We start from the raw sequence: 110,380 nt of genomic DNA, 5'->3' as shown, positions 1-110,380 counted from the left end.
TTGCCGAGGCTCTTGCCCAGCTCCGGGAGGCGGGAGGGCCCGAAGAAAATCAGCAGCGCGATGCCGATCAGCAGGATTTCCATCATTCCGAGATTGCCCATGTTGGTGCTCCTTGGCGGGGTGGGAATGCTCTTCAGGGTTTGAGATCCGCCAGCGTCAGGCCGGCCGGAAGGTCAAGTTCCATTCTAAGCAGGGCCTGCCCATGGGTCTTGCCCTGGGCATCAGTTTTCACACTTTCGCTGCCGCCCCCGCCCAGGGAGTCGTGCAGGATGAAGTTGAGAGCCTTGAGGTTAGGAACCTCGAACCGTTCAACACTACCTTTGCATATGGTTGAAAAGTGATGCTTGACACACTCGGGCGTAAGCTCCTGTTGCAACAGGCGATAGCCGGCCTCCGTGTAGGCGATCACGCCGACATTGGAACCGTCCCCCTTGTCGCCGCTACGGGCGTGGGCAATGTCTTCCAGGCGGATGCGGGTCATTTGACCTCCACGGAACGGCGTCCCAGGGAATGGTACGTCCAGCCCTTGGCCTCCATGGCCTCCGGCCGGAAGAGGTTGCGGCCATCGAACATGCAGCGTGTCTTGAGGGCCTTGGCGACGGCCTCGAGATCGGCCGCCTTGTAGTCCGTCCACTCGGTGGCGATGAGCAGGGCGTCCGCGCCCTCGCAAGCCGCCAGCGGAGTCTCTGCGTAGCGGACCTTGTCGCCGACCCTCGCCTTCACGGCCTCCATGGCGGCGAAATCATGCACCACCACGTCCGCGCCGAGGTTCACCAGGCCATCGATCAGTTCCAGGGCCATGCTCTCCCGGATGTCATCGGTGTTGGCCTTGAAGGCCAGGCCCCACAGGGCGAAGCGCTTGCCCTTCAGGGGGGCGGGCACGCCCGGCTTCACGCCGAAGTGGTCCTTCACCTTCCGGAGGAGCACCTGCTTCTGATGCCGGTTGGCCTCCACCGTGGTGGCCAGAGTCATCATGGGGTGGCCGTGCTCGCGCCCCACCTTCAGGAGCGCCTGCAGGTCCTTGGGGAAGCAGGAACCGCCGAAGCCGGGACCCGGGTTGAGGAAGGCGGGGCCGATGCGGTGGTCCGCGCCGATGGCGGTCTTCACGTGGTCGATGTCGGCGCCCACGCACTCGGCCAGGTTGGCGATCTCGTTGATGAAGCTGATTCGCAGGGCCAGCATGGCGTTGGCGGCGTACTTGGTGAGCTCCGCGCTGGGGGGATCCATGCGGAACCACTTGCCGCCGCTGCGATCCAGGAAGGACTGGTAGAGCCCCTTCATCACCTTCTCGGCGTGGTCCGTGCGGCAACCCACCACCACGCGGTCCGGCTCCAGGAAGTCGCCGATGGCCGAGCCTTCGCGGAGGAACTCGGGATTGCTCACGACTTCGAAGGCGCGATCCGTGTGGGAGGCGATCTCCGCGTGAACACGCGCCGCCGTCCCCACCGGCACCGTGCTCTTGTCCACCACGATGAGCGGAGCGGCATCCTTGGCGCGCAAGGCCATGGCCCCGCCGATCTGGCCCGCCACGGCCAGCACGTACTTCATGTCCGCGCTGCCGTCCTCGCTTTGGGGGGTGCCCACGCAGATGAAGGCCGCGGCTGCCTCCGCGATGCCCTCCTCGAGATCCGTGGTGAATTGCAGGGCGCCCGACGCGAGATGCTTCCGCAGCAGGTCATCCAGGCCCGGCTCGAAGATGGGGGATTCGCCCCGGCCAAGGGCGGCGACCTTGGCGGCATCCACATCCACGCCGAGGACGCGGTGCCCCGCCTCGGCGAAACAGGCGGCAGCCACCAATCCCACGTACCCCGATCCAATGACCAGCACCTGCATGGCGTCTCCGCGCAAAGCATCCAGTGTAGCCGCATCCCCGCTTGCTATCATTTCGGGACGGAGGCAGCAGCATGGCGATCCTGGCGGCACCCACGGGCAATGAGGTCAACCTGCTGGAGGTGATGCTCCATGCGGGTCCCGTCTCCAAGTCGGTGCTGGCGATCCTCTTCAGCTTCTCACTCCTGAGCTGGGTTGTGATCATCCGGAAGGCGCTGCTCTACCGCCGCAGCCGTGAGGTGTCCGAGCGTTTCCGAGGCGCCTTCAAGCGGGCCACGGACTGGCGCGACCTGAAACAGCAGGTGGAGCGGTTCGCCATGAGCCCCCTCGTGGGCCTCTTCGTGGCGGGCTACGGCGAAGTCACCTACCAGCTCCGCCAGGTGGGTCCGGACGGACGTCCCCAGCTCCGCAGCATGGAGGCCGTGGAGCGTAGCCTCCAGCGGGCCAGCGTGGTGGAGATGGGACGGCTGGAGCGGTCCCTGGGCGGCCTGGCCACCGTGGCCGCGGTGAGCCCCTTCATCGGCCTCTTCGGCACCGTGTGGGGCATCATCGACGCCTTCCGCGGCATCGGCGCCACGGGGAACGCGAATCTGGCCACCGTGGCTCCCGGCATCTCCGAGGCCCTGGTGGCCACGGCCATCGGTCTGGTGGCGGCCATCCCGGCGCTCATGGCCTACAACTTCTTCCAGGGCCAGCTGAAGCAGTTCCAGACCGAACTGGATGACTTCTCCCTCGAGTTCATCAGCCTTTCCGAGCGGAACTTCACCTGATCGAGCCCCGGCTTCCTCTCTCCCTCGACTGGGAGGACTGGTTCCAGCTCTGCTGCCCGCCCTACGACCAGCCCGAGGCCCTGGACCGCTTCGAGTGCCGCCTGCCGCGGGCCACGGAGCTGTCGCTGGTCCTCTGCGCGGATCTGGGCGCCAAGGCCACCTGGTTCTGCCTGGGTGACCAGGCCCGCCGGCACCCGGCGCTGCTGCGGCGCATCGCGGCGGAAGGCCACGCGGTCGGCCTGCATGGGCTCGCGCATCGCCGGGCTTTCGAGATGGATCGGGCGGAGTGGCGCGCCTCGGTGCGCGACGGCAAGGCCCTGCTCGAGGATCTCACTGGGCAGCCCGTGGTGGGCTATCGAGCCCCGGAATGGAGCCTTCGCGGCCCTGCCGCGGGCTGGTGGCGGGACCTGCCGGAGCTGGGCTTCCGCTACGACTCCAGCCGTGCGCCCCTCGCCGTCATCGGTGATCCCGGCTGGCCCCGGCGGCCCCATCTGCTGACGGAGGGTCTCTGGGAGTTGCCGCCGCCTGTCCTCTGGTCCGGCCCGCCACGTTCGCCCCTCTGGGGTTGGGGCCTCAGGGTGCTGCCCTTCAGCCTGGTCCGCCGGGCGCTCGAGGCCCTGGCCTCGGAGGACGCCGGCACCCCGCTGACCCTGCACCCATGGGAGCTGGACGAGGGGCAGCCGGAGCTGCCGGGAGCTCCCTTCGGCCACCGATTCGCCCATAGCGCGGGCCTGAAGGGGCACGGGACGCACCTCCGCGATCTGTTCGCGGGATTCCGCCTGACCACCCTCGAGGCCTGGGTGGCGGAGCGATGACCCCTGCGCCGCTCATCCTCCTCGCGCCTTCCGAGGACAAGGCTTCTGGCGGAGTCCGCGGCAAGCTGCCGGAAACGTCCGCCCAGCGCTGGGTGCGGGAGCGATTGGTGACCCTCGCCCGGACCGGATCGCCGGAGGCCGTGAAGAAGGCCTTCGACGTGAAGGATCTGGCCTTGGACAAGGCCCGGACGGAAGCGCTGGCGCTGGCCCGGCCCGTGCCCTTGCTGCCCGCCCTGTCCCGGTACACCGGTGTGGCCTTCCAGGCCCTGGACGCGGGCTCGCTGCCGCCGGAGGCTTGGCGGCAGGTGTTCATCCTGTCCAACCTCCGGGGCCTGGTGCGTGGTGACGAACCCGTGCCGCCGTACAAGCTCAAGATGGTGGGCATCCCCGGGTTGAAGGCCCACTGGCGGAAAACGCTCCCGGCGCTGTTGGAGGCGCTACCCGACGGCTCCGTGTGGGAGCTGCTCCCGGGCGATTCGGCCGACCTGCTCAAGGGCTGGACCCGCCCGCGGCACACGGTGGAGATTCTCGATGCCCGGGGAAAGGCCGTCAGCCATTTCTCGAAGAAGTACCGGGGACTGGTGGCGCGGTGGCTCCTGGTGCACCAGCAGGGCGATCCCCGGAAGGTGCTGAGGGGACGCATCCCCGGGTGCCAGTGGGCCGGAGTGGATGAGAACGACCGGGGCGGGCTGGCCCTCCGGCTTCTGGTGGAACCATGAGCGACGATTGCAACCGCACCCCCTTCTGGCAGCGTCAGCCCCAGCTTCCCCTGGCGATCCAGCGCTTCTTCCAGGCCCGCATGGAGGCGGCCCTGGGCGACCCGGAGGCCCGCCAGGTGCTGGTCTGGCCCACGATCCTCGGTGCGCCGGGCCTGCGGAAGGCTCATCCCGACGGGCTCCCCGAGGCCGAGCTGCTGCCTCATGCCGCCCGCATGCTGAGCGCCCTGGGCCATCACGACCCAGTGGGCGCCTGGCAGGCTCACCTGGCGACCTGGCCGGACACAGCAGAAGCCGGGCCCAGTGGCTGGCGTCCGACCGCCGCCTGGGGCGCCTGGGGTCCGCTGGTGAGCCTGCGCTGCGGCTGGCAGCTGGCCGCCCTGACGCCATTGCCTCTGGGGGCCCGGTACCCGCTGGCCTGCGGCGTGTCCCTTTTCAACCATGGCCTCTACCATGAGTGCCACGACGCCCTGGAACCGCTGTGGGACGCGGCGGAGGGCGACCTGAAGGGCCAGCTCCAGGGGCTCATCCTGCTGACGGGCGGGTACCACCACCTCCAGCAGCACAACCTGCCGGGCATGGTGGCCCTGTGGGAGGAGGCCGTCGGCCGCCTGGAGGCCTGCGGGGGGCGCGTTCCCACACCGTGGGGAGAGGTGCGGTCCGAGGTTGCGCTGGACCTGACGATGCGGCGGCTGGACCATGGGAGGCGCATGAAGGATGGCGGGGACTTGTCGGCCTTGTGGGCCCTGGATCGCCCTACCTGGGAGCTGGCATGAAGGATGGGGTCGATCTGCTGGTGCTGGGCGCGGGAATCGCGGGCTGTTCCGCGGCCCTGCGCGCGGCGGATCAGGGCATCTCCGTGGTGCTGGTGGCCAAGGACGAGCTGGGCGGCAGCAACACCGCCTGGGCCCAGGGCGGCATCATCGGCCAGCCGCCGCCGGAGGAAGGCGACTCCGCGGACCTGCTGGCCGCGGATATCGAGGCCGCGGGCGCGGGCCTCTGCCGGCCCGAGGCCGTGCGCCAGCTGGCCGAGGAGGGTCCGAAACTCTGCCGGAGCTTCCTCTGGGAGCGGCTGGGCGTGCCCTTCGACCTCGGGATCGGCGGGACTCCCGATCCCACGGCCGAGGCAGCCCACAGCGCCCGGCGCATCTACCACGCCAAGGACGCCACCGGGCTGGCCATCCAGACGGCGCTCAGCGAGGCCGTCCGGAAGCACCCGAACATCCGCCTGCGGGAGGGGCTCTGTCTGGTGGACCTCATCACCAGCCCCCACCACTGCGTCAGTCCGGTGCAAGTCTACGAGCCCATCCGCGTCCACGGCGCCTACCTCTTCGACCCCACCACGGGCGGGGTCGAAGGCCTCCTGGCCCGCCGCACGGTCCTGGCCACGGGCGGCCTCGGCTACCTCTACCTGCACACCACGAACCCGCCGGGCGCCACGGGAGACGGCCTGGCGGCCGCCTATCGGGCCAGCGCGCGCATCGTGAACTGCGAGTACCTCCAGTTCCATCCCACCACCCTCTACGTCCCCGGCAAGCCGCGGACGCTGCTGACCGAGGCCCTCCGGGGCGAGGGGGCGCAGCTGCTCAACCGCAAGGGCGAGCGGTTCATGTCCAAGTACGCGCCGGATCAGATGGAACTGGCGCCTCGCGATGTGGTGAGCCGGGCGATCTTCCAGGAGATGGCGGTCAGCGGGGAACCCTGCGCCTACCTCGACCTGGCCCCGGTGGCGGCGAAGCTGGACCTGGACGAGCACTTCCCCACGATCATGGCGGCCTGCCGGGCTGAGGACATCAACCCTCATCGCCACCCCATTCCCGTGGTGCCCGCGGCCCACTATTTCTGCGGCGGCGTGCTGGTGGACCTGGAGGGCCGCACCAGCCTGCCGGGCCTCTTCGCCGCCGGAGAGGTGGCCTGCACGGGGCTCCATGGCGCCAACCGCCTGGCCTCCACCAGCCTGCTGGAGGGCCTGGTGTGGGGCTTCCACAGCGCCGATACGGCCGTGCGGGAGCTGCGGGAGACCGTGGATCCGGATCCCGGCGAGCTGGCCGGCTGGCGCATGCCGGAGGAACCTGAGGAGACCGACCCCCTCCTCATCGACCAGGACTGGCGCCTCATCCGCAGCACGCTGTGGAACTACGCGGGCATCGTCCGCAGCAGCGCCCGCCTGGAGCGGGCGCGGTCGGACCTGCACTACCTGGCCCATCGCATCGAGCGCTTCTACCACCAGACACTCCTCAGCCGGGAGCTGCTGGAGCTGCGCAGCGGCATCCTCTGCGCCCGCCTGATCCTCAACGCCGCCCTCCAGAACCCCGAAAGCCGCGGCTGCCATTACCGCATCGATTGATTGCCGGTCGCGGGACAATGAGGCATGGTGTTGTCCGTCTTCGACCTCTTCCGCATCGGCATCGGGCCCAGCTCCTCGCACACGGTGGGGCCCATGCGGGCGGCCCGCGGCTTCATCCTCGGGCTGGAGGCCGCGGGCCTGCTGGACGCCACGGGGGCGGTGAAGGTGGAGCTGTTCGGCAGCCTGGGCGCCACGGGGAGGGGCCACGGCAGTGACAAGGCGGTGATTCTCGGCCTGCTGGGAGAGACGCCGGAAGGCGTGGATGTGGAGGCCGCAGAGGGCCTGGTGGCGAGGGTCCGCGATTCCGGGCGGCTGGCCCTCCTCGGGAAGCGCGACGTCCCGTTCCGCGAGGCGGAGCATCTGCACCTGCTCCACAAGAGCCTGCCCTTCCATCCGAACGGCATGCGCTTCACGGCCCTGGATTCGGCCGGCAGGACGCTCCGCACCCAGGTCTACTACTCCGTGGGCGGAGGATTCGTGGTGGAGGAAGGCGTCCCGGCGCAGGTGGCCACCGGCCCGGAGCCACCTTTCCCCTTCCACACGTCCAAGGGCTTGTTGGAACACTGCCGAACGCAGGGCCTGCCCGTCAGCCAGGTCATGCTGGCGAACGAGCGGACCTGGCGCTCCGAGGCGGCCATCCGGTCGGGCCTCCAGAAGCTCTGGTCGGTCATGCAGGCCTGCGTGCGGCGGGGCTGCGCCACCGAGGGATTGCTGCCCGGCGGATTGAAGGTGCCCCGCCGCGCCCCGGCGCTTTACCGCCGCCTGACCGAATCCCCGGAGGCGGGCCTCAAGGATCCCCTCACGGCCCTGGATTTCGTGAGCCTCTACGCCCTGGCGGTGAACGAGGAGAACGCGGCCGGGGGCCGCGTGGTGACGGCCCCGACCAACGGCGCCGCGGGCATCATTCCCGCCGTCCTGCACTACTACCGGCGCTTCGTGCCCGGGGCCACGGACGAGGGGGTGGCGCGGTTCCTCCTGACGGCCGGGGCCATCGGTGCCCTCTACAAGGAGAACGCCTCCATCAGCGGCGCCGAGGTGGGCTGCCAGGGCGAGGTGGGCGTGGCCTGCTCCATGGCCGCCGGGGCCCTGGCCGAGGTGATGGGCGGCACGCCGGACCAGGTGGAGAACGCCGCGGAGATCGGCATGGAGCACAACCTGGGCCTCACCTGCGATCCCATCGGCGGCCTGGTGCAGGTGCCCTGCATCGAGCGCAACGCCATGGCCAGCGTGAAGGCCATCAACGCCGCCCGCATGTCCCTGCATGGCGACGGCCACCACTTCGTGAGCCTGGACAAGGTCATCAAGACCATGCGCGACACCGGCGCCGACATGAAGAGCAAGTACAAGGAGACCGCCCGGGGCGGCCTCGCCGTGAACGTGCTCGAAATGCCGCTAGACTTCACGGTGAACCTGCCGGAGTGCTGATGCGACCGTCCGCCGCCCTGCTGTTGCTGGTCCCCGCCCTTCTCTCGGCCCAGGCCGGGGGTCTGGACGCGGGGCGGCTCGATCCCGCCTGGTTCGGCCCAGGAGCCGCGTTCCAGCCGTCGAAAGCCCTGGGCTTCCAGTGGCTGAAGCCCGGCCTCGACTTGCGGGGCAGGGCGGTCCAGCTGGGATCCTGGGAGGCGCCTGCATGGGTTCTGGGCAAGCGGGACCTCAAGGACCAGACCTTCCTGACCCGCGTCGAAGGAGCCCTTCCCGCAGCCCTGGACCGCGGCCTCCGCCGGGGCCTGAAGGGAAGCGTGACCGTCTCGACTGCCAGCGGCGACGTCCACCTGGTGGGGCGGATCGTGGACGCCATCGGCCAGGCGGATGACTACATGGCCGCGGGCCGGGTCGCCCTGTCCTTCGACCTCAAGCTCGTGGACGGGAAGACGGGCGAGCTGCTGGGCGCCTTCCACGACACGCTCGAAAGCGGAGCCCCCGATTACATCCCGGGCCGCTTCGAGCTCTGGAGCGAGGATCTGGGCCGGTTGCTCGCCGTCCCCGCGGCGCCGAAGGAAGGGGCCAAACGCGTTCAGGGGTCCGCTCCCGCACCCGCCCCTCCCGCCCTGCCGGCACCCGCCGCCGCCAAGCCTGTACCAGCCGCAAACCCCGCCTTCGACTTGCAGGACGCCCTCAGCCGCATCGAGGGCCTCCGGCGCGACGGCCTCCTCAGCGACGAGGAATATCAGGCCCTGCGCAAGAAGGCGGAGGAGAAGGCCGGATCGCCTAGATAGGCCAGGCCCCCGCGCCTTCGCGCAGGAGGACGGGCTCCTCGCCGCTGAGGTCCAGGATGGTGCTGGGGATGCCCATGGGCTGGCCGCAGTCCACCACCATGTCCAGGGCGTGACCCAGCTCCTCCTCGATCTCCCAGGCCGTGTTCAGGATGGGCTGGTCCGGCAGCGCGACGCTGGTGGTGATGATGGGCTCGCCGAGCATCGCCACCAGCGCCTGGCAGAAGGGTTGGTCCGGGATGCGGAGCCCCACCACCTGCTTGTTCTGGAGGTAGCGCGGCACTTCGCGGCTGGCGGGCAGGAGCACGGTGTAGGGCCCGGGCAGCAGCTGCTTGAGAATGCGGAAGGTGGGCGTGTCCAGGTGACGGGCGTAGCGGCAGAGCATCTCCATGTCCGAGCACATGATCGACATGGGCTTCTTCGGGTCGCGGCCCTTGAGCTGGTGGATCCGGTCCACGGCCTTCTTGTGGGACACCAGGCAGCCCAGCCCGAACAGCGTGTCCGTGGGGTACGCGATGACACCGTCCTTCCTCAGCAGCTCCGCGATGCGCTCGAGATGGCGCACCTGGGGCGTCTCGGGGTGCAGGGTGAGGATCATGGCGTGTCCAGCTCCCGCCAGCGGGCGCGACCGGCCGAGGGATGCTCCTGGGGCCGCTGGAAGAAGCGCTCCGCCAGCGCGGGATCCAGGGCCGCGGCCACGCCGGTTCGCCGTCCCTGCAGGGCCAGCAGCGCCACCACCGTGAGGCTGTCCGTGATCTCGCCGGCCAGCACGCGCAGGAGGCAGTCCTGGAAGGGCTCGCGGTGGAGCATCAGCTCTTCGTCGTCCTCGGGGTGGTGGCCCTCCACAGGACTGAGACCCGTGGCCAGGAAGAGGAAGGCCTCCTCCTCCGTAGAGGAATTGCTGGTGTGGAAGAAGGCCAGGGGTTCCCACACCTGGGCCGCGAGCCCGGCCTCCTCCGCCAGTTCGCGTCGCATGGCCTCGAAGGGGCTCTCGGAGATGTCGCCGCCGCCCTCGGGGATCTCCCAGGAATAGGCCTCCAGCGGATAGCGCCACTGGCCCACGAGCACCACGCGGTCCTGATCGTCCAGGGCCAGCACGCCGCAAGCAGTGCGATGGAACCCGCAGACGGCGTAGCGCCCCTCGGCGCCCCGGCGGTGGCGGAAGCGGTCCTCGCGGATCCGGATCCAGGGCGAGTCATAGACGAAGCGGCGGCCGGTGACCGTGTAGGGATCCGGGTGCTCGGGCCGGGGCAGGGGCTTCAGGTCCATCCTCTGAACATAGCAAAACGCCCGCTTGCGCGGGCGTTTTGGGAAAGGATGGCTTCCTACCGACGGAGGCCGAGGCGGTCGATCAGCGTGGCGTAGCGCTCTTTGCTCTTCTTCTTGAGGTAGTCGAGCAGGCGGCGGCGCTGGCCGACCATGATCATGAGGCCGCGGCGGCTGTGGTAGTCCTTGGTGTGGGTCTTGAAGTGCTCGGTCAGATCGTTGATCCGCTTGGTCAGGATCGCAACCTGCACTTCGGGCGAACCGGTGTCCGACTCGTGCTGCTTGTAGTCGTCGATGATGATCTTCTTCTGTTCCACGTTCAGGGCCATGTCGGCTCCTTTTCGGGGGATCGCCCGTCACCCTGGCGTCAACGCTGCACGTTGACGATATCGCCTGCGGCGAAACCTTCAGTCCCGTACCGAAGGTGGGTCGAATCTGGAGGAGGCCAGATGCCTTTGTCAAAACGAAGGCCCAGGTGGATTGGGCTTCATCGTGGCGGCGGCCGCTGGCCGCCGTCCTTGGCGTCGCTTTCGCGCCGCCTGCGGACCGCAACGCGCCCTTCGGTCGCGTTCGGCCCTATTCTCCACACGCCCCTTAGGGGCGCGCGTCGAATGGTGGTGCGGATAGAGGGACTCGAACCCCCACGTCTTGTGAACACTAGTACCTGAAACTAGCGCGTCTACCAATTCCGCCATATCCGCTTGAAAGAACGATCCGGGGCCCGCGGGTTCCGGATGTGCCGAACACCAAGCCTAGCGCGGTCCACGCTTCGAGGCAACAGTGATTCTCGGCAGAGCCTCTACCACTCGCGATACGGGATGCCGTTCATGCCGGTCCCCGGGGCGAGGCTGTAGACGTCGTAGACGTGACCGCCGCCCCAGCTGGAGCTGTTGGCGTCGTCGTTGGTGTTCCGGAGGCCCCATTCCGCCTTCCCCGTGAAGGGGTCCACGGGGATGCGGCGGAGGAACCGCACCTTGCGGCTGAGGGAGCCGGCCGCTGGGACGCCTTCCACCAGGACTTCCAGGCTCTCCGGGTAGCCGTTGGCTTCCGCCGGCGGGGCCTTGATCTTCTGCTGGTCCGCCTGCTTCTTGTACTCGTCGATGGCCAGCCGCATCTCCCGGAGGTCCCTGTGCAATTCCAGTTCCTTCTCGCGCTTGAGGCCGTTGCGGGCCAGCGGAACGGTCACAGAGGCGAGGATCAGCAGCACGGTGGCGGTGACCACCAGCTCCAGCAGGGTGAATCCCCCCTGGCGGCTCACTGCACCGTCACGAGGGCGTTGGACCAGCGCCCGGAGATGGGGTTGGTGCCCGCCAGGAACTGGCCGCTCTGAATGAGCACGGGTGCGTTCCCGGGGGTGAGACCCGTCAGCTCGAGGGTGGCGAGCTGCCCGCTGTCCACCTCTGGGCTGTTGCGCTTGAAGACGAGCTTGAGCGTGCCGTCCTTCCCCGGGACCTGTTCCAGGCTGCCGCCTTCCGTGGTGATGAAATCACCAGGGGACACCGAGCCGAGCTTCAGGCCCGCGGGCAGGCGGAGCTCCACCTGGCCCGAGCTGAGGCCCTTGCCGCCGCTGACCGTGAGGCCGATCTGGACGCGCTCCCCGACCTTGATCTCGGAGGCCACCGGCGTCATGAAGATCACCAGGTCCGAGGCGGCGGGAGCGGCCTGGTCGGCCGGGGGGACGTCGGGCTTCTTCTCCTGGATCGCGGTGGAAGGCGCGGGGGGGACCGGCACAGGCGCTGCGGGCGCGGCGGTGGAACCGGGCTGCGCGGGGGCAGGCTGGGCAGGTGCAGGAGCCGCGGCTCCAGCCGGGGCGGGCTTGGTGGGTCTGGGGGCGAACAGACTCGTCTTGGACGCGGCGTCATCGGGGTTGAACGCGGCGAGATCCTGCTCTGTGAGCACCGGCTTCCGCACCAGCACGGCCCGGATGGTGAGGATCACGTCGGTCTTCGCCTTGCTGTTGCGGGTGTTCCCGGTCAGGCGGCCGATGAGGGGGATGTCGGCGAGGCCCCAGATGCCCTGGAGGCTCTTCTGCTCCTCGTCCTTCAGCAGGCCCCCGAAGATGGCGGTCTCGCCGTCGCGCAGTCGGGCGGAGGTGATGATCTCCCGCTTCCCGAGGTCCGGCCGGCCCGGCGTGGAGCCGGATTTCAGCGTGGTGACGAGGCTGTTGATCTTGAGGGTGATCTCACCGTTGTGGTGGACGCGGGGCTCCACCTTGATCTTCACGCCCACGTCCTCGTAGGAGAACGACGTCTGGCCCACGCCGCCCAGGAGCGAGGAGGCGGAGGCGCTGCTGGTGGTGCCCGTGGTGGGCAGGGACAGCTGGCTCTGGGTGGTGGAGATCTTCTCGCCGATGTTCACCTCGCCGGTCTCGCCCGAGAGCACCCGGACGTTCGGACTCGCCACCAGGCGGGCGTCGCCGTTGCCCTTCAGGAAGTCCAGGGCCAGGTTCGGGAAGAGCACGCGGATGTCGGCGGTGTGGATCTTGGTGAATCCGGAGTTGGTGTTCATGCCCGAGGTGTTGTTCACCGTGGTGGCGCCCATGCGGAAGGTTCCGGAGGTGTCGGAGGCGTTGATCACCGGGAGCAGGCCCACCTGCTCCAGGCTGTTCTCCGTGACTTCCATCAGCTCCATGTAGACCATGACCTCGGCCTTGGCCTTGTCCAGGCTGCGGATCACCTGGTCCACGACGGCCAGCTCCAGGGGCTTGGCCTTCACGATGATGGCGTTGATGCGCTTGTCGGTGAACACCCGGAGCTGGGGGTTGAGCGTGGTGAGGGTCGAGCGCAGCTCCGTGGGGTCGGCGTTGGACAGGTAGTAGGTCTTGAGGAGCTGGTTCTCGTACAGGTCGCGGTTCTGCGGGGTGGACTTGAAGACCATGATGGTGTTCTTGTCGATCACCTTGTAGAACAGGTCGTTCTGCAGCATCAGGGTGTCCAGGATGCGCTGGAAGGGCAGGCCCCGCAGGTCGATGGAGATGTTCTGATCCTGGAAGGACGAGTGGGCGATGATGTTCACGCCCGAGGCGCGGCTGAGGGTGGCGAAGATCTCGCGCAGGCTGGTCCGGCGGCTGAAGTTGAGATCGAGGCCTTCCAGGGATCGCGGGTTCAGCTGCACGGCGTTCACGGTGTCGGCCTTGGCCTTCAGAAGCTCGAGGTCATCGGCGGCATCAGCCTCGGCCCTGTCCTGGGCGGCCTTCTGCTCCAGCCGGATCAGCCAGTCCTGGGCGATCTGGTTGTCGGGGTCCAGCACCAGCGCCTTCTTGACTTCTGCCAGCACGGTGTCGGTCAGGCCCCGCTGCTCCGCCTGGCGGGCGAGCGCGATGTGCCCTTCCGCCGCCCGCTGGGAGGCCCGCTTGATGCCGATTCGGGCCTTGGTGTTCGAGGGGTCCCGGCGCAGCACCTCGCGGTAGGAGGCCACGGCATCGTCGTAGCGGCCTTCGTCATAGGCCTGGTTGGCCTTGTGGAGGCTGCAGCCGAGGACCAGGAGCAGCATCGCCGCGGCGGCGATGATCTTGCGGGCGGGTGCGAAGGAGGAGAGCGGCATCGGTGGCATCCTTCGGATCAGAATTGATTGACGGGTGCGCCGCCGGAGGCGTCACGGGCCTCCAGGACCATCCGCAGGTCTGGATACTTGGTGTTCTGGAATTCCGCCCGGGTCTCGAGGATGGAGACGAGCTTCCAGCGGTCCCCGACGAGGGTTCCCTGGACCAGGGTCACGGGTTCCTCGCCCTTCATGAAGGCGCCCACCAGGCCGGCGGGGTTGCCCTTGAAGAAGCCGAGGTAGCGGAGGTTCTGAGGCCTGCCGGCGAACTCCGCGGCCTTCTCCAGGGCCAGCCGCTGGCGCTCCAGCTCCTCGGGCGTGGGAGGCGGCGGGGGCGGGGGCGGCTTGACGGGCTTGGGCGGGGGCGGGGGGGCCTCGAAAAGGAAGAGATCCCTTTGCACCTTGGCCCCGGGAGGAAGTTCCCCCGCCCGGTCGAGGGCGGCCAGGTCCGGGAGTTTCCTCAGCCCCGCCAACTGGCGCGGGTCCAGGTTCGGGCCCGTTCCCGCGGGCGTCGCGCGCCGGGTCCGCGGGGCCTCGGGGGCGAGGATGGTGTAGAGGGCGAAGGCGAGGACCAGGGCGAAAGCCACGAGGGCGGCCTGGGTCCGGCGGTTGGCCCGGAGCTCCTGGATCATGGCCTGGAAGTCGAAGGCGCGGGCCGGGGTGGTCATGCCTCCTCCTCGCGATCCGAGGCGCCGGCCTTGCGGAACGCCCGCAGCACGATGTCGATGCGGGCGCCTTCGGGGCTTTCCTCCAGGCGGCCGTCCCTCACGGCGAAGGGAAGCCCGGACCCCTCGAGGTCGAGCATGAAGGCTTTGTGGTTGGCGTAGATGCCGACGGCGACGAATTCCACATCCACCGCCTCCAGGTCCGATCCGCGAGCCCCCTCCCGGCTGGGCAGACCGTACTTCACCATCTGGAGGCGCAGCTCATGCTTCTTGGCCAGTTCGTGCAGGGTCTTGCTGAGGTTCCACTGGAGCTCGCCAGCGGAACCGCGCGGCAGGCGGGCCTCCAGGTTCTCGAGGGTCTCCTGTCCCCGGCGGATCCGGTCGGCCAGTTGCTGGAGTTCCTGGAGCTGCTGCACCTGCTGGTTCCGGTTGCGCTCGGCCTCCTGCTTGGCCTTGAGCTTCTGGGACCGCTGCTGGGAGGCGTCCGGGAGCAGGAAGATCGCCACGCCGAGGCCCAGGGCCAGCCCCAGGATGCCCAGCCCCATACGAAGGCGGCTTGCGCGGAGGGGGCTGTTCATCGGGGGGGCCTCCTCGACAGGCGCGAGCCTCGGCGCGGACGGGATTCCTCATCGTCGGTTGGCGCCGGCATGGGGCGAGTCTGCGCTCCGGCCTTGTCACCCGGCGCCAGGGGCGTGGCCGGCGCGATCGGCGGGGGCGTGAGGCGTGCGGCCTCCGGCGCCGCAGGCGTGGGCGCCGGGCGTGGCGCGGCGGCTGCCGGTTTGTGCGGGGCTGCCGGCTTGGGCGAGGCGGCCGGGGCGGTGGCCGCGGGGCCGGTCTTCACGGGGCGAAGCTCGAAGGGTGGGGGCACGGCCGCAGCGGGGACGCTCAGCTCGAAGTCCCAGCCGCCACCCTGCCGCTCGGATTCGCGCTCCAGGATCACCTCGGAGAAGACGGGAGCCGTCCTGAGCGCATCCACGAACGCGGCCTCCGCCACGCGGCTCTGGGCCTCGGCCTTGAGCTTCATCACCACCTGCTGGCCGTTGCCCCGGGTCCGCTGAAGGCTCTTCAGCCGCATGCCCGGGGCCATGCACTGCTCCAGTTCCGCGGTGACGCGTGACCAGGGCAGGCTCCGCTCCTGGAGGATGCGTTCGGCCAGCTTCCACCGGGCCTGCTCGCGGGTGGCGTCCATGCCCTGGAGGGCCGCCTGGATCTGGGCTTCGGAACGCGCCGCCCGCCGGGTCTCCTCGGTCAGGCTCACGGCGTCGCGGCCCGCGCGGCTGGCCTGGTGGTAGACCCGCCAGGTGAGCCCCAGTGAGCCAAGGAGGAACGCGCCGCCGAGGCCCAGGGCGGCCCAGCCTAGGACGCGATGATGCTGCCGCCACAGGGTTGGCCGGGGCGCCAGGTTGAGGTGGAGGACGGGAACGGCCATCAGGGCGTCTCCACCAAGGCGAACCGGTCATCCAGGATGCGCGTGGGAAGGCCCGTGTCAGGCCAGGCCGGAGCGCCCCAGATCGCCAGGCTCTGCGGTGTCCGGGATTCTCGCTGGAGGAAGGCGGCGCTGGGGGTGATGCGCTCTTCGTTCCAGGTCTGGGGATCCAGGGGTTCCGTCCACTGGCGGAGCAGGCAGAGGGTGCGTCCCCAGGCCACCAGGGTGCCGGCGTAGCGGCCCTGGCCGGCGGGGCTCAGGGAGAGGAGCATGCCCGGGAGCTCCAGCGACGGGGCCAGCAGGTTGTAGAGGTGCAGCCAGCGAGGCGTGAGCCCGTGCAAGGTCCGGTCGAGGCGGAGGCCCAGCTGGAGGAGGGTCTCCCGGAATTCCTCGCGGATCCCCGAGGCCAGCCAGATGCCCGGCTCGATCTCCAGGGCCTGGACGAAGTGGGGCTCTTCCAGGGCGAGGGTCTGGTTGAACCGCCACCGGAAGAAGGCCTCCTGGGCCTCGGCGCCCTTGGGCAGCTCGGCCAGGTCCCTCATCAGGACCGATGGGGTCCAGAGGTCGTCCAGCACCCAGCGGGTGGGGCCCTGGGGCAGGGAGGACAGGGCCTGGGCCAGCTGATCCTCCGTGGGGGCGCCCGAAAGAGCGCGCCGGTGGATGCCGGCGTGGATCCGATGGGCTTCCAGCCACACCAGGGTCGCCGCAGGGGCCTGGAGGAAGGGCAACCTCATGGCCTTGCTCCCGCGTTTCCGGCCCTGCGTTTCGGGCACGGCGCTCCCGACCGGGCGTCCGTGGCCGGGTCGCACAGGAGAAAACGGAGGGGATGCACAGACGGCTCCTGACAGGACAGGGGAAGGAATCGAGTCTAACGGGCCTGCTCCGGATTCCCAAGGGACGGACAGCACGTCTGATATGGAATGATGGAGGCAGATGTTCCCCACCCTTTTCCCTGGAGCGCTGACCGCGTGCGCCTGATCTCCCTTGAACTCCATGGCTTCAAGTCCTTCGCAGACGCCCAGAAGCTCAGTTTCCCAGGAGGCATGACCGCGGTCGTGGGGCCCAACGGCTGCGGCAAATCGAACATCTCCGACAGCCTGGCCTGGGTGCTGGGCGAACAGCGGGCCTCGATGCTGCGCGGCGCGGAGATGGCCGACGTGATCTTCGCGGGCACGGCCCAGCGCCGGCCCACGGGCCTGGCGGAGGTGAAGCTGGCCCTGGAGATGCCCGACCCCGCCCTGCCGGGCTCCACACGGGAGGTGACCATCTCGCGCCGCCTCTACCGGGACACCGGCAGCGAATACCGCATCAACGGCCGGGAGGCGCGGCTCAAGGACGTGCAGGATCTGCTGCTGGACACGGGCATGGGCACCCGGGCCTACAGCTTCATCCAGCAGGGCCAGATCGACCTGATTCTCAGCAGCAAGCCCAAGGACCGGCGCCTGCTGCTGGAGGAGGCCGCCGGCATCACGCGCTACAAGCTGCGCCGGGCCGACGCGGAAAAGCGGCTGGACGAGACCCGCGGCAACCTCCAGCGGCTGGACGACATCCTCTACGAGCTGACCAAGCAGATGGATTCGCTCCGCCGCCAGGCGGCCCGCGCCCGGAAGGCGAAGGAACTGGACGCGGAGATCAAGGCCACGCAGCGGGTGCTGCTGGCCGGGAAAGCTGTGGAGCTGGAGGAGGCCAAGCAGCGGATCCTGGACCACCTGGACGAGGTCGAGCGGCGGGTGGCCGAGCTCACGGCGCAGGTCTCCGAGAAGGCCTCCGAAGTGGAGGCCCTGCGCTTGTCCGTGGACGAGCGGCAGCAGGCCCAGGCCAAGCGGGCGAGTGCCATCCTCGGCCTGGATCAGCGTCTCCAACTGGCGGACCAGGAGCGCAGCTTCCAGGAGGACCGGAGGACCGAGGCGCGGGACCAGCGGGCCCGCCTGGAAGAGCACATCCAGATGCTGGTGGCGCGGCTGGCGGAATCCGGCGATTCCTTCACCGCGCTGGAAGCCCAGCTGAAGGAGGCCGGCGAGCGCCTCGCCCTTCAGGAGGCGGAGCTGGCCAAGGCCGAGGAGGCCGTGGCCCTCGCCCAGGGCGCCCTCCGCCACGCGGAGGCGGAGCTTCATGGCCACCGGGAGCGGAAGGCCGACTCCCAGAAGGAAGCCCTGGCCCGCCAGAAAGAGCGGCTGGGACTCCAGACACAGATCGCCCAGCTGGAGGGTCGCCTGGACACGCTCAACCACGAGGAATCCGTTCGCGCGCCGCGTCTGGAAAGCCTCGAGGCCGAGTCGAGTCAGGTGGAACGGGCGCTGGAGGGGCTGCTGTCCCAGCTCGAGCAGGCCGAGGAAGCCTCGCTGGATCAGCGCCGCCGGGCCGAGCAGCTGGAGGAGGCCCAGCGCGTCCTGGCCCAGGATCACCATCGGGCCGAGGCGGAGCTGGACGCCGCCGAACGGCGCCTGCGCCAGATCTCTGACCTGCTGGCCAAGAGCTTCGGCGAGGCGGAATTGCAGAAGGGACTCGCCTGGCTGCGGGAACAGGGCGTCCGCCCTCAGACGCTGGTGGACCTGCTCACGGTGGACGAGGCCCTGCGGCCGGATCTGGAACGGCTCCTGGGCAACTGGCTCCAGGTCCTGGCCGTCGAGGCGTCCCTGGCGGGCCGCGCCGCCGAGGCTCCGGGCCACCTGCTGCTGGCCCTGGAAGACAAGGGGGACCTGCCGCCTGTCCCAGAGAGTTGCGAGGCCCTGCGGGACCACCTCAGGTGGACGGGGGCGAACCGTCCGCTTGGCGCCTTGCTGGGCCGGGCCTTCCGATGCGCCGACGCGGACCTGCCCGCCCTGGCGGTGGCCCATCCGGACCTGGCCTTCGTCTCGCCCGCCTTCGTTCGCCTGCCCTTCGGTCCCGTGCAGCTCGGCGTGTCTGCCCCCGCCGCTTCTCCCCTGAAGCTGCGGGCGGAGCAGGAGGAGGCCAAGGCCACCCGCGAGGCCTTGTTGGATCGCATCGAGGATCTGGAGACCCGGCGGGGCAAGGGCGGCGACGACAGCCGAGCCGCCCGGGAGCGATCCGTCGAGATCGACGAGGACCTGCGGGCCCTCCGGCGGCGGGCGGACACCCTGAAGGCGCAACGGACCTCGCTGCTGAACCAGCTGTCGGAGATCCGGGCGGCCAGCGAGCGCGCGGACGCCCTGTGGGAACAGATCGAAACCGAGATCAAAGGGCTTCAGGGCCAGCTCCGGGACCTGGAAGCCCACCCGGAGGAGGCCAACGACACGGCCCTGGAAGAGGCCATCCGCCAGGCCGAGGATCTGGTCCGCGAGGCGCGGCATCGGCTGGATGAACGCCGGGACCAGCGCGGTGAGGTTGCGCGCGCCCGGGACGCGGTCTGGGCGGAGCGGGACGGCCACGAGCGGCACCTTCAGCTGGCCCAGCGGGGCCGCTTCGATCTGGAGGCGGAACGGCAGCGCCTGGAGGTGGAGGCCTCCGAGCAGGGCAGCCGCATGGAAGCCTGCGTCCAGCGCCTCGCTGAGCTGGAAGCAGAATCCCAGGGGCTGCTGAGGGACCGGGAGGAGGTGCAGGCCCTGGCCCAGGAGGCGCAGCCCCACCTCGAGCTGGACCAGGAGACCCTCCGGGTGCAGGAGCGGGCGGCCCGCGAGCTTCAGGAGGCCCTGGAGAATGCCCGCGCCCAGCACCAGGAAGTGCTCATCCATGGGGCCCAGGTGCAGGGCAGCCAGGAGGCGCTGGCCAAGGAGGTCGAGCTGGCGCTGGGGCTGGAGATCCCCGCCTTCCTGGCCGGCATCACCGAGGCCGAGCGGGAGGCCTGGGCCGAGGGCGGGCTGGTGCACCAGACCCGGCTCAACGAGCTCCAGGGGCGGCGCATGGATCTGGGCGGCGTGAATCCCCTGGCCATCCAGGAACTGGAGGAGGCAGAGACTCGCCTGGCCTTCATGAACGAGCAGCGGGCCGACGTCACCGCGGCCATCGGGAACCTGGAGTCCACCATCCAGGAGATCAACGCCACCAGCGAGGAGCGCTTCCGGGAAGCCTTCGACTTCGTGAACACGCGGTTCCAGGAGGTGTTCCGGGAGGCCTTCGGCGGCGGCCAGGCCCAGCTGAGCCTGGAGGACCCCAAGAACCTGCTGGAGTGCGGCATCGAGATCACCGCCCAGCCCCCGGGCAAGAGCGCCAAGGCCCTGACCCTGCTGAGCGGCGGCGAGAAGGCGCTGACGGCCATCTCGCTTCTCTTCGCCATCTTCCACTTCAAGCCCAGCCCCTTCTGCGTGCTGGACGAAGTGGACGCCCCGCTGGACGAAGCGAACGTGGGCCGCTTCGCCGCCATGGTCCAGAAGATGAAGGTCGACACCCAGTTCATCGTCATCACCCACCAGAAGCCCACCATGGTGGCGGCGGACACGCTCTACGGCGTCACCATGGAAGAGGCGGGCTGCTCGCGGCTGGTGAGCGTCCAGCTTCGGGAGGCCGAGGCCCTGGTCTGAGCAACCGGTGTGACGGAATGGGTGGTGAACACCCATTTCGCCCTCCAGTCCATGCCCCGCAAGGGCGATCGACCTGTCAATGCGAAAGAAAGCGTAAATTGTGGAAAACCCCGGATCGGAATTGTCCGACAGATCCTTCAGGCGTATTTAATTTAAGAATTGATTTAATTCGGTTTGAATAGATACAAATCGACATTAAAACACCCTCGAAGTCCATCCAGGAACAGGGTTTAGCCCTCCCGGGAAGGATCAATCCACAGGCTTTTCCACAGACGCGCCCCGTCGGTTTGTAACTATCTGGTAATGCTGGGGTGACTTCGGTGTGTCAGCTTTCCAGCTCGGCGGCGAGGAACTCGGGTCGCAGCCACTCGCGGAGGGTCTCTTCGCCCACCCCCAGCTTGGTGAGATGCTCGGTGGCCATCTTCATGCTCTGGCCCGCGTCCCGGCAGATGAGCAGCCGCTGCTTCCAGGCTTCGAGGGCGCGATGCCGCAGCTCGGGCTCGCCCTGGTCCATGCGCTTCTCCAGCACGAAGCCGAGGTTGTTGGCTGCCTTGCGGTGACTGGGCTCCAGGGTCAGGGCCTTCTCATAGGCCTCTGTGGCCTCTGTCAGGCGCCCCGCGACTTCCAGGGCCACGCCCCGTGCGTTCCACACATCCGAGTCATCGGGGGCGAGGGCCATGGCCTGGTCCACCATGCCCATCTGGTCTTCGGGGCGGTTGGCGAAACGGTAGACCTCGGACAGGCCGAGGTAGGCGCTGTACTCGCCGGGATCCGTCTCCAGGGCCTTCAGGAACGCCTGCTCGGCGGCAGGCCCCTGCCGGGTCTCGACGAGGGCGTAGCCCAGCTGGACCTGGAGATCCGCCGCATCGGGCTCCCGCATCATGGCCTCGCGGTAGCAGCGGAGCGCGTCCTCCCAGCGGGATTCCTCGCGGGCCATGTCGCCCAGGGCGGCCCAGGGGTTCGCGGCTTCCGGGTCGGTCTCTGTGGCGAGGCTGAAGTAGGAGACGGCGCCTTCGCGGTCCCCCATGTCGCGCTTCAGCTCGCCCAGAAGGGCCTGGGCCTCCGCCAGCACCGGCGCGGGGGGGGCGAGGAGCATCAGCGTGTGGAGCTGGCCCTGGGCGAGCTCCAGATGCCCCTGCTCGCTGAAGATCTCCGCGAGGATGAAGTAGCTGGCGGGATCACACACGTGCAGGCTGCGGGCCCGCTGGATGCAGCGCAGGCCTTCCGCGAGCTCGCCGCGCTTCAGCAGCATCTCGCCGAGGGCGTGCCAGCCCCAGTAGTAGGACCCGTCCGTCTGGAGCGCGGCCACCAGTTGCGCCTCGGCGCCGCTCCAGTCGGAGAGCTGGTCCATGGCGATGGCGAGCAGGCGAAGGGTGCGTGGGTCCGTGGGCCTCAGGCTGAGGGACTTCAGCAGCCAGGCTTTGGCTTCCGCCGCCTGACCGCGATGCAGGTGCACCAGGCCCCCGAGCTCGAGGGCCTTGGGATCCTGTCCGTCGAGGGCGAGAGCCTGGTGGAGGGCGAGTTCAGCCCCGTCGATGTCCTGGAGGAGAAGGCGCAGGTAGCCCAGGTTGCGCAGGTGCCCGCCGGACTCGGGGTGCTCATCCCGGAGGGACTCGAGCTGGGCCAGCAGCTCCTGGCCCTCTTCCTCTTCGGCGGTGTCGCTGAAGCAGAGCAGGCGTTCGAACCAGGCCTCCGCGTGGGAGCGGTCCTCGACCAGAAGCTGGTCCAGGATCTCCTGGGCCTCCGAGTGCCGGGCGCGGCCGTTGAGGGCGCGAGCCAGCTTGAGGCGGTCGGCAAAAGACGTTCCCGCCGCGGTCTTGATGGCCGTCAGGTCCGGGTCGAGCAGCTTGATCCAGGGGCGTGCCATGGGATGCCTCGTGAGGGAGTCCAGGGTATCACCGCGATGGAGCCAGCGCCGCCGCGAGTCCGTCGCAAAGCAGCTGCGCCATGGCGCCGCGGGTCTCGACCGTGGCGGAACCGAGGTGGGGCAGCAGCACGACGCGGGGCGCCTTCAGCCAGCGCGGATTGAGGCGCGGTTCACCTTCGTAGACGTCCAGGCCCGCCCCGCCGAGGCGGCCCGATTCCAGCAGATCGATGACGGCGTTCTCATCCATGATGCCGCCGCGCGCGGTGTTGATGATCACCGCGCCCTGGGGCAGCTTCTCCAGCGCGGCGCGGTCCAGCATGCCGCGGGTCTGGTCCGTCAGCGGGCAGTGGAGGGACAGCACGAGGCTCTTCGGGAGCAGGTCCGTCAAAGGCAGGCGCGCGGCCTTGCCGGCGCCGAAATCCACCTCGCCGCCCCGACCCTCGCGGTCCCAGAAGAGGGGGGTCATGCCCAGGGCCTGGGCACGGCGGGCGAAGGCCTGGCCGATGGGGCCGCTGCCGAGGATGCCGCAGCCCTTGCCCGAGAGACCCAGGCCCAGAAGCTGGTCGGGGGCCCAGCCCTTCCACGCGCCGGACCGCACGAGCGCCTCGCCTTCCGCCACGCGGCGGGTCACGGCCATGAGCAGGGCCAGGGCTATGTCGGCGGTGGCGTCCGTCAGAACGCCAGGCGTGTTCACCACGGCGATGCCGCGGGCCTGGCAGGCCTTCACGGGCAGGTGGTTCACGCCCACGGAGTAGGTCCCGATGGCCTTCAGCTTCGGCGCGGCGTCGAGATCCGCCTCGGTGACGGGCTCGGAGAGCATCACCACCAGGGCCTCGGCCTCAGGCAGGGCGGCATTCCATTCCGGCGAGCGGAAGGCCGCCAGGCGGAGGTCGGGGAAGCGGGCGCCGAGCTCGGCCAGAGCGGGACCGACGAGGGGGGAGGTGGAGAGGATTCGCGTGCTCATCGCTGCAGGGCCTTCAAAGCATGGCGGATGGCCTCCGCCAGGGGCGGCTTCGAGGCGCGGAGGTCCGCCACCACCGGCAGCACCACGTCCTCCTTGAAGCCAAGATTCGTCAGGGCGGAGCGCAGGTTCTCCTCCCAGGGGTCGCCCGCGGGCCCGCCCGCCAGGCCGTCCAGGCCCGACAGGCCGCCCAGCTTCTCCGACAGCTCGAAGCACATCTTCTCGGCGGTCTTCTTCCCCACGCCGGGGATGCGCGTGAGAGCCTTCACGTCGCGGCCCCGGATGGCCCGCACCAGGTCCTCGGGGCTGAGGGCGCCCAGGGCCGCCAGAGCCAGCTTGGGCCCCACGCCGTCCACCTTCACCAGCAGCCGGTAGAGCTCTCGCTCCTGGGTGGAGGAGAAGCCCAGCAGGGCGATTTCGTTCTCGCGCACCAGCAGTTCCGTGTGCAGCAGCACCTGGGCGCCCGCCTCCGGCAGCAGGCCGTAGGTGGAGAGGCTGATGGCTGCCGCGTAGCCCACGCCCCCGCACTCGACGAGGGCCAGGTTCGGCAGCTTCTGGATGAGTTCCCCGCGCAGGCGTCCGATCATGCTTCGAGGATACCGGAAGGAAAACCCCGGGGCCTGCGGCGTTTCCTGCCGCTACATCCAGTAGCGGAAGAGCGAGTCCATCAGCCGCGCGACCACGTCGCCGTTGCGCCGGTTGCGCTCCTCGCGGCCGGGGAGCTCCGGATAGGCCGGCACGGGATCGTGCAGGGTCCGTCCGACTTCCGGCCCCAGCAGCTCGCGCCAGCGGTCCAGCCACGCATCGGGAAGCTGTTCCGGGATGGGAAGGTCCATCAGCGTGAGGTAGAGGATCGTCCAGACGCGGGCCACGACCTGGGCCTCGTAGCCGCCGCCCAGGGTGAAGAGCGCCCGGCCCTGGGTGCGGTCGGCGGCCAGGTCGAGAATCCGGCGGTAGAGGGCCTGGAAGGTCTGGGTGGTCAGGGCCAGGTCCCCCAGGGGATCGGCGAAGTGGGCATCCGCGCCGGCCTGCACCACCAGGACGTGGGGCGAGAACCACTCCAGGGCCCGGGGTACCACGGCGTCAAAGGCCTCGAGGTAGCTCTCGGATTCCGTGAAGGGCTCCAGGGGGATGTTGACGCTGAGCCCCCGCGCGGTGCCGGCGCCCAGCTCCTGGATGTGGCCGGTGCCGGGATAGAGGTAGTGCCCCGTCTCGTGCAGGCTGATGGTCAGCACCTGGTCGCTGTCGTAGAAGAGGCTCTGGACCCCATCGCCGTGGTGGAGGTCGATGTCGAGGTAGGCCACGCGCCAGCCGTGGCGCACCATGGCCCGGATGGCCACGGCCAGGTCGTTGTACATGCAGAACCCCGCCGCCCGGTTCTTCTGGGCGTGGTGCAAGCCTCCACCCAGCTGGAGCACCCGGGTCTCGGCTCCCTCCATCAGGAGCCGCGCCCCGTGGAGGGTGCCCCCCACCTGCCAGCGGGCCGCGAGGTCCATGCCCGGGAAGATGGGGTTGTCCGGCGTCCCCAGCCCGAACTGCTCCGCCTCGGGCCTGGACTCGCCGCGGTCCAGGGCCTCGACCATGGCCACGTAGGCCTCATCGTGGACCGCGAGGATCTCCTCCCGGGTGGCCGCGGGCGCCGCGATGGGCGAGGTGGCGTGGCCCAGGGTGTGGATCAGGTCCAGGAGCATGGCGAGCCGCGCCGGCGTGAAGGGATGCTCCGGCCCGAAGTCGTACCCGGCGTACTCCGGGCGGTAGATCAGTGCTGCCATGGCTTCTGGATGGGCCACAGGACCTCGAACTGCGCCCGCCGGAGCTCGTCCGCCAGGGGGCGGATCTGGTTGGAATCCACCCGAAGCACGGTGCGGACAGCCTCGGGCGAGGGGTAGGTGAGGATGGAGCGGATGTTGACGTGGCGCTCCGCGAGGAAGGCCGTGAGCCGCGCCAGCTCGCCGGGCCGGTCCGCGAGGGCCACTTCCAGCCGGGAGGAGGGCTTGGTCACCCCGGTGAGGATCATCAGGGCGTCCAGCAGGTCCATGCCCGTGAGGATGCCCACCAGCTCACCGCCGTCCACCACGGGCAGGCAGCCGATCTTGTGCTCCCTCATGATTCGCGCGGCGTCCTCCACGGGATCCAGGGGATCCGCCGTCAGGGGCGGGCTGCTCATGACGGCGGAGACGGGATCCCCGGCGGGGCGGGGATTCTGGCAGAGGCTGCTGGTGGCCAGGCGGAGGTCACGGTCCGTGAGGACGCCCACCAGGCGTCCCCGGTCCACCACCGGCAGGTGGCGGAAGCCGCGGTCCTGGAGCAGCTGGTAGGCCTCCCCGATGGTGGCCTCCGCGGAGACCACCGTCACCGGCCGGCGCATCATCTCCTTCACGAGCATGGCGGTCCTCCTCGGGGTTCGGGCGTGGGTTCAGGCTCGGGGTTCAGGGCTTGCGGAAGCCGACCTGGGTGAAGGTCAGGCGCAGGTCCGGCTGCAGGGGCAGGGGGCTGAGGGCGCCGGTCTCGCCATGAACAGCGACCTGGGCCTCCAGGGTGTGGAGCCAGGGCAGTTCCTCCACGAGCTGGGTCAGACGGCCCAGCGTTTCGCCCAGGCCGTTGCCGGGCGGCAGGTGCATCCGCTCGAGGACATCGGCGATGTCCAGGTCCGTGAGCGGGGTGATGCGGAGGATGGACCCGATGCCCTGGCGGTGGAACCGCCAGATGGGCCCGAAGTCGGGGTCTGTGGAGAGGTTGAGCCCCACCCTGGGGCCCCGCCGATCGGCGGGTTCCGGGAGGTTCGTGACGGGGACGCCGAAGAGCCCCATGAGCTCCCGGGCCTGGGTCACGGAGAGGATCGCCTGGGCGGAATCGGGCAGCTTCTCCACCAGCTGCTCCACGCGCCGCCGGGCCTCGCCGGCGTTGATGTCCGCGAAGCCCTGGAAGCGGCCCGGGGGCTGCCGGCGGAAGTGGGCGTACTGGACCACCTTGGACAGGGCCAGGGCCGCCGACTCCGGGAAGCGGTAGGAGGGGAAGGTGCGGTGCATGGCGCCCCCCTCGCCCAGGGCGGCCGATCCCACGGGGATGGCCCCGCTCACGCCCATGAGGGAAAGCAGGGTGGGCTTGGGGATGCCCGTGGTCTGCTCGGCCCGCACGGCGGCCCGCCGGATGGCCCGGGCCACCAGGGCCGGGTCGCAGTCCCCCAGGCAGGCGAAGGAGGCGATGAGGGCGTCCACTTCGGGATGCTCCAGGGCCTCCCGGCAGGCCCGTTCGTAGTGCTCCGCCGTGGCCATGGCATGGAGGTCCACCACCCCGGGGCCGGCGATCCGCATGCCGTGGGATTCGCAGGCATCCGCGCAGATGGTGGCCACGCCGCCGGAGTTGCTGACGATGGCCACCCGGTCGCCGCGGGGCAGGGGCTGGTGCGACAGCAGCAGCGCGATGTCGAAGAGATCCTCCAGGGTGTCGGCGCGGATCACGCCGGCCTGGTGGAAGAGAGCCTCCACCTCCGCGTCGTTCTGGGGGCTCGCCGCGATGTGCGCCTGGGCGACGCGCCGCCCGGCATGGCTCCGGGCGCTCTTCACGCAGAGCACCGGCTTGCGGTGGGAGATCCGGCGCGCCAGCCGGGCGAAGCGGCGCGGATTCCCGAAGGTCTCCAGATAAAGAAGGGCCAGGTCCGTGTCCGGATCCTCCTCCCAGTACTGGAGCAGGTCGTTGCCCGAGACGTCAGCGCGGTTCCCGGCGGAGACGAAGGAGGAGAACCCCAGCCCGCGCTCCGCGGCGTACTGTAGGATCACCACGCCCAGGGCCGCGGAGTGGCTGAAGAATCCGACCCGCCCGCGGGGGGGCATCACGGTGGCCAGGCTGGCATTGAGCTGGACCGCCGCGTGGGTGTTCAACAGCCCCAGGCAGTTGGGCCCCACCAGGCGCGCGCCCCGGCTGCGGGCGAGGCGCACCAGCCGCTCCTGGCGCCGGGCGCCCTCCGGACCGGTTTCGGCGAATCCGGCCGTGAGGACCAGGAGGCCGCGCGCGCCCTTGTCCAGGGCCCGCCGGGCAAGGGCGGACACTTTTGCCGCAGGCACCGCCAGGACCACCAGATCCGGGGGTTCCGGCAGGGAGGCCAGGGAGGGATAGGCCTGGACGCCTTCGATGGCCTTGGCCCTGGGATTGACTGGGTAGACCGCGCCCTGGAAGCCGCCCCGGAGGATGTTGCGGAAGATGGTGCTCCCCACGGAGCCGGGATCCCGGGAGGCGCCCACCACGGCCACACTGCCCGGCCGCAGGAGCGGCACCAGAGAGTTGGCGGTGGCCACTCGCTCGCGGATCTCGGCCCGCTCGCGCTGGGCCTCGGGGGCGCTCAGGGGGAAGCGCACATGGATGATGCCGCCCTCCATGGCCCGGGTGGTCTCGAACCCGGAATCACGGAAGACGTTGACCATCTTCTGGTTCTCGTGGAGCACCTCGGCTTCGAAGCCGACGTAGCCCGCGCCCGCCGCCAGGCCCGCGAGCCGCTCGAGGATCAGCGTGCCGATGCCCCGGCCCTGGTGGGCGTCCGCGATCATGAACGCGACTTCCGCGACGGCCCCGCCATCGCCCACGTAGTTCCCCAGGCCCAGCACCTGCTGCTCCGCCCCCTCGCCCTCGATGGCCAGGAGGCAGGCGCGTTGGCGGGGATTCTCGTCGCAGAGATCCTCCACGAACTTGCGGGATACGCTCGACACGCCGCCCATGAAGCGCATGGCCATGCTCTCCCGGGAGAGGCGGCTGATGAAGGCCTCCACGCGGTCCGCATCCTCCGGAGAGGCGATCCGCAGGAGGACGCCCTGCCCGTCCTTCAGGAGGACGAATTCCCGGTAGCCTGCGCCGTCAGGGATGATGCTGAACACAGGGTGCCTCGCGGATCGGGGTGCAATTCGACCACCCTATCATGCGCTCCCGGGGCCGGACCCTACTTGAGATCCTTTCTCCCCCTGTATGTCGTTTTTCAACCTGGACGGCCGGCCATGGCCATCCTAGATTGCTCTATACCCCCCAAGCGAATCAGGAGGACCAGATGAATGGTCGCGAAGCGTTTCTCCAGGCAAGGGACTTCCTCGTCCAGCACCGGGACGACTACGAGGGTGCCCGCCGCGACTTCCGCTGGCCCGTCCTCGACAGCTTCAACTGGGCCCTGGACTACTTCGACGCCTACGCCGCGGGCAACGACCGGCCCGCGCTGTGGATCGTAGAGGAGAACGGGACGGAGACGAAGGTGAGCTTCCAGGAGCTCTCCCGGCGCAGCAACCAGGTGGCCAACACCCTGCGGGCCATGGGCGTGAAGCGCGGCGACGGCCTGCTGATCATGCTGGACAACGTCCTCCCCCTCTGGGAGGTGATGCTGGCCTGCATCAAGCTCGGCGCGGTAATGGTCCCCTCCACCTTGTTGCTCTCCCAGGCCGACCTCCAGGACCGCATCGAGCGCGGCGGGATTCGCCACCTGGTCGTGGACTCCGCCCAGACGGCCAAGTTCGACGGCCTGGACGCCAGCCTCACCCGCATCTGCGTGGGCGCGGCGGTGCCTGGCTGGCACGACGTGTCCGAACTCTACGCGGGTTCGACCGTCTTCGCCCCCGATGCGCCCACCCGCGCTGGGGACTCCATGCTGCTCTACTTCACCTCTGGCACCACGGCCAAGCCCAAGCTGGTGGTCCACACCCACCAGTCCTACCCTGTGGGCCACCTGTCCACGATGTACTGGGTGGGCCTGCGGGAGGGCGACGTCCACTACAACATCAGCTCGCCAGGGTGGGCCAAGCACGCCTGGAGCAGCTTCTTCGCGCCCTGGAACGCCGGGGCCTGCATCTTCGTCTACCGGGCGGCCCGCTTCAGCGCGTCCGCCACCCTCAAGACCATCGTCGACAAGGGCGTGACCACCCTCTGCGCCCCCCCGACCGTGTGGCGCCTCTTCATCCAGGAGGACCTGGCCGCCTACAAGGTGAAGCTCCGGGCCCTGGTGGGCGCCGGCGAGCCTTTGAACCCCGAAGTCATCAGCCAGGTGGAAAGGGCCTGGGGCCTCACCATCCGCGACGGCTACGGCCAGACCGAGACCACGGCCATCGTGGGCAACTCGCCAGGGCAGGCGGTGAAGTCCGGGTCCATGGGCCGGCCGCTGCCGGGCTTCGAGGTGGCGCTACTGGATTCGGAGGGGAAGGAAGCGGAGGAGGGTGAGATTGCCGTCAACCTGAATCCCCGGCCCACGAGCCTCATGGCGGGCTACAAGGACGATCCCGAGAAGATGCGGAAGGCCGAGGCCGAGGGCTGGTACCGCACCGGGGACGTGGCCACCCGCGACGCGGACGGCTACCTGTGCTTCGTGGGCCGGGCGGACGACGTCTTCAAGAGCTCCGACTACCGCATCAGCCCCTTCGAGCTGGAGTCCTTCCTCATCGAGCACGAGTCCGTGGCGGAGGCGGCGGTGGTGCCGAGCCCGGATCCCCTCAAGCTCACCGTGCCCAAGGCCTACATCATCCTGCGGGCGGGCTATGCGCCGGACCGGGCCACGGCCCTGGCCCTGTTCCGCTTCATCCGCGAGCGCATCTCCCCCTACAAGCGCATCCGGATCATCGAGTTCGGCGACCTCCCCAAGACCATCTCCGGCAAGATCCGCCGCGTGGAGCTGCGCAAGCGGGCAGCGGATCCGACGCCTTCCGCCCTGGAGTTCCGCGAGGAGCAGTTCCCTGAACTGAAGTAGCCATCACCCTGGGAGGCCCGCCCCAACTTACCTGAGGACAGGTATTGGAAGGGCGGGCTCCCCATCGAAGAATGGAGATCCGTCCCCGTTCGTGTCATCCATCCACTCACTCAGCCATGCTTTCCGGAGGTTCCCATGAAGTACCTGGACGACGCCCGCGACATCAAGTTCAACCTCCTCGAATGGCTGGATCTGGATGCGGTCCTGAAGGCCGAACCCTACCAGGAAGTCGATCGCGACCAGCTGGCCATGGTGCTGGACGAGGCCCTCAAGGTGGCCAAGGGCAGCGTGGCCGACTGCAACGAGGTCGGCGACCGGGTCGGCGCCCAGTGGGAGAACGGGAAGGTGCGGCTGCCGGACGGGTTTGCCGAAGCCTTCCAGGATCTCGCCACCGGCGGCTGGATCAGCGCCACCATGAACCCTGAGTTCGGCGGCATGGGCCTGCCTGAGGTGGTGGGCACCGGCATCAGCGAGTACCTCATGGGCGCGAACACGGCCCTGGGCCTCAAGGTGCTCCTCACCCGCGGCGCCGCCCACCTCATCGAGACCTTCGGGAGCGACGAGCTGAAGGCGGCCTACTGCGAGAAGATGTACACCGGCGAGTGGACCGGCACCATGTGCCTCACCGAGGCCGGCGCCGGCAGCGACCTGGGCGCCCTCACCACGAAGGCCGTGAAGCAGGCGGACGGCTCGTACCTCATCACCGGCGAGAAGATCTTCATCACCAGCGGCGACCACGAGCTCGTGCCGAACATCATCCACGCTGTGCTGGCCCGCACGCCGGACGCGCCGGCCGGCCCCAAGGGCATCAGCCTCTTCGTGGTGCCCAAAGTCCGTGTGAATGCCGACGGAAGCCTCGGCGCCCCCAACGATGTGGCCTGCGCGGGCATCGAGCACAAGCTGGGCATCCACGGCTCGCCCACCTGCAGCCTGGTGTTCGGCACCAACGGCGGCACCCAGGGCTTCCTGCTGGGACAGGAAGGGCAGGGCCTCGCCCACATGTTCGTGATGATGAATGCCGCCCGGTACGAGGTGGGCGTCCAGGGTCTGGGCAACGCCTCCGCAGCCCACCAGGCGGCCCTGGCCTATGCCAAGGAGCGCCTGCAGGGTCGCGCCCCCGGGGCCGCCAAGGGCGTCGGGCAGTCGCTCATCGTCGAGCACCCCGATGTGCGACGGATGCTCCTCATGCAGTCCGCCTACGTCCAGGCCATGCGCGCCCTCGTGACCTACACGGCCTGGTGCATGGACATGGCCCACGTCTCTGATGGGGAAGAGAAGAACCGCTGGCAGGGGCTGGTGGAACTGTTCACCCCCGTCTGCAAGGCCTGGTGCTCCGACTGGGGCTTCCGCGTGACGGAATGGGCCCTCCAGACCTTCGGCGGCTACGGCTACACCATGGAATACCCCGCGGAGCAGTACCTCCGCGACTGCAAGATCGCCTCCATCTACGAAGGCACCAACGGCATCCAGGCCCTGGACCTGGTGGGCCGGAAGTTCCGCATGCAGGAAGGCAAGCCCGTGAAGGCCCTGATGGGCCAGGTGGGGGCCACGGTCCAGGCCCTGGCCGCGGATCCGCTCCTGGGCCCCTCCGCCCGCCAGCTGGGCGAGGCCGCGAAGGCGCTGGGGACAGTGCTCCAGGAGATCCCCGCCCACGAGAACGCCGCCCTGCTGACGGGCCTGAACGCCGTGCCCATCCTGGATATGGTCGGCCACGTGGTGGCGGGTCACCTGCTGCTGCAGCAGGCGGTCCTGGCCAAGGGCAAGCTGGCCAACCTGATGCAGGAGCGGGGTGTGGACGCCGCCGACGCCAAGGCCGTACGGGATCTCCTGGCCGGCAGCTCCGAGGCCGCCTTCTACCAGAACAAGGTCCAGGCCGCGATCCACTTCGCCCACCGCGGCCTGCCCCTGGTGGCCGCCCAGGCCGTCGCCCTGCGCGCCGGCGAGACTGCGCCCATGGAGGCGGTGTTCTAGGCTCGGCCCACCGACGAAAAGCCTCCTGGCGACAGGGGGCTTTTTCTTTGGTGGACCTGATCAGGACCAAGGGGCCCGCTTCCGCGAGCGGGCGAGTGGGAGCAGGCTCCGGGGGAGCCAGCGATCGGCGGGATGACGACCTCTGCACTCAGAACTGGCGAGGTCGTCTCAAGAAAGAGAACGGCGGCCCGGAGACCGCCGTTCACATGGGACTGGTGGACCTGATCAGGATCGAACTGACGACCTCTGCATTGCGAACGCAGCGCTCTCCCAGCTGAGCTACAGGCCCACGAACCTCCAGTCTACCCGCCCAAGGATCCTCGTCAATCCTCAGGCCCGCGCCCCTACGGCCGCCCGCAAGGGCGGCCGCCTGATCGGGCGATGGCTCCTTACATGAGGCTCTGCATGATTTTGTCCAGCTCGGCGGGGCTGGGCTTGAGCAGATCCTCGCCGAGGGTGGCCAGGGGCTCGTCCACCAGGTTCAGCACCTCCGGGAGGGGGGGCTGGGTGGGGTTGATGTAGAGCAGGCCCGTGAGGAACTCGCCCTTGGCCATGGACTCGTGGATGGCCTTCATCGCGCCGAACCGGTCCGTCGGTTCGTAGCCCTCGTGGAGGGCCTTGATGGCGACCTTGGAGCCGTCCGGGAAGGTGACGATCTCGGTCTCGCCCGCGGGGATGTCCACTTCCTCCACTTCGGAATATTGGATGAAGCCCAGGTCATGGAGGGGGAAGTCGTGGTCCTTCACGTGCTTGTAGGAGCGGGTCGAGGCGTCGTGGTTGTTGAAGGTGACGCAGGGGCTGATGACGTCGAGCACCACCGTTCCCTGGTAGGCGAAGGCGGCCTTCAGGATGGCGTTCAGCTGCTTGGGATTGCCTGAGAAGCTGCGGGCCACGAAGCCGCAGCCCAGCTCGATGGCGAGGGTGCAGGGATCGATGGAGGGGAAGTCGTTCACCGCGCCGGTCTTCAGGTGGGAGCCCTTGTCGGCGGTGGCGGAGAACTGGCCCTTGGTGAGGCCGTAGACGCCGTTGTCCTCGATGATGTAGATCATCGGGATGTTGCGCCGCACGGCGTGGACGAACTGGCCCATGCCGATGGACATGGAATCGCCGTCGCCGGAGACGCCGATATTGATCAGCGTCCGGTTGGCGAGGGAGGCGCCGGTGGCGATGGAGGGCATGCGGCCGTGGACGCTGTTGAAGCCCCAGCCCTGGTTGATGAAGTAGGCGGGCGTCTTGGACGAGCAGCCGATGCCGGAGTACTTGGTGACCCGGTGACCCTCGATGCTGGACTCGAAGGCGGCGTTGATGATCTGGGCCGTGATGGAATCGTGGCCGCAGCCGGCGCAGAGGGTGGACTTGGAGCCCACGTAGTCCTGCTTGGTGAAGCCGAGCTTGTTGGTGGGGGCGGCGGGCGTGGGGGTGGCAGAAGTCGTGGTGGTCATGGTCGGTTCCTCAGCTACTTCTGCTCGAAGGCGGTGATCTGGTCCACGATGCTCTTGGCGTCGATGGCGTGGCCGTCGTAGTGCAGGACGCTCTTGAACTTGGTGGCGTGCTCCGGATAGGTCTCGCGGAAGAGGTTCGCCATCTGGCCGTCGCGGTTCTGCTCGACCACGTAGACCACCTTCTTCTCCTTCACGTAGGCGTCGACTTCGGCCGTGAAGGGCAGGGCGCGCAGGCGCAGGTAGTCGGTCTTGAGGCCACCCTCGGCCAGGATGTCCTGGGCTTCGATCACGGCGGGATCGCTGGAACCGAAGGCCAGCACGCCCTTGTCCGAGCCTTGGTTGCGGAACACGGGGCCCGGCACGTGATCCTTGGCGGTCTCGTACTTCCGCTTCAGGCGGTCCATCACCTCGAGGTAGTCCTCGGGCTTTTCGGAGTACTGGGCGTAGGCGTTGTGGCCCGACCCGCGCGTCAGGTAGGCGCCCTTGCCGCCGGGGGTGCCGGGCAGGCTGCGGTAGGGGATGCCGTCGCCATCCACGTCCTTGTAGCGGCCCCAGTCCTTCACTTCCGCCAGCTGCTGCTGGTTGAGCACCTTGCCGCGATCGTAGGCCTTGGCGGGATAGGCGAAGGGCTTGGAGGCCCAGTTCTGCATGCCCAGGTCGAGGTCGGTCACCACGAAGATCGGGGTCTGGAAGCGCTCGGCCAAATCAAAGGCGTCGTAGGCGAACTGGAAGCACTCCTCCATGTTGCCGGGATAGAGGTTCACGTGCAGGGTGTCGCCGTGGCTGCACTTGGCGCAGAGCTCGACGTCGGACTGCTGGGTGCGGGTGGGAAGGCCCGTGCTGGGGCCCGTGCGGGCGACGTTGAAGAACACGCCGGGCGCCTCCACGTAGTAACCCAGGCCGATGAACTCGCTCATCAGCGAGACGCCGGGGCCGGCGGTGGAGGTCATGGAGCGGGCGCCGGCCCAGCCGGCGGACAGCACCACGCCCGCGGAGGCCAGCTCGTCCTCCATCTGCACGATGGCGACGGTGGACTTGCCGGTCTTGGGATCCTTGCGGTACTCCTCGGCGTACTCGATGAACGTCTCAACCAGGCTGGAGGCCGGGGTGATGGGGTACCAGCCCACCACGGTGACGCCGGCGAAGAGGGCGCCCAGGGCGCAGGCCTCGTTGCCGTCGATGATGATGAGGCCCTGGGTCTTGTTGTCGCGCACGACCTTGATGTGGTCCTGGTCTTCCAGGTTCTCCATGGCCCAGTCGTAGCCGGCCATGCAGGCGGTCTGGTTCAGCTCGATGGCCTTGGTCTTGCCCTTGAGCTGCTTGGCGATGGCCTTCTTGACCTCCTCCATGTCGATGCCGAGCAGGCGGGCGGCCACGCCCACGTAGATCATGTTCTTCACGAGCTTGTGCAGCTTGGGCTCGGGGCAGGAGGCCGTCACGAGCTTCTGGAAGGGCACGGGCGTGTAGGCCAGATCGCTGCGCAGCTTGTCGAGCTGCAGCGGCTCGTCGTAGATCACGAGCGCCCCGGGGTCGGCCTTGGCGATGTCCTCCTTCGCCGTCTCAGGGTTCATGAGGATCAGCATCTCGTTGCTGGCCTTGCGGGCCACGTAGCCCTTGGCGCTGGCGCGGATGGTGAACCAGGTGGGCAGGCCCGCGATGTTCGAGGGGAAGAGGTTCTTGCCGCTGACGAACACGCCCATCTGGAAGATGGCGCGCAGGAGAACCGTGTTCGCCGTTTGGGAACCCGATCCGTTGACCGTGGCCACCTGGATGGAAAAATCATTGATCCGGGTTTTCGCTCCACCGACAGGCGAGGGGGCGGCAAGGGCGGCAGTCATAGGACTCCTTTCTCAGCGGGGCAATGGCGACGAAGAGGGCGTAAATACTAGGTTCACCAAAGCATCCTCGAGTATGGCAGAGGCCACCGAGGGCATCCAGGCAAGGTGTCGGGACGGGTCCTGGCAGAGGTCTTAAATAAAGCGAAAAAAAAGGGATTGACGACCCGGGGATCGACTCTTACTTTGAAGAGCATGAAAGCCAGCGATCTCACCAAACGCCAGCAGGCCGTCCTGATGTTCATCCGCACCTTCGTGCAGGAGGAAGGGCGAAGCCCGACCCTGGCGGAAATCGCGAAAGGGGTGGGGTCGAGCGCCGTGTCCACCATCCACAAACACGTCCAGCACCTGATGGACAAGGGGTTCCTTGTCCGCAGCCACGGCAAGGGGAACAACCTGGTGGTGGCGGCAGGGCCGGCGATGGATGAGGTGTCCACGCGGACGGAGCGCGCCGAGCCCCTGAGCCCGGTGCGGATCTTCCCGTTCTGTGGGGATGTGGCCGCCGGTTCCCCCATTCTGCCTGAGAGCCGGGCCCTCCCCATCGAAGTGCCGAACAGCATCCACCGCCAGAAGGAGGAGCTCTTCGTGCTGCGGGTGCGGGGCGACTCCATGGTGGACGACGCCATCCTCGACGGAGATCTGGTGGTGTTGCAGCGCAAGGGCGAGTACCGCAACGGCGACCGCGTGGTGGCGCTCATCGATCAGGAAGAGGTCACCCTCAAGGAGTTCCGCAGGGACAATCGGGGTGTGTGGCTCATCCCGCACAATCCCGAGCTCCAGCCCCGCTGCTACGCCCCCGAGAACATCGACATCCAGGGCGTGCTTGTCGGCGTCATGCGCAGCTGCTGAGCGTCGAGCGCCCTCTTGGGAAAGATGAGATAAGCGGAGGATCGCTGAGGGGCCGAGGAAAGCGGAGAAAAGAAGTTCGTTTCGTCCTCTGCTTCCCTCCGCCTCCCGCAGACCCCCGGTTCATCTGAGCCTTTTCCCCGAACAGCGGAATGCAGGGTCAGGACAGCCGATCGCGGATGGCCCGGCCCATCGCGGAGGTGCCGAGGGTGCCGCCGAGATCCCGTGTCTTCGCGCCGTCCGCCAGAGCGCCTGACACGGCGGTTTCCACCGCTTCGGCCTCGGCTTCCCAGCCCAGGTGCCGGAAGAGCAGAGCGGTGCTGAGGATCATGCCCACGGGGTTGGCCAGGTTCTTGCCCGCAATGTCCGGCGCGGAGCCATGCACCGGTTCCGCCAGGAGTGCGCAGCGGAAGGGGCGGTGCGGTGCCCAGCTCAAGGAGGGAGCCGTGCCCATGCCGCCGGCGAAGGCCGCGGTGAGGTCGCTGATGAGGTCCCCCAGGTAGTTGTCAGCGGCGATGACGCCGAAGGAGCCGGGATCCTGCACCAGGGCGCAGAGCAGGGCATCCGCGTGCATGGCGCGGGCGGACACCTCGGGATGCTTTGCCTGGAGTTCCTGGAACAGCCGCACCCAGAGTCCGTGGCCATGCTTCAGCACGTTTGCCTTGTGCGCCAGGGTGAGGGTGCAGCCCCGGTGCGCGGCTCTGACGAAGGCCGCCTCCAGGAGGCGGCCCACAGCCACCTCCGTGTGGACGGCCAAATCCACGGCCCGCCCAGGCTCCGTGGATCCCTGCAGGCAGTAGGCTCCCTCCGTGTTCTCCCGGAAGACCTCGAGATGGAGCCCTTCGGGTCCGGTGCCGGGTAGGGGCCGGCAGGGGCGGAAGTTGATGGTGAGTTCCAGCCCCTGCCGGAGGCGCAGGAGGATCGCCTCGGCATGGCGCCCGTCCGGCACCCGCGGATCGCCCACAGCCCCGAACAGGATGGCGTCGAATCCGTCGCGGAGATCGGCATAGGCGGCCTCGGACAGGGTCTCGCCCGTGGCGAGGAAGTGCTCCGCCCCGTAGGGCATGGGGATGGCCTCCAGATGGCGTCCCCGTGCCCTGGCCCAGTCCAGCAAAGGCCTGGCTTCGGCCATGACCTCCGGACCGGCTCCGTCGCCGGGGATGAGGGCCATGCGTATCGCGACATCCAAGGTGGCTGCTCCGTTTTCTGTTCCCGTGCCAAGCCGATGGTGCCACACTCCCACCCCTCGGGAGGCGGCCATGGGTCGTGGATGGAGGACGGCGATGGGAATCCTGGCGATCTTCGGCGCGGCCAGCGCAGGGGGTGTCAAGGAGGGGATGAAGGCCCCGGCCTTCGAGGCCCGGGACCAGCATGAAGCCCTCGTCCGCCTGGCGGATTTCCAGGGCAAGTCGGCCGTGGTGCTCTATTTCTATCCCAAGGACGACACGCCGGGTTGCACGGCCGAGGCCTGCAGCCTGAGGGACGGGTTCGCGGCCATCCAGGCCGCGGGGGCGGTCATCCTCGGGGTGAGCGCGGACACCGCGCAGAGCCACAGGGCCTTTGCCGAGAAGTTCCGCCTGCCCTTCAGCATCCTGGCTGATCCCGACCGGCGGATCATCGAGAGCTACGGGGTGAAGATGCCCCTCCTCGGCATGGCCAAGCGGATCACGGTCCTCATCGACCGGCAGGGCATCGTCCGGAAGGTCATCACCGAGGTCCGCACGAAGGACCACGATCAGCAGGTGCTGGCCCTCCTCAAGAACCTGTCCTGAAGGCGGAAAACCCGCATTTGCGTTGAGCCCGGCGGGTTTTCCGGGCTAAACTTATTTCTCCCAAGAGGTTCAGGAATGGTCTTCTTCAACCACGCCACCCGGCAGATGACGGCGAAGATCGTCTACTACGGGCCCGGCCTGTGCGGAAAGACCACCAACCTCAACACCATCTACAGTAAGACGAGCCAGAGGGCCCGCGGCGAGATGGTCAGCCTCAACACCGAGACCGACCGCACCCTCTTCTTCGACCTGCTGCCCATGGATGTGGGCGTGGTGGCCGGTTTCAGGACCAAGCTCCAGCTCTACACCGTGCCCGGCCAGGTGTTCTACAACAGCACCCGCAAGCTCGTGCTCAAGGGTGTGGACGGCATCGTCTTCGTGGTGGACAGCCAGGTGCCCATGCTGGACGCCTGCCGCGAGAGCTGGATGAACCTGGAGGAGAACATGCGGGAGCTGGGGCTCAACCTCCAGGACATCCCCGTGGTCTTCCAGTGGAACAAGCGGGACCTGAAGAACGTGGTCTCCGTGGATGAGCTGGAAGCGGTCTTCAATCCCCGGGGCGTGCCCAGCTTCCAGTCCGTGGCGTCGGACGGGACGGGCGTCTTCGAGACCCTGCGCGGCATCACCAAGCTGGCCCTGTCCCACATCAAGACCCACGTGCTCGAAGAGCCCCAGGCGGTTCCCGCCCCCATGGCTTCCCAGGTGCCTCCGGAATCGTCCGAGATCGAGGCGCTCACCTTGTCGGACCTGCCTTCCGTCACGGATCTCCTCGACATGGATGGGCCCGTCCAGCCGTCCGGGGTCGGCCCGCTGCCGGATCTGGACGACGATACCGGCATCTTCATCGAGGCGCCCCATCTGCCGGAACCTCCCGCGGGAGACGACGGTCTGGCTTTCCTCATGGAGGAGGGCGAGCCCGGGCTCGATGCCGAGGCCTTCTCAGGCCTCCAGGAGGAAGCCCCGATCGCAGAGGCCCAGGAACCGGCTCCGGAGGCCGTGACGCCTTGGGAACCCGCGCCCGCCGCCCTCCCGCCCGCGCCCAAGCCCGTCGTGAAGGCCGATCCGCTGGCGGCCCTGGCCTCTCTGAAGGTCGAGGCCCGGCGGCCGGCCCCGCCCTCCAGGAACCCCGATCCCAAAGTCGCCATCTCCTCGCTGCTCGAGGAACTGACCCAGGTGGGCCGACAAGGCGCCCCGTCGGTGCTGCGGATCGAGGTTCCCTCGGACCTGGAGGGCCAGGAGATCGAGGTGGTCGTCCAGCTGCGCCACCAGGGGGTGATCCTGGCCGAGGGGCAGGTTCAGCGGCCGGCCCCGGCCAAGGGCAGCACGGCCAAGCTCAGCGTCGAACTGAAGCGGAACTGACATGGCCTTCCGCCCGCATGCCTTCTGCCTCGCGACCCTGCTCGCGGTACCCCTGGCCGCGGCCCTGCCCGGGTGGTGGACCGCCTTCCCGAAGGTGCCCGTCCTGGCCAGCCGGTTCCGCCAGGAGAGCGACAGCGCCGTGTTCGGGAAGATGGCCCGGGAGGGGAACCTGCTGCTGGCCCGGGGAGGGAAGCTCAAGGTGACCTACGACTCGGGCCTGACCGTGACTTCCGATGGCCGCCACCTGGTGCAGTACGATCCCGACACGCGGACAGCCCAGCGGGTGGAACTGGCCCGGGCCGTGCGTGACTTCCCCCTGCTGGGGATCCTGCTGGATCCCGCCCGGATCGGGACCCTCTACCGGGCCGAATCCGCGGGCGGGGAGGCCGTCAAGCTGGTGCCCCGGGCGCCGGACATCCCGGCCCTGACCGCCACGGGACGGAAGGGGCTGCTGCACACCCTCGAGTGGACCGATCCCACGGGAGCCCGCCAGCGGCTGGAGCTGCTGGACCCGAAGACACCGCCGTCCCCGGGCCCGACCGCCTTCAAGGCCCAGGTCCCCCCCGGTACCCGCTGGGCTACTCCGAACGGCTGAAGGCGTCGAAGACTTCCGCCTGCGGGAACCGCTCCCGCAGCCAGGCGTCGAGTCCCGGCACCGTGTCGAAGATGCGCTCGGCCCCCGCGTCCTCCAGCTCCCACCGGCTGCCGTAGCCCCAGCCCACCCCGATGGCCTCGAGGCCGTGGTCCCGGGCCGCGATCATATCCACGCCCCGGTCGCCGATGAATACGCCACCGGGCCAGAGGGTGCCCTGGCGCACCAGGCCAGCCACGACGTCGGACTTGGGCTGCCAGCGCCCCTTCAGGGTGCTGCCGAAGATGTCGTCGAAGATGAGGTTCAGGTCGAACTGGTAGGCGATGCGCCGGGCGAAGAGGGCCGGCTTGGCGGACACGATGTAGATGCGGTGGCCCTGGCGCTTCAGGCGGTGCAGGAGGTGGAAGACGCCGGGGTAAAGCTCATGCTCGAAAACGCCATCCTCCCGGTAGCGGTCCCAGTAGAAGTCCAGGGCCTCCTCCAGCCGTTCCGGATCCTGAAGGCCCTCCAGGGTGGCCAGGGACTCGCGCATGCCGAAGCCGATCCAGCCGCGGACCGTGGGCTCGTCCGGAAGGACCAGGCCGAACGCGTCGCAGGTCTTCCGCAGGCAGTTGCGGACGCCCAGCAGGGGGTCCACCAGGGTTCCGTCCAGGTCGAAGCAGACGAGGCCGGGCGCCTCCTCCGAAGCGGTCATCGGCGCCCTACTTCTTCTTCTTCTTCTTGTCGAAGGCCTCGATGGCGGCCCGCACGAAGGCGTGGGCCTCGTCCTTGCCGCCCCAGCCGTCGCTGGAGACGCTCTTGCGCTCGAGATCCTTGTAGGTGAGGAAGAAGTGCTCCACCTCGAGCAGGAAATGCGGGGGCAGGTCGCTGCGGGACGTCACATGGGCATAGGTGGGGTCGTCCGTCGCCACGGCCAGGACCTTCGAATCCAGACCCTTGTCGTCCCTCATGCGCAGCAGGCCGATGGGCCTGGCGCGCATCACCACGCCGGGATAGGTGGCGCCGTTGATGAGCACGAGGATGTCCGCGGGATCGCCATCCTCGGCCAAGGTGCCGGGGATGAATCCGTACTCGGCCGGATAGTGGAAGGGCGAGAACAGCACCCGGTCCACGTGGACCAGGCCCGTGTGGTGATCGATCTCGTACTTGATCCGGGAGCCCGTGGGGATCTCGATGATGGCGTTGACGATCTCAGGCGCCTGCTTGCCGGGATCAAGGTGGACCAGGGACATGGAAGCTCCGCGTAGACCTCGATTTTCACATGTCCTGTGACGCGCGTCACGCGATCTGGTGGTCCGCTTCCGCAGCCTGGTGAAGGCCTCGCGCTCCTCCCGCCGGGTTCAGCCTCGGGGGCCGGCTGCAGGTGCTCACGGGCATCGGAGCCGTTCACGGCCGCCAGGGCCGGTGCCATGGAGAGCTTCCATTTGAGGCGGGCCTGAGGCGGAAGGCGATCCCTTCTGGCGCAGGGTTGCGCAAGGGAGAGACTCCAGGGCAGGTGGGAGCAAGCCGCTCATGGAGGCGTGGCTTTCATGGGGTCGGACCACTCCCGGCGCAGCTGGGCGTAGTGGGCCTCCAGGAAGGCCAGGCGGCGCCGGCCCTCTTCGCGGGCCGGCTCCGTGTTGAAACTGGCGGTGATGCTCCGGGCCAGCTCCAGCCAGGCCTCGCCGCGGCGGAGGATCTCCGCCGTGGTGATGGGCTGGAACGCGCCGCTGATGCAGCCGAAGTGGATGAGGCTCGCGGCGCCGATCTTGCTCAGCTTGTCGCAGTCCCAGAGGCAGGCGGTCTCCAGGGGCTCCAGCCGCTTCGTGAGCTTCAAACCCACGTGGTGCTCGATGGCGTGGCGCACGGCGGGGATCTTCCCCGGCGGGAAGTCCGTGGCCGAAAGGATCTCCTCCACTTGGGCCGAGGCGTCCTGGGCGTGGGTGTCCTTGGCGTGCGGATCCTTGAGCCGCTTGGCCACGTCATGCAGCCAGGCTGCGCACTCCACCACTTCGAGGTCCGCGCCCACCAGGGGCGCCAGCCACCGGGCCAGGAGCACCGCCGCGTAGGTGTGCTCGAAGCGGTAGTTGAAGATGGGCTGGTATTCGCCGTTCACCTGGTGGCCGATGCCCCAGAACCGGATGGCGTCGGCATCGGAGAAACGCCGGAGCGCCAGTTCGCAGGCAGGCCGCCAGGGGGTGGTCATGGGCAGACGTCCTGGTGGGCGCGGAGGGCGCTGAGGGTGGCGTCGATTTCCTGGAACATCACCCGGTCGGTCCAGGGGGCGCAGGCTTCCGCCAGGCGGGCGACCAGGGGCTGGAGGCCCGCGGCCGGGGCGAGCCCGAGGATGCGCAGCCCCTCGAGGGCCATGCGGGCCTCGATGGCCAGCACCTGCTCGAGGGCGTCCACGGCGCGCAGCAGCTTGCGGGCGGCGATGGGACCCATGCTGACGTGGTCCTCCTTCCCGGCGCTGGTGGGGATGGTGTCCACGCAGGCGGGGTGGGCCAGACCCTTCATCTCGCTCACCAGGGCGGCCGAGGTGACGTGGGCCATCATGAAGCCGGATTCGAGGCCGCCGTTCTGGGTGAGGAAGGCCGGAAGGTCCGAATAGGCCGGGTTCACGAGGCGCTCCTGCCGGCGCTCGGAGATGCTGGCGAGGTCTGCCGCCGCGATGGCGAGGACGTCGCAGGCGAAGGCGGGGTACTGACCGTGGAAGTTGCCACCGGAGCGGGACTCCTGGGTGTCTGTGAAGATCATCGGATTGTCCGTGGCGCTGTTGAGTTCCCGCTCGAGGATGGCCCCGGCGAACTGGAGGGCGTCCCGCGTCACGCCGTGGACCTGGGGGATGCAGCGCAGGCTGTAGGCGTCCTGCACACGGTGGCAATCCTTGTGGCTTTCCGAGATCTCGCTGGAGGCGCCCAGGATGCCTCTCATGCGCTCGGCCACCTCGATCTGGCCCGGGTGGGGCCGCGCGGCGTGGATGCGGGGATCGAAGGCTGCGCGGGTGCCCCGCAAGGCCTCCAGGCTGAGGCCCGCGATCTCGTCGGCGAGGTCCGCCAGGCGCGCGAACTTCTCCGCGGCCAGGTTGCCCAGCGACGTGATGAGCTGGGTGCCGTTGATGAGGGCGAGTCCCTCCTTGGCCTGGAGGGTCACGGGCTTCAGGCCCGCCTTCGCCAGGGCCTCGCCGCCGGGGATGTGCCCTGTTCCGGACCACGCCAGACCTTCGCCCACGAGGAGCAGGGCCATGTGGGCCAGGGGGGCCAGGTCGCCGCTGGCGCCCACGCTGCCCTGGCTGGGCACCACGGGCACGATGTCCCGGTTGAGGCATTCCACCAGCAGCCGGATGGGCTCGGGACGGATGCCGCTGTGGGCCTTCAGCAGGCAGTTGATGCGCGCGGCCATGAGGGCCCGGGTCTGGTCCTTGGGCAGGGGCTCGCCCACGCCGGCGGCGTGACTGCGCACGAGGTTGAGCTGGAGCTGCTGGAGCTGGTCCGGGGGAATCACCACCGTGGCGAACTGGCCGAAGCCCGTGTTGATGCCATAGACCGTGCGGCCCTCGGCCACGATGCGGTCCACCACGGCCCGGTTCTCCGTCACGAGAGCCAAGGCGCCTTCGTCGAGGGCGACGCCCTCGCCGGCGGCGATGCGCGTCAGCAGCGGGGCGGTGAGAGAGCGTCCATCGAGGCGGATCATGCGGGCACCTTGCGGGAGAGGGTGAGGGCGAGGAGGAGGGCGAGGCCCATGGTGAGGCCGGCCACCGTGTACGAGGCCTGGCCGCCCCAGCGGGCGAAGGCGAAGGTGCCGACGGCCGGGCCGATGATGCGGCCCAGGCCCGTCATGGCGTTCAGCACGCCGAAGAGGCTGCCCTGATCCTCGGGCGGGGTCAGCCGGCTGGCGAGGGCCGAACCGGCGGTGTTGCTCATGCCGCTGCCCCAGGAGAGGGGGATGAACAGCAGCACGAAGGGCCACATCCAGGCGGCCTTGGGCATGAGGGGCAGGGTGATGCCCAGGATGAGCAGGCCGGCGATGAGGGCCATCCGCTCGGGGATGCGCTTGGAGACCATTCGCACGAGGCCGCCCTGGTAGATCACCATGAGGATGCCGATGCCGGCGAAGAGGAAGCCCACCTCCCGCTGGTGGAAGTCGAACCGGGCATGCACGAGCAGGGCGAAGGTCCCCTCCATCATGGAGAAACCCGCCATGGCGAGCAGGGACACGATCAGCAGCTGGGGCATGCCCGGGCGCTTGAAGGCCTTCACCAGGGCATGGCCTCGGGTCTCGCGGGAGCGCGCCCGCGCAGCGTGGTCGAGGGTCTCGGGAACCCACAGGGCCACCAGGAGAGAGGCGGTCAGGGACAGACCCGCCGCCACGAAGAAGGGCAGGTGCCACCCGCGGGTCGCGAGCAGGTGATGACCGAAAGCGCTGCCGCTGAGGATGCCGGCCATGGCGGGGCCCAGCACGAAACCCAAGCCGAACGCGGCGCCGATCATGCCCATGGCCTTGGAGCGCTCCTCCGGGGCCGAACTGTCTGCCATGGCCGCCTGGGCCACTGAGATGTTGCCGCCGGTGATGCCATCCAGGATGCGCGCCGCCAGCATCCACTCGAAGCGGCTGGTGAGGGCCAGCATCAGGTAGCCGATGGCCGACCCCACCAGGCTCATCCACAGCACGGGCTTTCGCCCCACCTTGTCCGAGGTGCGGCCCAGGATGGGCGAAGCGATGAACTGCATGAGGCTGAAGCTGAGGAAGCCCACACCGGCCCAGAAGGCTCCCGGTGTCGTGCCCGAACCGCCGAGGCCGAGGAAATGGTTGACGCCCTCCATCCAGGCGCTGGGGTGGTCCGCGATCTCCTTGGCATAGAGGGGCAGGATCGGGATGACGATGCCGAAACCCAGGAGGTCGGTGAACACGGTGAGAAAGATGGCCAGCCTGGCGCGCTTGGAAGACGGCATGAGGATCTCCAGCCGACCAGTTTAGCTTGGGATGCGTCTCAGCTTCCCAGGGCTCTCTGGATGACGGCCTTCAGGTCCTTGAGCTGGTAGGGCTTCTGAAGGAAACCCGTCGGTCCGCCTTCGGGGAAGGTCTGGAGGGAGTCCTGCTCCGAATACCCACTGCTGAGGACCACGGGGATGGTCGGATCCAGGTTCCGCATGGTCCGGAAGGCCTCCCGGCCATCCAGGCGGGGCATGGTGAGGTCCATGATCACCAGATGGAGGTTCTTCCCGTGCTCACGGAATCGCTCCAGGGCCTCGAGGCCATCCTGGGCGACCAGCACCTGGAACCCGAGTGAATCGAGGGCCGCCCCCGTGGTCCGGAGGATTTGCTCCTCGTCGTCCACGAGGAGCACGAGCCCTCGGAAGGGCGCCGGCTCGGGTTGCGAGGCCTGTCTGGATCTGGAAGCGGGGGCCTCGTCCGCGGCGGGGAAACAGAGCCTGAACCGGCTGCCCCGGCCGACCTGACTGGTGATGTTCAAGCCGGCGCCGTGGCCGCGGAGGATCCCGAGCATGGCGGAGAGACCGAGCCCCCGGCCCGCGGCCTTGGTGGTGAAGAACGGATCGAAGATGCGGTCCATCACCTCGGGCATCATGCCGCAGCCCGTGTCTTCGACTTCGAGAAGCACGTGGCGCCCTGGTCGGGGAGTCTCGAGCCTGAACTCGTTCCGGAGGGTCGAGACGTCGAGATCCCGGGCCGAGGTGGTGATGTGGATGGTGCCTTCCCGGTCGCCGATGGCGTCGGAGGCGTTGGTGACCAGGTTCATGATCACCTGCTGGAACTGGGCCGCGTCGGCTTGGATGGCCGGGAGGTCGGCGGCCAGCTCCAGGTGCAGGCGGACCTTCTTGGAGATGGATACTTCGAGCAGATGGGTGAGGTCCTGGACGACGGCGTTGAGGTCGTGGGGCCGGACCTCGAAGTGGCCCCGTCCCGAGTAGGCCAGCATCTGCTTCGTGAGTTCGGTGGCGCGCAGGATGGCCGCCTCCATGTTGGCGAGGTAGGGCCGGGCCGGGGCGGTTTCGGGGAGCTTGAGCTGGGCGAGGTTCAGGTTGCCCAGCACCACGGTGAGCAGGTTGTTGAAGTCATGCGCGATGCCTCCCGCCAGCACGCCCAGGCTCTCCAGCTTCTGGCTCTGGCGCAGCGCCTCCTCGGCGCGCCGGCGGTCCGTGATGTCGAGGAGGTAACCCAGGTGGTAGCCGGGGTCTGACCCCTGCCCGGCCACCGAGGTGCTGAAGTCGTAGAACCACCGGTATTCCCCGGCAGCCGTGCGCAGCTGGTACTGCTGCTCGTAGTGGGTCTGGCCCCGAGCCCTGGAGGCCGCCGCGGCCAGGTGGATGGCCTCCACCTCATCGGGATGCACCAGGCTGTTGTAGGGAACTCGGCCGCTGACGAGGTCCTCCGGGGTGTAGCCCAGGATGGCCTGGACGTTGGGGGACACGTAGTCCACCGGCCACCCCTCGGCTGCGCGCCAGCGCACCACCATCACGGGTCCGCCCACGAAGAGCCCGCGCTCCGCCTGGAGCGCCTGCTCGACGGCCTTGCGATCCGAGATGTCCCGGGTGATGGAGAGCAGGCAGGGCGTGCCATCCACCTCCATGATCTTCCCGGACATGAGGCCCGTGAGGAGGCTGCCGTCCTTGCGGCGGAAGGGGGCCTCGAGGCCCGTGAACTCCCCGTGGTCGTGGATGAGGCGTACGGCCCGCTCCCGGTCCCCGGACTGGGCCCAGATCTTCAGTTCCAGGGCGGTCCGGCCCAGGGTCTCCTCCCGTGTCCACCCCGTGAGGCGCGTGAAGCCCTCGCTGACGTCGAAGTAGGTGCCGTCCGTCAGCCGGGTGAGGTTGATGGCGTCGGGGCTGGCCTGGAAGGCCTTCGAGAACTTGTCCTCGCTGAGTCTGAGGGCGTCCTCGGCCGCCCGGCGCTCGATGGCCATGGCCACCTGGCCCGACACGAAGGCAAGCAGGTCCCGCTCCTCGGGGGTGTAGCGCCGGTCGCCCTCGTAGATCTGGATGGCCAGGACCCCGAACACACCCTCGGCACCCAGGAGGGGAGCCCCCAGCCAGTCCAGGAAATCCGTTCCGAACGGCTCGACCTCGCCGGAGGCCTCCAGGCCGAGCAGGATCTCCCGGTCCAGGAGCAGCGGCTGCTCTGTGCGGAGCACGTACTCCGTCAGTCCGCGACGAAGCTTCCGGGGTTCGGGGGCGGGATCCTGGGTGTCCACGAAATAGGGGAAGGAGACGGTTTCCGAGGGCCGGTCCCACAGGGCGAAGTAGAGGTTCTCCGCCGGCATGAGGTCGCGGATGATGGCGTGGACCCGGCCGTAGAGCTCGCGCAGGTCCGTGGCCCGCATGGCGGCTTCCGCGATGCGGTAGGTGGCGTTCAGGTAGCGGCGTACCAAGGCCAGGGCCTCGGCGGGATCCTGGGGTTCCCCTGGCGGATGCATGGGGCCGTTATCGGGTCATCTGCCACCCGGCTGTAGAACTGGACGGGTTCAGGCCCATCGGAACCGCCGCACCGCCAAGGCGAAGGCCGCCAGGCCCCAGACGGCCACGATGGCCAGACCGGCCCCGTGCCCGGCCAGGGAACCCCCATCGTTGAACACCGCCCGCAGGGCCCGCAGGAAGGGGGCCAGGGGCGCCAGGGCCACGGCGTGCTGGAGCCAGGCCGGGGCCGAATCCAGCGTGAAGTAGACGCCGCTCAGCAGCATGAGAGGGAAGAACACCAGGTTCGAGATGGCCGCGTAGCCTTCGGAGGTGTCCGCGAAGCCGCTGAGGGCGAAGCCGAAGGCCATGAAGCAGCCCGTGCCCAAGGTCATGATGAGGAACAGGTCGATGAACGAGCCCTGGTTCTCGATGCCGAAGACCAGGCGGCCCACCAGCAGCAGGATGGCGGCCTGGATCACCGTCACCGTCAGGCGGTGCAGCACCTGGCCCAGGAGGAAGATCCACTTGGGCAGCGGCGTGACGGCCAGGCGGCGGAACTTGCCCTTCTCCCGGTAGGACACGTTCACCATGCCCACGCTGAAGAGCCCCATGCTGACGAGGTTCAGTCCCAGCAGGCCCGGCAGCAGGAAGGCGGCGTAGTTGGCGGAGTGCTTGTGGCCGGGGCTCTCTACCGAGACGGGGATCCGCTGGGGCTCGGGCGACCCGCTCAATCGCGCCTGGGCCATGAGCCAAGCCTGGTTCACCAGCCCAGCCGTGGCGCCGGCCTGGGCCATGAGGTAGCTGTTCAGGCGCAGGCGGTAGCCCGCGCCATCGGTCTCGAGTTGGGCGGCGGTCTCGCCCCGCGCCCAGCGGGCCTCGGCCTCGACCTTCGGGAGGGTCTGGACCTTGAGCTGGACATCGGCCAGGGCCTGATCCAGGGCCGTGTCCTGTGGGCCCGGAGCCGGGGCCTGTACGCGAACCACGGAGAGCTTCGGCCCCCCGCCGTCCCGGAAGATGACGCCAAAGCCCAGCAGCAACACCACCGGGAAAGCGAAGGTCCAGAACATGGCCACACGGTCCCGGCGGTAGAGCCGCCATTCCATCGCGAACTGGCGCCACAACATCATCGCTACTCCCTCAGGCTGCGGCCGGTGCGGTGCAGGAAGACATCCTCAAGCGTGGCCCGGCGGACGTGAACCTGCTGGAAGGGGACGGTGGCGGCCTCGGCGGTCTCCAGCAGCCGCGGCAGCAGGGCCTTGGGATCCGGCGTGGGGATCTCCCACAGGTCCGCCCGGCGCTCCACCGGCTGGCCCAGGCGGCCTGCGAAGGTGGCCGGATCCGGCGCGGCCCCCTCGAAGGTCAGCTCGACCACGCTGGGAATGGCCAGATCCGTGATCAGCGAGGCCGGCGTGCCCGTGGCGATCACCTTCCCGTGATCCATGATGGCCAGCCGGTCGCAGAGAGCCTCGGCTTCGTCCATGTAGTGGGTGGTGAGCATCACCGTCCGACCCTCGGCCTTCATGCGGCGCACCACGTCCCACAGGCTGCGCCGGGCCTGGGGATCGAGGCCCGTGGTGGGCTCGTCCAGGAAGACCAGCTCGGGGTCGTTCACCAGGGCCAGGGCCAGCGCCAACCGCTGCTGCTGGCCGCCGCTGAGGGTGATGTGGTAGGCGTCGGCCTTCTCCTGGAGCTGCACCAGCTCCAGCAGCTCGCCGGTGCCCCGGCGCTTCGGGTAGTAGCTGCCGTAGAGGTCCAGGGCCTCCCGGGGCGTGATCTTGTTGAAGAGGCTGGTGCTCTGGAGCTGGACGCCGATGCGGGCGCGGATCTCCTGTCCCTGCTTCGCCCAGGTGAGGCCGAGGATCTCGATGTCACCGGCATCCGCGCTGGTGAGGCCCTCGATGATCTCCAGCGTGGTGGTCTTGCCCGCGCCGTTGGGACCAAGCAAGCCGAAGACCTCGCCCCGGGCCACCTCCAGGTCGACGCCGTCCACGGCCACCACCTTGGGAAAGGCCTTGCGGAGGCCGCGGATTCGCAATGCGGAGCCGGACATGGACACCTCGGAACCCACCATCATGCCCGGGTTCGATTCGATGTGCGCACAGGAAGGCGGGTCAGGACAAGTGGACCAGCGGGATGATCCCGAACCACAAGAGGTAGGTCAGGGCCAGGGCCATGATCCCGTCGATGCGCTCGCAGGGCGCGCCGCGGCGGAGGTAGCGGAGGATGGCGCGGACCAGCAGCAGCGCGTGGGGGAGGGCCAGGAAGATGGCGAGCCCGCTGGTACCGGCGAAGATCCCCAGCCCCTGCCAGGCCACCCCGCAGGCGGCTGCGGCCACGGCGAAGACCAGGGCGGCCCAGGCGGCGCCCCGGCGCCCCAGGAGCACCGCCAGCGTCCGCTTGGCCACGGCGCCGTCAGCCTCGTGATCCGGCAGGGCGGAGAGCGTGATGGCAGAGAGGGTGGCCAGGAAGAGGGGCAGGCCCATGAGCCAGGGGAAGGGATCCCGCCAGACGCCCGTCTGGAGCAGGCCCCCCACGAAGATGGCCGCGAAGCTGTGGGTGAGGCCCACGTCCAGCTCCCCCAGGCCGCGATAGACGAGCTTGAGGGGCGGCACCGTGTACCCCACCGCGAGGATGGCCAGGGCGAGCATGGCCGCGAGGCCCGGACCGGCCGGAGCCAGGGCGGCGCCCAGGGCCGTCAGCCCCGCGCCCAGCGCCAGGGCCAACGCGGCCATGGCCCGCCGGACGTTCTGCGGATGGAGCTCTCCGTCCGCCAGCACGCGGCTGCCGCCGTTGAAGGGGCCCGCGTGGCGGTTGAGGCGGTCCGTGCCCTGGTCGAACCACTCGTTGCTGACGACGGTAAGCGCCTCCATCAGGAAGAGGCAGAGATAGCCGAGCCAGTAGATCCGGTTCGAAAAGGCGCCCCCGTGCCTCGCCGCCGCCAGGGCGCCGATGGTGTAGGCCACCCAGGCCATGGGGTAGAACTGCAGGCGGAGCAGGCGTAGCCAGGCTCCGGCGCGACGCAGGAAGGCATGCCGGCGGAGGCGGCCGGACAGGCGTGCCGCTTCGTCCCCCGCCGCATCCAGCCACCGGGCCCGCACCTCGGCGGTGGAGGGCTTCACGGGGGCGAAGGTGGAGATGAAGGTGGGTGCCACGCCGCAGAAGCCCAGGGTGGCGCGCCGCATGGCCTGGTGGCCGGGCTGGCGGTAGATGAGCCGGTAGGCCCAGGACGGCGTGTCCAGGGTCACCAGCAGGTGGGCCGAGCGCCCCTTCAGCAGCTTTGCCCAGGTGGCGGGGTCTTCCTCATCGGCCGCGAAGGCGAAGCCCGGCGTGAGCACACGGTCGAGGAAGCCCTTGAGCAGGGCGGGCAGGGTGCCCCACCAGGCCGGGTAGACGAAGACCAGGTGGTCGGCCCAGCGGATCAGGGCCTGGGCCCGGGCCAGGTCCGGCTCCAGGGCCTGGTCCCTGGGCGAGGGCGTCCGCACATTGGGCTCGAAGGCGAGGCTCGCGAGGTCCAGGCGCAGCACTTCGAAGCCCGCGGCCCGGGCGCCCTCTGCGTAGGCCGAGGCCAGGGCCCCGCAGAAGCTGTCCACGCGGGGGTGTCCCAGGATCACGAGGATCCGGCGGGCCCGCTGTTCCGAGGATGCCGGCACAAGCCCTCCCTGGGGACCGGGCCATCCTACTCCTGGAGTTCCTGGAGCGGGTCAGATGCGCCAGAGGCCCCAGTCGGGCTGGAGCCCGGAGATCCGCCCTGCGGCCTCGTCCCGGGCCTGGACGCTGTCGTACCGGGCCGCCCAACAGCTGCCGGAGCCGCAGAGCAGGGGCTCGCCGCCGGTATCGCGCAGGGCGTCGCGCACCTCGGCCAGGGGTGGACACACCCACAAGGCCGTGCCTGTCAGGTCGTTGCGCCAGGGCGGAGCGGTCCCTTCGGGCAGGGAGGCCAGCGCCTCGGGGAAGGGGTAGCCCACGTCCTGGATGGCCCGATACACGCTCGGTGTGCTTACATGCAGGCCGGGATGGACCAGCAGGATGGGTTCCAGCGGCACCGGCCGCAGGGGGAACACCCGCTCGCCGCGGCCCAGGCCCAGTACGGTGCCGCCCAGGAGGAACAGGGGCACGTCGCTGCCCAGGCGGGCGGCGAGGCCCAGCAGCACCGTGTCGGTGAGGCCCAGGTCGAACATCCGGTTCCCCAGCCGCAGGGCCGCTGCCGCATCGCTGCTGCCGCCGCCGAGCCCGGCGCCGTGGGGGATGCGCTTCTCCAGGCGGAGGACCGCGGGCAGGGGGCGCTTCGCGGCCTCCTCCAGGAGGCGCCAGGCTTTGATCACCAGGTTCGATTCGTCTGCCGTCAGGCCCAGGCCGGTGCGGCCGGTGATCTCGAGCGCCAACACCTGCGCGGGCTCGCCCGCAAGCGTATCCGTCAGCTCGGTCACACCCTCCAGCACGGTGGTGACCAGCTCAAGCTCGTGGAAGCCGTCCGCCCGCCGCCCGAGCACGGCGAGGAAGCGGTTGAGCTTGGCGGGGGCCTGGACCGTGAATCCCATGGCTCCAAGGTAGCGCATCGCTCCGCTAGGCTGGTCGGATGGTCCTCTTCTTCCGCACCCTCTGGAAACTGCTCACGCTCTGGCGGCGTCCGGGACTCGATCCCCTGGATGTCTCCGTGCTGCATTTCCGCGTGTGGCCCAACGACCTGGACATGAACGTCCACATGAACAACGGGCGCTTCCTCAGCATCATGGACCTGGGCCGGTTCGACCTCACGTTCCGGACCAGGCTTGGCCGGGCCATGCTGAGCCACCGCTGGAAGCCCCTGGTGGGCGGCATCACCATGCGCTACCGCCGCAGCCTCGAGCTGTTCGAGCCCTTCACCCTGCACACGCGCCTGCTGGGCTGGGACGAGAAGTGGGTCTTCCTGGAGCAGCGTTTCCTGAAGCGGGACGGCGATCTTGCGGCCGAAGGTGTCGTGAAGGCCCTCTTCCGGGGGAAGGCCGGCAACGTCCCCATGGCCGAAGTGCTGCGCCTGATGGGCTACGACGGGCCCCAGCTCGACGTGCCGGAGCACGTCCGCCGATGGTCTGAGGGTAGCGCTCCTGCCCGGCCAGCCACCCCCGGGATGCCAGCTCACCCGGATGGCTACCGCATCTCCCTGGATTCGGGGGAGCTCCAGGTCGACGTGATCCACGGCTACCTCACCCGCAGCTACTGGTCCCCGGGCATCCCCCGCGAGGTGGTGGCACAAGCTGTGAGCCACAGCCTGTGCGTGGGCGCCTATGCCTCCGATGGCGCCCAGGTGGGTTTCGCAAGACTCGCCACGGACCACACCACCTTCGGGTACCTGGCGGACGTGTTCGTGCTGGAGGAGCATCGAGGCCGGGGGCTATCGAAGGCCATGGTCCGTGCCCTCATGGACCTGCCCGAGGTGAAGGGCATGCGCCGCCTGATGTTGGCGACCCGCGACGCCCACGGCCTCTACGCCAAGCTGGGCTGGAGCCCGGTCACCGATCCCTCTCCTTTCATGCAGGTCCAACGCAAGGACCTCTACCAAGCCCAGGACCCGAATCCTGAAGGCTGAATGCCGGTAGGCGAAGAGGTGGCGCGAAATACGCGTTCGCGTGCTTCGTATGCGCTCGGACGCAGCCCACGCGCCTGAGGGCTGATCCCTGAGGACTGCTTTACAGGCCGTCCTCGAGCTCGAACTCCGGATCGGGAATCGAGAGGATCTCCGGTCCGTCCTTGGTGATGGCGATGTCGTGCTCGAACTGGGCAGAGAGCTGGCCGTCGCGGGTGCGGACGGTCCAGCCGTCAGGCTCCACCAGGCACTTGTGGCTGCCGAGGTTCAGGATGGGCTCGATGGTGATGGTCATGCCCGGCTCCATGCGGAAGCCGGTGCCTGGCCGCTGGTCCGCGAAGACCACCTGGGGATCCTCGTGCAGGTCGCGCCCCAGGCCATGGCCGATGTACTCGCGCACCACGGAGTAGCCGCGCTCCTCCGCGAAGGTCTGCACGGCCGTGGCCATGTCGCCAAGGCGCTCGCCGGGGCGGCAGTGCTCGATGCCCACGTACATCGCCAGCTGGGCCGTCTGGATGAGGCGGCGGGCCTCCTCGCTGATCTTTCCCACGCCCACAGTGAGGCAAGTGTCGCCATGGAAACCGTCCAGCTTGGCGCCGCAGTCGATGGCGATGATGTCGCCCTCCTGGAGCACGTACTTGGAGGGGATGCCATGCACCACCTTGTCGTTCACCGATGTGCAGAGGGTGGCGGGGAAGCCGTGGTAGCCCTTGAAGCTGGGCGTGGCGCCCTGCTGGCGGATGTAGGTTTCGGCCACGCGGTCGATCTCCAGGAGGCTCACGCCGGGCTTGGCGGCGCGGGCGGCCAGGCGGAGCGCGTTGGCGGCCACGCGGCCCGCCTCGCGAAGCTTCTCGATCTCCTTGCGGCTCTTGTAGCGGATCTGTTCTCGGATCAGGACCATCTTGCCCTCGGTCACCAGTCTAGCGGGGTGGCGGTAGAATGTCGGCATGGCGCGACCTCCGAAGACCCTGGTGACGACAACCCTGCTGGCTTCCGCCCTGGTGGCGGGCCTGATGGCCTGCCGCGGCGTTCCGGCAAGGCCCGCCTCGGTCTCCCAGGAGGCCATGTGGTGCCCGGAATCGAAGGAGGGCATCTTCCTCAAGGTGGGAGGCCACCAGGGCACCCTCTGGCAGCTGGAGATCTGGGACCGCAAGGGCCGCTCCCTGGCCTCGGGCTCCTTCCGGCTGCGCGGCTTCGCCAAGGCCAAGATCGTTCCCGAGGAAGTGGTGTCCTGGCAGAACGGCGTCCTGCAGCTGAAGGACGGCACCGTGCTGGTGCAGGAAGCCCCGGCCGCGCCCTGATGTCCTATACCCGCGAGGAGAAGGACTGGCTGGAGCGCGAGTGGGCCTTCCGGGCCTGGGGCCGCGCCGGCCTGCTCAGCACCGACGACTACCGCCAGGTGCTGGCCTGGGAAGCCGAAGGCGTGCCCATGGACCTGGTGGTGTCCGCCCTCAACGCGTTCTTCGATCGCCGCGGGAAGCGTGAGAAGCCCCGCACGTTCGTGGCCCTCAAGCACCTCGACCGCGACGTGGCCAAAGCCGTGAAGCTCCGGGAAGCCGTGGCCCGCGCCGGGCCCGAGCTGGATGCGGGCAGGGGCTGGGACCAGGTCAAGAAGCCTCTGGGAGGCGACCCCGCCGCGAAGGCGGCCTTCGAAGCCTGGCAGCGCCTGCGGGTCGTCGCGCCCTCGCCGGAGTCCGCGGGCTACCTGGCCCATCACGACCAGGAGCGGGAGGCTCGCGCCGCCCTGCTGGCCCTGGCCGAGGACGCCCTCGGGCCGGCCGCCGAAGGCCTGAAGACCGAGCTGCGACAGCGCCTGGAAGCTTCCGACATGAAGGAAGGCAGCCTGGTGTGGAAGCGGGCCTGGAACCACCACTGGGCCCGCCTCGTGGCGGCCGCCTGGAACCTGCCGCTGGAGGGTGCATGACGGTCGATCCCCGCTGGCAGCAGCAGCTGGAGGCTCCGACAGAGCAGTTCTTCGGGGCCTTCGCGACCCAGCTCGCCCAGTCCGATGGCCTGCGCGACGGGGTGCGCGAGGCGGTGAAGACCCTCGTCCCCCGCATCGACTGGGAGGCCTACCTGCCCCACGTGCCGCACGGCATCCTCGGCCTGCGGGCGGTGCTGCGCCTGCAGCCGCTGCTGAGCGAGGCAGGCTTCCACCGGGCCCTGGCCACACAGCTGCACATGGCCGCCCACGAAGGGCGCCGGTCGCCCCAGAACTTGGCCCAGGTGTCGGCGGCCAAGGGCAGCGGCCACTGGCCGAACCTGGAGGCCTTCATCCAGTCCCGTCGGCCCGGCCTGGCCTACGCCGAGGCCCAGGGCTTCGACCATCCCGCGGAAGCCGACTTCCAGCGCCTCCGCGGGCTCACCGAGCTGGACATGGCCACGGTTGGGCACAAGGCGGTGGTGTGCGACCATCTCGCCGACCTGCACGAGCGACTGGAGCGGCCCAAAGCCACCGGGCGGAGGCTCCTCGGCTTGGCGGCCTGGGTGGCGGCCTCGCCGGAGGACACCTTCTGGTCCCGCCGCGCCGCCAAGCGGCTGGGTGACGCGTCGAGCGTGCCCTGGGCCCCGGCCACGCTCGACGCGGCGGCCTGGGAATCCCAGGTGCGCGAGATCTGCGACCTGGGCCTCGTGGCGCTCCTGGATCCCTTCACGGCCCGGCTGAAGGCGGGCCAGGGAAGCGGGGACACACTGGCGGCCCTGGTCCTGGCCGCTTCCGAGAAGCAGCTGGACGCCCGGCGGGACCTGGAGGGCAAGACGGCGTGGACGTACGTCTACCTGGCCGCCGTGGCGCGCGCCCGCTCCGCGGACCCGCGCATCTGGTGCCAGGCCGCGGCCCTGGTGAACCTCTTCCCCACGGATGAGCCCGAGGAGCGGGTGCGGGCCGCCCGGGTCGCGGATCCGGACGCCGGGGCCCTGACGGAGGCGATCCTGGAGGTGGAGCCGGCCCTGGCCATGGCCCATGCCGGCGGGCTGGCGCAGGCAGGCCGTGCAGAGGCGGCCCTGGCCGCCCTGGCCGAGGCGGCAGTCCAGGACGATCCCACCTTCAACCACGCCCACCAGGTGCTGGCGGTGGCCGCCGCCGCCGACCTGCTGCCAGATCTGCCGCTTCCCGCGCAGGAGGCCATGGTCGTGGCCCTGGCCAAGAGCCTCGCCAACAGCCAGGGCAGCGGCGACCTGGGACGGCTGGCGGATCGGGCGCTGGGATAGCCATGCCGAAGACGTTCGCCTTCCTCCGCGCCATCAACGTCGGAGGCCACACCGTGACCATGGCCGATCTGAAGGAGCGCTTCCAGGAGCTGGGCCTGCAGGGCGTGGAGACGTTCATCGCCAGCGGGAATGTGGTTTTCGAGGCGGGCCGGGCAGGCGAGGCGTCCCTGGCGACGCGCCTCGAGGCGCACCTGGAGGCCAAGCTGGGGTTTCCCGTGGCCGTGTTCCTGCGCTCCGGCGCGGAACTGGCGGCCCTGGTGGCCGGCTGCCCCTTCGATGCCTTGGAGCAGGCGGAGGCCCGAGCCATGAACGTGATCTTCCTCCGGGCGTCGCTCACGGGGACCCAGGCGGCCCGCCTCCGCAGCCTGGAGACGGCGGAGGACGACTTCCGCTTCCACGGCCGCGAGGTGTGGTGGCGCTGCCGAACCAAGCAGAGCCAGTCCGCCTTTTCCAACGCCGTCTTCGAGAAGGCCTTGGGCCTGAAGGCGACGTTCCGGGGCCTTCCCACGCTCCAGCGGCTGGTGGCCAAGCACCTGTCCTAGCCAGGTTGTGAAACAATCGCGGATCCGAGGAGTTCATGGGCAAGAACCGGCTGGAAGCCTTCAGTGACGGCGTGATGGCCATCATCCTCACCATCATGGTGCTCGAGCTGAGGGCGCCCCACGGTGACTCCTTCGCGGCCCTCCGGCCGCTCCTGCCCACCTTCGTGGGCTATGCGCTGAGCTTCATCTACATCGCCATCTACTGGAACAACCACCACCACATGCTCCACGCGGCCAGGAAGGTGAACGGGCCGATCCTGTGGGCCAATACGCACCTGCTGTTCTGGCTCTCCCTGGTGCCCTTCGCCACGGCCTGGATGGGGGGCAACCACTTCGCGGCCGGGCCTGTGGCCCTCTACGGGTTCATCCTGCTCATGGCCGGCCTGGCCTACTACCTGCTGAGCCGATGCCTGATCCATCACCACGGCAGGGGATCGCTTCTCGAGGCGGCCGTGGGCGGGGACTTCAAGGGAAAGATCTCCGTCGCGATCTATGCCGCCGCCATCCTCCTCTCCTTCGCCAACCGCTGGGCCGGGTTCGCCCTCTACTGGGTGGTCGCCCTCATCTGGCTGGTGCCGGACCGGCGCATCGAGAAGATCCTGGCCCGCGAGGCCGCCGGGGAGGATGGCTCCAGGCGCTGACGGGAGAGGATGGGATCCAGGTCAGAACCGGTACGTCGCGCCCAGGGCGAAGGAGGCGTCGTCGGTGTTCTCGTGGTGGGTGATGTTGTTCACGTAGCGGAAGGTCAGCGTGGTCCGGCGGTTCAGGTAGGCATGGAAGCCCAGGTCGTGCTGGAGGCTGTTGTCGTGCAGCTTGGCGAAGGGCTGGGGCGTGCTGAAGCCGCTCAGGAAGTAGAGCTGGAGGAAGGGCTGGATCACCTTGTTGCGGCGCCCCTGCCAGGTCAGGTGGGCTCCCAGGTCGGACGTGTAGTCGAGCTGGTTGTAGGCGGCGTTGCCGCGCCCCCGGTGGGTGTAGGCGGCGCCGGCGTAGATCACCTGGGTGGCGGAGGGCTGCCACCAGCCGCTGAGCCCGCCCTCGACGTCCCAGCCTGACTTGAACGAGTTGTAGGTGCGGGCAAGGGGTGGCTTCACCGTGAGGGTCGCGCTCAGGCCGGTGGTCGCATCCTGGTGGATCAGGTGGACCAGGCCGAACAGGGGGTCCTGGACACGGGTGGGCTGGGCGCCCTCCCGCACGAAATCCAGGCGTCCGTACCGGATGGTGGCCACCACGGCCTGGTTGCGAGCCACCTCGGTGCGCCCCCACTGCTCGAAGCCGAAGGTCTTGTGGAAGGTCTCGATGGGGGTGTCCAGGTCGCCTCCGCCGTGGCGCTCCACCGGCAGCTCCGCCCAGACATCCGTTCGGTCGGTGAGGCCGCGCCGCACCTGGAGGGTGGTCCGGGCGATCTCCTCGTCGAAGTAGAAGATGAAAGGTGCGGTGGGATACTCGGCGGCCAGGGCCTCCAGGGAAGCCCGGTCCATGCGGTGGCGCCCCTGGAACCAGGCGGGCGGATGGTCCTTGATCAGGTCGGAGAACTCGAAGATGTTGGCCCGGACATGGGTGAGGGTCACCTGCCAGCGACCCCGGCCGATGGGGCGCGGGGCCTGGGGCTGATAGGTCATGGGGGCCTGGAGAAGGGTGAACATGTTCCGGGTGGGCAGGGGGCCCATCTCGGGGTAGGGCTCGTCCTGGGCCTGGAGGGACAGGCCGAGGGCCAGCGCGAGCGCGGCGCGCATGGGGAGAACTCCTTTGGGACCGCACGACTTCAACCCGCCCGGAAGGGGGGTGAGCGGCGGAGATGGTTGGAACCAGCGGTGGAGGAGGCGACCGGTCCCGATGGGGGCGGCCTCGGCGGCGGAGGGACCGGAGGAGGACGCTTTCCCAACACTCGATATTGAGAAAGGTAATCATCCTCACCGGAGGATCCAGACTTTAATGGGGATCAAAGTCTAAGAAACCGGCATGGTCCCAAGAAGCAGAGAGGAAAATGACGATCCCGATATTCGACTGGGCAGCTAGGTCGGAGTGGCGGTCATGCGGAGCTCCACGCTTTTTGACGGAAAGGGACTTTCTGTTCGATAGCAATATTCGATTGTCTGCTTCCCCTTGTCAAGGAACTTTCTTTGAGATAGTTTTGGGGGGACCCATTCCGGGTCCCGGACCTTCCATGGACATGCCCGAACCCTCCAGTTGCCGATACTTCCGCCTGGCCATCGACCTGCTGGGCAAGCCCTGGACGGGGCAGATCCTGTGGGTCCTCCAGGAAGGGCCACTCCGGTTCAACGAGCTGGCCGCCCGGGTTCCCGGCATCGGGGAGAAGGTGCTTTCCGCCCGGCTGAAGGAATTGGAGTGCCAGGGCCTGCTGGTGCGCCGTGTCCTGCCCACCACGCCCGTGCGGGTGGAGTACGAGCTCACCTGCAAGGGGCAGGGCTTCCGCCAGGTGGTGGAGGCGGTCACCCAATGGGGAACCCAGATCGTGGACGCTGAGGATCAGGCCCGGTAGTTCGGCATCGCGGCGCCCTTGGCCCACTCGAAGATGAGGCTGGTCTGGATGTGGGCCACTTCAGGGCGGGTGGTGAAGGCGTCCAGGGCCAGGTCGCGCAGGTGGTGGGCGTCTCTCACGGCCACGTGCACCTGGAAGTCGTGGGTGCCGGCCACGTGGAAGACAGCCAGGACCTCGGGCAGGCCCATGGCGTGCTTCCAGAAGGCCTTCACCTGGGCCCGGCTGTGCTGGCGCAGCTGCACGGCGATGAGGGCCTGGAGGCCCACACCCAGGGCTCCCGGGTCCACGTCCGCATGGGCGCCCTTCAGCACGCCCTCGGAACGCAGGCGCTGCACGCGAGCCAGGCAGGAGGACGGCGCCAGACCCACCGCGGCGGCCAATTCCTTATTGGATAGCCGAGCATCCTTCTGTAAAAGGCTCAATATGTTGCAGTCGATTCGGTCAAGTTCCATGAATGACATCATTCCACGAAAAAGATTCGGGGGATTGCCGAATTCATGAATCCTACATTGGGGACAGGAGTGTCCCCATGTCCAAGCCCAACACCGCCCTGTCCATCGAGACCCAGGCCGTCCACGCCGGCCGCGAGGTGCTCCACGAACAAGGCGTCCACGCCCTGCCCATCGACCTCAGCAGCACCTACCCCCTGCATGACCTGGATGAGGGCGGCCGCAGCCTGGAGGCCATGGCCATGGGCGGGCTGCCCATCGGGAGCCCCGTCTATTCCCGCCTCTACAACCCGACCACCGCCCGCTACGAGCAGGCCCTGGCCCAGCTGGAGGGCGCCGAGGAGGCCGTGGCGTTTGGCTCGGGCATGGCGGCGGTGACCGCCTGCCTCATGGCGGCCAAGCAGCGCGGCGGCCATGTCGTGGCCGTGCGTCCCCTTTACGGCGGCACGGACCACCTCCTGGCCTCCGGCATGCTGGGCCTCGAAGTGACCTGGGCCGAGGCCGATGGCATCGCCGCCGCGATCCGCCCCGACACCGCCATGGTCATCGTGGAAACGCCCGCCAATCCCACCCTCGCGATGGTGGATCTCGACGATGTGGTGCGGCAGGCGGGCAAGGTCCCCGTGCTGGTGGACAACACCTTCGCCACGCCCATCCTGCAGAACCCCATCCAGCAGGGCGTGACCCTGGTCCTCCACAGCGCCACCAAGTTCCTGGGCGGGCACGGCGACGTGCTGGCGGGCATCGTGGCCACCAACAACGACTGGGCCACGGAGCTGCGCAAAGTCCGCGTCATCACCGGCAACGTGCTGCATCCCCTGGCGGCCTACCTGCTGCACCGTGGCCTGCCCACGCTGCCCCTGCGCGTGCGCGCCCAGCAGGCGGGCGCCCAGGTGATCGCCGAGCGCCTGGCGAAGCATTCCGCCGTCTCCGCCGTCCACTTCCCGGGCCTGCCAGGCCAGGATCCCAAGGGCCTTCTGGGCCGCCAGATGAAGGGCCCTGGCTCCCTCATGGCCTTCGAACTGAAGGGGGGCTTCGAGGCCGCCGCCGTGGTGATGGCCGAAGTGAAGCTCATGACGCCGGCGGTGTCCCTGGGCAGCGTGGACACGCTCATCCAGCACCCGGCCGCCCTCACGCACCGCGTGGTGGACTCGGAGGCCCGCGAGCACAGCGGCATCTCCCAGTCCCTCATGCGCCTCTCCGTGGGCCTGGAGAGCCCCGAGGATCTGTGGGCGGACCTGGAGCAGGCCCTGGCCAAGGCCATGGCGCGCCAGGCCGTCGGCGCCGCCCGCTGAAGGCGGCGATTCGTCCGAGATAGGGCCGGCAGATCGATTGACCCGGGTCGTATGCTTTGGGTGTCTCCATTCCGGGGAGGCCCATGGCTTCGCACGACAGCCTGATCCACCTCCACTGTGGCGATGCCGCAGCCGCGGTGCATCGGCGGTCCGGTCTGCCCGGCGCCGTGCGTATCTGCCGGGATTCTCCGGCGGTGGGACCCTGGACCTCCGATGGCTCCCGACTACCTGGATTGAGGGCCGCCTGGTGGGATCTGCCCGAGGGCGAGGACCCGCCAAGGCTCGTCCTGGCCGATCTGGGCGGCACCGCTGAGCCCGTTCTCTGGTTCGGCCCGGATCCCTGGGAGCAGGCCTGCCTGCTATGGGTGCTCGCCGAGCTTCCCGAGGGCACCCTCGCCGATCTGGTCCCCCTGGAGCGGGGCGTGTCGCAGACCGCCCCGGCCGCTCTGCCGGGTCTGTTCGCCGGACGGGTCCTGCTCGAGGAGGAGACGCTGGCCCAGGCCCGGGGCCTCTGGTGCGCCTTCCTGGAGGGGGGCTGGCGGGCGCTGGCCGGCTGCGGCATCCCGGCCCTTCCCTGGATGGCCCGGGCCCTGGCGCGGCTCGCGGAGGATCATCCCGTCGCCGGCCCCGGCCGGACCCGGACCCAGATCCGGGGCCTGGTGGACCGCGGAGTCCTGGATCTTCCGGCCCTGATGACAGGCCTCCGGAAGCTGGAGGATCCCCGCCACGGTGCCTGGTACGGAGATCGTTACGTCGCCAAGATGGTGGAGTCCATAGAGGCGCGGCTAGGCTGAAACAGCCGCCATGACGCTCGCGCCCCTGCCCCTATCCACCAAGGTCACGGTCCTCCGGGGCCTGGGCCCGGCGCGCGCGGCGGCGCTGCAGGAGGCAGGCATCGACACCCTGCGGGACCTGCTGTGGAGCCTGCCCTACCGCTACGTGGACCGGGGCAGCTTGCGGACCCTGGGCAGCCTGGATCTGCGGGGATTCGAGCCGGCGGATTCGGGCATCGTGACCGTCCTTGGCACCCTGCGGGATCTGCGCCAGAGCACCACGCGCGTGCAGCGCATGGCCCTCACCGAGGCCCTGCTGGAGGATGCCACCGGCACCCTGCGGCTCATCTGGTTCAATCAGCCCTACTTGGGCCGGTCGCTGAAGGTGGGCGACCGCCTGCTGGCCTTCGGTCCGCTCTCCGTGGGCCGCCATGGTCTGGAGATGCGCGCCCCCCAGTTCGAGGTGATGGGCCGGGGCGAGGATCTCGCGTGGGTCCGACGCTTCCTGCCCCTCTACCGCAAGCTGGGACCCATGCCGGGGCGGGCGCGGCAGAGGCTGGTGCAGGAGGCCCTGGGCCGGGTCCACGCGGCGGAGGAGTGGCTGCCCTTGGAGCTGGCGAAGGACCTGCCGGATGCCATGACGGCGTTCCGGCTGCTGCACGATCCGCCGGACGGCAGCGATCCGGTCCTGCTGGAGAAGGGCCAGTCGCCCGCCCACGAGCGGCTGGCGGCGGAGGAGCTGTTCGCCTTCTCCCTGGGCGTGGCCCTGCGCCGCGCCGGGCGACTGAAGCGCCGCGGCCTGGTGGTGCCCACCTCGCCGGAACTCCGCGAGCGGCTGAAATCCTTCCTGCCCTTCCACCTCACGGGGGCCCAGCGGCGGGCCTTCAAGGACATCGTGGACGACCTCACCTCGGGCCGTGTCATGAACCGCCTGCTCCAGGGCGATGTGGGCAGCGGCAAGACATTGGTGGCGCTGCTCTCCATGGCCATGGTCGCCGAGACCGGCGGACAGGGCGCCCTGCTGGTGCCCACGGAGGTGCTCGCCCGCCAGCATGCCGCCAGCTTCCGGCGCTACCTGGGCGACCGCGCCGACAGCCTCCAGCTCCTGCTTGGCGGCATGAAGGCGGCGGAGAAGCGGGCGGCATTGGCCCGCATCGCCAGCGGCGAGGCCCGCTACATCGTGGGCACTCACGCCCTCTTCCAGGAGGCGGTGACCTTCCACAAGCTGCAGCTGGTGGTGGTGGACGAGCAGCACCGGTTCGGAGTGAAGCAGCGCGAAGCGTTGAAGGAGAAGGGTGGCGACCCGCACTGGCTGGTCATGAGTGCCACGCCCATCCCCCGCTCCCTGGCCCTGGCGATCTTCGGCGACCTGGACCAGAGCGTGCTGGACGAGCTTCCCCCGGGCCGCCAACCCATCACCACCAAGCTGCACAAGCCCGAGTTCGCGGAGCGTGCCTGGGAGCAGGTGCGGCGCGAGCTGGCCGAGGGCCGCCAGGCCTTTGTGGTGAGCCCGAGCATCGACCCCTCGGACGAAGGCAAGGTCCAGCTGCGCGACATCCAGGCCATGGAGGCCCTGCTGCGGGGCATCTTCCCGGACGTGGCGATCGAGGTGGTCCACGGCCGAGTGAGGGCCGACGAGATGGCCGCCCGCATGGCGAGGTTCGCCTCCGGCGAGGCGAAGATCCTGCTGGCCACGACGGTCATCGAGGTGGGCGTGGATGTGCCCAACGCGACGGTGATGGTGGTGGACCACGCCGAGCGCTTCGGCCTGAGCCAGCTCCACCAGCTGCGGGGCCGGGTGGGGCGCGGCGCGCATCGCAGCCACTTCCTCATGATCAGCGGCTCGGAGACGGAGCGGCTTCAGACCCTGGTGGAGACTCAGGATGGCTTCCGCATCGCCCAGCGGGACCTGGAGCTGCGCGGGCCCGGGGAATTCTTCGGCGTGAGGCAGGCGGGGATGCCCCAGTTCCAGGTGGCGGACCTGGTGCGCGACCGCCGGCTCCTGGCCCGCTGCCGCGAGGCCGCCGACCGGGCGCTGGCGCACGGCCTCAGCGAGGCCCAAGCTGCTTGGCTTCATCGCGAGCAGGTGCGGCTGAGGCTGGCCGAGGTGAGCTGACCGCCGACAGGGGTGCGACGACCTGTGGGCAGGTACGCCTTCAGCGGATCCATGGGTTTGTTGACATGGTTTTTGTAAATGATCATGTTGTCGAAATATCATCATTGTTTTTTTCTTGGTGAGGGCATCTCGACACAACCCTGCTGCCGGCATACCGGCAGCCTTAAAAGGAGATGGACCATGAAGTCTCTTCCCGCCGGCATCTTCCTGGCCCTCGTCCTGGCCGGGGGCGCCGCCCTGGCAGCGGACGCCCCGCGTGCCTACCTGATCCTGGCCCGGACGCAGGGCCGGGGCAGCACCAATCTGGACGACCTGGTGAGCGCCGCCGGTGGCGCCATCACGGGTCGCCTTCCCGACATCGGCGTGGTGCTGGCGACATCCGCCAACCCAGGTTTCCTGGCGCAGGTGTCCTCCGATGCCAGGGTGCAGCAGGCCGCCGAGGACGTCGAGGTGCCGTGGCTTCCCGATGTGCACGCCACGGCGGCGCAGGAATCCGGCCTCCAGGCCAATGGGCTCAACAGTGAGCCCTTCTGGGGCTACCAGTGGAACATCCGCCAGATCCAGGCCGACCGGGCGGCGCTCAACGGCGATCAGGGCTGGGGTGTGACACGCGCGCGCGTGGCGGTCCTGGATTCGGGCATCTGGAGCGGGCATCCCGACATCGGCCCCAACGTCAACCTCGCGCTGAGCCGGTCCTTCGTCCCCACCGAGGCGAACATCGATCCGATCGTCTACGGCTTCAACCACGGCACCCATGTCGCCGGGATCATCGCGGCGCCGATCAACGACCGCGGCATCCAGGGCGTGGCCCCCAAGGCCGAGATCGTCGCCGTCAAGGTGCTGCGAAGCGACACGGGCAACGGGTCCTTCTCGTGGATCATCTCCGGCATCCTCTACGCCGCCGGACCCGAGGTCCGGGCCGATGTGATCAACATGAGCCTGGGGGCCACCTTCGACCGCATCAATGCCGGCGGCGGCGGGTCCGGCCCCCTGATCGCCGCGCTCAACCGGGCCATCACCTACGCGACGGCGGCCGGCTCCCTGTGCGTGGCTGCGGCGGGCAACGAGGGGGTGAACCTGGACAGCCGGCTCTGGTCGATCCCGGCCCAGTCGGGCAACGGCATGGCCGTGTCCGCCACCGGGCCGTACGGGTTGGCGGATTTCGATCGGGCCGCCTCGTATACCAACTACGGGGTCTCCGTCGTGAACGTGGCGGCCCCCGGTGGCGACTTCGCCTCTGAAGCGGGGTATCCCTACGACATGGTGATCAGCCCCGGAGGGCGCTCCGCCACTGCGTGGAGCTACTACTTCGCGGCCGGGACCTCCATGGCGGCGCCTCATGTCTCCGGCGTGGCGGCCCTGATCGTGGGCAAGTACGGCAAGATGCCGCCCGCCGAACTGAAGCGGAGGATCGAGCAGCACGCCGACGACATCCTCAAGCCCGGTGTCGACCCCTATTCGGGCCGGGGTCGCGTGAACGCCCTGGAAGCCCTGCGCTGAGACCTGAAGGTGGCAGGATCCCCTCCCGGCCTCGGTCCCGCACGGGCCCTGCGGCGGGAGGGGAGGGCGAGCCTGCTTGAAGTGATGGGTCTGGGCGCGCTCACAGCAGGAGGTTCCCTCCGAAACCGGATGAAGGCGAAGCGCCCTTCGTGCAGGGTCGTGCAGCGACGTGGATGACCCGAGCCAGGCGGATTCTCGGATGTCGGGAATTGCATTCTCCGGAATGATCGTTGGAGGGACTTCCGCAGGTTGGCCCTCGGCCTACATTGGGGCTCTCTACCCCCGGATGTCTTGAAAGGCGCTGGGTTGGCTCAGGCCTGTCCCTGGCGGCTGTCGAATCAAGCATTGTAATCAATTGTTTTTAACACTCAAATCGTTTCGAAAGGCCGGATCCAGCCACCTAAAACAGGGCACAGGGGAGGTCGTCATGAAACCTGCCACCTTCAGGGGATTCTGTGCGGCGGCTGCCGCCATCGTCGCGATCCTGGCCTTAACGGACTGTCGAGGTTCATCGGGGCAGAATGGCCTCAACGGCCAGAACGGAACCAATGGCACGAATGGGACCAACGGCACGAACGGTGCACCCGGACCCGCGTACGCCATCGACGCCACCACCTACTCGGCCGATGAGTGGGGCGCGTTGACCCTCAAGGCCACCATCACCGGCGTCACCGTCAGCTCTCCGCCGGTGGTGTCCTTCAAGGTGACCGACGGCCACAACGTCCCGGTGAAGGGGCTCGGCTTCACCAGCCAGACCTCCAGCGCCGCCTACGCCAGCTACGCCAACATGGCCTTCGGCTTGGCGAAGCTGGTGCCCGGGAGCAACGGCAGCCCCAGCACGTGGGTCAATTACGTGGTCACGACCAACCCGTCGGCTTCAGCGCCCAACACCTGGGTTCCCTCCAGGCCCTCCACGGACAACATCGGGACCCTGGTGGACAACGGTGACGGCTCCTACGTCTACACCTTCCGCCGCGACATCACCCAGGCCCAGGCCCTGCTGGATGCCGCCACCTACTCCGGCAACAACCTCCGGGCGGACCTGGGGGATGTCAGCTACAACCCCGATCTGACCCACCGCCTGACCCTCTTCATCGGCGGAAACGCGCGGGGGACGGGAACCAACACAGCCAACGGCTCCGCCAGCGGCGTGGTTGCGGTGCCCATCCTGAACCCGGCCAACACGGCCTATGACTTCATCCCCGCCACGGGCGCCGAGGCCGGGTCCTCGAACGAGCAGCGGCTCATCGCGGATGTCTCTTCCTGCTTCAGCTGCCACGCCAAGTTCGAGTTCCACGGCTCGGGCCGGCAGGACACCCGGTACTGCGTGATCTGCCACAACGACCAGCGCAAGTATGGGCGCGCCGAGGCCACGATCACGGCCACCACGGTCTCCGGGGAGACGGGAAAGCTGGCCGGTCATGCCTCGGGGGACTTCCCCTCCTTCATCCATCGGATCCATCGGGGCGAAGAACTGGCGAGGACCGGCTATTCCTACGGTGGCATCGCGTTCAATGAGGTCACCTATCCCCAGGATCACCGCAACTGCGTGAAGTGCCACACCGCCAGCGCCGCGACGCCCCAGGGCGACAACTGGTTCAATGTGCCCAACCGCTTCGCCTGCGGCGGCTGCCATGACGACATCGACTGGGCCACCGGCGCCAACCATCCGGGCGGCGCCGCGCTCGCGGACAACAACTGCTCCAGCTGCCATGGCCCGGCGGGCATCAAGCTCGTGCATCTTCCCGTGGTTCCGCCCGACCCCGCGAACATCTGGAATACCGGGGGGACAAACAACAACACCAATGCTTCCTCCGTAGCCGCCTTCGTGGGCAACCTGCCGGCGGGCGCCAGCCGGGTCACATGGGACCTCAAGAGCGTGACCCTCAACGCCAGTGCCAAGCCCGTCTTCACCTTCCGGTTCCTGAAGGATGGCGCCCCCGTGGTGTTCAACACCTATGCGGCGGGAACCGTCACCGAGCTGATGGACAACTTCGTGGGCAGCCCCAGCTTCTACATCGCCTTCTCCGTGCCCCAGGACGGCATCGCCAACCCGGCGGACTGGAACGCCACCGCCAGCACCTACCTGAAGAACATCTGGCGGGGCGACGGCCTCGACATGGCCGGAGCACCCCTGGCGGCTTCGGCCCAGGGCACCCTCAGCGCCACGCCCGACGCCAACGGCTACTACACGCTCACCATGACCGGGGTGGTCATTCCCGCCACGGCCGGGATGGTCACCGGCGGCATCGGCTATACCTACGGGCTGACCCTCACCCAGCCCTTGACCCAGACCAACGTGCCGAACTATCCCTACATTCCCAGGGTCGCGGGTACCCCCGGAACGGGGCAGGGGGGCCTGAGCGTGCCCGCCCCCAATGTCTCGAAGCTCATCAGCGGCCCGCTGCCGGCCGGCTTCCCCCTCAATGCCGGGAGCACCACCACGGGGCCCGCGAACACGCCGCGCCGCACCATCGTGGCCAATGCGAAGTGCCTGGATTGCCACGGGGCCATGGGCGTCTTCACCACAAAGGCCTTCCACGCGGGTCAGCGCAATGATCCCCAGACCTGCGAGTTCTGCCACAACGGCCAGCGCGTGAACAGCGGCTGGGGCGTGAACATGAAGGACTTCGTCCATGCCATCCACGGGGCCGACAAGCGGGTGAACAAGTTCTCCTGGGAAGCCTCGGGAGGGGCCACCTACTGGAAGACCACCTACCCGGGCGTACTGAACAACTGCGAGGCTTGCCACCTGCCGGGCACCTACGACTTTGGGCTCTCCTTCAACGCAGGTGAGCTGCCGGACCTGCTCTGGACCACGGTCGCCACAGGCACCGTGCCCACGCCAGTGAACGTCATTCTCACTGGTACCGAGCCCATCCCGGGCGTCTACTGGTCGCCCTTCGCCGCGGCTTACGGCTCCGGCTACGTCTTCGGGAGCGGCTTCAGCTACAACGCCAGCACGGGGGCCACCACGGCCGCCGCCGGCACCACCCTGGTGAACTCGCCCTACGTGGCCGCCTGCTCCAACTGCCACGACACCCCCCTCGCCATCTCACACATGCAGACCAACGGCGGGACCTTCTACGGCAGCCGCGCCAGCGTCACCGTAGGCGGCCAGTTCGTGCGGCAGGAGCAGTGCTTCCTCTGCCACTCCGCAGGCAAGATCGCCGACGTGAGGGTCGTGCACGCCTTCAGATAGGGGCCTGGACAGGGCCCGGGCGCCGCCCCCCAGGGGCGGTGGTCGGCGCCCGCCAGCAAGTCTAATCGGCCTTCAGCCGCGTGGCGATGCGCTCCCGGAGCGGCTCCGGCACCAGGTCCGCCAGGTTGCCGCCCATGCTTCCGATCTCGCGGACGAAGCGGCTGCTCACGGCGCTGTACTTCTCCTTGGGCATGAGGAAGACCGTCTCCAGCTCCGGGGCCAGCTTGCGGTTCATGAGGGCCATCTGGAACTCGTACTCGAAGTCGCTGAAGGCGCGCACGCCCCGGATGATGAACTGGGCGTTCTGGGCCTTGGCGAAGTCCACCAGCAGCCCGTCGAAGGTGGTCACTTCCACCTGGGGAAGGGCGGCGGTCAGCTCCTTCAGCATGGCCACCCGCTCGTCCACGCTGAAGGCCGGGGACTTCGCCGGGTTGTGGAGGACGGCCACCACGAGACGGTCCACAAGCTTTGCCGCCCGCTGGATGAGGTCCCAGTGACCCAGGGTCACGGGATCGAAGGAGCCTGGATAGATGGCCGACCGCACGGGCGCTCCGAAGGAAGGGTGAATCAGCCTAGCGCAACCGGGTCACATCCCGGGTCAAAGGTGCTTCCGAGGCTCATGGTTTGAGGATCCAGGTCCGGAAGCGGCCTGTCCCCTCGGCCTCGCACCAGCAGGGGGTGCCCTCCTGGCGGAACTGGTCCAGCAGGGGCTCGGGGCGGAAGGGGCTCAGGAGGTGCATGGCCTCGCCGGAGGCCAGGGTCAGCAGGGCCCGGCGGACGCGGGCCTGGGGGTGCTCGCCAGCTGCCATGAGGGCCTCCGCGTCCAGGGTGGAGCGCACGGCGCTGGCGCGCGCCCAGTCGGGGCGGGGATCTTCCACGGGGGCCGCCCCCTCCGTCACGGGGCCACTGGATTCCCCGGTCAGCTCCCGGAGGAAGCGCACCAGCTCCGCCGTGGGGAGGCCCGCCATGCGGGCCGCGTGCTCCACGGTGGCCAGCTTCGCCACCGTGCGGCGGAGGACGGGATTGCGGAGCCTGGCGAAATCGGGGACCCGGGCGATGAGGGCCTCCTGCTGGTCCGGGTGGGCCGCCAGGAAGTCGCCGATCTTGGTTTCGGGGGTGATGGCCATGGGATGCCTAAGAGGGTGTCTGCAAATTCGCACGGGCCGCGCTGGGAGCGTCGTGCAAGCATGGCGAGGAGGAGGCCCGCAGGCATGGTGGTTCCATGTCGAGGGCCGAGGACGACGCCAGGCGCAGCCCGCCGCCCCAGCCCGGAGGGACGGTGGCCAGCCGTGCGCCCGGCGGCGTCACCGCGCTTGAACGATGTCCCGCATCGCCCATCGCGCGCTTCCTTGCCGGATCACGCGGCTGGCCACCGTCGCGTCTCGCGGGAATTTGCAGACACCCTCTCATGCTTCGTCGTACTGGAGCAGGCGGCGGTCGCCTTCAAGGGCACGCAGCCGCGTGAGGTCCTGGGTGACCTCCAGGGTGCCCAGGTAGGCCCCCGCCTCGTCGCGCACGGCGAAGTAGCGGATGTGGACGAACTTCCCGTGCATCTGGATCCAGAACTCCGCCACGGTCTGGCGGCCGGTCTTGAAGTCGTTGAGGATGCGCTCCACCACGTCCACGCTCTTGGGCGGGTGGCAGTGCTTCACCTCGCGGCCCAGGATGGTGCGGCTGCGGGCGAAGACCCGGTCCGGCCCTTCGCTGAAGAAGGCCACGCGGTCGTCGGCGTCCACGAAGGTGATGTCCACGGGCAGGCTGGAGAAGATGCCGATGAGCTGCTGGACACTGAGGGCGCCGCTGGGGAAGGCCACGGCCGATGCGTCGGGCAGGCGGATGGGATCCTCCGGCAGGCTGGCCACCGGCGGCTTGTAGCCCACGGCAGGCTCCACCAGGCACCAGCCGTAGCGCGGGCTGTCCCGCCAGACCTCGCCCCACTCCTCTTCGGTGAACAGGCCCAGGCACATGGGCAGGAGGATGGTCTCCTCCTTGTAGATCATGGATTCCAGCGCCGCCAGGGCAGGGCGCAGCACCGTGGGCACCAGGATCTTCAGCTCGGCGCCGCTGAGGCTCTGTTCGCGCAGCACCTCGATGGCCCCCTTGAGCAGGTCGCGCACCTCGTCGTCCTTGGCCCACATGACCTTGGAGGGGCCGGTGTTGCCGTGGCGCTCCAGGATGGAGAAGACCAGGTGCTCTTTGCGCTGGTAGTGCTTGTCCACGTCCACCAGGGCGTTGAAGGCCGAAAGCACCGCCAGGCGCTCGTCGGCGGGATAGGCCTGGTCCGGCACAGGTTCCAGGGCGCCCACCCGCTCCCGGGCCGTGGCCACGGCCGCTTCCAGGGCGCGGTTCTCGCGCCGGAAGGTGTCCACGGGATGGCCCGCTGGCAGCTCCCGGGCCTTGGCTGGGGTCACCGTGTCCTGGAGCACCTCCGCATGGAGGTCGCACATGGACTTCACCTCCTCGGGGCTCATGCCATCAGCCATGAGGGACTGCTCCATGGCCGCGATCTCGCTGGCGTCCACCTCGCCCACCAGCTGGGCAAGGCGGCCCTTCACCTGCTCGGGGGCCTCGCCCCGGTGAAGGTGAAGGATCACTTCCTTGAGGGTGGCGATCCGGTGTTCCCGGTTGTTGAGGAGTTCGCTCATGGTGGCTTTCCCTGGGGGGCCGTCCCCGGGGATCACGAATATCAAATAAAAATGATCAAGAATTCTTAAATGTGATTTTCGTCGCACCGGACCTGGGTTCCATCACCGGAGAGCCCGCCTGGGGCGAGTGCTAGAGTAGGGGCATGAGCGAGAAACTGAGCGTCGGCCTTCTTTTCGGCGGGGAGTCCCCCGAGCACGAAGTCTCCATCGTCACGGCCCGGGCCATCGCGGAGCACCTGGACCCGCAGCGGTTCGAGGTTCGACCCATGGGCATCGCCCGGAACGGCGTGTGGGTGGTGGCCGGCGATCCCTTCGCGCGGCTGGCATCGGGCGAGTTGCCGGAGCGCAGCAGCCATCCCTTCCTGCCCCTGGAGAAGGGCGCCGAGGCCACGCCCCTGCCGGACCTCTTCTTCAATGCCCTGCACGGCGCTGGCGGCGAGGATGGCCAGATCCAAGGCTACCTGGAGCTGCTGCACCGCCCCTACACGGGCGCGGGCCTGCTGGCCATGGCGGCGGGCATGGACAAGTGGATCACCAAGCGCCTCTGGGAGTCCGAAGGTCTTCCCGTGGTGCCCTACGTGGGCCTGATCGAGGAGCGCTGGGCACGGGAGCGCGCGACCTGCCTGGCGGACTGCGCCAAGCTGGGGCTGCCCCTCTTCGTGAAGCCCGCGAACCTGGGCAGCAGCATCGGCGTGGAGAAGGTGAAGCGCGCCGAGGACCTGCCCGCAGCCCTGGACCGGGCCTTCACCTTCGACCGGCGGGTGCTGGTGGAGCAGGGCCTGGATGTCCGCGAGATCGAGGTGGCCGTGCTCGGCGGCGACGAGCCCCTGGTGTCCCAGCCCGGCGAAGTGATCGTGGCCGACGAGTTCTACACCTTCGAGGACAAGTACCTCCACGGCAAGAGCCGCACGGAGATTCCCGCGAACATCCCCGAGGAGCTGGCCGACCTGGTGCGGAAGCTGGCCGCCAAGGCCTTCGCGGCCTCCGACGGCTACGGCATGGCCCGGGTGGACTTCTTCCTGGAGCGGCTCACAGGCCGGGTGTTCCTCAACGAGCTGAACTTCATCCCCGGCTTCACCAGCATCTCCATGTATCCCAAGATGATGGCCGCCAGCGGCGTGCCCTACCCCGAGCTGCTCACGCGCCTCATCAACCTGGCCCTGGCCCGCCACGCCCAGACCGCCACCAAGCAGAAGGGCTTCCGGTCCGGCAGCGACTGGTTCAGGGGCTGAGCCCTTTCCTCCAGGCACCCCTTTTTGTACTGACCGCTGAAAGCTGATGGCGGACAGCTGATACCTGACAGCTGCGCGCCCATTTCCACGTAGACTGTCCCCATGCACGCCCGTACCTGGCTCTCGGTGTTCTCCTTCCCCCTCGTGGCCGTCTTCACCCTGCCGGTGATCCAGCGGGGCGAGCAGCCAGCCCGGCAGCCCAAGCCGGGGGTCAAGGCCCCACCCCAGGACCCCCTGGCGGGCCTGTCCGACATTCAGGATGTCCTGTCCCTGGTGCAGCAGAACTATGTCGATCCGCCGGACATGGAGAAGGTCGTCTCCGGCGGGATCCAGGCCGTGCTCGAACGCTCACATCCCATGAATGCCTACCTGTCCGCCGATGACCTGCGGTTGCCGGATCCCGGCCCGGCGGAGGCGGGCCTGGTGGTCGTGAAGCGGGGCATCTACGCCACCGTTCTGGCGGTGACGCCCGGCGGCCCGGCCGCCAAGGCCGGCATCCAGCCCGGCGATGTGATCCGCAAGGTGGATGGCGACTCGGTGGGCCGCCTCAGCGCCTGGACCTTGGAGCGCCGCCTTCGGGGCGCCGAAGGCACGGTGGTGGACCTCTACCGCTACAACGCCACCGGTGATCTGACCAAGACCACCCTGCGGATGCAGCGGCTGGCCAAGGCGCCGGTGACCCTCAAGCAGGGGACCGGTGCCCTGATGGTGTCCCTGCCGGACCTGAACCCCGGTCGGGCCGAGGAACTCAAGAAGCTGCTGGGTCCGGTGGACCGGAAGCAGACCCTGGTGCTGGACCTGCGGCAGTGCGTGAAGGGCACGCCCGGCGAGGCCGCCGCCGTGGCCGGCCTCCTGGGCGCCAAGGGCCCCCTCGGCACCGTCCAGGAAGCCGGCAAACCCGACCAGGAGGTGCCGCTGGCCGGAACGGGCGTTCCCTTCGCCCGCCTGTCGCTGCTGGTGGGGCGCTCCACCCTGGGCCTCCCGGAAGTGCTGGCCTCCTGCCTGAAGAAAGGTGGCGCGCGCACCTTCGGAGAGAAGACTCCGGGCCTGGGCGTGGAACGCAGTCGCTTCCTCCTGAAGCAGGGCGGGGCGGTGGAGCTGGTGTCCCGCCGTTGGGTGGGCCTGGGCGGCGAGAAGCTCGACCGCCAGGGCGTGGCCCCGGATCAGGTGCTGAAGCTCACGGATTCCGATGACGCCCTGGCCAAGGTGATGGCTGCCCTCGAAACCCCGACGCCCGCCGCCCCCACGTCGGCGAAGGCCGCCTAGCTTGGCCCGAGGCAAGGGGAAGCGCACATCCACCCTGGCCCTGCTGGGCTGGGCCACCTTCACCCTGCTCCTGGGGCTGGGCGCGGGCGTGATGCTTGGCCAGCAGGGCTGCGGCCGACGCCAGGCGCCCGGGAAGCGGGAGGCCCCGAGCCCCGAGCCCCGAAAATCCGATAAGAAGCCCGCTGAGCCGAAGGCGAAGCCGCCCTCTGAGGCGGCCAGGCCTCAGAGCCCCGAGCCGGAACGTCCGCTCCCCCGCCTCGCCCTGGTGATCGACGACCTGGGCTACATGCAGCCGGAGCTGGTGACGCGCCTCTGCAGCCTCCCCGTGCCCTTCAGCGTGGCGGTGCTGCCCTACCAGGAGTTCACGCGGGACAGCGCGGACATCGCCCACCGCCTGGGCAAGGAGGTCATGCTCCACCTGCCCATGGAACCCATCGGCTACCCGGGCCCGGGTCGCGATCCGGGGCCCAACGCCATCCTCTTCAACCTTCCGGAGACGGAGGTCCGCCGCCGCGTCCGCATGGCGCTGGAGGGCATTCCCCACCGCGCGGGCGTGAACAACCACATGGGCAGCCGCATCACGCCGGACCGCACCCGCATGACCTGGGTGCTCCAGGAGCTCAAGGCGCGGAAGCTCTTCTTCGTCGACAGCCGCACGGAGAAGGACAGCGTAGCCTATGACGTCGCCGAGGAGCTTGGCATCCCGGCGGTCCAGCGCAAGGTGTTCCTGGACGACGACAAGGCCTTCCCCGAAATGGAGAAGCAGTGGGACCGGGCCGTCAAGCTCGCGGAGAAGGATGGCTCCGTGCTCATCATCGGGCACATCTATCCCGAGACTGTGGAGGCCCTGGAGAAGCTGGTGCCCCGCTCCAAGGGGCAGGTGCGCTTCGTGAAGGCCGGCGACCTCGCCAAGTGAGAGGATAGACCATGGCTTTCTATTCGTTTCTGGCGGTGGGCGTCGGCGCGGCGCTGGGCGCGTGGCTGCGATGGGGCCTGGGCGCGCTCCTGAATCCGTTCGTGCCTTCGCTGCCCCTCGGAACGCTGGCGGCCAACCTGCTGGGGGGCTACCTTGTGGGCGTGGCCGTCGCCGTGTTCACCCAGCATCCGGGCCTGGCTCCCGAGGCGAGGCTCCTCGTCATCACGGGCTTCCTGGGGGGGCTCACCACCTTCTCGACGTTCTCGGCCGAGGCGGTGCATCTCCTGACGCGCGGTGAATACGGATGGGCGGCCGGCCACATGGCCGTCCACCTGGCAGGATCCCTTTCCATGACCCTGCTGGGCCTGCTGACGGTGAAGGCGTTCGTGAAAGCCTGAGGAGGCGTCATGAAGGGCACCTACCTGACCTTCTTCGTGCAGGAGGACCGGACCCACCACGGAATCCTGGTCTATGAGTGGCTGCTGAAGGAGGCGCGACGGCTGGGCCTCAAGGGCGGGACGGCCTTCAAGGCCATCGCCGGCTTCGGCCGCCACGGGCTCATCCATGCGGACCACTTCATCGAGCTGGCGGGCGATCTGCCTGTGGAAGTGACCTTCATGGCCACCGAGGAGGAGGCGAACCGCCTCATCGCCTTCATCCAGGCGGAAGGCCAGTCCATGTTCTACATCTCCGTGCCGGCCGAGTGCGGCTTCATCAACGAGCAGGTGCGTTCCTAGAGACGGGTCCTGTCAGGCGCGCTCAGTGCCCGCAGCCGCATCCGCCTGTGAAGCAGGCGCTCTTCGCCGCGCGGGTCATGCCGAGGCCCTCTTTCCCGATGAGGAACGCCAGTCCCAGGGCCGCGGCGGCGTCCACCCACCAGAGGGCGGGGGCCAGCAGGAAGAGCAGGCTGCCCGCGAAGAGCACCACGGAAAGCTGGATGCAGGCCCGGCTGCAGGCCGCGTCCGCCGCCACCGTGGCGCTGTCCAGGGCCTGGGCCGCCCGGAGCTTGGCGCGCCAGAGGAACACCATGAAGGCGAGCGAGAGCGCTGAGATCACGAGCCCGGGCACCGTGGTGGGCGGATGGGCGCGGGCCGTGAGCTGGAGGACGGCGCCCCCTGCGATGCCCGCGGCGAGGAAAAGGAACAGCCGGCCGATGCCGAGCGTGGCCTTGCGCTCGCGCTCGAGGTTGCCGTGGTCCAGGAGCTTCCACAGCACCAGCAGGGCCGAGGCCACCTCGATGAAGCTGTCGGCGCCGAAGCCGAAGAGGGCGACCGAGTCGTCCGCCCAGCCGAAGGCCATGGAGACCAGGCCTTCCAGCAGGTTGTAGGCGATCGTGAAGCCCGCCAGCCAGAGCGCCCGCCGGCGCCAGTCCGGGCCGCTCATGCGTGGGCTTCCCGCACCTTCCGCGCCTTCACGAGCACCAGTGTGGAGCCCTGGGGGTGGCATTCCATGTGGACCTCGTCCATGACCTGGCGCATGAAATACACGCCCCGGCCGCCCGGCTTCAGGAGGTTCTCGGGCAGGTTCGGATCGGGCAGGGCTTCCAGGTCCACGCCAGGCCCCCGGTCCTCGATGCGGATCTCGAAGCGGTCAGTCTTGGGCGTGAAGGTCACCTTCACGGGTTTGTCCCGGTCCAGCTTGTTGCCGTGGCGCATGGCGTTTGCGATGCCTTCCTGGATCGCCAGCCACAGGCGCTCACCATCCTCCTGGGTGAAGCTCAGGTGCTTCAGGAACTCCGCGCCCACCACCTGGATGAGGTCGATGAAGCGCAGGTCCGTGTTGCAGGTGAGGACGACGGGCAGAAGGGCGGGATGGGCCATGGGAGGGGAATTCCCTTTCAGAGATCAGGCATGCCAAGGTCAAGGTACTTGGAATCCGCCCCCCGAAGCCAGAGGTTTTGCCATGCCCCGACAGGCATCCGGGGAGGGTGGGGAGCGTGTCGGAGATCACAATTAAGAATTAATGGTCCTAAATATGGAGAATTGTGGAACACTGCTGTCCGGCGCCCAGAGCGGGCAAGACGGAGGTTCCCATGAAGGCAAGGTGGTGGCTGGTGTTGCTGGTGCTCCTGGCGGGCTTCGGCGTGCTGGGGTTGGGGGGGAAGCAGATCGCCCAGAACGCCCCGCCCATTCCGCAGCATGTGGTGGCCGAGGACGGCACGGAGCTGGTGGGCCCCGGCCAGATCCTGGAAGGCCAGGTGAGCTACCTGGGCCACGGCGGGCAGCACATCGGTTCCATCTGGGGCCACGGGGCTTACCTGGCGCCGGACTGGACGGCCAAGGCGCTGCACCAGTGGGCGGCCCACACCCTGGACGGCGTGAAGGCCCGGGGGGCATCTCTCGCGGATGCGAAGGCCACTACGATGTCCATATTTCAGAGCAATCGGTATGAAAATTCCACGGGAACCCTGACGTTGAATGCCGCCCAGGCCGCGGCCTACCTGAAGACTCGGGAGGAGCTGGCCAAGGTCGCCGTGGAAGGCGACAAGGGCGCGGCCATCCCTGCCCGCTGGATCCCTACGATGCAGGAAGGTGAGCGCGTGGCCGACTTCTGGCTGTGGACGGCCTGGACTGCGGCGGCCCGCCGTCCCGGCGCGGACCACAGCTACACCCAGAACTGGCCCCAGGAGCCCCTGGTGGGCAACACCATCACGCCCATCAGCCACCTCTGGAGCATCCTGTCGATCATTCTCCTGATCCTGGGTGTGGGCCTCATGGTCTGGCACCATGCCAGCCAGCCCGCCGAGGAGTTCCCGGACCCCAAGCCCATCCCGCCCGCCCCGGCGACTCCCAGCCAGCGCTGGTCCGCCATCTACTTCGGCGTGGCCATGGCCTTGTTCCTGGTCCAGATCGGCATGGGCGTCCTGACGGCCCATGACGCGGTGGAAGGCAACGGCCTCTACGGCTTGGACCTCTCGCGCATCCTGCCCTACGCCGCGTCCCGCACCTGGCACCTGCAGCTGGCCGTCTTCTGGATCGCCACCTGCTGGCTGGCCACGGGTCTCTACCTCGGCCCCAAGCTCAGCGCCAAGGAGCCCAAGGGCCAGTGGTTGGGCGTGGCCGGTCTGCTGGCCGCGCTTGTCGTGGTGGTGGTCGGCGCCCTCACCGGCGCCCACCAGGCCATCGTGGGCAAGCTCTCCGGCTCCTTCATGCTGGGCCACCAGGGCTATGAATACGTGGAGCTGGGCCGCCTCTGGCAGATCCTCCTCACCCTGGGCATGGTCATCTGGCTGGTGTTGGTGCTGCGCTCGCTGATCCCCGCCCTGAAGGGCGAGAGGGGCCGGCTGGGCCTGCTCAAGCTCTTTGTGCTGTCCGCCATCGCGATCCCGCTCTTCTACTCCGCGGGCTTCATGTACACCCGCGAGACCCACATCGCCCTGGCCGAGTACTGGCGCTGGTGGGTGGTCCACCTCTGGGTGGAGGGCTTCTTCGAAGTGTTCGCCACCGTGGCCATCGCGCTCCTGTCCACCCGCATGGGCCTGCTGCGCGAGGGAACCGCCCTCCGCGCCGTGAGCCTCTCCATGGGCCTCTTCCTGGGCAGCGGCGTCATCGGCACCTTCCACCACCTCTACTACACCGGCTCTCCGGCCTCCATCTCGGCCCTGGGCTCCGTCTTCAGTGCCCTGGAGATCGTGCCCCTCACCATCGTGGGCTTCGAGATCGCCATGAGCCTCAAGGCCGGCCGCGCCCTCGGCAGCGGCTACGAGTGGCCGTTCAAGTACTTCGCGGCGGTCTGCTTCTGGAACCTGCTGGGCGCCGGCGTCTTCGGCATGCTCATCAACCCGCCCTCCGTGCTCTACTTCGGCCAGGGTCTCAACACCACGCCCATCCACAGCCACGCCGCGCTCTTCGGGGTCTACGGCTTCCTGGCGATCTCCCTCATGCTCTTCGCCCTGCGCGGCATGACGCCGGACAAGGCCTGGGACGAGAAGTGGCTGAAGTGGGGCTTCTGGGGCCTGAACCTGGGTTTGGTCCTGATGCTGGCGATGTCGCTGGTCCCCAGCGGCCTCTACCAGATCACCCAGAGCCTGAACCAGGGCACCTGGTACGCCCGCAGCGCCGAGGTGGTGCAGAGCCCGCTCATGCGCGCCTTCACCTGGCTGCGCATGCCCGGCGACACCCTCTTCGGCCTGGGCGCCCTGGCGGTGATCATCTTCACCTTCAAGGCCGTCATCGGCGCCTGGAACTGGCGGACTGCCGAAGAGACCAAGCCCGCCCGTGAGGAGGTGGATGGCGCCCCCGCCTTCGCCCTGAACGAGGACTGAGGTCACTGGGACGCCAGGGCCCCCGTCGCGAGACGGGGGCCCTGGCCTGTCCAGGCGGGCGCAAGACGGCCTGTTAACCTGACCCGCCCCTGGAGGTGTTCTGTGGTTCTTTTCGCCCTGCTGTTGTTCGTGGTCGGTGCCCTGGCTTGGCGATGGAAGACCAAGGTGGGTTATCCCCTGTCGGCCCGGCTGGCCATCCTGCAGTGGGTGGGCCTGGGGTTGGGCGTGATCGTGTTCCTGGCCTCCATGGCCGTGGTGGTGCCCCCGGGCCAGGCCGGTGTGCAGGTGCTGTTCGGCAAGGTGAGCGCGGAGCCGCTGCCCTCGGGCCTGCACTTCATCAACCCTTTCGCCCAGGTGGTGGAGATGGAGGTCCGTACCCGGAACTACACCATGTCGACCGTGGGTGACGAGGGTCAGAAGCGGGGGGATGATTCCATCTCGGTCATCAGCAGCGATGGCCTCACCGTGAAGCTGGACGCGACCATCTTCTATTCGCTTCAGCAGGCCCGCCTGCCGGAGATCTACCGCACCATCGGCCCGGACGTGGAGGAGCGCATCGTCCGCAGCGAGATCCGCGCCAGTCTGCGGGATGCCGCCGCCGCCCTCTCTGCGACCGAGCTCTACACGTCCAAGCGGCAGGCCTTCGTGGACCAGGTGTCGAAGACGCTCAAGGCGGCCTTCGAGGCCCGCGGCATCACCCTGGAGCAGATGCTGCTCCGCAACGTCATCCTGCCCGACCAGATCACCAAGGCCATCAACGACAAGATCAGCGCGGACCAAGATGCCCAGAAAATGGCCTTCGTGCTCCAGAAGGAGAAGCAGGAGGCCGAGCGCAAGCGCATCGAGGCCGAAGGCCAAGCCAAGGCGCAGCAGATCGTGAGCCAGAGCCTGACGCCCCAGATCATCGAGTACCAGCGCATCCAGGCCCTGCGGGACATCGGCGCCAAGGGCAACCTGATCATTACGCCCATGGGCGGCGCCACTCCCATGATTCAGGTGCCGACCCGGAGATAGATCTGGATCGGGCGCTGATCGTCCATCCCATCACGATGCCTTGACGCCCAAAGTTGGCGAATGTAGATTTCCGTGCCGTTTCAAAATAATGAGACACGGTATCAATAACCATTCGGTCCTGAATCGCGTCCGGATGCCCCGGACGGCATCATGGAGGGCGGCATGAGGTGGACGAAAGCACGTTCGGCGATCCTCGGATTCGGGCTGTGTCTGGCCAGCCTCGCCGGGCAGGAGGCTCCCCCAGTCATCCACGGGGACATCCTGATTCCCGATACCAGCCTCGAGGCCCGGGGGGATATCGGCCTCAGGTCTCACACGAACCACCTGGTGCTGCTCCGTCCTGCCGGAGGGTTGGGCCCTGGGGGCGGCATGTCCCCGACGCAGCTCCGCGACTTCTACAGCCTTCCCGCCACCGGGGGCCACGATGTCATCGCCATCATCGACGCCTACCACTACCCCACGGCCCTGAGCGACTTCAACACCTTCTCCGCCCAGTTCGGCCTGCCCCAGGAGGCCTCCACCGACCCCACCGCCTCCACCAACACCGTCTTCCAGGTCGTCTACCAGGGAGGCAAGAAGCCCCGGACCAACTCTGGTTGGGCCCTGGAGGCCGCCCTCGACATCGAGTGGGCCCACGCCCTGGCTCCCAGCGCGAAGATCATCCTCGTGGAGGCCCAGTCCAACAGCAACGCGAATCTCTACGCGGCGGTGGATCTGGCCGTGTCCCTCGCTGGGGTGAAGCAGGTGTCCATGAGCTGGGGCGGCAGTGAATCCTCGGGGGAGACTGCCAACGACACGCATTTCAATGTGAACGGGCCCGTGTTCTTCGCCGCCAGCGGGGACACGGGCGGCAAGACCATCTACCCCTCCACCTCGCCGTACGTCGTCGCCGTGGGTGGGACCAGCGTGGCCACGGATGCCAACGGCGCCTTCACAGGCGAGACGGGCTGGAGTTCCGGAGGCGGGGGCAACAGCCCCTATGAAGCCAAGCCCAGCTGGCAGACGGCGGTGGCTATGACGGGCTCCGGCCGCGGCGTGCCGGATATCTCATCCGATGGGGACCCGAACACGGGCGTCGCGGTGTACGACACGACGTCCTACCACGGACGGTCCGGTTGGTGGGTGGTGGGGGGCACCAGCGTCTCCTCGCCCTGCATGGCCGGCATGGTGAACCTGGGCGGCGGAGCCTTCACGAACACCACCCAGCTGCTTACGGCGATCTACTCCAACTACCTCAACCCGCCGGCCACGCCAGCCTTCCGGGACATCACCTCCGGAAACAACGGCTTCCCGTGCCTGGTGGGGTGGGATTACGTCACGGGCGTGGGCTCGCCCCAGGGGACCGGAGGGTTCTGATCCCCGCGCGAAACTGGGTGAAGCCGGAGCCCTTTTCATCGAGGCCCGGCTTCACCCGCTGTTCCGCAGTCCTGCCGCGATGCCATTGATGGTGAGCAGGATGCTGCGCACGGTGAGGTCATCGCTGTCGCGGGCCTGATCACCGGCGCGGTAGCGGCGCAGCAGCTCCACCTGGAGGTGATTCAGGGGGTCGATGTAGGGGAAGCGGTGCTGGATGGAGCGCCTCAGGGCGGGATTGTCCTCCAGCAGCTGGTCCTGTCCGGTGATGGACTTCAGGGCCCGGATGGAGGCTTCGCATTCCTTCTGGAGGCGGCCGAAGATCTCATGTCTCAGGCTCGCGTCTTCCACCAGCGCCGTGTAACGTGATGCGATTCCGAGGTCCACCTTGGCCAGCACCATGTCCATGCTGGAAAGCAGGCTGCGGAAGGTGGGCCAGCGGACCTGCATCTCTCTCAGCAGGGTCAGGCCCCGCTCCCCGTGCTTCTGCTCGAAAGCCGAAACCGCCGCGCCGAATCCGTACCACCCCGGCAGCATCACGCGGCATTGGCTCCAGCTGAAGACCCAGGGGATGGCCCGGAGGTCGGTGATGGCCCGGCTCGCCTTCCGGCTGGCAGGCCGCGATCCGATGTTGAGCCGGGCGATCTCGGCGATGGGTGTGGATTCCCAGAAGAACTGCTCGAAACCCTCGGTGCCGTAGACGAGCTCGCGGTAGGCCCGGCAGGCCTCGTCCGAGAGCTCATCCATGGCCTGCGCGAACCGCGGATCCAGCCCGGAGCCATCGGCGCCGGGAAGGCTCGCCTCCAGAGTGGCCGCCACCAGCACTTCCAGGTTTCGGCGCCCCACGGCCGGATGGCCGTACTTGGCGGCGATCACCTCACCCTGCTCGGTGAGCCGGATCTGGCCCTGCACAGCGCCCGCGGGCTGGGCCAGGATGGCCTCATAGCTGGGGCCGCCGCCCCGGCCCACGGAACCGCCCCGCCCGTGGAAGAGCCGGAGGCGGATGCCATGCCGCTCGGCCACCTCCACGAGGCGCAGCTCGGCCTTGTAGAGTTCCCAGCGCGAGGTGAGGAAGCCACCGTCCTTGTTGCTGTCCGAGTAGCCCAGCATCACTTCCTGCACGCCCCCGCGGCTGTCCAGCAGGCGGCGGTAGAGGGGCAGGGCGAGCAGGCTGTCCAGGATGCCGCCGCAGCGCTGGAGGTCTTCGATGGTCTCGAAGAGCGGGATGAGGTTGATGTCCACGCAGCCTTCCGCAGGGCGCAGGATCCCGCCCTCCCGCAGCATCACCGCCGCTTCCAGGAGGTCGGAGAGGCTTTCCGTATGGCTGACGATGCAGCTGGGGAGCGCCTCAGGGCCCAGGCGGCGCTGGGCTCCGGCGGCGGCCAGGAACACATCCAGCTCGCTCCGGGTCTCCGCACTGTAGGCCAGGTAGGGCGAGGCGAGGGGGCGGGGGCTCTCCAGCTCGGAGGCCAGGAGGGCCACTCGCTCCGCTTCGCCAAGGCCCAGGTACCGGGCGCCAGGGCGCACCGCCTCCAGGAGCTCGGCCACCACCCGCTCGTGGACATCAGAACTCTGCCGCAGGTCGAGCGGGGCGAGGTGGAAGCCGAAGACGGACACGGCCCGCCGCAATTCCCGCAGGCGCCCCCGGGCCAGCCGGCGCCCGCCGTGGGTCCGCAGGGAGCGGTCCAGGGCGTCCAGGTCGGCCTTGAGCTGGGCAGGGGAATCGTAGGGCTGGGGACCTGGCGCGGGGGCTGCCTCCACAGCCGCCTCCTTCCGGTGGGTGGCCGACAGCCGGTCGAAGATCAGGGACAGGGCGCGCCGGTAGGCTTCGTCCGCGTGCCGGAGGGTCTGGTCCGGGGACCGTTCCGCCAGCTCCAGGACCTCCTGGGAGGCGCCGGACACCTGGAGGCTGAGGGAAAGCTCCTCGGCGAGGGTCCGGGTCTCCCGCTGCAGGTGCTCGAGGATGACGCGGGACTGGGTGCGCAGGGTCTGCTGGAGCACCTCGGCCGTCACGAACGGATTGCCGTCCCGGTCGCCGCCGATCCAGCTGCCGATCTGGAGGAAGGGCGGAAGCTCCGTGTCGCCCCAGGCGGGATCCTCACCCAGACGGTCCTCCAGATCCGCATAGAGGGCCGGCACCTCCCGCAGGAAGGTGTGATCGAAGGTGGAGAGGGCGCTGGAGACTTCATCGGCGACCGCTGGGCGCTGAGGGCGCAGCATGCGGGTCTGCCACAGCAGCAGGACCAGGCGCTGCAGGTGCTCATCCTGCAGGGCCGCTTCCCTGGGCGTCTGGGCGTGGCGGTCCCGCTCGTCCAGGAGCCGGGCGATGCCCAGGTGGGCGTTGAGGATGCTCTTGCGGTGGACTTCGGTGGGATGGGCGGTGAGCACCGGCCGGACCAGCGCCCCGCTGAAGAAGGCGCGCAGGTCTGCCGCAACCAGCCCTGCCTCGGCGGCCCGGTCCAGCGCATGGTCCAGGGAACTGGGCCTGGGCGCGGCATCCTCCATGTGGTGGGCCCGGGAGCGCCGGGTGTGATGCTGATCCTCAGCCAGGTTCGCGAGCTGCGAGAAATAGCTGAAGGCCCGGACCACCAGGATGGCGTGGCTGGGGCTGAGGCGCTTCAGGATCGCCTTCAGCTCATCGTCGGTGCCGGATTCCCGGGTCCGCCGGAAGCGCACCGAACTCTGCCTGATCCGCTCGATAAGCTGGAAGACCTCCTCGCCCTCCTGCTCTCGAACCGTATCCCCCAGCAGGCGCCCCAGGGTGCGGATGTCCTCCTTCAGGGGCAGGTCCTTGTCGGAGGGCGTGACATCCATGAGGGGATCCCCTGGAAACGGAAGCCGGGCGGAGTGGAGCCAGAGTAGCCGATCGGCCCGATCCCATCCCGCCCGTCCGACACGCGCCCGACTCGCGGTATGATGAATATCTTGACCAACTCGGTCAAGTTTATGGGGCTCCCATGAAAGTGATCGTCGCCAAGACCGCAGGGTTCTGCTGGGGAGTGAAGCGCGCCATGGACGCGGTGCTGGAGGCCTCCGTGCGCAACGACGGCCGCAGCGTGCAGACCCTGGGCCCGCTCATCCACAATCCTCAGGCCCTGGAGCTCATCGGCCGGCGCGGCGTGGGGGTGGCCGAGGCGCCGGAGAAGGTGCAGAACGGCACGGTGGTGATCCGGGCCCACGGCATTCCCATCCAGGACCTGCGCGGCCTGAAGGAGCGGCAGAAGAAGGGCGAGCTGAAGATCGTGAACGCCACCTGCCCCGAGGTGGCGAAGGTCCACCACAAGATCAAGAAGTGGAGCCCCAAGGGCTATTTCACCGTGATCCTGGGCAGCCACGGCCATGCGGAGAGCGTGGCCCACCGCAGCTTCGCGGAGAACGGCTCGGTGATCGTCTCGAACATGGCCGAGGCCGAGGCGCTCACGGACGAGCAGCTGAAGAAGGTGCTGGTGGTGGCCCAGACCACCTTCACCGTGAAGGACTACCACGCCATCACAGACTACCTCCGCTCCCGGTCGGTGGATGCGGTCTTCGAGAACACCATCTGCGAGGACACCTGGATGCGCCAGGACGAGGCCCGGGAACTGGCCCGCACGGTGGATACCGTCATCGTCGTGGGCGGCAAGACCTCCAGCAACACCAAGCATCTGGCCGAGCTGGCCCACCACTACGGCAAGCCCGTCCAGTACGTGGAGACGGCCGCAGAACTGGATCTGGGGGCTTTCACGGGCCGCGAGACTGTGGGCGTGCTGGCGGGTGCGTCCACTCCCACCTGGCTGGTGGACGAGGTGGTGGATGTGCTGGAGCAGCTGGGGGACGGCCCGAGCCGCTGGCGCAGCTTCCTCCAGGCGACCTTCGGCAGCTCCTCGCTGATGGCGGTGGGCGCCGCGCTCATGACCCTCGGCGTCCACAAGTGGCTGGACCTTCGCATGGGCTGGCGCTACCCGCTCCTGACGGGGACCTACGTGCTGGCCATGTACCTGCTGACGCCTTTCCTGGACCCCCTGGGCCTGGGCGCCAAGGGGCCCGCACGCGCCCGGTTCCTGGAGCGCAACCGCAGGGTCCTCGTGGCCCTGGGAGTGGTGGCGCTGCTCGTCACCCTGGGGCTCGCGGCGAGCCTGGGGTGGAAGGCCCTGGCCGTGGCGGCGGCGGCCTCCTTGGTGGGCGCGGGCTACAAGCGGCGCTTCCAGGTCGGAGGTTGGATCCTCAGCCTCAGGAAAGTCCCTGGCTCCAAGGATGTGGTGGTGGCCTTGGCGCTGGCGACGGTGGCCGTCATCATGCCGGTCTGGCAGGAGGGCCGGGTCTGGGACCTCCGTGCCTTCGCGGCCATGTTCCTGGTGGGGGTGCTCACCTTCGTCCGGACGGTCATCTACGAGATCCGGGACATGCAGAACGATCAGATCGTGGGGAAGGAGACCCTGCCCATCTTCATGGGCAAGTCCGTCACCAAGGCGGTGCTGGTGGGCCTCCTCGGGACGCTGCTGGCAGGCACCCTCTGGCTCACCTTCGAGAACCGCCAGCACGGGCATCCCCTAGCCGTGGCCCTGGTGCTGGTGGCCTGCGCGGCCTATCCCGTGCTCTACCTCTGGCTCTACCACGAGCGCTTCACGGCGGGGAAGCACCGCTTCGAGCTGAGCGTGGACCTGAGCTTCTGGCTGGTGGGACTGCTGGCACTCGTGTAGTTATTGCCATCGTGTAATTCTTGCCCTTTCGCAAGAGACTGCTAGCCTTGGGGCACCTTTTCAAGGAGAGCCCTTATGCGCATGAAGTCGCTTGCCGTCCTTTCGGCCACGGCCATCCTGGGCGCCGCCCTCGGCTGGGCTGCCGCGGCCGCCAGCTACCAGAAGACCGGCACCGTGAAGGAAGTGGCCCCTGACAGTTTCACTCTGGACCTGGGCAAGGAAGCCTGGCGCTTCTACACCGACGGCGGCACCGCCGGCAAGGAGGCCCTCAAGGTCGGCGACAAGGTGACCGTGACCTACAAGCAGGTGGCCACCAAGATCGAGGCGAAGGCCGCCGCCAAGGCTCCGACTAAGAAGAAGTAGGCCAGGATGATGGATGATGCTTCGGCGGTCTCGCGTATGGCCGAAGGCCATACCGAGAAGAAGAAGTAGGCCAGGATGATGGATGTTGCTTCGGCGGTTTCGCGTATGGCCGAAGGCCATGCCGAGAAGAAGAAGTAGCGGTTCCGCCGAAGGCGGTCCTTGCAAAACGGGGCGCGTTCGCGCCCCGTTTTGCAAGTATGTGGAAAGATGAACGGGTGCGGAACTGGGTCCTCATCACAGGTTGTTCGACGGGCATCGGGCGGGCCCTGGTGACCCTCTGCCGCGAGGCGGGCTGGGGCGTCGTGGCCACGGCGCGGCGACCGGAAACACTGTCGGACCTGCCGGCGGGCGAGGACCTGCGCGTCCTGCCCCTCGATGTCACCGATGAAACCAGCATCTTCGCCGCGGTCACCGCCTGCGAAGGTCTGCCCCTCAAAGCCCTCATCAACAACGCCGGCTACGGCCAGGTAGGACCTCTCGAGCTCCTGCGCGCGGAGGAACTCCGGGCGCAGTTCGAAACGAATGTCATCGGCCTCCACCAGATGACGAACGCCTTCCTGCCCCTGCTGCGACGGGAGCCCGGCGCGCGCATCCTGCAGGTGGCCTCCATGCTCGGACGCCTCTCGATCCCCCTGGCGGGGCCCTACAACGCTTCGAAGCACGCGGTGGTGGCCCTGGCGGAGACCCTGCGGCTGGAGATCGGCGGGGAGGTGGCGGTGGTGCTGGTGGAGCCGGGCGCCATCCGCACCGCGTTCCGAGAGACCCTCGCGAAAGCCTGGGGCGACCTGCCCGAGCGGGCCCGGGGCACCCGCTACGAGCGCATCCTCGCCCGCTACCTGGCCGTGCGGAAGCGCCAGGGCGAGCGCTTCGCCATGGACGCGGAGCGCTGCGCCCGGAAGATCCTGAAGGCCCTGGTGGCCGAGCGCCCCCCGCGGCGCGTGGTCATCGGCTGGGACGCCTTTTGGGTGGGAAAGGCGAAGGCGCTCCTGCCGGCCTCCTGGTGGGAGCGCATCCTCCGCCGGGCCTACGGGCTGAGGTGACCCTGAAGCGAGTCCTGCCAGACTGGGGTCATGTCCGAAGACCGCCTTTACCTGATCGACACCTTCGCCTTCATTTTCAGGGCGTATTTTGCCAATCCGCGGCTGAAGAACGGCGCCGCGTACACCTTTACGAGGCTGGTACTCCAGCTGCTGGAGAAGCACCAGCCCACGCACATCGCCTGCGTGTTCGACATGCCGGGACCCACGTTCCGGCACGAGATCTACCCTGAATACAAGGCCAACCGGGCGGAGATGCCCGAGGACCTGCGGCCCCAGATCCCCATGATCCGCCAGCTGGTGGAGGCCCTTTCCATCCCCATCGTGGAGCTGTCGGGCTACGAGGCCGACGACGTCATGGGCACCCTGGCGCGGGAAGCGGCCGCCCACGGCCTTCCGGCCGTCATCGTGAGCCCCGACAAGGACCTGCTCCAGCTGGTGGATGACTCGCTCCGCATCCAGGTGCTGAACACCAAGGATGGGGAGATCTGGCACGACCGGGAGGGCGTGAAGGCCCGCATGGGCGTGTGGCCCGAGCAGGTGGTGGACTTCCTCAGCCTGGTGGGCGATGCCTCGGACAACGTGAAGGGCGTGCCGGGCATCGGCGAGAAGGGCGCGGCCCAGCTGCTGGAGAAGCACGGCAGCCTGGACGGCGTCATCGCCGCCAAGGCTGATCTGAAGCCCAAGCAGCGGGAGGGCCTGGAGGCCGCCCTGGATCCCGGCACCGGCTGGCTGGGCCTCACCAAGCGCCTGGTCTCGGTGGTGACGGATTTGGACTTGCCTCTGCACCCCAAGGATCTCGTCTATTCAGGCGTGGACGAGGCCAGGGCTCGGGAGACCTTCAAGGCCCTCGGCTTCCAGACCCTCACCAAGGAGTTCACGCAGAGCGCCCGGGCGGCGGGCAGCGTCCGGACCTACCGCGCCGCGGCCACCGTGGTGGACCTGGAAGCCGCCGTGGCCGCCTGCCGCGCCGCGGGCCGTTTCGGGCTTGACACGGAGACGACCAGCCTCGATCCCACGCGGGGCCACATCGTGGGCCTCAGCCTGGCCTGGACCGCGAACGAGGGGCTCTACGTGCCCCTGGCCCACCTCAAGCCGGCCACGGTGGACACCGAGGGGGCACTTCCGGGCCTGCTTCCGGATTCCGGCCTGCCCGACGCGCTGCTGGATCTGCGGGGCGATCCGGAAGCCTTCTTCGCGGACCTGGCACCCCACCTCGACTCCCGGAACGTGCCCTTCGCGCAGGCCCGGCGGGTCCTCGCCCCGCTGTTCGCGGATCCTGCCGTGGGCAAGTGCGGCCAGAACCTGAAGTACGACCTCCAGGTGCTCGCGCGGCATGGCCTGCCCGTGTCCGGCCTGGCCGACGACAGCATGGTGCTGAGCTTCCTCCTCGACAGCGGCGTCCGCCACAACCTGGACGACCTCTCCGTGCGCCACCTGGACGTGAAGCCCATCGCCTTCGAGGAGGTGGTGGGGAAGGGCAAGGCCCAGAAGCGCTTCGACGAGGCCGTGTTCGAGCAGGCCGTGCAGTACGCCGCCGAGGACGCGGATCTGGCCCTCCAGCTCTGCGGCAAGCTCCGGGAGCGGCTTACGGACGGCCAGCTGAAGCGGCTCTACGATGAGGTGGACCTCCCCCTGGTGGACGTTCTCGCAGCCCTCGAAGGCCATGGTGTCCGCCTTGATCTTGACGTCCTTTCCCTGCTCGCCGCGCGCATGCGCGGCGAGCGCGAACGAGCGCAAGCCCGAGTCCTCGAACTCGCCGGCGAGCCCTTCAACCTCAACAGCCCCACCCAGCTCGGCGGCATCCTCTTCGGCAAGCTGGGCTTCAAACCCGTGAAGTACACCGGCAAGACCAAAGCCCCCAGCACGGACGAGGACGTGCTCCAGGAACTGGCGGAGAAGCAGGGCGCCGAGATCGCGAAGGAACTGCTGCGCCATCGACAGATGGTGAAGCTGCTGGGCACCTACGTGGAGGCGCTGCCCCAGATGGTGAACCCCGTCACGGGGCGGGTGCACACCCGTCTGCACCAGGCTGCCGTGGCTTCAGGGCGGCTGGCCTCCAGCGATCCCAACCTCCAGAACATCCCCGTCCGCACCGAGGAGGGACGCGCCATCCGGGGCGCCTTCGTGCCCGAGCCCGGGTGGGTGCTGCTGGATGCGGACTACAGCCAAATCGAGCTGCGCGTGGTGGCGGCCCTGGCGGAGGATCCGGTGCTGCTGGGCGCCTTCGCGGCCGGCGAGGACATCCACCGCCGCACGGCCTCGGAGGTCTTCGGCGTGCCCATGGACCAGGTGACTTCGGACCAGCGCAGCGCCTCCAAGGCCGTGAACTTCGGCTTGCTCTACGGCCAGGGGGCCTTCGCCCTCGCCGCCAACATCGGGGTGAGCCAGAAGGAGGCCAAGGCCTTCATCGAGCGCTATTTCGAGCGGATGCCGAAAGTCGCCACCTGGATCGAGGGCGCCAAGGAGAAGGCCCTGGCCGAGGGCCTGGTGCGCACCCATTGGGGCCGGATCCGCCGCATCCCCGAGCTGGAGAGCCCCAACAAACAGTTCCAGGCCCAGGGCCTGCGCGAGGCGGTGAACACCATCGTCCAGGGCACCGCCGCGGACCTCATGCGGCGGGCCATGGTGCGTCTGCACCGCAGCCTCCTGGCGGAAGGACTCCGGGCCCGTCTGCTGCTCCAGGTCCACGACGAACTGCTCCTGGAGGCGCCGCCCGAGGAGGTGGCGCAGGCCTCGGCGCTGCTGAAGGAAGCCATGGAGGGGGCGGACGACCTGGGCCCCCTGGGCGTGAAGCTGGCGGCGGAGGTCCGTACCGGCGACAGCTGGCTGGCCGCCAAGTAGTTTTTGACGATCTGTAGGTCCGGAGAGCCGAAACGCACGTTTTCGACAGGATTTGTGATGGCCGCCCGGGCTCGAACTTAACGGGGAGGTCATGATTGGGCCCAACCGCAGACCCCTGCGAAGGAGCCTGATCATGAGCCAGTTCAACATCGCGTGGTTGCCCGGCGACGGCGTGGGCGTGGAAGTGATGGAGGCGGCGAAGATCTGCCTCGACGCGCTGAAGTTCGACGCCAAGTACACCCATGGGGACATCGGCTGGGAGTTCTGGTGCAAGGAGGGCGAGTCCTTCCCCCAGCGCACCATCGATCTGCTGAAGCAGAGCCACGCCGCCATGTTCGGCGCCATCACCTCCAAGCCCGTGAAGGATGCCGAGGCTGAGCTGGTGCCTGAGCTGAAGGGCAAGGGGCTGGTGTACCGCAGCCCCATCGTCCGCATGCGCCAGATGTTCGACCTCTACACCTGCCTTCGCCCCTGCAAGGCCTATCCGGGCAACCCCCTGAACTACCAGGATGGCATCGACATGGTGGTGTTCCGCGAGAACACCGAGGACCTCTACTCTGGCGTGGAGTTCAGCCCCGTCCCCGATGAGCTCAAGGCCACCCTCAAGAGCCTCAGCAAGCCCTTCGGCCACTTCGCGGACCTGCCGGGCGACGAGTTCGCCATTACCTGCAAGGTGAACACGAAGAAGGGCTGCGACCGCATCATCCGCGCCGCCTTCGAGTACGCCAAGACCTTCAACTATCCCAAGGTCACGGTCATCCACAAGGCCAACGTCGTGCGCGCCACCGAGGGCATGTTCCTGGAGACCGGCAAGCGCATCGCCAAGGAATACCCCGGAATCCAGATGGACGACGCCAACGTGGACGCCATCACCATGTGGATGCTGAAGAATCCCAAGAACTACGGCGTGATGGTGGCCACCAACCTCTTCGGCGACATCATCAGCGACCTGGCGGCCCAGATGGTGGGCGGCCTTGGCTTCGGCTGCTCCGGCAACATCGGCGAGAAGCTGGCCGTCTTCGAGCCCAGCCACGGCAGCGCGCCGAAGTACGCCGGGCAGTACAAGGTGAACCCCATCGCCACCATCCTGGCCGCCAAGATGATGCTGGACTGGCTGGGCGAGACGGAGAAGGGCGCCCGCCTCGAGAAGGCCGTGGCCGCCGTCATCGCCGATGGGCAGGTCCGCACCTACGACATGGGCGGCAGCGCCTCGACCCTCGACATGGGCGAGGCCATTGCGCGGAAGCTCTGAGGTTGCCATGAGACCGGTCCTCATCCACGAAGTGGGCCCCCGGGACGGCCTCCAGGCCGAAGCCACCGTGGTGCCCACGGAGGTCAAGCTCGACTGGATCCGCCGCCTGGCGGATTCGGGCCTGGACATCGTGCAGGTGGGCTCCTTCGTGCGGGGCGACAAGGTGCCGCAGATGGCCGACACCGACGAGCTGTTCCGCATCCTGGCGAAGGAATCCCACTCGGCCCTGCTCTCGGGGCTGGTGCTCAATGAGAAGGGGCTCGACCGGGCCCTCGAGGTGGGTGTTCCGCTCATCTGCATGGGGGTCTCCGCCTCGGAGACCCACAGCCGGAAGAACACTGGCATGGGCACGGCCGAGGCGGCGGAACGGATCGTGGCCATGGCCAAGATGGCCCAGCAGGAGGGCCGGCGCGTCCAGGCCAGCGTGCAGAGTGCTTTCGGCTGCGGCTTCGAGGGGGCGATTCCCTTCCAGCGGGTCCAGGCCATCGTGGAGGCCTACCTGGAGGCCGGCGTGCACAGCATCAGCCTGGCCGACACCGCGGGCCACGCCCATCCGACCCAGGTCCGACGGTACGTGCGGTGCATCCTCGAACTCGATCCCTCGGCGGAGATCACCGCGCACATCCACAACACCTATGGCCTGGGCATGGCCAGCGTCTATGCCGCCATGGAGGCCGGCGCCAAGGCCATCGAGACCAGCTTCGGAGGCCTGGGTGGCTGCCCCTTCACCAAGGTGGCCGCCGGCAACGTGGCCACGGAGGATCTGGTGCATGGCCTCCAGCGCGTGGGCCTGAGGGCGGACATCGATCTGGGCGCCCTCATCGGCGTCGCCAAGGGCGTGGCGGCGAACTTCGGCCGCGACCTTCCCGGCTGCGTGTACAAGACCGGACCCATCGCCTCGAAGGTGACCGCATGACCCGGAAGATCCTCGAAGGCATCAAGGTCCTGGACCTCACGAACGTGCTGTCCGGACCCTTCACCACGCTGCACCTGGCCCTGCTCGGCGCCGAGGTCATCAAGGTGGAGAACCCCAAGGATGGCGACCTGGCCCGCAAGCTGGGCATCGTGCCCGACCTGAACAAGAAGCTCATGGGCACCAGCTTCCTGGCCCAGAACTGCAACAAGAAGTCCATCACCCTGAACACCAAGAGCCCCGAGGGAAAGGACCTGTTCCGCAAGCTGGTGAAGGACGCGGACGTGGTGGTGGAGAACTTCCGGCCGGGCGTCATGGATCGGCTGGGCATCGGCTACAAGGCGCTCGCCGAGATCAATCCGCGGCTCATCTACTGCGCCATCTCCGGCTTCGGCCAGACCGGGCCGGACGCCCTGAAGCCCGCCTACGACCAGATCATCCAGGGCCTCTCGGGCGAGATGGCGGTCAACGGCGACGAGCGGCTGAGCCCCCTGCGCACGGGCTTTCCCGTCTGCGACACGGTGGGCGGCCTGAACGCGGCCTTCGCCGTGATGGCGGCCCTCTTCCACCGGGAACGAACGGGGCAGGGGCAGTCCATCGACATCGCCCTGCTGGACAGCATCATGCCCCTCATGGGCTGGGTGGCGGCGAACCTCCTCATCGGCGGCGAGCAGCCGGTGCTCATGGGCAACGACAACTTCACCGCCGCGCCCAGCGGCACCTTCCGCACCCAAGACGGCCACATCAACATCGCCGCCAACAAGCAGGAGCAGTGGGAGGCTGTCTGCGACGTGCTGGAGGTCCCCGAGCTGAAGACGGATCCCCGGTTCCAGGAGCGGGACACCCGCAAGAAGAACCGCCGGGAGTTGACTCCCCTTTTGGAGGCCCGGCTGACTCAGAAACCTACCGGTTTCTGGGTCAGGGAACTGAACGCGAAGGATGTTCCCAGCGGGGAGATCCTGGGGCTGGAGGAGGCCCTGAGGCAGCCGCAGATCGCGCATCGCGGCGTGCTCCAGAAGGTGCAGGCCAAAAGTATCGGTGAGATCGAGGTCTTCGGCCTCACGGCGCTCTTCGAGAAGACGCCGGGCTCCGTGGACACGCCGCCCCCCTCGCTGGGTGAGCACAACGCGGAGATCTACGGCGCCCTGGGATTGGGCGAGACCGAGCTGGCCGAACTGAAATCCAAGGCTGTGATCTGAGGAGGGTCCCATGGGCATGACTGTTGTCGAGAAGATCCTGGCCCGCGCCGCGGGCCAGGCCACGGTGAAGGTGGGGGATGTGGTCGAACCCAAGGTGGACCTCGCCATGTCCCACGAGAACGCGGCGCTGGTGATCAACCAGCACAAGGAGGTGTTCGAGGGCACGGGCCTGGCGCCGAAGGTGTGGGATCCCTCCCGGATCGCCATCATCTTCGACCACCGCGTGCCGGCGGAGTCCCCCAAGACCGCGACGAACCAGAAGAAGATCCGCGAGTTCGTGGCGGCCCACGGCATCACCAAGTTCCACGACGTGCGTGGCGACGTGGGCGGCATCTGCCATCAGATCCTGCCCGAGTACGGCTACGTGCGACCGGGCTACGTGGTGGTGGGCACCGATTCCCACACCACCAGCCACGGGGCCCTGGGCGCCTTCAGCTTCGGCATCGGCGCCACGGAGATGGCCTCGGTCTGGAGCCTGGGGGTGGCGGTCAACATCGAGGTGCCGGCCACCATCAAGGTGGTGGTGAAAGGGGAATTCCCGCCCATGGTGGGACCCAAGGACCTCATCCTCCACCTCATCGGGAAGCTCACGGCCCAGGGCGCCAACTACAAGGTGCTCGAGTTCCACGGTGAGACCATCCGGAAGATGAGCACCAGCGGCCGCATCGCCATCTGCAACATGAGCGTCGAGGCGGGCGCCACCTCCGGCATCGTCCCCGGCGACGAGGAGACCCTGCGCTACCTCCGGGAGGAGGCCGGCGTCACGGAGGCCATTCCCTGCGTGACCCCGGATGCGGACGCCGACTACTGCCAGGTGGTGGAGATCGATGTGTCCGCCCTGGCCCCGCAGATCGCCTGCCCTCACATGGTGGACAACGTGAAGCCCGTGGAGCAGGTCGCGGGCACCAGGGTCCAGCAGATCGTCATCGGCAGCTGCACCAACGGCCGCCTGGACGACCTGGAGATCGCCGCCGGCATCCTGCGCGGCAAGAAGGTGGCCGAGGGCACCCGCATGCTGGTGTTCCCCGCCTCCAGCAAGATCTTCGCGAAGGCCCTGGACAAGGGCCTCGTCCACGACCTGATGAAGGCCGGGGCCGTGGTCATGAACTCTGGCTGCGGGCCTTGCCTGGGCGTGCATGAGGGGGCCCTGGGCGACCACGAGGTGGCCCTCAGCACCACCAACCGGAACTTCAAGGGCCGCATGGGCAACCCCACGGGTGAGGTCTACCTCTGCAGCCCCGCCGTGGCCGCCGCCTCCGCCATCACCGGCGTCATCACCGATCCCCGCAAGTAGAAAGGAGCCGGCCATGTCCAAGGTCATCATCGCGCTCGGCAATGACATCAGCACCGACGACATCTACCCCGGCCGCTTCATGGCCACGGTGCTGCCCACGGAAACCCCCCAGTTCGCCTTCTTCGACCGCACGGAGTTCAACGCGCAGCTCAAGGCCAAGGCCTTCCCGCCGGGCTCCATCATCGTGGGCGGCGAGAACTTCGGCTGCGGCTCCAGCCGCGAGCAGGCCTGCTCCACGCTCAAGGGCTACGAGGTGGCCGTGGTCGCCCGCAGCATCGCCCGCATCTTCCTCCAGAACAGCATCAACCTGGGCCTCCAGGTGGTGATCTGCCCCACCCTCGAGGCCCGTGAGGGCGACGACCTGGAGATCACGGCGGACCAGGTGGTGAACAAGACCACAGGCAAGACCTACGACCAGGTGAAGCTGCCCGCCGCCCGGAAGGGCATCATGGATGCCGGCGGGTTGATCCCCTACACCCGGGCGCGGCTGATGGCCAGGGCCTGATCCGGCAAGGACTCCGTCAAAGGCACGAAAGCAGAAACAAGGGCACGAAGAAGGGCCGACCGGCCTCGCTTCGTGCCCTTCCTGCGCCCGCAGGGCGCATTCGTGTCCTTCGTGGAGGTGCTTTCAGGTCGGCGTTGCGCCTATTCCGAAGTCTCCAGCGCATCCTCCGGACAGGGATGGTGGTGGCTCCGGATGGCGTGGACGGCCAGATCGTAGTCGGGTTCCTTCGTGAGCTCCGGCACCAGCTCCGTATGGATGATGGTGCCGTTCTCGTCCAGCGCCACCACGGCCCGGGCCAGGAGGCCGCGCATGGGCCCGTCGATGAGGGTGACCCCGAACTGCGCCCCGAACTCGGGGTGGCGGAAGGCGGACACCGGTTGCGCCCGTTCCAGCCCACGGGAGCCGCAGAAGAGGTCCTGCGCGAAGGGCAGGTCCATGGAGACACACAGCAGCACCGTATCGCTCAGATCCTGCGTCAGGGCATTGAACTTGCGCACGCTCTCCGCACAGGTCGGCGTGTCCAGGCTGGGGAAGATGCTCAGCAGGACGCGCTTCCCCTCCAGATCCACACTCGTGGTGTCGCGAAGGTCCGTGCGGGTGAGGGCAAACACAGGGGTGGGGGAACCGATTGCGGGCAGCTCGCCGCAGGTATGGGTGGCGGTGCCGTTCAGGGTGATCGTGGCCATGGGGACCTCCCGGCGCGCCCATGCTACTCCCAATGGAGAATTCCGGCACGAATTCTTGGCCGAGCGGGGCCCTTGGGTCGGTCTCGCCCCCGATATGCCTCGGCTCGCCCCACCTTTCCTGGCGGAAACTGCTTCGCGTTCCTAGTCTTGGACCATGGAACCCACGCTCGGCAAGTGGCGCTGGTACTGGAGCATCTGGGGCCTGATGGGCCTCTACATGGCCACCTGGGACATGGCCATGTATCCGGCCGCGCCTGTCCTGCGGCTGCTGGGGATGAACCTCCTCCAGAACGGGGCCTGGGGACTGCTGGGTCTCCTCCTCATCCGGCTGGCGGACCGGAATCCCATCGAGTCCTTCGCGTGGAGCCAGTGGCGCACCTGGGGCCTGCACCTGCTGGCCAGCATCCTGGCGGCCACCCTCGGGTTGTTCCTGGCCTACCTGATCTCCCTGGTCGTGGAAGGAGGCGGGAGGCACCTGGATCTCGCGACGGTCCGGAAGGGGCTGCCCCGGTTCTACCGGGCCTACTTCCACACGAACCTGCTCTTCATGTGGGCGGTGGTGGCGGCTTTCCACGGATTGCGGATCTACCGGAAGTACCAGATCCGCGAGATCGAGGCCGCCAGGCTGGAGGCGCGGTTCGCCGAGGCCCGGAACCAGGCCCTGTGCATGCAGCTCCAGCCCCACTTCCTCTTCAACACGCTCAACTCCATCTCCGCCCTGGTCCATACGAACCCCGAGGGGGCGGACGACATGATCAGCCGCTTGGGGGACTTCCTGCGGATGACGCTGGAGGCGGCGCCGGACCAGATGGTGCCGCTGTGGAAGGAACTGGCCTTCATCCAGGCCTATCTCTCCATCGAGCAGGTTCGTTTCCAGGGCCGCCTGCGGGTCGAAGTGGACGCCCCCTCCACAGTGCAGAACCTGCGGGTGCCCAGCTTCATCCTCCAGCCCCTGGTGGAGAACGCCCTCAAGCATGGCCTTTCCGACCGACAGCAGGGTGGCACGCTCGAACTGCGGGCCTCGCGGGATTCCGAATGCCTCGTGCTGGAAGTCCGGGACGATGGAGAGGGCTACCGACCGGGCCGGGAAGGGGTGGGCCTGAGCAACGTCCGGGCCCGCCTGGGATTGATCTACAAGGGGCTCTATCACCTGGACATCCTCGGTGTGCCCGGCCGGGGCACCCTGGTGGCGCTCCGGCTGCCCCTCGGGGATGCCGTCGGGGGCGTGTCATGAATCTCCGGGCCCTGGTGGTGGATGACGAGACGCTGGCCCGGCAGCGCATCCGCCATCTGCTCCGCCGGTCCACAGACATCGAAGTGGTCGGGGAATGCGCCAACGGCCTGGAGGCGGTGAAGGCCATCGAGGAGCTGGTCCCGGACCTGGTGTTCATGGACATCCAGATGCCCGAGCTGGATGGCTTCGGGGTGGTGGAGGCCATGGGCGCGGATCGCATGCCGCCCACCCTCTTCATCACGGCCTACGATCAGCACGCCCTCCGGGCCTTCGAGGTCCATGCCGTGGACTACCTGCTGAAGCCCTTCTCGCCGGAGCGGTTCCACCATGCCCTGGAGCGCGCGCGGCGCTGGTGCCGGTCCTCCACCCGTGAGAAGGGGCAGGATCTGGAGGCTCTCATGGCCGGCCTGCGCCGGGATCGGCCCTGGGCGGATCGCCTCCTGGTCCGGCAGGGGGACCGCCACGTTCTGGTGAGGACAGATGCCGTGCAGTGGATCGAGGCGGAGGACAACTACGTCCGCCTTCACGTCGAAGGCACCTCGCACCTGGTCCGGCAGACCATGGCGGGTCTCCTCGCAAGGCTCGATCCCGCCCGGTTCCGGCGGATCCACCGTTCCGCCATCGTGAACCTCGACTGCATCCGGGAGTTCCAGCCCTGGAGTGGAGGGGACCACCTGGTGATCATGCGCGACGGCACCCGCCTGACCCTCAGCCGGACCTACCGGGACCAGTTCGGCGAGTGGCTCTGACGCAGGAAGGCCCGGCGCCGGGCCGGGCCTTTCTGCGCGGGGGAGCGGGTCACTCCGGGGCGAGGACCGTGACGGTGGCCATGCCCGCCTCGCGGAGCACCAGTGCGCCCTTTTCGGTCATGGCACGGCTGGGCAGGATGACGTCCACGGTCCCGATGAGGCGGTCCGTCACCAGCAGCTCGCCGTTGGTGGCATCACCCACGCTGAACACGGCCCCCTGCCTCAGGGCCACGGGGGTGGTCGCGATGGCGGGCACGCCCCGCCTCCCGAGCTGGGAGATGGCCTGGGTCGCGCCGATGGAACCATCCCGGAACATCCGGTCCCCGGGCAGCAGCACCAGGTAGTCCGCATGGTGGTTGGCGATGAGATGGGCGGCGGGGACGGCCTTGTCCCAACTGCGCGCGTCCACCACGGTGATGAAGGCGCCTTCGCCGGCCGCCCGGGCCAGGGCCAGCACGGCCTCCTGACTGGCCGGGTAGTCGCAGATCACGCCAATGTGCTGCTTGGCAGGCCAGGTGGCCTGGGTGGTCTTCATCAGCGGGCGGAAGTCCTCGGCCTGGAGGGCCAAGCCGACGAGGGCCGCCGCGGCCACCACGAGGGATGCGGAAATGCGGTTCATGAAGCCTCCAGAAGAAAGGAGGTCGGGGACGGATCCCCGGCGACGGTGGGAAGGGAGCCCGAACGGTGTCTGACGGGCGGGGTGAACGCCGCCAAACATGAGCGGCCGTCTCAGCCCAGGCCACAGATCTGGGACGAACGGACCCGGACGGGGGTGAGGGGCTTCTTTCCGGGGGTGGGTCCGGCCCTGCTCCGGGCGATACTTGGGGTTCGGAGGCACCCATGAAAATCCTGATCCTCGGCTCGGGCGGACGGGAACACGCGCTGGCGCTGAAGCTCAAGGCTTCGGCCACCCCGGTGGAACTGGTCTCCGCACCGGGCAGCGATGCACTGGCGGAACTGGGGACCTGTGTGGCGCTTGACCTGGCCTCACCAGCCGCCGTGGCGGCCTGGTGTTCCGCGAACCGGCCGGACCTGGTGGTGGTCGGTCCCGAGCTGCCCCTGGTGGCCGGGGTGGCCGATCTGGTGCGGTCCCTGGGCATCCCCGTGTTCGGCCACGACGCCGCCACGGCCCGCCTGGAGGGCAGCAAGGCCTTCGCCAAGGCCTTCATGCAGCGCCATGGCATTCCCTGCGCAGCCAGCGAGACCCTGACCGACCTCGCCGAGGGCGTCGCCCTGATCCGGGGCTGGTCCTACGGCTATCCCATCGTCCTCAAGGCCGACGGCTTGGCGGCGGGGAAGGGGGTGGTGCTGGCCCAAAGCGAGGCCGAGGCCCTGGAGACTTTCCGGGCCTTCCTCGAGGGCCAGTTCGGGGATGCCAGCCGCACCGTGGTCTTCGAGGAACCCCTGCACGGCATGGAGCTCTCCCTGCACGTGCTGGTGGACGTGGACGCGAGCCACACGGCCTACGCCATGCTGCCCGCCTGCCAGGACCACAAGCGCATCTTCGAGGGCGACCACGGCCCCAACACCGGCGGCATGGGCGCCTTCGGGCCCATCCCCTTCCTGCGATCCGAGGATGTCGAGCGGATGCGGATCGAACTGGTGGAGCCCACCGTGCGCGGCCTCCAGAAGGATGGCCTCTCGGGTCGGGGCGTGCTGTTCCTGGGCGTCATGTGGACGGCTGCGGGCCCCCGGCTGCTGGAGTACAACGTCCGGTTCGGCGACCCGGAGACCCAGGTGCTCATGCAGCTGCTGGACGAAGACCTGGCGGCCCTGCTGCTGGAGGTGGCCGAGGGACGGCTGGCTTCCCGCGAGCTGAAGCTGAAGGCCCATACCGCCATCACCGTGGTGCTGGCGGCGGAGGGCTATCCGGAGGGCGCCAAGAAGGGGGTGCCCATCTCCCTCGGCGCGCCCGGCGTCACGGTGATCCACGCAGGCACGCGCAAGGAGGCGGGCCAGTGGCTCACCCACGGGGGGCGCGTCCTGAACCTGGCCACGTCCGCGCCGGATCTCGCGGCGGCCCGCGCCGCCATCGAGGCGGCCCTGCCGCAGGTCCACTGGCCCGGCATGCAGGTCCGCCGCGACATCGGCCTCAAGGCCCTGCGGCACGCCCAGGCGGGCAAGACCGTCCGGGACCGCTGGTGATATCCCTGGTGAGCTGGTGAGGCCGGTTTCCTAGCGGTTCCGGAGGAACCAGGCCGCCAGCGTGAGGAGCGCGAGGATCAGGGTGAGGGCCCCGGCCGCGCGGTGGATCCGCGGGATGGCGGCCCGGGTGCTGCGGCCTTCGCGCCAGGCCAGGGCCGCCCGGCCCAGGAGCAGGGTGGTCCCGGCCACGGCCAGTAGGGCCAGCCACAGAAGGATGTGGCGGAGGGCCAGGGCCCGGGGGTGCAGGACCACCCGGAGCAGCACCACGGTCACGGTGGCTGCCATGAGGTGCCCGTGGAGCCGGTGGTCCCCCCGCTGGACGGCACGCAGGGCGAAGCCCAGCAGAATGGCGGCGGGGATGAGCAGGAGATCCAGCATCCGGGCCAGGGTACCCCAGGTGGTTCAGAGCGGGAGCGCTTCCAGGCGCTTCTCGCCTTCCCAGCGGTAGAAGCCCGCGCCGGACTTCCGGCCCAGGCGACCGGCGGCCACCAGCTGGCGCAGCAGCGAAGGCGCCTTGAACCGGGGCTCCCCGAAGGCCTCGAACAGCACCTCGGCCACGCTCTGCATGGTGTCGAGGCCGATGAAATCGCTGAGGTGCAGAGGGCCCATGGGATGGCCGCAGCCCAGCTTCATGCCCGTGTCGATGTCGTCGACGGTGGCGAGCCTCTGCTCGGCGCAGCGGATGGCATCCAGCAGATAGGGCACCAGGAGGCGGTTCACCACGAAGCCCGGGGCGTCCGGCGCCAGCACGGCGGTCTTGCCGAGCCGCTGGACGAAGCCCTTCAGGGCGGCCAGCGTGTTGCCGTCCGTGGCCAGGGTGCGGACGATCTCCACCAGCGGCATGGCGGGGACCGGATTGAAGAAGTGCAGGCCCGCCAGGTTGGGCAGGCGGCCCGGCGCCAGCACCGGGCTGAGGTGGGCGACCGTGAGGCTGGAGGTGTTGGTGCAGAGAATGGCGTTCGGCTCCATGACCTTGTCCAGCGCGGCGAAGGTCTCGAGCTTGAGGTCCATGCGCTCCGGCACGGCCTCCACCACCAGGTCGCAGGCGGCCAGCGCGGCGAAGGTGAGGGTGCCGTGGAGCCGGCGGGCGAAGGTGGTGCTCTGGTCCTCGGTGATCTTCCCCTTGGCCACGGCGCGGCCCCAGGTGTCCTGGATCCGCGTCAGGCCCTTGGCCAGCAGAGACTCGTCCACCTCCTTCACCCAGACCTCGCAGCCTGTCTCGGCCGCGCACTGGGCGATGCCCGAACCCATGAGTCCACAGCCGACAATGCCGATGCGCTGGATGTCCATGTCGCTCCCCCGTTGGAATGGTGATGGTCTGGTCCCCATTCTCCGACGATTGGGATCCAGGCGGAGCGGTGACCTGGGGTAGGGTGCTTCCGCTATGATCGGCCAGTGCCCCGGGGGGTGCCCATGACCGGCCTACTGAGAGATCTGCTTGACCACCAGGCCTGGGCGGATGCGATGTTCTTCCATGCCTGGGGCAAATCGGGTCTCACGGAGGATCCCGAGCTGCGGACCAGGACCAGCCATCAGGTGGATGTCCAGGAGGCCTTCCTGGACATCCTCAAAGGCGGAACGCCGCCATCGGAGGAGCCGGCCGTGGGTGCCTTCCCGGACCTGCTGCGCCGGTGCCGCTCGGCCCACGAGGCCTTCCGGGCGCTGGGTCGGGGCCTCGATGAGGCTTCCCTGGCCCGCGTCGTGCGGGTGCCATGGTTCCCGGATCCGCCCTGCCTGGTCTCCGTCGGAGAGGCGCTGGCCCAGGTCTGCCTGCACTCTCAGCACCACCGCGCCCAGAACATGGCCCGCCTCAAGGTGCTGGGCGCCGGGGCGAAGAACGTGGACTACATCATCTGGCTCTGGAAGCAGCGGCCTGAACCGCGCTGGGATCTTTGAACGCGGTGAACATGGGACGGAGCCATCTCTGGGGAAGCCGATGAGGATAGACGGGAGCGCCCTGCGATTCATGCGACGCGCCATCGACTTGTCCCGCATTCACATGGAAGCGGGCGAGGGCGGACCCTTCGGCGCAGTGATCGTGAGGGGCGACGAGATCCTGGGGGAGGGTTGGAACCAAGTCACGACGGGCCATGACCCCACCGCCCATGCGGAGGTGATGGCCATCCGGAAGGCCTGCGGGCGCCTGGGCACCCACCAGCTGCGGGGGTGCGAGATCTACACGAGCTGCGAGCCCTGCCCCATGTGCCTGGCGGCCATCTACTGGGCCCGCCTGGACCGCGTCTGGTACGCCAACGACAGGGCCGACGCGGCGGCCATCCAGTTCGACGACGACTGGCTCTACCGCGAGCTGGCCCTCCCTCTCGACGCGCGCAGCCTGCCCGCCTTCCAGCTGCTCCGCGAGGAGGCCCTGCCCGTCTTCCACGCCTGGATGCAGAAGCCCGACCGAACCCCCTACTGACAGCTGAGAGCCGATAGCCGACCGCTATATTTCCAGATAGGTATGCAGGTTCCGCTCTTCGGTGAGCAGCGCCCGCAGGGCCTCGGCGGCGTCGCTCTTGGCGCTGGCCCTCCGCTTGGTCTGGGGCCCCTGGATCAGCACGTCGGGATCGTAGTGGACACTGCGGAGCACATGGTCCACCGTGTCGCCCTTGACGAGGTGCTGCACCTTGAAGGTGTCGTCCTCGTGCACCACGATGTGGGCCTCGTTGGGGGCGCCAAAGAGGTTGTGCCTCATGCCCAGGATGTCCTGGTAGGCCCCGGTCAGGAAGAAGGCCACGTAGTAGGACTCGCCACCGCGGGGCTCGTGGAAGGGGAGCTCGTCGCGCACGTCCTTCAGGTCGATGAACTTCTCCATCTTCCCGTCGCTGTCGCAGGTGATGTCGCAGAGGGTGGCCGACAGCCCGGGCTTCTCCTTCAGCCGGTGGATGGGCATCACCGGGAAGAGCTGCTCGATGGCCCAGTGGTCCGGCATGGTCTGGAAGATGCTGAAGTTGGCGATGAGCTTGTCCGCCAGGCTCTTGTTCAGGTCCTGGAACTCCTCGGGCACGTACTTCAGGCTCTTGCTGCTAAGGATGCGGGAGAGCTTGCGGCAGACTTCCCAGAAGAGCGTCTCGCCCTTGCTGCGGTCCTCCAGGCCCAGGTAGCCCAGGTTGAAGAGGGTGAGCAGCTCGTCCTTCTGGGTGATGGCGTCGTGGTACATCTCGGCGAAGTTCTTCACGGAGATGTTGTCGCGGGTGTAGGCCAGCTCCTTGAGGATCTGGGGCTCGTTGCCGGTGAGGGTCACCGTGTACTTGGTGTGCGTGGTGTCGATGAGGCCGATGATGTCCACCACGACGACCTCGTGGTAGGCCACGATGGCGCGGCCGGACTCGCTGAGCAGGTCGGGCATGGGCACCTGCTCCTGGGTGCAGATGTCCTTGGTGGTGTAGACCACGTCCGCCGCGTACTCGGAGATGGTGTAGTTCATGGAGCTGCTGAAGGTGGTCTTGCTGCCGTCGTAGTCCACGCCCAGGCCGCCGCCCACGTTGAGGTAGCGGATGGGCACGCCCAGCTTCCTCAGCTTGGCGTAGATGCGTGTCGCTTCCTTCATGGCCGACTTGATCTTGCGAATGTCGGTGATCTGGCTGCCGATGTGGAAGTGCAGCTCAATGACGCTGTCGAGCAGGTCGCGTTTCTCCAGCACCTCGATGGCGTCGAGGATCTCGCGGGTGGTCAGCCCGAACTTCGCATGGTCACCGGCGCTGGTCTCCCACTTGCCGCTGCCCTGGGCGTTCAGCTTGGCGCGGAGCCCGATGAGGGGCTCGACCTTCAGTTCCTTGGCCACCTTCAGGATCAGGGGCAGCTCGGTCATCTTCTCGACAGTGATGACCACCTTGCGTCCGGCCTTGCGGGCCAGCAGGGCCATGCGGATGAAGGACTCGTCCTTGTAGCCGTTGCAGAGCACCAGGGCCTCGGGATGCAGGTCCTGGCTGAGGGCGATGATCAGCTCGGGCTTGGAGCCGGCCTCGAGCCCGTAGTGGTACTTGTTGCCCGAACGTATGATCTCCTCGACCACTTCCTTGGTCTGGTTGGTCTTTACGGGATAGACGCCCTGGTAGCCGCCTTCGTAGCCGAACTCGATGATGGCGCGCCGGAAGGCCTCGTTGACCTCCACCACGCGGTGGTCCAGCACCTGCGGGAAGCGCAGGTTCACGGGGGTGCGGATGCCCTTCTTCTTCAGGTGCTGGACGATCTCGTAGACGTCGCAACTGAGGGACTCGTCCTTGGTGGGCGTGATCTCCAGATGGCCCTTGGCATTGATGCCGAAGTAGCCGTTCCCCCACTCCTTCACGCCGTACAGGGTCGCGGCGTCCTGGACCGTCCAGTGCTTCATGGGCATCCGAGGTGCCTCCTCAAATCCGGGGCGGCCACCTTCGGCCGGAAGTTTGTTTATAGGAAAAAAAGCCAAGCATTACCAATGAAAATTCACGGGTTCAGAATTCTGGCCAGGGTCGCCCGCCAGTGGCGGTCCCGGACGCGCCTCAGGGCGGTCCGCCGGGTGAGTTTCCGCCACTGGGCGGCGCCCCGGGGGAGGTCCTCCGCCGGGCGGGTGTGCAGCGGGCTGGAGCCGCCCCAGAGGGCCGGATCGCCCCAGACCGGGGCCCGGTTCCAGGGGCAGGCCTCCTGGCAGGCGTCGCAGCCCGCCGCCCAGCGGCTCGAAGCCAGGGCGGCAGCGATGTCCGGGGGCGGCTCGGTCTCGGTCTCGATGGTGTAGGTGGTGAGGCAGCGGGCCGGGTCCAGGCGGAAGGACGAGAGAGCCTGGCTGGGGCAGGCCTCCAGGCAGGCGGTGCAGGTTCCGCATTGCTGGGTTCCGAAGGGCTCGTCCGGTGGCAGCTCCACGGACAGCAGCAGCGCCCCCAGGAAGCCCCAGGAGCCGTCCTTCTCCGCGATGAGGAGGGTGTGCTTGCCCTGCCAGCCCAGGCCCGCCCGGGCCGCCAGCTGCCGCTCCAGCAGGGGGGCCGTGTCCACGCAGACCCGGCCCTCCAGGCCCGGCCAGCGGGATTGGGCCGCTTCCAGCAGCCGGGCCAGGCGGGGCTTGAGGATCATGTGGTAGTCGGGGCCCCAGAGGTAGCGGCTGAGCTTGAGGCTGCCGGGAGCCGCGCCTGGGACGGCGTCGGGCCGGGCGTAGGGGAAGAAGCCCACCAGGGCCGTGCGGGCCTGGGGCCAGAGGGCCATCGGGTCCAGGAGCGTGGCCGGGTCCAGGTAGGGAAGCAGGGACCCCCGGCCTTCCTGGAACCAGGCGTGGAGATGCCCTTCCTCGTCCCGGAAGGGGCCGCAGGCGGCGAACCCCGCCCGGGCGAACCCGGCGGCCAGGGCCTCGGATCGAAGCCAGGCCCTGAATGCCAGCGGTTCCGGCTGTTCGACTGGCACGCGGCGGTCTCCTCCCGGGGATATCCTCGCCCCCGGATCTCCGGATGTCACGGCCTTCCGGGCCTGCACGGCGGCTCCCACGGGAAAAGGCGGTAGGCTGGATGCGGAGCCGAACGCCCGCCATGAACCTGCCCAACGTCCTGTCGCTCGCGCGGATCCTCATGGTCCCTGTCCTGGTCGTGGTGCTCATGACCAAGGTGACGAACCACGAGGTCATCGGCGTGCTGGTGTTCTGGGCGGCCTCCATCACCGACGCCCTGGACGGCTACTTCGCCCGGCGCTGGAAGCAGGTGACCACCCTCGGCAAGCTGCTGGATCCGCTGGCGGACAAGCTGCTGGTGTCCGGGGCCCTGATCTCCCTGGTGGAGCTGAACCTGGCGCCGGCCTGGATGACCTTCATCATCCTGGCCCGGGAGTTCGCCGTGACGGGCCTGCGGGGGATCGCCAGCGAGGAGGGCATGACCATTCCGGCCGGCACCATCGGCAAGTGGAAAATGGGTTTCCAGGTGGCCGCCATCTCCTGCCTCATCCTCGGTCCCAGGCTCGACTACTGGCTTTACGAGTGGACCCACAAGGACATCTTCCACCTCTTCATCCAGCTCAACCGGCCCTACAGCTTCTTCTGGGGCATGGGCGTGCTGCTTCTTTGGGGCGCCGTCATCCTCGCCATCTGGAGCGCCATTTCCTACTTCCACGGCTTCTGGAAGGTGGTGGGTCCCAGCATCATGGCCGAGGATGGCCGCCTGACCGGAAACAAGGACACCGAAGGACACTGAATGATCCGAAAGTATCTTCTCGCTGGCCTCTTCACCTTGCTCCCACTCGTCGTGACGCTCTGGATTCTCAAGGGCATCTTCACGGCCCTGGTGGGCATCTCGCGAGAACCACTCACCTGGGTGGCCCACCTGACCCACATGCCGGACCCGCCCACCTGGGCGCTGGCCGCGCTTTCCGCCCTGGTCACCATCCTGCTGCTGGTGGTGGTGGGCGCCCTGATGGGCAACTTCATGGGCCGCCAGCTGCTGGGCTGGATGGACGAGCTGATGATGTCCCTTCCCGTGGTGAAGACCGTCTACGGCGCCACCCGGCAGCTCATGGGCGCCATCCAGTCGGGGCAGGGAGGCAGCTTCAAGGAAGTGGTGATCGTGGAGTGGCCCCATCCCGGGTCCCACACCCTCGGCTTCGTGGCCAGCCGGGACTGCTCCTGGGCCATCCCCGGGGGGCAGAACCTGATCGCGGTCTACATCCCCACCGCTCCCAACCCCACCTCGGGCTACGTGGTGATGATCGAGGCCTCCAAGGTGCAGCCGGCGGACCTCAGCGCCGACCAGGCCCTGACCTGGGCCATCAGCGGCGGCGTGGTGACCCCGCCCCGTCCGGGAACGGGCTCCTTCCGGATGCCGGGGAAGCCGTGAGCGCCCTCCAGGGGCGGCGCCTCCTCGTCACCGGCGCCGGCAGCGGCATCGGACGCGCGGCGGCACGGCTCTTCCGGGACCGGGGCGCGGACCTGATCCTGGCGGGCCGGCGTCTGGACACGCTGCGGGAGACGCTTCCCGACGCGGTCCACGTGGTCCTGGATCACAGCGACGACGCAGCCGTGGCCGCCTTCGCCCGCGATTGCCCGGAGCTGGACGGGATGTTCCTGAACGCGGGCGGACTGCTGGTGGGCTCCGTGGAATCGACGCCGGTGGCCGATTTCGATGCCGCGGTCGCGGTGAACCTCCGGGGCCCCTGGCTCATGGCCCACCATCTCGGTCCCCGCCTGAAAGATGGCGGCAGCGTGGTGCTGGTGGGCTCCAACATCGGCATCCGGGCCATCCCCGACAGCGCGGCGTACAGCGTGGCCAAGGCCGGGGTCCACATGCTGGCCAAGGTGCTGGCCCTGGAGTGGGCGTCCCGGCGCATTCGCTGCAACGCCATCGCCCCCGGACCCGTCCGCACCGCCATGGTGGAGGCCCGCCTGGAAGCCAGTGCGGATCCCGAGGGCGACCTGGCCGCGCTGTCGGCCGTGAATCCCCTGAAACGCCTGGGCACCGAACTCGAAGTGGCTGCGCTGGCGGCGCACCTGCTGGGCGCGGAGAGCGGGTGGACGACGGGGTGTGTGATCCCGATTGATGGCGGGGCCGACGCGGTCTACTAGGCCCGCTGGACAGGTGATGCTCAGCGGGGCGGGGGCCCGCTCGGAAGGCTGCGCTCGCAGCCTCCGCTCGCGACCCGTCTCCGCTTCGCGGTGGTGCCGACGCGGTCTATTAGGCCCGCTGGCCAGGTGGTGCTCGGCGGGGCGGGGCACCCGCTCGGGAGGCTGCCGATGCAGCCTCCACTCGCAACCCGCCTCCGCTCCGCGATGGCGGAGCCGACGCGGTCTATTAGGCCCGCTGGCCTATTCCACGAAATCCAGGTCCCGCCCGTGGGTCTCGGCCATGCCCCACAGGGAGATGAGGGCCAGGGCGAAGCAGACGCCGCCCACGGTCCAGGCGGAGCCGATGTAGCCCAGGTGGCCTCGCAGCATGACGAAGCTGCTGGTGATGAGGGGCACGGCGCCCCGCACGAAGTTGGGCACCGTGGTGGCCACGGTGGAGCGGAGGTTGGTGCCGAACTGCTCGGCGGCGATGGTGACGAAGACCGCCCAGTAGCCCGTGGCCAGGCCCAGGAAGCCGGCCAGGGCGTAGAAGGCCGCCGGCGTGAGCCCGTGCAGCGTGAGGTAGACGGCCACCCCGGCCAGGGCCCCGAGGATGAAGAGCAGCACCACCTTCTTCCGGCTGCCCCACACCTGGCTGAGGATGCCCGAGGCCAGGCTGCCCAGGGTGATGCCGCTGTAGCAGAAGGCCACTGCCGTGCCCGCGCTCACGGGGCCCGTCACCCCGACCTTGGGGGCGAACTCCGGCGCGGAGGTGATGAGGATGGCCACCACGAACCAGGTGGGCAGGCCGATGAGGATGCAGCGCAGGTAGCGCAGGAACCGCTCGCCTTTCGTGAACAGGCTGAAGAAGTCGCCGCGCTTGACGTTCTGGTGCCCCAGGTCGCGGAACATCCCGCTCTCCCGCAGGCCGAAGCGGGTGGCCAGCAGCAGCAGGCCCAGGCCGCCCCCCGCCAGGTAGGCCACGCGCCAGGGCAGGTACTTGCCCACCAGGCTGGCGGTCACGGTCCCGAAGATCCCCACGCCCGCCACGATGGCCGTGCCGTAGGCCCGCAGGTCCGTGGGCAGGATTTCGCTCACCAGGGTGACCGCGGCGCCCAGCTCGCCCGCCAGCCCGAGGCCCGCCAGGAAGCGCCACACCGCGTAGGCTGGGATGCCGTGGACGAAGGCGTTGGCGATGTTGGCCACGGAGTAGAGGGCGATGCTCCCGAACAGCGTGCTCAGCCGGCCCTTCTTGTCCCCCAGCACCCCCCAGAGGATGCCGCCCAGCAGCATGCCCACCATCTGCGCGTTGAGCAGCAGGAAGGTGGCCGAGACCTGCGCGTCGCCCTGGGGCACGCCCAGGGCCGTGAGGCTGGGCTGGCGCACGATGGGGAAGAGCAGCAGGTCGAACATGTCGACGAAGTACCCCAGGGCGGCCACGAGGACCGTGAGGTTCAGGATCGCGCGGAGTCTCGTCTGGGTCATGAAGGCCATTGAACCATACGAATCCTGGTGGAATCCCGGCACACTGCTTCCGAGGTGAACATGTCGGACATGGCCTGGCCCGCCCCACCCCAGGGATCCTGCGCGCTCCCCGCCCGCCTGGAGGCCGAGGTGGCCATCCTGGGCGCCGGCATCCATGGCGCGGCCCTGGCCCGGGAGTTGACGCTCCGCGGCGTGTCCTGTGCCCTCGTGGATCGCGGCGAGGTGGGTGGTGGCACCAGCCAGTGGTCCAGCCAGCTCCTGCACGGCGGCATCCGCTACATGCTCACCGGCGACATCCGCCAGATGCGCGAGGGCTTGGCCGAGCGCGCGACCTGGGCCCGCATCGCCCCCCGCCGCTGCCGCTGGGAGGCCTTCTGGATGCCGCACCGGACGCGGCTCGAAGGGCTCGCGCATCGCGTGGGCATCGGCCTCTACGACTTCTGGGGCTCCGAGCGGCCCGGTTGGCCCGCGGACCTGCGCCTGGGGCGCGTGCCCAGGCCGGATTTCCTGATCGATCCGCGGGCCACCCTCGGTCCCTTCCGCGGGGCCACGGCCTACGCGGACCTCATGACCTGGGACCGGGACCTGACTAAGGATCTGGCGGCCTCCAGCGAGGCGTTGACCCTGGATTTCCACGAGGCGGAGCGGTTCGAGCAGGACCGCGACGGCCTGAAGCTGCTCCACCTCGTGGATCGCCGGGACGGGTCCCTGCGCCAGCTCGCGGCCCGCCGCTGGGTGTTCGCCCTGGGGCCCTGGACGGACGGCGCCATGGCGCGCTGGTTCGGCGAGACGCGGAAGCGCCTGCGCCTGTCGGCCGGCATCCACCTCTGGTTCGACGCGGTGCCCGGCTGCGAGCGACCCTGGGCCATCCGCCGTCCCAAGGGCCGCATCCTCTTCGTGATCCCCCGGGACGGCATGCTGCAGGTGGGCACCACGGAGCGCGAGGTGACGGACGGCTGGGTTCCCATCCTGGAGGCCGAACGCGAGGAGCTGTTCAAGGCCCTGGAGGCCAACCTGCCCATCCTCCCCTGGCGCGAGATGACGGTGCGAGCCGAGGAGCTGGGCGTGCGGCCGCTGGTGGCGGCCCGGGGGGCCACGACCCACCTCAGCCGGGAGGCCGTGCTCGAGCGCCATCCCCAATTGCCGAATCTCACGCTGGTGCTCGGCGGCAAGCTCACCACCGCCCGCGCCCTCATGGACCGCCTGGCCACCGACCTCACCGGCCGACCCTGCGCCGCCTCCCGCACCGCGCCCCTGCGCCTTTGGGATGGACAGCCGGCGCAGATCCGGTAGAATCATTCTTTCAGTGCGGTCCCGTAGCTCAGCTGGATAGAGCATCAGACTACGAATCTGAGGGTCGGGCGTTCGAGTCGCTCCGGGACCACCACTCAATGCAACACTTACGGCCACCTGCGCGGTGGCCGTTTTTGTTTTATGACTCTAGCGTGACTCTAGGTTGTTGGCTGTCCGCTTCTGCATGGAATTTGAACAGCTGAATTTGCTCAGAGAGGCCTCCGCAAACCAGGAAAGCCATCTGCGAATGCATTGAAGGCGCGAGGAGTCTTCTTTAGTGGCGAAATGAGGGCACCAGGCGGTTGCGCAGGATCCGTCTGCGATTCGTTGGAACCATTTTGAGGCTGCCCATTTACCAGGCCCTCCGTGGGTAGGCCTCGGACTCGCCGCCTGGCGGGCTGCATGCTGCACCCCGTTACGGCGGTCTCGCCCCTTCGGGGACCTTCCGTGCAAGGGTTGTCCTCGGCCTACCCGCTGCGCGGTCCGGCCTCCGGGAACCCTTGCACTCCGGTTCCTGCGACCAGGTTACTGCTTGGATGCCGGGGGTGATGCCCCCGGC

At 68.6% G+C, this 110,380-nt stretch carries 98 protein-coding genes, 3 tRNA genes and 1 pseudogene (1 of these 102 only partly in view); 53 read left to right on the top strand and 49 right to left on the bottom strand.

What is annotated here, in order from left to right; translation table 11 throughout:
• The 3 genes in view from MLJ35_RS07330 to MLJ35_RS07320 are tightly spaced (at most 32 nt apart) and all read right to left on the bottom strand, a layout consistent with a single transcriptional unit that may run on beyond the window.
• Positions 1 to 101: the beginning of a twin-arginine translocase TatA/TatE family subunit gene (locus MLJ35_RS07330; protein ID WP_243322120.1), read on the bottom strand. 106 nt of this gene lie to the left of the window's left edge; only the first 101 of its 207 coding nucleotides appear in the window; the start codon lies at positions 99 to 101; its stop codon lies beyond the left edge, outside the window.
• 32 nt (positions 102 to 133) lie between these two features.
• The gene (locus MLJ35_RS07325) at positions 134 to 481 is read right to left on the bottom strand and encodes an AtuA-related protein (protein ID WP_243383776.1); all 348 of its coding nucleotides are present in this window, start codon (positions 479 to 481) and stop codon (positions 134 to 136) included.
• Positions 478 to 1,833, bottom strand: a complete 1,356-nt coding sequence (locus MLJ35_RS07320; RefSeq protein WP_243383775.1) for a UDP-glucose dehydrogenase family protein — start codon at positions 1,831 to 1,833, stop codon at positions 478 to 480. The genes MLJ35_RS07325 and MLJ35_RS07320 overlap by 4 nt, the downstream gene beginning before the upstream one ends.
• A gap of 71 nt (positions 1,834 to 1,904) precedes the next feature.
• On the opposite strand from MLJ35_RS07320, the gene MLJ35_RS07315 reads away from it, so the two are divergent.
• From MLJ35_RS07315 to MLJ35_RS07285, 7 genes are read left to right on the top strand one after another with little or no spacing between them, the layout of a single operon-like run.
• Positions 1,905 to 2,600, top strand: a complete 696-nt coding sequence (locus MLJ35_RS07315) for a MotA/TolQ/ExbB proton channel family protein (protein ID WP_243383774.1) — start codon at positions 1,905 to 1,907, stop codon at positions 2,598 to 2,600.
• The gene (locus tag MLJ35_RS07310) at positions 2,597 to 3,415 is read left to right on the top strand and encodes a DUF3473 domain-containing protein (RefSeq protein WP_338028448.1); all 819 of its coding nucleotides are present in this window, start codon (positions 2,597 to 2,599) and stop codon (positions 3,413 to 3,415) included. The genes MLJ35_RS07315 and MLJ35_RS07310 overlap by 4 nt, the downstream gene beginning before the upstream one ends.
• Positions 3,412 to 4,134: a peroxide stress protein YaaA gene (gene yaaA, locus MLJ35_RS07305; protein ID WP_243383773.1), complete on the top strand. Its 723-nt coding sequence runs from the start codon at positions 3,412 to 3,414 to the stop codon at positions 4,132 to 4,134. The genes MLJ35_RS07310 and yaaA overlap by 4 nt, the downstream gene beginning before the upstream one ends.
• Positions 4,131 to 4,907, top strand: a complete 777-nt coding sequence (locus MLJ35_RS07300) for a DUF309 domain-containing protein (RefSeq protein WP_243383772.1) — start codon at positions 4,131 to 4,133, stop codon at positions 4,905 to 4,907. Before yaaA ends, MLJ35_RS07300 begins: the two co-directional genes overlap by 4 nt.
• Entirely contained in the window at positions 4,904 to 6,478 is a 1,575-nt protein-coding gene (gene nadB / locus MLJ35_RS07295) for an L-aspartate oxidase (RefSeq protein ID WP_243383771.1), read from the top strand. Before MLJ35_RS07300 ends, nadB begins: the two co-directional genes overlap by 4 nt.
• A 24-nt stretch (positions 6,479 to 6,502) precedes the next feature.
• A complete protein-coding gene (locus MLJ35_RS07290) occupies positions 6,503 to 7,903 on the top strand; it encodes an L-serine ammonia-lyase (RefSeq protein ID WP_243383770.1) in 1,401 nt (466 codons plus the stop codon).
• A complete protein-coding gene (locus MLJ35_RS07285; protein WP_243383769.1) occupies positions 7,903 to 8,694 on the top strand; it encodes a hypothetical protein in 792 nt (263 codons plus the stop codon). The genes MLJ35_RS07290 and MLJ35_RS07285 overlap by 1 nt, the downstream gene beginning before the upstream one ends.
• On the opposite strand, the gene MLJ35_RS07280 is transcribed toward MLJ35_RS07285, so the two are convergent.
• The 10 genes from MLJ35_RS07280 to MLJ35_RS07235 all read right to left on the bottom strand — a co-directional run bounded on the left by MLJ35_RS07280 (position 8,687) and on the right by MLJ35_RS07235 (position 16,322).
• The gene (locus tag MLJ35_RS07280) at positions 8,687 to 9,289 is read right to left on the bottom strand and encodes an L-threonylcarbamoyladenylate synthase (RefSeq protein ID WP_243383768.1); all 603 of its coding nucleotides are present in this window, start codon (positions 9,287 to 9,289) and stop codon (positions 8,687 to 8,689) included. The genes MLJ35_RS07285 and MLJ35_RS07280 overlap by 8 nt on opposite strands.
• Positions 9,286 to 9,960, bottom strand: a complete 675-nt coding sequence (locus MLJ35_RS07275; protein ID WP_243383767.1) for an NUDIX domain-containing protein — start codon at positions 9,958 to 9,960, stop codon at positions 9,286 to 9,288. The genes MLJ35_RS07280 and MLJ35_RS07275 overlap by 4 nt, the downstream gene beginning before the upstream one ends.
• A 56-nt stretch (positions 9,961 to 10,016) precedes the next feature.
• Complete coding sequence (rpsO, locus tag MLJ35_RS07270; protein WP_243285910.1) at positions 10,017 to 10,286, bottom strand: 30S ribosomal protein S15; 270 nt, start codon at positions 10,284 to 10,286, stop codon at positions 10,017 to 10,019.
• 286 nt (positions 10,287 to 10,572) lie between these two features.
• Positions 10,573 to 10,658: transfer RNA gene (locus tag MLJ35_RS07265), tRNA-Leu, on the bottom strand.
• 98 nt (positions 10,659 to 10,756) lie between these two features.
• Positions 10,757 to 11,215, bottom strand: coding sequence for a type II secretion system protein (locus tag MLJ35_RS07260; protein ID WP_243322100.1), 459 nt, complete (start codon positions 11,213 to 11,215; stop codon positions 10,757 to 10,759).
• Positions 11,212 to 13,500, bottom strand: a complete 2,289-nt coding sequence (locus tag MLJ35_RS07255; protein WP_243383766.1) for a secretin N-terminal domain-containing protein — start codon at positions 13,498 to 13,500, stop codon at positions 11,212 to 11,214. The genes MLJ35_RS07260 and MLJ35_RS07255 overlap by 4 nt, the downstream gene beginning before the upstream one ends.
• A gap of 17 nt (positions 13,501 to 13,517) precedes the next feature.
• Positions 13,518 to 14,165, bottom strand: coding sequence for a hypothetical protein (locus tag MLJ35_RS07250; RefSeq protein WP_243383765.1), 648 nt, complete (start codon positions 14,163 to 14,165; stop codon positions 13,518 to 13,520).
• The gene (locus MLJ35_RS07245) at positions 14,162 to 14,740 is read right to left on the bottom strand and encodes a hypothetical protein (RefSeq protein ID WP_243322093.1); all 579 of its coding nucleotides are present in this window, start codon (positions 14,738 to 14,740) and stop codon (positions 14,162 to 14,164) included. The genes MLJ35_RS07250 and MLJ35_RS07245 overlap by 4 nt, the downstream gene beginning before the upstream one ends.
• Positions 14,737 to 15,591: a hypothetical protein gene (locus MLJ35_RS07240; protein WP_243383764.1), complete on the bottom strand. Its 855-nt coding sequence runs from the start codon at positions 15,589 to 15,591 to the stop codon at positions 14,737 to 14,739. Before MLJ35_RS07240 ends, MLJ35_RS07245 begins: the two co-directional genes overlap by 4 nt.
• A complete protein-coding gene (locus tag MLJ35_RS07235) occupies positions 15,591 to 16,322 on the bottom strand; it encodes a hypothetical protein (protein ID WP_243383763.1) in 732 nt (243 codons plus the stop codon). Before MLJ35_RS07235 ends, MLJ35_RS07240 begins: the two co-directional genes overlap by 1 nt.
• 186 nt (positions 16,323 to 16,508) lie before the next feature.
• On the opposite strand from MLJ35_RS07235, the gene smc reads away from it, so the two are divergent.
• Entirely contained in the window at positions 16,509 to 20,066 is a 3,558-nt protein-coding gene (smc, locus tag MLJ35_RS07230) for a chromosome segregation protein SMC (RefSeq protein WP_338028444.1), read from the top strand.
• 325 nt (positions 20,067 to 20,391) lie between these two features.
• Here the strand turns inward: smc and MLJ35_RS07225 are convergent, their stop codons facing one another.
• Genes MLJ35_RS07225 through MLJ35_RS07200 form a run of 6 tightly spaced genes read right to left on the bottom strand, consistent with a single transcriptional unit; the run spans position 20,392 to position 27,762 of the window.
• Positions 20,392 to 21,933, bottom strand: coding sequence for a tetratricopeptide repeat protein (locus MLJ35_RS07225; RefSeq protein WP_243383762.1), 1,542 nt, complete (start codon positions 21,931 to 21,933; stop codon positions 20,392 to 20,394).
• A 28-nt stretch (positions 21,934 to 21,961) separates the two neighbouring features.
• Complete coding sequence (locus MLJ35_RS07220; RefSeq protein ID WP_243383761.1) at positions 21,962 to 22,897, bottom strand: 2-hydroxyacid dehydrogenase; 936 nt, start codon at positions 22,895 to 22,897, stop codon at positions 21,962 to 21,964.
• Positions 22,894 to 23,481: a Holliday junction branch migration protein RuvA gene (gene ruvA / locus MLJ35_RS07215; RefSeq protein ID WP_243383760.1), complete on the bottom strand. Its 588-nt coding sequence runs from the start codon at positions 23,479 to 23,481 to the stop codon at positions 22,894 to 22,896. Before ruvA ends, MLJ35_RS07220 begins: the two co-directional genes overlap by 4 nt.
• Before the next feature lie 51 nt (positions 23,482 to 23,532).
• Positions 23,533 to 24,666, bottom strand: a complete 1,134-nt coding sequence (locus MLJ35_RS07210; protein WP_243383759.1) for an acetoin utilization protein AcuC — start codon at positions 24,664 to 24,666, stop codon at positions 23,533 to 23,535.
• Positions 24,654 to 25,280, bottom strand: a complete 627-nt coding sequence (locus MLJ35_RS07205) for a CBS and ACT domain-containing protein (RefSeq protein WP_243383758.1) — start codon at positions 25,278 to 25,280, stop codon at positions 24,654 to 24,656. Before MLJ35_RS07205 ends, MLJ35_RS07210 begins: the two co-directional genes overlap by 13 nt.
• Before the next feature lie 43 nt (positions 25,281 to 25,323).
• Positions 25,324 to 27,762: a bifunctional acetate--CoA ligase family protein/GNAT family N-acetyltransferase gene (locus tag MLJ35_RS07200; protein ID WP_243383757.1), complete on the bottom strand. Its 2,439-nt coding sequence runs from the start codon at positions 27,760 to 27,762 to the stop codon at positions 25,324 to 25,326.
• A gap of 167 nt (positions 27,763 to 27,929) precedes the next feature.
• On the opposite strand from MLJ35_RS07200, the gene MLJ35_RS07195 reads away from it, so the two are divergent.
• Both MLJ35_RS07195 and MLJ35_RS07190 read left to right on the top strand, forming a co-directional pair.
• The gene (locus tag MLJ35_RS07195; RefSeq protein WP_243383756.1) at positions 27,930 to 29,606 is read left to right on the top strand and encodes an AMP-binding protein; all 1,677 of its coding nucleotides are present in this window, start codon (positions 27,930 to 27,932) and stop codon (positions 29,604 to 29,606) included.
• 135 nt (positions 29,607 to 29,741) lie between these two features.
• Positions 29,742 to 31,577, top strand: a complete 1,836-nt coding sequence (locus tag MLJ35_RS07190) for an acyl-CoA dehydrogenase (RefSeq protein ID WP_243383755.1) — start codon at positions 29,742 to 29,744, stop codon at positions 31,575 to 31,577.
• A gap of 213 nt (positions 31,578 to 31,790) precedes the next feature.
• On the opposite strand, the gene MLJ35_RS07185 is transcribed toward MLJ35_RS07190, so the two are convergent.
• The 3 genes from MLJ35_RS07185 to MLJ35_RS07175 form a co-directional block, all read right to left on the bottom strand.
• Positions 31,791 to 31,866: transfer RNA gene (locus MLJ35_RS07185), tRNA-Ala, on the bottom strand.
• Between the two features lie 100 nt (positions 31,867 to 31,966).
• On the bottom strand, positions 31,967 to 33,019 hold the full coding sequence (locus tag MLJ35_RS07180; protein WP_243322069.1) for a 2-oxoacid:ferredoxin oxidoreductase subunit beta: 1,053 nt from the start codon (positions 33,017 to 33,019) through the stop codon (positions 31,967 to 31,969).
• 14 nt (positions 33,020 to 33,033) lie between these two features.
• Positions 33,034 to 34,857: a 2-oxoacid:acceptor oxidoreductase subunit alpha gene (locus MLJ35_RS07175; protein ID WP_243383754.1), complete on the bottom strand. Its 1,824-nt coding sequence runs from the start codon at positions 34,855 to 34,857 to the stop codon at positions 33,034 to 33,036.
• Between the two features lie 192 nt (positions 34,858 to 35,049).
• Here MLJ35_RS07175 and lexA point away from each other — a divergent pair, with 192 nt between their 5' ends.
• The gene (gene lexA / locus MLJ35_RS07170) at positions 35,050 to 35,703 is read left to right on the top strand and encodes a transcriptional repressor LexA (protein ID WP_243383753.1); all 654 of its coding nucleotides are present in this window, start codon (positions 35,050 to 35,052) and stop codon (positions 35,701 to 35,703) included.
• A 157-nt stretch (positions 35,704 to 35,860) separates the two neighbouring features.
• Here the strand turns inward: lexA and MLJ35_RS07165 are convergent, their stop codons facing one another.
• Positions 35,861 to 36,871: an isocitrate/isopropylmalate dehydrogenase family protein gene (locus MLJ35_RS07165; protein ID WP_243383752.1), complete on the bottom strand. Its 1,011-nt coding sequence runs from the start codon at positions 36,869 to 36,871 to the stop codon at positions 35,861 to 35,863.
• 112 nt (positions 36,872 to 36,983) lie between these two features.
• Here MLJ35_RS07165 and MLJ35_RS07160 point away from each other — a divergent pair, with 112 nt between their 5' ends.
• The 3 genes and pseudogenes from MLJ35_RS07160 (at position 36,984) to MLJ35_RS07150 (ending at position 39,426) form a co-directional block, all read left to right on the top strand.
• Positions 36,984 to 37,472, top strand: a complete 489-nt coding sequence (locus tag MLJ35_RS07160; protein WP_243383751.1) for a peroxiredoxin — start codon at positions 36,984 to 36,986, stop codon at positions 37,470 to 37,472.
• Positions 37,473 to 37,547: 75 nt separating this feature from the next.
• A pseudogene (locus tag MLJ35_RS16210) lies at positions 37,548 to 38,123 on the top strand (GTP-binding protein); the annotation flags it as partial.
• A gap of 709 nt (positions 38,124 to 38,832) precedes the next feature.
• Positions 38,833 to 39,426, top strand: a complete 594-nt coding sequence (locus MLJ35_RS07150) for a LolA family protein (RefSeq protein ID WP_243383749.1) — start codon at positions 38,833 to 38,835, stop codon at positions 39,424 to 39,426.
• Here MLJ35_RS07150 and MLJ35_RS07145 read toward each other — a convergent pair.
• The 10 genes from MLJ35_RS07145 to ispE all read right to left on the bottom strand — a co-directional run bounded on the left by MLJ35_RS07145 (position 39,410) and on the right by ispE (position 51,370).
• Positions 39,410 to 40,117, bottom strand: coding sequence for an HAD hydrolase-like protein (locus MLJ35_RS07145; RefSeq protein ID WP_243383748.1), 708 nt, complete (start codon positions 40,115 to 40,117; stop codon positions 39,410 to 39,412). The two genes, MLJ35_RS07150 and MLJ35_RS07145, sit on opposite strands and share 17 nt — an antisense overlap.
• Before the next feature lie 7 nt (positions 40,118 to 40,124).
• Positions 40,125 to 40,655, bottom strand: coding sequence for an inorganic diphosphatase (locus tag MLJ35_RS07140; protein WP_243383747.1), 531 nt, complete (start codon positions 40,653 to 40,655; stop codon positions 40,125 to 40,127).
• A 278-nt stretch (positions 40,656 to 40,933) separates the two neighbouring features.
• Entirely contained in the window at positions 40,934 to 41,608 is a 675-nt protein-coding gene (locus MLJ35_RS07135; RefSeq protein ID WP_243383746.1) for an HD domain-containing protein, read from the bottom strand.
• A complete protein-coding gene (gene hutH / locus MLJ35_RS07130) occupies positions 41,605 to 43,095 on the bottom strand; it encodes a histidine ammonia-lyase (protein ID WP_243383745.1) in 1,491 nt (496 codons plus the stop codon). Before hutH ends, MLJ35_RS07135 begins: the two co-directional genes overlap by 4 nt.
• A complete protein-coding gene (locus MLJ35_RS07125; protein ID WP_243383744.1) occupies positions 43,092 to 44,354 on the bottom strand; it encodes an MFS transporter in 1,263 nt (420 codons plus the stop codon). The genes hutH and MLJ35_RS07125 overlap by 4 nt, the downstream gene beginning before the upstream one ends.
• 38 nt (positions 44,355 to 44,392) lie before the next feature.
• The gene (locus MLJ35_RS07120; protein ID WP_243383743.1) at positions 44,393 to 46,834 is read right to left on the bottom strand and encodes a hybrid sensor histidine kinase/response regulator; all 2,442 of its coding nucleotides are present in this window, start codon (positions 46,832 to 46,834) and stop codon (positions 44,393 to 44,395) included.
• 48 nt (positions 46,835 to 46,882) lie between these two features.
• Positions 46,883 to 47,941 carry an ABC transporter permease gene (locus MLJ35_RS07115; protein WP_243383742.1) on the bottom strand — a complete coding sequence of 353 codons (1,059 nt, stop codon included), beginning with the start codon at positions 47,939 to 47,941 and terminating at the stop codon, positions 46,883 to 46,885.
• Between the two features lie 2 nt (positions 47,942 to 47,943).
• Positions 47,944 to 48,864, bottom strand: coding sequence for an ABC transporter ATP-binding protein (locus MLJ35_RS07110; RefSeq protein WP_243383741.1), 921 nt, complete (start codon positions 48,862 to 48,864; stop codon positions 47,944 to 47,946).
• Positions 48,865 to 48,925: 61 nt separating this feature from the next.
• The gene (locus MLJ35_RS16115) at positions 48,926 to 50,464 is read right to left on the bottom strand and encodes an NAD(P)H-dependent oxidoreductase (protein WP_243383740.1); all 1,539 of its coding nucleotides are present in this window, start codon (positions 50,462 to 50,464) and stop codon (positions 48,926 to 48,928) included.
• A gap of 51 nt (positions 50,465 to 50,515) precedes the next feature.
• Positions 50,516 to 51,370 carry a 4-(cytidine 5'-diphospho)-2-C-methyl-D-erythritol kinase gene (gene ispE, locus MLJ35_RS07100; protein WP_243383739.1) on the bottom strand — a complete coding sequence of 285 codons (855 nt, stop codon included), beginning with the start codon at positions 51,368 to 51,370 and terminating at the stop codon, positions 50,516 to 50,518.
• A gap of 20 nt (positions 51,371 to 51,390) precedes the next feature.
• On the opposite strand from ispE, the gene MLJ35_RS07095 reads away from it, so the two are divergent.
• Positions 51,391 to 52,380: a GNAT family N-acetyltransferase gene (locus tag MLJ35_RS07095; RefSeq protein WP_243383738.1), complete on the top strand. Its 990-nt coding sequence runs from the start codon at positions 51,391 to 51,393 to the stop codon at positions 52,378 to 52,380.
• A 100-nt stretch (positions 52,381 to 52,480) separates the two neighbouring features.
• Here the strand turns inward: MLJ35_RS07095 and map are convergent, their stop codons facing one another.
• On the bottom strand, positions 52,481 to 53,278 hold the full coding sequence (map, locus tag MLJ35_RS07090; protein ID WP_420843028.1) for a type I methionyl aminopeptidase: 798 nt from the start codon (positions 53,276 to 53,278) through the stop codon (positions 52,481 to 52,483).
• A 46-nt stretch (positions 53,279 to 53,324) separates the two neighbouring features.
• Between map and MLJ35_RS07085 the strand changes: the two genes are divergently transcribed.
• Genes MLJ35_RS07085 through MLJ35_RS07065 form a run of 5 tightly spaced genes read left to right on the top strand, consistent with a single transcriptional unit; the run spans position 53,325 to position 56,770 of the window.
• Positions 53,325 to 53,678 carry a hypothetical protein gene (locus MLJ35_RS07085; RefSeq protein WP_243383736.1) on the top strand — a complete coding sequence of 118 codons (354 nt, stop codon included), beginning with the start codon at positions 53,325 to 53,327 and terminating at the stop codon, positions 53,676 to 53,678.
• On the top strand, positions 53,678 to 54,301 hold the full coding sequence (locus MLJ35_RS07080; protein WP_243383735.1) for a hypothetical protein: 624 nt from the start codon (positions 53,678 to 53,680) through the stop codon (positions 54,299 to 54,301). Before MLJ35_RS07085 ends, MLJ35_RS07080 begins: the two co-directional genes overlap by 1 nt.
• A complete protein-coding gene (locus MLJ35_RS07075; protein ID WP_243383734.1) occupies positions 54,298 to 55,587 on the top strand; it encodes a hypothetical protein in 1,290 nt (429 codons plus the stop codon). Before MLJ35_RS07080 ends, MLJ35_RS07075 begins: the two co-directional genes overlap by 4 nt.
• Before the next feature lie 2 nt (positions 55,588 to 55,589).
• Positions 55,590 to 56,129, top strand: a complete 540-nt coding sequence (locus MLJ35_RS07070) for a DUF1697 domain-containing protein (protein WP_243383733.1) — start codon at positions 55,590 to 55,592, stop codon at positions 56,127 to 56,129.
• 35 nt (positions 56,130 to 56,164) lie between these two features.
• On the top strand, positions 56,165 to 56,770 hold the full coding sequence (locus tag MLJ35_RS07065; protein WP_243322023.1) for a TMEM175 family protein: 606 nt from the start codon (positions 56,165 to 56,167) through the stop codon (positions 56,768 to 56,770).
• A 21-nt stretch (positions 56,771 to 56,791) separates the two neighbouring features.
• Here MLJ35_RS07065 and MLJ35_RS07060 read toward each other — a convergent pair whose 3' ends face one another.
• On the bottom strand, positions 56,792 to 57,862 hold the full coding sequence (locus MLJ35_RS07060) for a DUF3187 family protein (protein ID WP_243383732.1): 1,071 nt from the start codon (positions 57,860 to 57,862) through the stop codon (positions 56,792 to 56,794).
• A 431-nt stretch (positions 57,863 to 58,293) separates the two neighbouring features.
• On the opposite strand from MLJ35_RS07060, the gene MLJ35_RS07055 reads away from it, so the two are divergent.
• Positions 58,294 to 58,629: a winged helix-turn-helix transcriptional regulator gene (locus MLJ35_RS07055; protein ID WP_243383731.1), complete on the top strand. Its 336-nt coding sequence runs from the start codon at positions 58,294 to 58,296 to the stop codon at positions 58,627 to 58,629.
• Here MLJ35_RS07055 and MLJ35_RS07050 read toward each other — a convergent pair.
• Positions 58,617 to 59,081: an Lrp/AsnC family transcriptional regulator gene (locus MLJ35_RS07050; protein ID WP_243383730.1), complete on the bottom strand. Its 465-nt coding sequence runs from the start codon at positions 59,079 to 59,081 to the stop codon at positions 58,617 to 58,619. The two genes, MLJ35_RS07055 and MLJ35_RS07050, sit on opposite strands and share 13 nt — an antisense overlap.
• Before the next feature lie 77 nt (positions 59,082 to 59,158).
• Here MLJ35_RS07050 and MLJ35_RS07045 point away from each other — a divergent pair, with 77 nt between their 5' ends.
• The 5 genes from MLJ35_RS07045 to MLJ35_RS07025 all read left to right on the top strand — a co-directional run bounded on the left by MLJ35_RS07045 (position 59,159) and on the right by MLJ35_RS07025 (position 67,964).
• Positions 59,159 to 60,373, top strand: a complete 1,215-nt coding sequence (locus MLJ35_RS07045; protein WP_243383729.1) for a trans-sulfuration enzyme family protein — start codon at positions 59,159 to 59,161, stop codon at positions 60,371 to 60,373.
• An 83-nt stretch (positions 60,374 to 60,456) separates the two neighbouring features.
• Entirely contained in the window at positions 60,457 to 61,167 is a 711-nt protein-coding gene (locus tag MLJ35_RS07040; protein ID WP_243383728.1) for a hypothetical protein, read from the top strand.
• A 10-nt stretch (positions 61,168 to 61,177) separates the two neighbouring features.
• Positions 61,178 to 63,262 (top strand): ATP-dependent DNA helicase RecG, encoded by a 2,085-nt coding sequence (recG, locus tag MLJ35_RS07035; protein ID WP_243383727.1) that lies wholly within the window; start codon positions 61,178 to 61,180, stop codon positions 63,260 to 63,262.
• 180 nt (positions 63,263 to 63,442) lie between these two features.
• A complete protein-coding gene (locus tag MLJ35_RS07030) occupies positions 63,443 to 64,762 on the top strand; it encodes a S8 family serine peptidase (RefSeq protein ID WP_243383726.1) in 1,320 nt (439 codons plus the stop codon).
• 427 nt (positions 64,763 to 65,189) lie between these two features.
• On the top strand, positions 65,190 to 67,964 hold the full coding sequence (locus MLJ35_RS07025) for an OmcA/MtrC family decaheme c-type cytochrome (RefSeq protein ID WP_243383725.1): 2,775 nt from the start codon (positions 65,190 to 65,192) through the stop codon (positions 67,962 to 67,964).
• A 61-nt stretch (positions 67,965 to 68,025) separates the two neighbouring features.
• Here the strand turns inward: MLJ35_RS07025 and coaD are convergent, their stop codons facing one another.
• The 3 genes from coaD to MLJ35_RS07010 all read right to left on the bottom strand — a co-directional run bounded on the left by coaD (position 68,026) and on the right by MLJ35_RS07010 (position 70,609).
• Complete coding sequence (gene coaD / locus MLJ35_RS07020; protein ID WP_243383724.1) at positions 68,026 to 68,508, bottom strand: pantetheine-phosphate adenylyltransferase; 483 nt, start codon at positions 68,506 to 68,508, stop codon at positions 68,026 to 68,028.
• Positions 68,509 to 68,581: 73 nt separating this feature from the next.
• Positions 68,582 to 69,091, bottom strand: coding sequence for a DUF1858 domain-containing protein (locus MLJ35_RS07015; RefSeq protein ID WP_243383723.1), 510 nt, complete (start codon positions 69,089 to 69,091; stop codon positions 68,582 to 68,584).
• Between the two features lie 279 nt (positions 69,092 to 69,370).
• A complete protein-coding gene (locus MLJ35_RS07010; protein WP_243383722.1) occupies positions 69,371 to 70,609 on the bottom strand; it encodes a DUF438 domain-containing protein in 1,239 nt (412 codons plus the stop codon).
• Positions 70,610 to 70,752: 143 nt separating this feature from the next.
• Here MLJ35_RS07010 and MLJ35_RS07005 point away from each other — a divergent pair, with 143 nt between their 5' ends.
• The 5 genes from MLJ35_RS07005 (at position 70,753) to MLJ35_RS06985 (ending at position 74,760) form a co-directional block, all read left to right on the top strand.
• Positions 70,753 to 71,841 carry a D-alanine--D-alanine ligase family protein gene (locus tag MLJ35_RS07005; RefSeq protein WP_243383721.1) on the top strand — a complete coding sequence of 363 codons (1,089 nt, stop codon included), beginning with the start codon at positions 70,753 to 70,755 and terminating at the stop codon, positions 71,839 to 71,841.
• Positions 71,842 to 71,943: 102 nt separating this feature from the next.
• Positions 71,944 to 73,107, top strand: a complete 1,164-nt coding sequence (locus MLJ35_RS07000; RefSeq protein WP_243383720.1) for a S41 family peptidase — start codon at positions 71,944 to 71,946, stop codon at positions 73,105 to 73,107.
• 1 nt (position 73,108) lies between these two features.
• Positions 73,109 to 74,023, top strand: coding sequence for a divergent polysaccharide deacetylase family protein (locus tag MLJ35_RS06995; protein ID WP_243383719.1), 915 nt, complete (start codon positions 73,109 to 73,111; stop codon positions 74,021 to 74,023).
• 11 nt (positions 74,024 to 74,034) lie between these two features.
• Positions 74,035 to 74,421 carry a fluoride efflux transporter CrcB gene (gene crcB, locus MLJ35_RS06990; RefSeq protein WP_243383718.1) on the top strand — a complete coding sequence of 129 codons (387 nt, stop codon included), beginning with the start codon at positions 74,035 to 74,037 and terminating at the stop codon, positions 74,419 to 74,421.
• A 9-nt stretch (positions 74,422 to 74,430) separates the two neighbouring features.
• Positions 74,431 to 74,760 (top strand): DUF190 domain-containing protein, encoded by a 330-nt coding sequence (locus MLJ35_RS06985; protein WP_243293325.1) that lies wholly within the window; start codon positions 74,431 to 74,433, stop codon positions 74,758 to 74,760.
• 22 nt (positions 74,761 to 74,782) lie between these two features.
• Here the strand turns inward: MLJ35_RS06985 and MLJ35_RS06980 are convergent, their stop codons facing one another.
• Together MLJ35_RS06980 and MLJ35_RS06975 are read right to left on the bottom strand one after the other, a co-directional pair.
• Positions 74,783 to 75,406 (bottom strand): cation efflux transmembrane domain-containing protein, encoded by a 624-nt coding sequence (locus tag MLJ35_RS06980; RefSeq protein WP_243383717.1) that lies wholly within the window; start codon positions 75,404 to 75,406, stop codon positions 74,783 to 74,785.
• The gene (locus tag MLJ35_RS06975; protein WP_243288121.1) at positions 75,403 to 75,843 is read right to left on the bottom strand and encodes an ATP-binding protein; all 441 of its coding nucleotides are present in this window, start codon (positions 75,841 to 75,843) and stop codon (positions 75,403 to 75,405) included. The genes MLJ35_RS06980 and MLJ35_RS06975 overlap by 4 nt, the downstream gene beginning before the upstream one ends.
• 212 nt (positions 75,844 to 76,055) lie before the next feature.
• Here MLJ35_RS06975 and MLJ35_RS06970 point away from each other — a divergent pair, with 212 nt between their 5' ends.
• The 3 genes from MLJ35_RS06970 to MLJ35_RS06960 all read left to right on the top strand — a co-directional run bounded on the left by MLJ35_RS06970 (position 76,056) and on the right by MLJ35_RS06960 (position 80,657).
• Positions 76,056 to 78,287 carry a nitric-oxide reductase large subunit gene (locus MLJ35_RS06970; protein ID WP_243383716.1) on the top strand — a complete coding sequence of 744 codons (2,232 nt, stop codon included), beginning with the start codon at positions 76,056 to 76,058 and terminating at the stop codon, positions 78,285 to 78,287.
• Positions 78,288 to 78,389: 102 nt separating this feature from the next.
• Entirely contained in the window at positions 78,390 to 79,301 is a 912-nt protein-coding gene (locus tag MLJ35_RS06965; RefSeq protein ID WP_243383715.1) for a prohibitin family protein, read from the top strand.
• A gap of 162 nt (positions 79,302 to 79,463) precedes the next feature.
• Positions 79,464 to 80,657, top strand: a complete 1,194-nt coding sequence (locus MLJ35_RS06960; RefSeq protein WP_243383714.1) for a S53 family peptidase — start codon at positions 79,464 to 79,466, stop codon at positions 80,655 to 80,657.
• Between the two features lie 51 nt (positions 80,658 to 80,708).
• On the opposite strand, the gene ppc is transcribed toward MLJ35_RS06960, so the two are convergent.
• On the bottom strand, positions 80,709 to 83,468 hold the full coding sequence (ppc, locus tag MLJ35_RS06955) for a phosphoenolpyruvate carboxylase (protein ID WP_243383713.1): 2,760 nt from the start codon (positions 83,466 to 83,468) through the stop codon (positions 80,709 to 80,711).
• A 143-nt stretch (positions 83,469 to 83,611) separates the two neighbouring features.
• On the opposite strand from ppc, the gene ispH reads away from it, so the two are divergent.
• The 9 genes from ispH to MLJ35_RS06910 all read left to right on the top strand — a co-directional run bounded on the left by ispH (position 83,612) and on the right by MLJ35_RS06910 (position 94,740).
• A complete protein-coding gene (ispH, locus tag MLJ35_RS06950) occupies positions 83,612 to 85,333 on the top strand; it encodes a 4-hydroxy-3-methylbut-2-enyl diphosphate reductase (protein ID WP_243383712.1) in 1,722 nt (573 codons plus the stop codon).
• An 81-nt stretch (positions 85,334 to 85,414) separates the two neighbouring features.
• Positions 85,415 to 85,696 carry a hypothetical protein gene (locus MLJ35_RS06945; protein ID WP_243383711.1) on the top strand — a complete coding sequence of 94 codons (282 nt, stop codon included), beginning with the start codon at positions 85,415 to 85,417 and terminating at the stop codon, positions 85,694 to 85,696.
• 215 nt (positions 85,697 to 85,911) lie between these two features.
• Positions 85,912 to 86,736 carry an SDR family oxidoreductase gene (locus MLJ35_RS06940; protein ID WP_243383710.1) on the top strand — a complete coding sequence of 275 codons (825 nt, stop codon included), beginning with the start codon at positions 85,912 to 85,914 and terminating at the stop codon, positions 86,734 to 86,736.
• A 30-nt stretch (positions 86,737 to 86,766) separates the two neighbouring features.
• Complete coding sequence (polA, locus tag MLJ35_RS06935) at positions 86,767 to 89,577, top strand: DNA polymerase I (RefSeq protein WP_243383709.1); 2,811 nt, start codon at positions 86,767 to 86,769, stop codon at positions 89,575 to 89,577.
• 133 nt (positions 89,578 to 89,710) lie between these two features.
• Complete coding sequence (locus MLJ35_RS06930; RefSeq protein WP_243383708.1) at positions 89,711 to 90,829, top strand: isocitrate/isopropylmalate dehydrogenase family protein; 1,119 nt, start codon at positions 89,711 to 89,713, stop codon at positions 90,827 to 90,829.
• Between the two features lie 7 nt (positions 90,830 to 90,836).
• On the top strand, positions 90,837 to 91,745 hold the full coding sequence (locus tag MLJ35_RS06925; RefSeq protein WP_243383707.1) for a hydroxymethylglutaryl-CoA lyase: 909 nt from the start codon (positions 90,837 to 90,839) through the stop codon (positions 91,743 to 91,745).
• Complete coding sequence (locus tag MLJ35_RS06920; RefSeq protein WP_243383706.1) at positions 91,742 to 92,941, top strand: CaiB/BaiF CoA transferase family protein; 1,200 nt, start codon at positions 91,742 to 91,744, stop codon at positions 92,939 to 92,941. Before MLJ35_RS06925 ends, MLJ35_RS06920 begins: the two co-directional genes overlap by 4 nt.
• Before the next feature lie 10 nt (positions 92,942 to 92,951).
• Positions 92,952 to 94,235, top strand: a complete 1,284-nt coding sequence (locus MLJ35_RS06915; protein ID WP_243383705.1) for a 3-isopropylmalate dehydratase large subunit — start codon at positions 92,952 to 92,954, stop codon at positions 94,233 to 94,235.
• A 13-nt stretch (positions 94,236 to 94,248) separates the two neighbouring features.
• The gene (locus MLJ35_RS06910; RefSeq protein ID WP_243383704.1) at positions 94,249 to 94,740 is read left to right on the top strand and encodes a 3-isopropylmalate dehydratase small subunit; all 492 of its coding nucleotides are present in this window, start codon (positions 94,249 to 94,251) and stop codon (positions 94,738 to 94,740) included.
• A gap of 140 nt (positions 94,741 to 94,880) precedes the next feature.
• Here MLJ35_RS06910 and tpx read toward each other — a convergent pair whose 3' ends face one another.
• Positions 94,881 to 95,426 (bottom strand): thiol peroxidase, encoded by a 546-nt coding sequence (tpx, locus tag MLJ35_RS06905; RefSeq protein WP_243383703.1) that lies wholly within the window; start codon positions 95,424 to 95,426, stop codon positions 94,881 to 94,883.
• 154 nt (positions 95,427 to 95,580) lie between these two features.
• Between tpx and MLJ35_RS06900 the strand changes: the two genes are divergently transcribed.
• Positions 95,581 to 96,660: a sensor histidine kinase gene (locus tag MLJ35_RS06900; protein ID WP_243383702.1), complete on the top strand. Its 1,080-nt coding sequence runs from the start codon at positions 95,581 to 95,583 to the stop codon at positions 96,658 to 96,660.
• Positions 96,657 to 97,409 (top strand): LytR/AlgR family response regulator transcription factor, encoded by a 753-nt coding sequence (locus tag MLJ35_RS06895; RefSeq protein WP_243321982.1) that lies wholly within the window; start codon positions 96,657 to 96,659, stop codon positions 97,407 to 97,409. The genes MLJ35_RS06900 and MLJ35_RS06895 overlap by 4 nt, the downstream gene beginning before the upstream one ends.
• A gap of 49 nt (positions 97,410 to 97,458) precedes the next feature.
• Here the strand turns inward: MLJ35_RS06895 and MLJ35_RS06890 are convergent, their stop codons facing one another.
• Positions 97,459 to 98,028 (bottom strand): hypothetical protein, encoded by a 570-nt coding sequence (locus MLJ35_RS06890; RefSeq protein ID WP_243383701.1) that lies wholly within the window; start codon positions 98,026 to 98,028, stop codon positions 97,459 to 97,461.
• 221 nt (positions 98,029 to 98,249) lie between these two features.
• On the opposite strand from MLJ35_RS06890, the gene purD reads away from it, so the two are divergent.
• Complete coding sequence (purD, locus tag MLJ35_RS06885) at positions 98,250 to 99,554, top strand: phosphoribosylamine--glycine ligase (RefSeq protein ID WP_243383700.1); 1,305 nt, start codon at positions 98,250 to 98,252, stop codon at positions 99,552 to 99,554.
• Between the two features lie 30 nt (positions 99,555 to 99,584).
• On the opposite strand, the gene MLJ35_RS06880 is transcribed toward purD, so the two are convergent.
• Positions 99,585 to 99,932 (bottom strand): hypothetical protein, encoded by a 348-nt coding sequence (locus MLJ35_RS06880; RefSeq protein WP_243383699.1) that lies wholly within the window; start codon positions 99,930 to 99,932, stop codon positions 99,585 to 99,587.
• 24 nt (positions 99,933 to 99,956) lie between these two features.
• Positions 99,957 to 100,844 (bottom strand): 3-hydroxyacyl-CoA dehydrogenase family protein, encoded by an 888-nt coding sequence (locus MLJ35_RS06875; RefSeq protein ID WP_243383698.1) that lies wholly within the window; start codon positions 100,842 to 100,844, stop codon positions 99,957 to 99,959.
• A 123-nt stretch (positions 100,845 to 100,967) separates the two neighbouring features.
• Here MLJ35_RS06875 and MLJ35_RS06870 point away from each other — a divergent pair, with 123 nt between their 5' ends.
• Positions 100,968 to 101,450 carry a DinB family protein gene (locus tag MLJ35_RS06870; RefSeq protein ID WP_243383697.1) on the top strand — a complete coding sequence of 161 codons (483 nt, stop codon included), beginning with the start codon at positions 100,968 to 100,970 and terminating at the stop codon, positions 101,448 to 101,450.
• A 70-nt stretch (positions 101,451 to 101,520) separates the two neighbouring features.
• Positions 101,521 to 101,973: a nucleoside deaminase gene (locus tag MLJ35_RS06865; protein WP_243383696.1), complete on the top strand. Its 453-nt coding sequence runs from the start codon at positions 101,521 to 101,523 to the stop codon at positions 101,971 to 101,973.
• Positions 101,974 to 101,997: 24 nt separating this feature from the next.
• Here the strand turns inward: MLJ35_RS06865 and speA are convergent, their stop codons facing one another.
• Together speA and queG are read right to left on the bottom strand one after the other, a co-directional pair.
• Positions 101,998 to 103,887: a biosynthetic arginine decarboxylase gene (gene speA / locus MLJ35_RS06860; protein WP_243321970.1), complete on the bottom strand. Its 1,890-nt coding sequence runs from the start codon at positions 103,885 to 103,887 to the stop codon at positions 101,998 to 102,000.
• Between the two features lie 92 nt (positions 103,888 to 103,979).
• Positions 103,980 to 104,924, bottom strand: a complete 945-nt coding sequence (gene queG / locus MLJ35_RS06855) for a tRNA epoxyqueuosine(34) reductase QueG (RefSeq protein WP_243383695.1) — start codon at positions 104,922 to 104,924, stop codon at positions 103,980 to 103,982.
• Positions 104,925 to 105,046: 122 nt separating this feature from the next.
• On the opposite strand from queG, the gene pgsA reads away from it, so the two are divergent.
• Genes pgsA through MLJ35_RS06840 form a run of 3 tightly spaced genes read left to right on the top strand, consistent with a single transcriptional unit; the run spans position 105,047 to position 107,064 of the window.
• Entirely contained in the window at positions 105,047 to 105,700 is a 654-nt protein-coding gene (gene pgsA / locus MLJ35_RS06850; protein ID WP_243321966.1) for a CDP-diacylglycerol--glycerol-3-phosphate 3-phosphatidyltransferase, read from the top strand.
• The gene (locus tag MLJ35_RS06845; protein WP_243293352.1) at positions 105,701 to 106,339 is read left to right on the top strand and encodes a DUF502 domain-containing protein; all 639 of its coding nucleotides are present in this window, start codon (positions 105,701 to 105,703) and stop codon (positions 106,337 to 106,339) included. It abuts the gene before it with no gap.
• On the top strand, positions 106,336 to 107,064 hold the full coding sequence (locus tag MLJ35_RS06840) for an SDR family NAD(P)-dependent oxidoreductase (protein WP_243383694.1): 729 nt from the start codon (positions 106,336 to 106,338) through the stop codon (positions 107,062 to 107,064). The genes MLJ35_RS06845 and MLJ35_RS06840 overlap by 4 nt, the downstream gene beginning before the upstream one ends.
• A 240-nt stretch (positions 107,065 to 107,304) precedes the next feature.
• On the opposite strand, the gene MLJ35_RS06835 is transcribed toward MLJ35_RS06840, so the two are convergent.
• Positions 107,305 to 108,528 carry an MFS transporter gene (locus MLJ35_RS06835; protein WP_243383693.1) on the bottom strand — a complete coding sequence of 408 codons (1,224 nt, stop codon included), beginning with the start codon at positions 108,526 to 108,528 and terminating at the stop codon, positions 107,305 to 107,307.
• Positions 108,529 to 108,588: 60 nt separating this feature from the next.
• Here MLJ35_RS06835 and MLJ35_RS06830 point away from each other — a divergent pair, with 60 nt between their 5' ends.
• Positions 108,589 to 109,821 carry an FAD-dependent oxidoreductase gene (locus MLJ35_RS06830; protein WP_243383692.1) on the top strand — a complete coding sequence of 411 codons (1,233 nt, stop codon included), beginning with the start codon at positions 108,589 to 108,591 and terminating at the stop codon, positions 109,819 to 109,821.
• Positions 109,822 to 109,838: 17 nt separating this feature from the next.
• Positions 109,839 to 109,915 (top strand) — tRNA-Arg (locus MLJ35_RS06825).
• The last annotated feature ends 465 nt before the right edge of the window (positions 109,916 to 110,380 follow it).

This window comes from Geothrix alkalitolerans, from assembly GCF_022808885.1.
GTDB lineage: Bacteria > Acidobacteriota > Holophagae > Holophagales > Holophagaceae > Geothrix > Geothrix alkalitolerans.
Note: the sequence above shows the minus strand (reverse complement) of the source record. Positions and strands in the feature narration are given on the sequence as shown.

Excerpts from the sequence above, each read along its gene's own strand:
- MLJ35_RS07065 (WP_243322023.1), top strand. The coding sequence starts at position 56,165 with ATGGGCAAGAACCGGCTGGAAGCCTTCAGTGACGGCGTGATGGCCATC.
- MLJ35_RS06900 (WP_243383702.1), top strand. The coding sequence starts at position 95,581 with ATGGAACCCACGCTCGGCAAGTGGCGCTGGTACTGGAGCATCTGGGGC.
- MLJ35_RS07250 (WP_243383765.1), bottom strand. The coding sequence starts at position 14,165 with ATGACCACCCCGGCCCGCGCCTTCGACTTCCAGGCCATGATCCAGGAG.
- MLJ35_RS07110 (WP_243383741.1), bottom strand. The coding sequence starts at position 48,864 with ATGTCCGGCTCCGCATTGCGAATCCGCGGCCTCCGCAAGGCCTTTCCC.
- yaaA (WP_243383773.1), top strand. The coding sequence starts at position 3,412 with ATGACCCCTGCGCCGCTCATCCTCCTCGCGCCTTCCGAGGACAAGGCT.
- recG (WP_243383727.1), top strand. The coding sequence starts at position 61,178 with ATGACGCTCGCGCCCCTGCCCCTATCCACCAAGGTCACGGTCCTCCGG.
- MLJ35_RS06970 (WP_243383716.1), top strand. The coding sequence starts at position 76,056 with ATGAAGGCAAGGTGGTGGCTGGTGTTGCTGGTGCTCCTGGCGGGCTTC.
- MLJ35_RS07060 (WP_243383732.1), bottom strand. The coding sequence starts at position 57,862 with ATGCGCGCCGCGCTCGCGCTGGCCCTCGGCCTGTCCCTCCAGGCCCAG.
- MLJ35_RS06895 (WP_243321982.1), top strand. The coding sequence starts at position 96,657 with ATGAATCTCCGGGCCCTGGTGGTGGATGACGAGACGCTGGCCCGGCAG.
- MLJ35_RS07135 (WP_243383746.1), bottom strand. The coding sequence starts at position 41,608 with ATGACCACCCCCTGGCGGCCTGCCTGCGAACTGGCGCTCCGGCGTTTC.
- MLJ35_RS07320 (WP_243383775.1), bottom strand. The coding sequence starts at position 1,833 with ATGCAGGTGCTGGTCATTGGATCGGGGTACGTGGGATTGGTGGCTGCC.
- MLJ35_RS06960 (WP_243383714.1), top strand. The coding sequence starts at position 79,464 with ATGAGGTGGACGAAAGCACGTTCGGCGATCCTCGGATTCGGGCTGTGT.
- lexA (WP_243383753.1), top strand. The coding sequence starts at position 35,050 with ATGAAAGCCAGCGATCTCACCAAACGCCAGCAGGCCGTCCTGATGTTC.
- MLJ35_RS07010 (WP_243383722.1), bottom strand. The coding sequence starts at position 70,609 with ATGAGCGAACTCCTCAACAACCGGGAACACCGGATCGCCACCCTCAAG.
- MLJ35_RS07205 (WP_243383758.1), bottom strand. The coding sequence starts at position 25,280 with ATGCTCGTGAAGGAGATGATGCGCCGGCCGGTGACGGTGGTCTCCGCG.
- MLJ35_RS06880 (WP_243383699.1), bottom strand. The coding sequence starts at position 99,932 with ATGCTGGATCTCCTGCTCATCCCCGCCGCCATTCTGCTGGGCTTCGCC.
- MLJ35_RS07255 (WP_243383766.1), bottom strand. The coding sequence starts at position 13,500 with ATGCCGCTCTCCTCCTTCGCACCCGCCCGCAAGATCATCGCCGCCGCG.
- MLJ35_RS07190 (WP_243383755.1), top strand. The coding sequence starts at position 29,742 with ATGAAGTACCTGGACGACGCCCGCGACATCAAGTTCAACCTCCTCGAA.
- MLJ35_RS07025 (WP_243383725.1), top strand. The coding sequence starts at position 65,190 with ATGAAACCTGCCACCTTCAGGGGATTCTGTGCGGCGGCTGCCGCCATC.
- MLJ35_RS06945 (WP_243383711.1), top strand. The coding sequence starts at position 85,415 with ATGAAGTCGCTTGCCGTCCTTTCGGCCACGGCCATCCTGGGCGCCGCC.
- MLJ35_RS06845 (WP_243293352.1), top strand. The coding sequence starts at position 105,701 with ATGATCCGAAAGTATCTTCTCGCTGGCCTCTTCACCTTGCTCCCACTC.
- MLJ35_RS07180 (WP_243322069.1), bottom strand. The coding sequence starts at position 33,019 with ATGACCACCACGACTTCTGCCACCCCCACGCCCGCCGCCCCCACCAAC.
- MLJ35_RS07195 (WP_243383756.1), top strand. The coding sequence starts at position 27,930 with ATGAATGGTCGCGAAGCGTTTCTCCAGGCAAGGGACTTCCTCGTCCAG.
- MLJ35_RS07120 (WP_243383743.1), bottom strand. The coding sequence starts at position 46,834 with ATGCATCCGCCAGGGGAACCCCAGGATCCCGCCGAGGCCCTGGCCTTG.
- ruvA (WP_243383760.1), bottom strand. The coding sequence starts at position 23,481 with ATGATCGGACGCCTGCGCGGGGAACTCATCCAGAAGCTGCCGAACCTG.
- ispH (WP_243383712.1), top strand. The coding sequence starts at position 83,612 with ATGAAAGTGATCGTCGCCAAGACCGCAGGGTTCTGCTGGGGAGTGAAG.
- MLJ35_RS07220 (WP_243383761.1), bottom strand. The coding sequence starts at position 22,897 with ATGAGCACGCGAATCCTCTCCACCTCCCCCCTCGTCGGTCCCGCTCTG.
- pgsA (WP_243321966.1), top strand. The coding sequence starts at position 105,047 with ATGAACCTGCCCAACGTCCTGTCGCTCGCGCGGATCCTCATGGTCCCT.
- hutH (WP_243383745.1), bottom strand. The coding sequence starts at position 43,095 with ATGATCCGCCTCGATGGACGCTCTCTCACCGCCCCGCTGCTGACGCGC.
- crcB (WP_243383718.1), top strand. The coding sequence starts at position 74,035 with ATGGCTTTCTATTCGTTTCTGGCGGTGGGCGTCGGCGCGGCGCTGGGC.
- MLJ35_RS07045 (WP_243383729.1), top strand. The coding sequence starts at position 59,159 with ATGTCCAAGCCCAACACCGCCCTGTCCATCGAGACCCAGGCCGTCCAC.
- MLJ35_RS07145 (WP_243383748.1), bottom strand. The coding sequence starts at position 40,117 with ATGACCGCTTCGGAGGAGGCGCCCGGCCTCGTCTGCTTCGACCTGGAC.
- MLJ35_RS07140 (WP_243383747.1), bottom strand. The coding sequence starts at position 40,655 with ATGTCCCTGGTCCACCTTGATCCCGGCAAGCAGGCGCCTGAGATCGTC.
- MLJ35_RS07075 (WP_243383734.1), top strand. The coding sequence starts at position 54,298 with ATGACGGTCGATCCCCGCTGGCAGCAGCAGCTGGAGGCTCCGACAGAG.
- nadB (WP_243383771.1), top strand. The coding sequence starts at position 4,904 with ATGAAGGATGGGGTCGATCTGCTGGTGCTGGGCGCGGGAATCGCGGGC.
- MLJ35_RS07040 (WP_243383728.1), top strand. The coding sequence starts at position 60,457 with ATGGCTTCGCACGACAGCCTGATCCACCTCCACTGTGGCGATGCCGCA.
- MLJ35_RS07005 (WP_243383721.1), top strand. The coding sequence starts at position 70,753 with ATGAGCGAGAAACTGAGCGTCGGCCTTCTTTTCGGCGGGGAGTCCCCC.
- rpsO (WP_243285910.1), bottom strand. The coding sequence starts at position 10,286 with ATGGCCCTGAACGTGGAACAGAAGAAGATCATCATCGACGACTACAAG.
- MLJ35_RS07080 (WP_243383735.1), top strand. The coding sequence starts at position 53,678 with ATGTCCTATACCCGCGAGGAGAAGGACTGGCTGGAGCGCGAGTGGGCC.
- MLJ35_RS06985 (WP_243293325.1), top strand. The coding sequence starts at position 74,431 with ATGAAGGGCACCTACCTGACCTTCTTCGTGCAGGAGGACCGGACCCAC.
- MLJ35_RS07290 (WP_243383770.1), top strand. The coding sequence starts at position 6,503 with ATGGTGTTGTCCGTCTTCGACCTCTTCCGCATCGGCATCGGGCCCAGC.
- MLJ35_RS07115 (WP_243383742.1), bottom strand. The coding sequence starts at position 47,941 with ATGATGTTGTGGCGCCAGTTCGCGATGGAATGGCGGCTCTACCGCCGG.
- MLJ35_RS06930 (WP_243383708.1), top strand. The coding sequence starts at position 89,711 with ATGAGCCAGTTCAACATCGCGTGGTTGCCCGGCGACGGCGTGGGCGTG.
- MLJ35_RS07210 (WP_243383759.1), bottom strand. The coding sequence starts at position 24,666 with ATGGCAGCACTGATCTACCGCCCGGAGTACGCCGGGTACGACTTCGGG.
- MLJ35_RS06875 (WP_243383698.1), bottom strand. The coding sequence starts at position 100,844 with ATGGACATCCAGCGCATCGGCATTGTCGGCTGTGGACTCATGGGTTCG.
- MLJ35_RS07285 (WP_243383769.1), top strand. The coding sequence starts at position 7,903 with ATGCGACCGTCCGCCGCCCTGCTGTTGCTGGTCCCCGCCCTTCTCTCG.
- MLJ35_RS07225 (WP_243383762.1), bottom strand. The coding sequence starts at position 21,933 with ATGGCACGCCCCTGGATCAAGCTGCTCGACCCGGACCTGACGGCCATC.
- MLJ35_RS07175 (WP_243383754.1), bottom strand. The coding sequence starts at position 34,857 with ATGACTGCCGCCCTTGCCGCCCCCTCGCCTGTCGGTGGAGCGAAAACC.
- speA (WP_243321970.1), bottom strand. The coding sequence starts at position 103,887 with ATGAAGCACTGGACGGTCCAGGACGCCGCGACCCTGTACGGCGTGAAG.
- MLJ35_RS07280 (WP_243383768.1), bottom strand. The coding sequence starts at position 9,289 with ATGATCCTCACCCTGCACCCCGAGACGCCCCAGGTGCGCCATCTCGAG.
- ispE (WP_243383739.1), bottom strand. The coding sequence starts at position 51,370 with ATGCGCTACCTTGGAGCCATGGGATTCACGGTCCAGGCCCCCGCCAAG.
- MLJ35_RS07070 (WP_243383733.1), top strand. The coding sequence starts at position 55,590 with ATGCCGAAGACGTTCGCCTTCCTCCGCGCCATCAACGTCGGAGGCCAC.
- MLJ35_RS07300 (WP_243383772.1), top strand. The coding sequence starts at position 4,131 with ATGAGCGACGATTGCAACCGCACCCCCTTCTGGCAGCGTCAGCCCCAG.
- MLJ35_RS06910 (WP_243383704.1), top strand. The coding sequence starts at position 94,249 with ATGTCCAAGGTCATCATCGCGCTCGGCAATGACATCAGCACCGACGAC.
- MLJ35_RS07050 (WP_243383730.1), bottom strand. The coding sequence starts at position 59,081 with ATGGAACTTGACCGAATCGACTGCAACATATTGAGCCTTTTACAGAAG.
- MLJ35_RS07165 (WP_243383752.1), bottom strand. The coding sequence starts at position 36,871 with ATGGCCCTCATCCCCGGCGACGGAGCCGGTCCGGAGGTCATGGCCGAA.
- MLJ35_RS06915 (WP_243383705.1), top strand. The coding sequence starts at position 92,952 with ATGGGCATGACTGTTGTCGAGAAGATCCTGGCCCGCGCCGCGGGCCAG.
- MLJ35_RS07055 (WP_243383731.1), top strand. The coding sequence starts at position 58,294 with ATGGACATGCCCGAACCCTCCAGTTGCCGATACTTCCGCCTGGCCATC.
- MLJ35_RS06865 (WP_243383696.1), top strand. The coding sequence starts at position 101,521 with ATGCGACGCGCCATCGACTTGTCCCGCATTCACATGGAAGCGGGCGAG.
- MLJ35_RS06835 (WP_243383693.1), bottom strand. The coding sequence starts at position 108,528 with ATGACCCAGACGAGACTCCGCGCGATCCTGAACCTCACGGTCCTCGTG.
- MLJ35_RS06830 (WP_243383692.1), top strand. The coding sequence starts at position 108,589 with ATGTCGGACATGGCCTGGCCCGCCCCACCCCAGGGATCCTGCGCGCTC.
- smc (WP_338028444.1), top strand. The coding sequence starts at position 16,509 with ATGATGGAGGCAGATGTTCCCCACCCTTTTCCCTGGAGCGCTGACCGC.
- MLJ35_RS07150 (WP_243383749.1), top strand. The coding sequence starts at position 38,833 with ATGGCCTTCCGCCCGCATGCCTTCTGCCTCGCGACCCTGCTCGCGGTA.
- MLJ35_RS06870 (WP_243383697.1), top strand. The coding sequence starts at position 100,968 with ATGACCGGCCTACTGAGAGATCTGCTTGACCACCAGGCCTGGGCGGAT.
- MLJ35_RS07030 (WP_243383726.1), top strand. The coding sequence starts at position 63,443 with ATGAAGTCTCTTCCCGCCGGCATCTTCCTGGCCCTCGTCCTGGCCGGG.
- MLJ35_RS07160 (WP_243383751.1), top strand. The coding sequence starts at position 36,984 with ATGGGAATCCTGGCGATCTTCGGCGCGGCCAGCGCAGGGGGTGTCAAG.
- MLJ35_RS06925 (WP_243383707.1), top strand. The coding sequence starts at position 90,837 with ATGAGACCGGTCCTCATCCACGAAGTGGGCCCCCGGGACGGCCTCCAG.
- MLJ35_RS07315 (WP_243383774.1), top strand. The coding sequence starts at position 1,905 with ATGGCGATCCTGGCGGCACCCACGGGCAATGAGGTCAACCTGCTGGAG.
- MLJ35_RS07245 (WP_243322093.1), bottom strand. The coding sequence starts at position 14,740 with ATGAACAGCCCCCTCCGCGCAAGCCGCCTTCGTATGGGGCTGGGCATC.
- MLJ35_RS07000 (WP_243383720.1), top strand. The coding sequence starts at position 71,944 with ATGCACGCCCGTACCTGGCTCTCGGTGTTCTCCTTCCCCCTCGTGGCC.
- tpx (WP_243383703.1), bottom strand. The coding sequence starts at position 95,426 with ATGGCCACGATCACCCTGAACGGCACCGCCACCCATACCTGCGGCGAG.
- purD (WP_243383700.1), top strand. The coding sequence starts at position 98,250 with ATGAAAATCCTGATCCTCGGCTCGGGCGGACGGGAACACGCGCTGGCG.
- MLJ35_RS06920 (WP_243383706.1), top strand. The coding sequence starts at position 91,742 with ATGACCCGGAAGATCCTCGAAGGCATCAAGGTCCTGGACCTCACGAAC.
- MLJ35_RS07095 (WP_243383738.1), top strand. The coding sequence starts at position 51,391 with ATGGTCCTCTTCTTCCGCACCCTCTGGAAACTGCTCACGCTCTGGCGG.
- MLJ35_RS07015 (WP_243383723.1), bottom strand. The coding sequence starts at position 69,091 with ATGGCCATCACCCCCGAAACCAAGATCGGCGACTTCCTGGCGGCCCAC.
- polA (WP_243383709.1), top strand. The coding sequence starts at position 86,767 with ATGTCCGAAGACCGCCTTTACCTGATCGACACCTTCGCCTTCATTTTC.
- MLJ35_RS07275 (WP_243383767.1), bottom strand. The coding sequence starts at position 9,960 with ATGGACCTGAAGCCCCTGCCCCGGCCCGAGCACCCGGATCCCTACACG.
- MLJ35_RS07085 (WP_243383736.1), top strand. The coding sequence starts at position 53,325 with ATGGCGCGACCTCCGAAGACCCTGGTGACGACAACCCTGCTGGCTTCC.
- MLJ35_RS07235 (WP_243383763.1), bottom strand. The coding sequence starts at position 16,322 with ATGAGGTTGCCCTTCCTCCAGGCCCCTGCGGCGACCCTGGTGTGGCTG.
- ppc (WP_243383713.1), bottom strand. The coding sequence starts at position 83,468 with ATGGATGTCACGCCCTCCGACAAGGACCTGCCCCTGAAGGAGGACATC.
- MLJ35_RS07240 (WP_243383764.1), bottom strand. The coding sequence starts at position 15,591 with ATGGCCGTTCCCGTCCTCCACCTCAACCTGGCGCCCCGGCCAACCCTG.
- map (WP_420843028.1), bottom strand. The coding sequence starts at position 53,278 with ATGGTCCTGATCCGAGAACAGATCCGCTACAAGAGCCGCAAGGAGATC.
- MLJ35_RS07125 (WP_243383744.1), bottom strand. The coding sequence starts at position 44,354 with ATGCCGTCTTCCAAGCGCGCCAGGCTGGCCATCTTTCTCACCGTGTTC.
- MLJ35_RS06980 (WP_243383717.1), bottom strand. The coding sequence starts at position 75,406 with ATGAGCGGCCCGGACTGGCGCCGGCGGGCGCTCTGGCTGGCGGGCTTC.
- MLJ35_RS07325 (WP_243383776.1), bottom strand. The coding sequence starts at position 481 with ATGACCCGCATCCGCCTGGAAGACATTGCCCACGCCCGTAGCGGCGAC.
- MLJ35_RS06975 (WP_243288121.1), bottom strand. The coding sequence starts at position 75,843 with ATGGCCCATCCCGCCCTTCTGCCCGTCGTCCTCACCTGCAACACGGAC.
- MLJ35_RS06890 (WP_243383701.1), bottom strand. The coding sequence starts at position 98,028 with ATGAACCGCATTTCCGCATCCCTCGTGGTGGCCGCGGCGGCCCTCGTC.